Genomic DNA, 87,990 nt, shown 5'->3' with positions numbered 1-87,990 from the left:
AAGTTGTCTAAAGCTCTCTCCTTTCTTTCTTAATTCATATATTTGAACTTTATCTTCATAAGTTAATTTCATAATAAAAACACCCCAAAAGTTAGATTTTTATGTCTAACTTTTGGGGTGCAGTTCAAAATCCCGGCCTCTTTTTTATTTTTGTGAAAAGTAAGGTTGGCTACTAAGGCGTTGAAGGAGTGGGCGTCCGATAAAACTGATGGCAATAATTTTTGCAAGATCAGGAATGATAAAGGGAAGCACACCGACAGCGAGAGCCTTGTCAATAGGCATACCAGCAAGGAAGTGGAGGCTGAGGATACCACCGACAAAAACAAGTGAATCACCCAAGAGATTAGCTAGGAAAATACGTATAACACTACTATTTGTGTGAGTTAAGTAGGAAGCAATCCCTGCATAGACAAGGTCAAACCAAAGGTAACCCGCGCTTGGGCCAATCAGAACATGAAAACCAGCTCCACCACTAGCAAAAACGGGAAGTCCAATAGCACCAAGCAAAAGATAAAGTCCTACAGAGAGAACAGCTTCCCTAGATCTAAAAACAGTAGCAATGAGACCAATAGCAAAGTTTTGCAGAGTAAATGGAACAGGTCCAATTGGAATGCTAATTTGGGCTAATACTGCAATCAGAGCAGCGCCTATTGCTGGAATAGCATAAATGTGTGCTTTTTTCATAATAGTTAACCTCTTTTATAATTTATAGTAACTATTATACTGAAAGAGATATAAATGTCAACCTATTTTAAAAATAAAGGTTACAAACTTGTAACGGCCGATTTAAACCAAAAAGAGACCAAGGGGTCTCTTTGAGGGATTAACGCATAGTCACAAACTCTTCTGAACCAGTTGGATGGATAGCAACGGTAGCATCAAAGTCAGCTTTTGTAGCTCCCATTTTGATAGCAACTGCAAAACCTTGAATCATTTCGTCAACTCCGTAGCCGATACCATGAAGACCAACAACCTTTTCGTCTGCACCAGCTGTAACGAGCTTGAAGCGAGCTTCTTGACGGTGGCTGGTAACTGCTGAATACATAGAAGCAAATTTTGAAGTATAGACTTTGATGTTTTCTTGTCCATACTCTTTAATGGCTTCTTCTTCAGTTAGCCCAACAGTTCCAATAGCAGGGTGTGAAAAGACAACAGTTGGAATAGTAGTGTAGTCCATTTTGGCATTGGTTTTTCCATTGAAAAGTCTTTCAGAGAGTGTACGTCCAGCCTTGATAGCAACAGGAGTCAGTTCCTTTTCACCGGTGACATCACCAAGGGCGTAGATACCATCAACGACTGTGTTTTGGTATTCGTCAACTTGGATGAAACCACGTTCATTGAGAGTAACGCCTGCCTTTTCTAGCTGGAGTCCTTCAACGTTTGGATGGCGACCAGTTGCCCAGATAACTTGACTGGCAGTATGAGTACTACCATCTTCGAAATGAATGGTAATGCCTTGTTCAGTTTCTTCAAGTTTAGCAGGAACCTTATGGGTGTGGAGGTTTAATCCAGTATTTTCCATTTCTTGAACCAAGCTCTCAACAATATAGCTATCAAATCCACGAAGTGGACGTTCACGACGGACAAATAAATCAGTCTGTACACCAAGAGTATGGAGCACGCCAGCTAATTCGACAGCAATGTAACCTGCCCCAAGAATGGCTACAGATTCAGGCAACTCTTCCCAAGCAAAGACATCATCAGAACTACCACCTAGTTCTGCACCAGGAATGGCAGGGATTTGAGGATGTGCACCAGTCGCAATCACGATGTGCTTAGCTCGGATCAACTCTCCATTGACACTAACAGTATGAGCATCAACGAACTCGGCGCGTCCTTCAATCAAATCAACTCCGTTACGCTTAAAGCTTCCACCATAAGAAGAGCGAGCACGATCAATATAGGCTTCACGATTTTTACGAAGCGTTGCATAATCAAATTCATTGCCAGTACTTGTAAAACCATAGTCAGGTCCATATTTGTGGATGCTCTCTGCGATTTGAGCTCCGTACCACATAATTTTCTTAGGAACGCAGCCAATATTGACACAGGTTCCACCTAATTTCTTTTCCTCAATAACTGCCGCTTTAGCACCATGTTCACCAGCACGATTCATGGTAGCAATACCCCCGCTACCTCCTCCAATGGCGATAATATCGTATTCTCTCATAGAAAGCTCCTTTGTTGTTTTCTAGTCATATTCTATCTTTTTTTGGAGGTCAATGCAAAAATCTGCTACGTTTAAAATTTTTAAGAAAATGCTTGCAAAAATAAAAAAGAAAGTGTATTATATAACTAATACAACAATAAAAGATTTAGCAAATGTTTTTGGATAATGAGAAATAAATTGTCCATTTTTAGGATATGTGCTATAATCTTAACATATATATTTATAAAAGGGGTATTGCTATGAAAAGAAAGTCAAAAGCTAAGAAATGGCCTTTATTTACTGCTATTGGAGTGGCGTCAGTATTTGTAGTGGGAGCAGCAGCTGTTCTTCTGTTAAGACAACCAAATCAAGCTGCAGCAAAAGATGAAACTGCTAAGATAGTCCTTGCCAAAGAGGGGTCTGTGGCATCTTCAGTTCTTTTATCAGGTACAGTAACTGCTCAAAAAGAACAATATGTTTATTTTGATGGCAGCAAGGGAGACTTGGATGAGGTTCTAGTTTCAGTTGGTGATAAGGTAAGCGAGGGCCAGGCCTTAGTCAAGTATAGTAGCACAGAAGCCCAGGCTGCCTATGATGCTGCCAGTCGTGCAGTTGCTAAAGCTGACCGTCATATCAATGATCTGAATGAGTCTCGAAATACTGCTGCAGCAACACCTAACCTTCCGCAAGCAGGTCTAGAAGGAGCAACTGGACAAGCGCCAGCTCAGTCATCCGGTTCTGCCACAGCTGCTATTGATTCTCAAATCAGCGATGCTCGTGATGTGCGTGCAGATGCAGAAGCGCAACTCGAAAAAGCTCAAGCCCAGTTGAATGCTGCTACAGTATTGAGTACGGTGGAGGGAACAGTTGTTGAAGTGAATCGTAACGTTTCAAAATCTCCAACAGGAAATAGTCAAGTTTTGGTTCATATCGTAAGTAACGATAACTTGCAGATCAAGGGAGAGCTTTCTGAGTACAACCTTGCCAATCTATCTGTAGGCCAAGAAGTCACTTTTACTTCCAAGGTTTACCCAGATAAAACTTGGAATGGTAAGATTAGCTATATTTCAAATTATCCAAAAAATAACAGTGAAGCAAGTAGTAGCTTAGCTGCTTCAAACACAGGTTCTAAATATCCATATACAGTCGATGTAACTAGCGAAATCGGTGATTTGAAACAGGGCTTTACAGTCAGTGTTGAAGTGAAAAGCACTAGCAAAGCATTGATTGTTCCGATCACCAGCGTAGTCATGGAAGAAGATAAAAACTATGTTTGGATCCTTGATGAAAATCAAAAGGCCAAAAAAGTTGAAGTTGGATTGGGCAATGCAGATGCAGAAAATCAAGAAATCACATCTGGTCTGACAGATGGAGCAAAAGTCATCAGTAATCCGACAGCTTCCTTAGAAGAAGGGAAAGAGGTGAAGACTGATGAAGCAACTAATTAGCCTCAAAAATATCTGCCGTAGCTATCGAAATGGTGACCAAGAACTTCAAGTTCTTAAAAACATTAACCTAGAAGTTCAAGAGGGAGAATTTGTAGCTATCATGGGACCATCCGGTTCAGGTAAGTCAACCCTCATGAACACCATTGGGATGTTGGATACTCCTACAAGTGGTCAGTATTTTCTAGATGGAAAAGAAGTAGCTGGTTTGGGTGAAAAACAATTAGCCAAGGTGCGAAATCAAGAGATTGGCTTTGTCTTTCAACAATTCTTTCTCTTGTCCAAAATGAATGCTCTCCAGAATGTCGAACTTCCCTTGATTTATGCGGGAGTTTCAGCTTCAAAACGTCGCAAATTAGCAGAAGAGTATTTGGAAAAGGTTGAACTGACTGAGCGTAGCCATCATTTACCTTCGGAGTTGTCTGGGGGGCAGAAACAAAGGGTGGCCATAGCGCGTGCACTCGTTAACAATCCATCTATTATCTTGGCTGATGAGCCAACTGGAGCTCTGGATACCAAAACGGGTAATCAGATCATGCAACTCTTAGTTGAATTAAACAAAGAAGGAAAAACCATCATTATGGTAACGCATGAGCCTGAAATTGCTGCCTATGCTAAGCGACAGATTGTCATCCGCGATGGTGTCATTTCGTCTGACAGTGCTCAAGTAGAAAAGGGGGAAAACTAAGATGCAGAATCTGAAATTTGCCTTTTCATCCATCATGGCCCACAAGATGCGTTCTTTCTTAACCATGATTGGTATCATTATCGGCGTATCATCCGTTGTCGTCATCATGGCCTTGGGAGACTCCATGTCTCGTCAGGTCAATAAAAATATGACCAAGTCCCAGAAAGACATCCATGTCTTTTTCTCACCTACCAAGAGTAAGGACGGTTCCTTTACTCAGAAGCAGTCTGCTCTAACTCTGTCTGGTAAAGAGGAAGATGTTTTTGTTGAACCACCAAAACCTCAAGAATCCTGGGTTAAGGAAGCTGCTAAGCTCAAGGGAGTGGATAGTTACTATGTGACCAACTCAGCCAATGTAACCTTGACCTATAAGGATAAAAAGGTGGAACACGCTAACATGACGGGTGGGAATGTCACCTATATGGATGCGGTCGAAAATGAAATCATTGCAGGTCGAAGTCTTAGAGCACAAGATTATAAGGATTTTGCAAACGTGATCATTTTAGATGAAGAACTAGCTAATAGCCTTTTTGGTTCAGCGCAAGAAGCTCTCAATCAGCTTGTTGAAGTAAATGAAATCAGTTACCGTGTTATTGGTGTTTATGCAAGTAAAGAAGCTAAGGCTGCAAAAGCCTTTGGAGTCGGAGGACTACCAATCACGACCAATATTTCTCTTGCAGCCAATTTTAACACAGACGAGATTTCAAATATTGTCTTCCGTGTCAATGATACTAGCTTGACTCAGACTTTAGGACCAGAGCTGGCTAGGAGAATGACGGAGATTGCTGGTCTCCAACAAGGGGAGTATCAGATAGCAGATGCAACGGAAGCCTTCAACGAAGTGCAACAAATGTTCGGCTTCATAACAACGATTATTAGTGCCATTGCGGGGATTTCCCTCTTTGTCGGTGGTACTGGTGTTATGAACATTATGCTTGTTTCGGTGACAGAGCGTACCCGTGAGATTGGTCTACGTAAAGCACTAGGAGCAACACGAGCTAATATTCTGGTTCAGTTCTTGATTGAATCCATGATTTTAACCTTATTAGGTGGGGTCATCGGTCTTCTGCTTGCTGCAGGAGTGACCATGCTTGCAGGTGTTCTTCTTCAAAACTTGATTGCAGGAATCGAAGTTGGCGTATCCATCCCAATCGCTCTCTTTAGCTTAGCGGTCTCAGCTGGCATCGGTATGATATTTGGTGTTCTACCAGCCAATAAAGCTTCTAAACTCGATCCTATTGAAGCTCTTCGCTACGAATAAGATAATCAAGATGAAAAACAAGATGGACATCAGTCTGTCTTGTTTTTGTATGGATTTCCTTATCGAAAATCACTAAAAATGTGGTATAATGAAGTGTTAGAAAAACAGGTTTCATTAGCCTGGAAAGGAAATATTATGTCTGAAAAGAATTTTTATATCACAACACCGATTTACTATCCATCTGGTAAACTTCATATCGGTTCTGCCTACACAACCATTGCTTGTGATGTTCTAGCTCGCTACAAACGCCTTATGGGCTACGATGTCTTTTATTTGACAGGGCTTGATGAGCATGGCCAGAAGATTCAGCAAAAAGCTGAAGAAGCTGGCATCACACCTCAAGCTTATGTTGATGGGATGGTAGTTGGAGTCAAAGAACTCTGGCAATTACTAGATATATCATATGATAAATTTATCCGTACAACTGATGACTACCATGAAAAAGTAGTAGCACAAGTTTTTGAACGCTTGCTTGCTCAAGATGACATCTACTTAGGTGAATACTCAGGTTGGTATTCAGTTTCAGATGAGGAATTCTTTACAGAAAGTCAGCTTGCGGAAGTTTTCCGTGACGAAGCCGGAAATGTAACTGGCGGTATCGCTCCATCAGGTCATGAGGTTGAATGGGTTTCAGAAGAATCTTACTTCCTTCGCCTCAGCAAATACCAAGATCGTTTAGTTGAATTTTTCAAATCACATCCTGATTTCATCACTCCAGATGGTCGTCTCAATGAGATGTTGAAAAACTTTATCAAGCCAGGATTGGAAGACTTGGCAGTATCACGCACAACCTTTACATGGGGTGTGCCAGTTCCATCAAATCCTAAACACGTAGTCTACGTTTGGATTGATGCCCTTCTTAACTATGCGACAGCTCTTGGTTATGGTCAAGAGGATCATGCTAACTACGATAAATTCTGGAATGGAACTGTCTTCCATATGGTAGGAAAGGATATTCTTCGTTTCCACTCAATCTACTGGCCAATCCTTCTTATGATGTTGGATATCAAATTACCTGACCGTTTGATTGCCCACGGTTGGTTTGTCATGAAAGACGGCAAGATGTCTAAGTCTAAAGGGAATGTCGTTTATCCTGAAATGTTAGTAGAACGTTATGGACTTGATCCACTTCGTTACTACCTCATGCGTAGCCTTCCAGTGGGTTCAGACGGAACCTTCACTCCAGAAGATTATGTAGGCCGTATCAACTATGAATTGGCAAATGACCTTGGAAACCTCCTCAACCGTACGGTTTCAATGATTAACAAGTACTTTGATGGGCAAATCCCTACCTATGTAGAGGGTGTGACAGACTTTGACAATGCTCTTGCTCAAGTAGCAGAACAATCAATCGCTGACTACCATACCTACATGGAAGCAGTTGACTACCCACGTGCTTTAGAAGCAGTTTGGACTCTTATCTCACGTACCAACAAATACATCGATGAGACAGCTCCATGGGTACTGGCTAAGGATGAAGCTCTTCGTGATCAATTGGCAAGTGTTATGAGCCACTTGGCAGCCAGCCTTCGTATCGTCGCTCACTTGATTGAGCCATTTATGATGGAAACCAGTCGTGCAGTATTGAATCAACTTGGCTTGGAAGAAGTAGCGAGCCTTGAAAACTTGAGCTTGGCTGACTTCCCAGCAGATGTGACTGTAGTTGCCAAAGGAACACCAATCTTCCCACGTTTGGATATGGAAGAAGAAATCGTCTATATCAAGGAACAAATGGAAGGCAACAAACCAGCAGTCGAAAAAGAGTGGAACCCAGACGAAGTTGAACTCAAACTAAACAAGGAAGAAATCAAGTTTGAGGACTTTGACAAGGTTGAAATCCGTGTTGCCGAAGTCAAAGAAGTGTCTAAAGTGGAAGGTTCTGATAAGTTGCTTCAATTCCGCTTGGATGCAGGTGATGGTGAAGATCGTCAAATTCTTTCAGGAATTGCTAAATACTATCCAAACGAACAAGAATTGGTCGGCAAGAAAGTCCAAATCGTTGCCAACCTCAAACCGCGTAAGATGATGAAAAAATATGTCAGCCAAGGGATGATTCTCTCAGCTGAACATGATGGAAAATTAACCCTTCTCACAGTTGATCCAGCTGTACCAAACGGAAGTGTGATTGGGTAAGATTTAAAAGGACCAGTTTAAGCTGGTTCTTTTCTTTTGTGAGGTAGCAGTTGATAAAAGTGTCATTCTGCTTTATAATGAATAAAAACGGAGGAAGTTGCCATGAAATACATTCCATTTGGTCAAGAGAAAAGAGAACTATCAGAAATTGTCCTAGGCATGATGCGAATTAGTGATAAGTCTGTAAAAGAAGTTGAAGAGCTGGTAGAAACAGCCCTATCTGTGGGAATCAACGCCTTTGACTTGGCAGATATCTATGGTCGTGGTCGGTGCGAAGAATTACTGGGTCAAGTGTTAAACAATCGTCCTGACCTGCGAGAAAAGATGTGGATTCAGTCCAAGTGTGGCATTCGCATAGAAGAATTTACCTATTTTGATTTTTCAAAAGATTATATTTTAGAGTCAGTTGATGGGATTCTAAAACGATTGCAGGTTGATTATCTAGATAGCTTGCTTCTCCATCGCCCAGATGCCTTGATGGAAGCTGACCAAGTGGCAGAAGCTTTTGAAATCTTACACAAACAGGGCAAGGTTAGAGATTTTGGTGTATCCAACCAAAATCCAATGATGATGGAATTGCTGAAGAAAGAAGTCAAACAGCCTCTAACGATCAATCAGCTCCAGCTAAGTGCAGCTTTCACGCCAGGTTTTGAAGCAGGTTTCCATGTCAATATGGAAGGTAATAAGGCAGCTGTGCGTGATGGAAGCGTCTTTGAATACTGCAAACTAAACGATATAGTCATTCAGGCCTGGTCAGTCTTGCAGTTTGGCTATTTTAAGGGTAATTTTGTTGGAAAAGAGCAATTTCATGATCTAAATGAAGTTCTAAATCGACTAGCCTTAAAATACGGTGTAAGCCCATCAGCTATTGCTATCGCTTGGGTGTTACGTTACCCAGCTAAGATGCAAGCAGTAGTAGGAACAACTAACCCTAAACATTTGATAGAAGCTAGTCAATCAAGTAACTTGACTCTAACTCGAAAAGAATGGTATGAGATTTACCTAGCAGCAGGGAATGATTTGCCTTAGGAAAAAATGCATTTTAAGAAATCACAGTCAAAAAGCCGTTGGAAAACGGTTTTTTGTTATAATTAAATTAAGATTTATAGATAACAAAGGAGAAAAACATGACATTTGAAGAAATTTTACCAGGACTAAAGACAAAAAAGAAATACGTACGTACTGGCTGGGGTGGAGCTGAAAACTATGTCCAACTTTTTGACACTATCGAGCAAAACGGGGTCGCTCTTGAAGTGACACCCTATTTCCTCATCAACGTGTCTGGTGAAGGGGAAGGTTTTTCCATGTGGAGTCCGACACCATGTGATGTCCTAGCAACAGACTGGGTAGAAGTGCATGACTAGACGTGTATTGATTACGGGAGTAAGTTCAGGGATTGGTCTGGCTCAAGCTCGACTCTTTTTAGAAAAAGGTTATCAGGTTTTCGGAGTGGATCAGGGTGAAAAGCCTGCCTTACAAGGTGACTTTCACTTTCTACAACGTGATTTAACGCTTGACTTGGAACTAATTTTTGACTGGTGCCCTCAGGTGGATATTTTATGTAATACGGCAGGTGTATTGGATGACTACAAGCCCTTACTAGAACAATCCGCCCAAGAAATCCAAGAGATTTTTGAAATCAATTACGTAACTCCAGTAGAGTTGACCCGCTATTATTTAACAAAAATGCTGGAACATAAACATGGAATCATCATCAATATGTGCTCCATTGCTTCAAGTTTAGCTGGTGGAGGAGGCAACGCCTATACCTCATCCAAGCATGCATTGGCAGGATTTACCAAACAGTTGGCTTTGGACTATGCAGAAGCAGGTATCCAGGTCTTTGGAATCGCACCAGGTGCAGTCAAGACGGGCATGACGGCAGCTGACTTTGAACCAGGTGGATTGGCAGACTGGGTAGCAAGTGAAACACCCATCAAACGCTGGATTGAGCCAGAGGAAATAGCAGATGTTACACTTTTTCTAGCAAGTGGGAATGCATCTGCCATGCAGGGACAAATCCTGACGATTGATGGTGGTTGGTCTTTGAAGTAATATAGTTGATACTCAGTTGATATGTGGAGGTAAGCCATGAAAAGAGATGAGTTTGGATTTGTCTTGCCCAATCTTTACTATCGGTTTTTATCAGAGTGGGAAGAGATTGACCCCTATGAAATTGGAGATACAGGTATCTGTTTGTATGCCAAGGAGGATCTAGAGGAGCGTAATGAAACTTATCAGATTGGGTATCAGATTATCCAGATGTTATGGAAGACCGTGATGTCTACCCAGCTGATGCATCGGATCAACATCTCCAGCTAGTCTACTATGGAGAGCAGTTGATTGATGTCCTTGCAGTCGCACTTGAGGAAAAACCAAATGCAAGTCACCAAGACTTGGTCGAAGCTTTGAATTATTATAATCAGCATGATTGCTTTATGACCTTTGAAAGCTAGTAAGCATACTAGATTTATGCAGTTTCATTGATAATTAACAAATACAATAAGGAGTTAAGAAATGATAGATTACGAAAACATAAATGAAAAAATTGCCCCTTTTAGCCTGCTTGTATATGATGAGGATCCTAAAAATGTTCGAGGGTCGCTCATTTATTACCCTGATGGAGAATATAGACAGGAAGTGTTTGATACTCGAGAAGACGAAGGAGCCGAAGGAAATGGCTACGATTGGGAATCGCTAGCTTTGGTATTTTTGGAGGAAAAAATGCCTGAATTAAGCGATGATATCGACTTTGATCCTGAAGGAAGTATGTTTTGCGCCTATTCTTCCAAGGTGGACGCCTTGGCTAAATTCACTTTAGAATTTAAAGAATTTTGCGATGATATCGAAGCTATGAAAGACTTGTTCAGTCGAGCAGAGTTGGATTAGTTGACTAAAATCTATTTAAAATTTTAAAAAAGAATAGAAAGGATTTCAAATGAAGCTACCAGAAGTAGTTGAACAACTGGAAAATCATCCAGACTACATCTCTATTTAGATAAAATTTAAAAAAAGAATAAGAAAACCCAAGCTAGCTATCTCGAATCGCTGAATCATCTGGCCTATTTACTTTATCTAGGTGGTCAAGAGGAAATGACTAAGAAATTATTGGAGAGTGTCATACAAGTCCCATTTGAAGGAAATTATAACACTTGGACCTTTGTTGATAGCTCTCTGGTTTTATTGGCCTGGATGGAAAGAGAAACAGAAAATAAACTATCTGCCTATAAAAAACTGCTTTTATCTCCGTTGGAACAAGGGGAGGAATCCACTCGAAACATAAGAAGGAGAGTTCATCAGAGATTTTTGAATGGTGATAGCTTGGAGCACAAGCTTGCAAAAATCGAGCAAGCTTCAAGTCTTGAATCAGAAATGGAACGCCGTCTGCTATACTTGACAGATTTATTGAAGATTCACCTCTTTATTGCTGAGTCAACGTGCGAAGAGACAGATATTCAGGCAAAAATTGAAGAGAATATGGAGATACTGAAGAAGTATATCAAGGAACATGAAATCTATAGCCTCTTTCCTTTTAAGGGATAAGGTGAGCTAGAAATCTTTGACTTTTAGAAAGAGTGGAATATGGAAATCAAAAATCACTTTGGTGTCTATGGCGTTTGCTATGAGAATGGGAAATTGCTTTGCGTTGAGAAAACGAGAGGACCTTATCAGTATCGTTTTGATTTACCGGGTGGTAGTCAGGAACTCGGTGAGGGATTGACAGAAACTCTCAAGAGAGAAGTTCTGGAAGAGACGGGATATGCGATAAGCTCTTATTCAAAACCCAGGATTTATGATGTGATAGTTCAGGAAGAAGGGCAAGATTTCGCAGTACACCATATCATGGCCTTTTATGATATCGTACTCGATTTCAAACGCTCTCAACAATCCCTTCCTCAGAAGCTTCTTGATGGAAGCAATGATTCAGCAAATGCAATTTGGTTGAATTTAGAAGAGATTACTGCAGACAATGCCTCACCTTTAGTATTGAAGGTGAAGGCAGAGTTACGAGGATTTCCAGAATTGGACAAGACCTCTTACATGAATTGGAAGGTGAAAGATGAGAAACCAACTGGCTCTTAGTGGAGAACAAATTGTTGAAAAAGTTTATCCTCAACTATTTCACCATATCGGTATGATTCGTGGGGAATACTTGCTAAGAGAGCTCAACCAAAACATTCTGTTACCAAGTTGTCAGAAATTTGTAAAAGATTATCTAGACACTATTTGTCATTTGTACTCAGATGAAGAAGTCTGGTATCGCTTTTCAGAGTTAACAAATGCAGAAGCAAATAGTCTAGACGGGACTAAAGAGTATTTTGACGAACGCCACCCATTATTTGGATATAGAGGGACTAGGCGTTTATTGGCGTGTCCAGATGAATTTCAGGCTGAGGCACATGTCGTTATAGAAGTTTATCAAACCAATCCCAATCTGTCTGTTATTTTTCCTTTTGTTAATGATGCAGACCAATTAAAACGAGCTATTACAGTGTTACGTCAGCATGGTTTTACTGGTAAAATCGGCACGATGATTGAATTACCATCAGCTTATTTTGACTTAGACAGGATACTGGAAACGGGCATTTCAAAGATTGTAGTTGGAATGAATGATTTGACTTCTTTTGTTTTTGCGACTGTGAGGAACAGTCAATGGCATGATATGGAAAATCCAATTATGTTAGACTTACTCCGACAAATGAAGGAAAAAGCAAAGACTAAAAAGATTGACATTGCTGTAGCAGGTTATCTGAATGCTTCTTTCATACAAAAAATGAATCAGATGGGGATTGAGTGCATTATCCACTACAGTTCTATTCCGGAGATTTTTAATTTAGAGATTGACCATCCAGATCATCTCAAACGTATAAAAGAAGAAAGTAAAAAAATACAAAGGAGCAACCCATGACACCGCAAGAAATGTGGAATATCTACAAGAAAATCAATCCCTCTATCGGTGATGAGATAGATGCCTGGGCCTTTGGAGTGGAGGCCGATCTCTTGGCAGATTTGGTTTTAAAAGGCGAAAAAACAGCAACTGCCTCAGCTTACGATCTTTACGCAGTAGAGGACGAACCCCTTCCCCAAGAAGGGACCTTTGATGTTATTTTAGACAGTAAGGATCAAGCTATCTGCATTATTGAAATTACAAAGGTTTCCGTTCAGCCTTTCCATCAAGTGTCTGCTGATCATGCCTTCAAAGAAGGGGAAGGTGACAAATCCCTCGCCTATTGGCGTCAGGTTCATGAAGACTTTTTCAAAGACTGGTTAGGAGAAGCAGGTCTGGATTTTACACCTGACAGCAAGGTTGTTTTGGAAGAATTTCGCAAGGTATACCCTTTGTAGACTACTAGAAGGAAGAAAGTTTTGGAAATCGCCGTCCAAAGCTTTTTTCTGACTTAAAATATGATAAAATAGGTATGTTTGAACTAGAGCATTTGCTCAGAATTATAGAATAGGAGAATATGATGCAAGCAGTAGAACATTATATTGAAACATTTGTTCCTGAACATTATGATTTATTTTTAGACTTGAGTCGTGAGACTAAGACGTTTTCAGGAAAAGTAACCATTACTGGTCAAGCTAAGAGTGACCGTATTTCCCTTCACCAAAAGGACTTAGAAATCGCTTCTGTAGAAGTAGCAGCTCAAGCTCGTCCATTCACTCTTGATAACGAAAACGAAGCCCTTCATATCCAACTTGCAGAAGCAGGTTCAGTTGATTTGGTCATCGCTTTTTCAGGGAAAATCACAGACAACATGACAGGGATCTACCCATCTTACTACACAGTTGATGGTGTTAAGAAGGAAGTCTTGTCTACTCAGTTTGAGAGTCACTTTGCCCGCGAAGCCTTCCCATGTGTGGATGAGCCAGAAGCTAAAGCAACTTTTGACCTTGCTCTTCGATTTGACCAAGCAGAAGGCGAATTGGCCTTGTCAAACATGCCTGAGATTGATGTTGAAAACCGTAAGGAAACAGGTATCTGGAAATTTGAGACAACACCTCGCATGTCTTCTTATTTGCTGGCTTTCGTAGCTGGTGATTTGCAAGGAGTAACGGCTAAAACTAAAAATGGTACCTTGGTAGGTGTTTACTCAACCAAGGCACATCCACTTTCAAACCTTGAGTTCTCACTAGATATCGCCGTTCGTTCTATCGAGTTTTACGAAGACTACTACGGAGTCAAGTACCCAATTCCTCAATCTCTTCATATCGCCCTTCCTGACTTCTCAGCAGGTGCTATGGAAAACTGGGGTCTAGTTACCTACCGTGAAGTATACTTGGTTGTGGATGAGAATTCTACTTTTGCCAGCCGTCAACAAGTTGCTCTTGTCATTGCCCATGAGCTTGCTCACCAATGGTTCGGTAACCTTGTGACTATGAAGTGGTGGGATGACCTGTGGCTCAACGAAAGCTTCGCTAACATGATGGAATACGTCTGTGTGGATGCTATCGAGCCAAGTTGGAATATCTTTGAGGACTTCCAAACAGGTGGAGTATCTCTTGCTCTTGAACGCGATGCGACGGATGGTGTTCAATCTGTTCACGTCGAAGTCAAACACCCAGATGAAATCAATACGCTCTTTGACGGTGCTATCGTTTATGCCAAAGGAAGCCGTCTTATGCACATGCTTCGTCGTTGGCTAGGAGATGCTGATTTTGCTAAAGGTTTGCACGCTTATTTTGAAAAACATCAGTACGGAAACACCATTGGTCGTGACCTTTGGAATGCCCTTGGTCAAGCATCAGGTCGTGATGTTGCAGCATTTATGGATTCTTGGTTGGAACAACCTGGTTACCCAGTTCTCACTGCCACAGTTGAAAATGATGTTTTGAAGATTTCGCAAAAACAATTCTTCATCGGTGAGCATGAAGACAAGAACCGTCTTTGGGTAGTGCCGCTTAACAGCAACTGGAAAGGCCTACCAGATACTCTCGAAACTGAAAGCATCGAAATTCCAGGTTACGCTGCGCTTCTTGCTGAAAACAAATCAGCTCTTCGTCTCAACACTGAAAATACTGCCCACTACATTACTGACTATCAAGGTCAATTACTGGATGCTATCCTTTCAGAATTGGTTGAACTTGATAACACAAGCAAACTGCAAATCGTTCAAGAACGTCGTTTACTTGCTGAAGCAGGACACATTTCTTATGCTGACTTGCTCCCAGTTCTTGATAAACTTGCTAAAGAAGAATCTTACCTCGTCGTTTCAGCCGTTTCTCAAGTGATTTCTGCCCTTGAGCGCTTTATCGATGAAGGTACAGAAGCTGAAAGAGCCTTCAAAGCATTGGTTGCTAAATTGGCTCGTCATAACTATGACCGTCTTGGTTTTGAAGCTAAAGACGGAGAATCAGATGAGGATGAATTGGTTCGTCAGTTGGCTGTTTCGATGATGATTCGTTCAAATGATGCAGAAGCTAGTCAAGTCGCTAGCCAAATCTTCGCAGCCCACAAGGAAAATCTTGCAGGCCTTCCAGCAGCTATCCGTTCACAAGTTCTCATCAATGAAATGAAACATCATGAGACTAAAGATTTGTTAGCACTTTATCTTGATACTTATACTCACGCAACAGATGCAGTTTTCAAACGTCAATTAGCAGCTGCGCTTGCCTACAGTACAGATGCGGATAATATCCAAATCTTGATTGCTTCTTGGAAGGACAAATTTGTGGTCAAACCTCAAGATTTGTCTGCATGGTATTATCAGTTCTTAGGTCATAAGGAAACTCAGGAACCAGTTTGGGCTTGGGCGCGTGAAAATTGGGATTGGATTAAGGCTGCTCTTGGTGGAGATATGAGCTTTGATAGCTTTGTTATTCTGCCTGCCCATGTATTTAAGACAGAACAACGCTTGGCAGAATACAAGGCCTTCTTTGAGCCTCAACTTTCTGACCTAGCTCTTAGCCGTAACATCGGTATGGGAATCAAGGAAATCGCAGCACGCGTTGAATTGATTAAACGTGAAAAAGCAGCAGTTGAAGCAGCTGTTGTTCAATTTAGCAAAGCTTAAAAGATTCTAGTCTAACTAGATGACAAAAACTCAACTTTCTCTAGGAAAAACAAGGGAAGTTGAGTTTTTTTTAAGATATTTTTGCTATAATAGGTATAATAAGGAGGAATTTTTGATGATCAAGATTCTATTAGTGGAAGATGACCTAGGCCTTTCAAATTCAGTCTTTGACTTTCTGGATGATTTTGCGGATGTCATGCAAGTTTTTGATGGTGAAGAAGGTCTCTATGAGGCTGAAAGTGGCGTTTATGATTTGATTCTGCTTGATTTGATGTTGCCTGAAAAAAATGGTTTCCAAGTCTTGAAAGAATTACGTGAAAAAGGCGTTTCGACACCAGTTCTTATCATGACAGAAAAGGAAAGTCTCGATGACAAAGGTCATGGATTTGAGCTTGGGGCAGATGATTATCTAACAAAACCATTCTATCTAGAAGAACTCAAGATGCGTATCCAGGCGCTTCTCAAACGTTCTGGCAAATTCAATGAAAACACCCTCTCTTATGGTGATTTGACAGTTAATCTATCTACCAATGAGGTTAGAGTTAATGATACTGTTGTTGAACTATTAGGTAAAGAATTTGATCTTTTGGTTTATTTCCTCCAAAATCAAAATGTTATCTTACCAAAAACACAAATTTTTGACCGTTTGTGGGGATTTGACAGTGACACCACTATCTCTGTCGTAGAGGTTTACGTATCAAAAGTTCGTAAGAAATTAAAGGGATCAGTCTTTGCTGAAAACCTCCAAACCTTGCGTAGTGTTGGGTATATTTTAAAACATGTTTAATAAATTTAAAAAGAATTGGTATGCAGAAGATTTTAGCTACTTTATCCGTAACTTTGGAGTATTTACTCTGATTTTCTCTGCTATGACCTTGATTATCTTGCAGGTTATGCACTCTAGTCTCTACACCTCAGTGGATGAGAAGCTTCTGTCTCTCAGTGGCAATCCTCAAGATGTCATCCAGTTGGCTGTCAATCGAGCAACAGATGAAGTCAAAGATCTCAATAGTCAATCCGTGACTCCATCAACGGATAAAAAACCAACGGTCAGTTCCAATACAGAAGTGATTTTGTTGGATTCAAATTTGAATCAATTAGTGACTGGCAACCGCTTTTTAGGTCTTGATAAGATTACTTTTAATAAAAAGGATTTGAATCATATTCGACAACTTCATGTTCAGAATAGTTACGGTCAGGATGAGATTTACCGAGTGATTTTATCTGAAATAAATATCGATTCTGTCTCGACCAATATTAAGTATGCAGCGGTTTTGATGAATACCAGTCAGATAGAGCAAATCAGTCAAAATCATGAGCAATTAATCGTGGTAGTCATGGCTAGCTTCTGGATTTTATCCATCCTTGCCAGCCTTTATCTTGCGCGTGTCAGTGTTAAACCTTTACTTGAGAGCATGCAAAAGCAACAGAGCTTTGTGGAAAATGCCAGTCATGAGTTACGAACTCCATTGGCTGTTCTTCAAAATCGTCTAGAAACTCTTTTCAGAAAACCTGAGGCAACTATTATGGAGTCAAGTGAGAGTATTGCCTCCAGTCTAGAAGAAGTTCGGAACATGCGATTTTTAACGACTAATCTACTTAATTTAGCTCGTCGTGATGACGGTATTAAACCGGAGTTAGGAGAGGTAGAGCCGGATTTCTTTAACACAACTTTTACCAGCTATGAAATGATTGCGTCTGAAAATAACCGTGCTTTTCATTTTGAAAATCGTATTCATCGGACCATCATAACAGATAAGCTTCTTCTTAAGCAACTGATGACTATCTTGTTTGACAATGCTGTCAAGTACACAGAAGAAGAAGGAGATATTCATTTTGTCATTGCTACGACGGAGCGTAATCTCTATTTGTCAGTAGCTGATGATGGAATTGGTATTTCTGCAACAGATAAAAAGAAAATTTTTGATCGCTTTTATCGAGTTGACAAAGCTCGTACTCGCCAAAAAGGTGGCTTTGGGCTAGGTTTATCCTTGGCAAAGCAGATTGTCGATGCCTTAAAAGGAACCATCAGTGTTAAGGATAACAAACCACATGGTACGATTTTTGAAGTAAAAATCGCCATCCAAACACCATCCAAGCGTAAAAATAAATAAAAAAAGCTGTGACTTAGAAAGCGGTAGACCAAGTATCGCTTTTCTAGTTGCAGTCTTTTAGTTATCTTATAAAAAATAGGTCGGGACAAAAATCCCGACCTTTTGAATCTAATATAATTTCTTCTTAATCATTGAACGTTGAAAGTTTGATGCCGCTAAACTCAAGGCAATTGCTAGGCTAAAAGCCAGAACTGTATTGAACTTGAGGGCTAAAAAGATAAAGCTAAACAAGGCTAAAAAGACGCAAAAACAAGCAATGTTTACAAAGAAAAGAACTTCCTTCAAACTAGCAACGGAAGTTGTTTCTGGAACATAGTCTTGGTATAGCGTTGTTTGAGTTTCCTCTTCTTCAAACTCATACGATTGATATTTTCTTACGGGCATGATTCTCTCCTTAACAGTACTCTTTCATTTTACCATTTTTCAAGAAAAAAATTATTACAGTAAGGTTACAAAAAGAATAAAGTCTGTTTTCAAATGATGAAACAAATTTCTTGACACTCTTACCCAAAGATGATAGGATGGGTAAACACTCAAAACATCTTGGCTGTTCAAGTTTTTGTAATGAGGAAGCGAAATAAATATAAGTAGCAATTGCTGGTTGTTTCCGTAGATTTAGAACCACTTTGTAGGATGAATGAAAAGATTTGCATGAAAGACAGATTTTTCTGTCTTTTATTTTTGATGCTGAGTGAGCTTTTTCCACTCTTAGAAAAGTAAAAGGAGATTTGCGGTGTATCTTGCTATCAAAGAAATTTTACAGAATAAACTGCGATACAGTTTAATTCTAACAACCATTTTTCTCATTGCTTTTATGGTCTTTTTTATGACTAGTTTGGCTTTAGGACTCGTTCGAAATAATAGGGTTGCTATTGATAATTGGCAAGCAACAGGAGTTGTTCTATCCGATTATGCAAATGATAATCTGACTGCATCCTTTATACCTGAAAAAGACTACAAAGATAAAGTGTCTGGGGATGCTGTTCCCCTAAGCTACATGTTTGCGGTAACAAACCTTGTTAACAACGGTGACAAGATAAATGTCTCTATTTTTGGTCAAGAGTGGAACAGTTTTATCTCGCCAACCTTGATTGAAGGGCGTTACCCAGAAAATGACCAAGAAGTGGTAGTTGATCAGTCTTTTGAAAACTATGGAATTAAACTAGGCGATGTCATTCAACTGAATGGAAGTGAAAATTCTTATACAATCGTTGGACTTACGAAAGGGAATAAGTTTTTTACAGAACCTGTAGTATTTACAAATTTGACTAGCTATTGGACCTTGCAAGGTAGTCTGAATGCAGGTCGCTCGATTTCTGCTTTGGTCTTAAAAAATGATGTTCAGCTATCTGCTGATGGTTTAAGTCAATTAACCATTCAAAACATGATTGCCCATATTCCGGGCTACACACCTCAAGTAAACGTATTTTCAGGCATGATTTTAGCGATGATTATCATATCAGGTCTTATTATTGGTATTTTTATTTATATTATTACTATTCAAAAACTAGGCCTCTATGGGATTATGAGAGCTCAAGGAATTCAGGTTAAAACTATTGTTTGGTCGCTTTTTTGTCAAATTATATTGCTGGCAGGTTTTGGGATCGGTCTAGCCTTATTGGCAATTGTAGGTGTCATCCTTGTTTTACCTGCAACCTTCGTTTTCTATCCAAATTGGTTAGCATATTTAGGATTGAGTTTGGGAATTTGTTTGATGGCATTACTTGGAGGAGTGATTTCTCTCCCTCGTTTGCTCAAAGTTGATCCAATAACGGCTATTGCAGAATGATAAGGAGACTTATATGACACCATTGATAGAAATGAAGCAAGTGACGAAAAGTTACGGAGAAGGAAATATGAAAGTCGTTGCACTACACGAGACGAACTTTCAACTAAATGCAGGTGAATTTGTTGCCATAGTTGGTCCTTCTGGATCTGGTAAAACAACCTTTTTGACCACCTTAGGGCAGTTGCAGGAGCCTACAGGTGGGAAGATTTTAGTAAAGGGAACAGAAACGGGTAATTTGACTGAAAAAGAGAAAACAGATCTTCGGTTTAAGGAATTTGGTTTTATTTTACAGGCTTCAAATCTGATTCCTTTTTTAACCGTTAAGGAACAATTAGACCTAATTGATCGACTAGATAAAGACAAATCTTCGAAAAGTGACCGTCAAGAGTTATTTGATTTGTTGGACCTGAACAAAGTTCAAAATCATTATCCAAAGGCCTTATCTGGGGGAGAACGTCAACGAGCAGCAATTGCAAGAGCACTCTATAATAATCCCAGCATCGTACTTGCTGATGAACCAACAGCTAGTCTTGATACACAAAGAGCCTACCAAGTGACGGATATGCTTGCTTCAATTGCACATGAACAGGGAAGAGGAGTAGTGATGATTACGCATGACACCAGACTTCTCGATAAGGTGGACCGTGTCTTTATCATGAATGATGGTTACCTTGTTGAAGAAATACAAGCATAAAAGAATATAAAGTGAACTCTAGTAAAGGTGGTTCACTTTTCTTTTTCTAAAAGTGAAGAGTATAACTTTTCTTAAAAAATAGATTGCCCATAGCTGATTTTTCAGAAATGTGGTATAATTTTTCTTATGGAAAAGATTATTATTACAGTAACTGCTGAAAGCATTGAACAAGTAAAAGAATTACTAGAGGCGGGAGTTGACCGCATCTATGTTGGTGAGAAAGATTTTGGACTTCGCCTACCAAAGACTTTTTCTTATGATGAACTGAGAACCATAGCTGGTCTGGTTCATGATGCAGGTAAGGAATTGATCGTAGCGGTCAATGCCCTTATGCATCAGGATATGATGGATCGTATCAAGCCCTTCCTTGATTTCTTGGAAGAAATTAAAACAGACTACATTACTGTTGGGGATGCGGGTGTTTTTTATGTTGTAAATCGCGATGGTTATTCTTTTAAAACCATATATGATGCCTCAACCATGGTAACTAGCAGCCGTCAGATCAATTTCTGGGGACAAAAGGCTGGCGCTTCTGAGGCAGTATTGGCTCGTGAAATTCCATCAGCTGAACTCTTTAAAATGCCTGAGATTTTGGAAATTCCTGCTGAAATTTTGGTCTATGGAGCAAGCGTTATCCACCACTCTAAGCGTCCACTCTTGCAGAATTACTATAATTTTACTCAGATTGATGATGAAAAAACACGTCAACGCGACCTCTTCTTAGCAGAGCCTAGTGATCCAGATAGCCATTACTCTATTTTTGAAGACAATCATGGAACTCACATTTTTGCCAATAACGACCTCGATTTGATGACCAAATTGCCAGAGTTGGTAGAGCATGATTTCACTCATTGGAAACTAGAAGGTCTCTACACTCCAGGCCAAAATTTTGTAGAAATTGTAAAACTCTTTATCCAAGCGCGCAATTTGATTCAAGAAGGGAACTTTACACATGACCAAGCTTTCTTGCTTGATGAAGAAGTTCGCAAGCTCCATCCTAAAAATCGTTTCCTTGACACAGGATTTTATGACTACGATCCTGACATGGTTAAATAAGAATCAGAAACCCGAAATAAAATGTTCGGGTTTTTCTAGTGCAAGGATGAATTTAAAGCGTATTCATGTTATAATAGAAGTAGCTTTTTGTTTGGAGGTGTTTAAGTGGAAAATCTGAAAAAAATAGCAGGCATCAAGGCTGCTGAGTTCGTAACCGATGGAATGGTTGTAGGACTTGGAACAGGCTCGACTGCCTATTATTTCGTAGAGGAGATTGGTCGTAGAATCAAGGAGGAAGGACTTCAAATTACAGCCGTAACGACTTCGAGTGTAACGACGAATCAGGCACAAGGCTTGAATATACCGCTTAAGTCTATTGATGAGGTGGATGAGGTTGATGTGACTGTTGATGGAGCTGATGAGGTAGATCGCCAGTTTAATGGTATCAAAGGAGGCGGTGGTGCACTTCTAATGGAAAAAGTAGTTGCAACACCAACCAAACAGTATATCTGGGTGGTAGATGAGAGCAAAATGGTTGAGAAACTGGGCGCTTTCAAACTACCTGTCGAAGTTGTCCAATACGGAGCAGAACAGGTTTTCCGTCGTTTTGAAAAAGCTGGTTATAAGCCAAGTTTTCGTGAAAAAGATGGCCAACGTTTTGTGACGGATATGAAAAATTTCATCATTGATCTTGATTTAGGTGTTATTGAAGACCCGATTGCTTTTGGTCATCAACTGGATCTTCAGGTCGGTATTGTTGAGCACGGTTTATTTAATCAAATGGTTGATAAAGTGATTGTTGCAGGGCAAGCTGGCGTTCAGGTTTTAACTTCAACAAAAGGGAAATAATCAAAATAATCAAAAAAGGAGACACACTATGCCAAAATTTAATCGTATTCACTTGGTGGTACTAGATTCTGTAGGAATCGGTGCAGCACCAGATGCTAATAACTTTGTCAATGCAGGGGTTCCAGATGGAGCATCTGATACACTTGGCCATATTTCAAAATCAGTTGGTTTGAATGTTCCTAACATGGCTAAGATTGGTCTTGGGAACATCGAGCGTGAGACATCCCTTAAAACGGTTCCCACAGAGGCAAATCCTAGTGGTTACTACACTAAACTTGAGGAAGTATCATTAGGTAAAGACACCATGACAGGTCACTGGGAAATCATGGGCCTCAATATCACTGAACCTTTCGATACTTTCTGGAATGGATTCCCAGAAGAAATCCTTACAAAGATTGAAGAATTTTCAGGTCGTAAAGTAATCCGTGAAGCAAACAAACCTTACTCAGGAACTGCTGTTATCGATGATTTTGGACCACGTCAAATGGAAACAGGCGAGTTGATCATCTATACATCAGCTGACCCGGTTCTTCAAATCGCGGCCCACGAAGACATTATTCCTTTAGATGAACTCTATCGTATTTGTGAGTACGCTCGTTCGATTACATTAGAACGTCCAGCTCTTCTAGGTCGTATTATTGCACGTCCTTATGTTGGTGAGCCTGGGAACTTCACACGTACTGCAAATCGTCGTGACTTGGCTGTATCACCATTTGCTCCCACAGTTTTGGACAAACTCAACGAAGCAGGTATTGATACTTACTCAGTAGGTAAGATTAGCGATATCTTTAATGGTGCTGGGGTGAACCATGATATGGGCCACAATAAGTCAAATAGCCATGGAATTGATACGCTTTTGACAACAATGGGCCTTGCTGAGTTTGAAAAAGGATTCTCATTCACTAACTTGGTCGATTTTGATGCCCTTTACGGTCACCGCCGTGATCCACATGGTTACCGCGATTGCTTGCACGAGTTTGATGAACGTTTGCCAGAACTTATCGCTGCTATGAGAGAAGATGATCTACTTATGATTACTGCCGATCATGGTAATGACCCTACTTATGCTGGTACAGACCATACTCGTGAATACATTCCACTTTTGGCCTATAGCCCATCACTAAAAGGAAATGGACACTTACCAATCGGTCATTTTGCTGATATTTCGGCAACAATCGCTGATAACTTTGGCGTAGATAAGGCTATGATTGGTGAAAGCTTCTTAGATAAATTGGTTTAAGATGACTCGCTTGGCATTACTGGTTAGAGGGATCAATGTCGGTGGAAAACATAAGGTGGTCATGGCCCAGCTTCGTCAAGAATTGACAGAGTTGGAATTGGAAAATGTTGAAACCTACATCAATAGTGGCAATATTTTCTTTGATACTAGTATACCTAGAACTCAGTTGGTTGAGAGGCTACAGGATTTCTTTAAAGAACATTATCCATTTATCCAACGTTTTTCCTTGTTAAGTCAAGAAGACTACGAAGAGGAGCTTAGAACTCTTCCGGAATGGTGGTTCCAAGAAATGGCTCGAAAGGATGTTCTCTTTTATACTGAGGGACTGGATATCAAGCAAGTCATCGAGAAAGTCGAAAGTATGGAACTGGTAGATGAAGTGCTTCATTTCGGGAAACTGGGGATCTTCTGGGGCAAATTGTCAGAAGAAACCTATAGCAAAACAGCCTATCACAAGTACCTGCTTAAGATGCCTTTCTATCGTAATATTACTATTCGAAATGCAAAAACCTTTGACAAAATCGGTCAATTTTTAAAAGATTATGAAGGAGACAGACAATGACATTATTAGCAAAAATCAATGAAACAGCTGCTTTCTTAAAAGAAAAGGGAGTAGAAGCACCAGAGTTCGGCTTGATTCTTGGATCAGGACTTGGCGAACTTGCTGAAGAAATTGAAAATCCAGTTGTGGTAGACTATGCTGAGATTCCAAACTGGGGACGTTCTACTGTTGTTGGACACGCTGGAAAATTGGTGTACGGTGAGCTTGCAGGACGTAAAGTTTTAGCCCTTCAAGGACGTTTCCATTTCTATGAAGGAAATCCGCTGGAAGTTGTTACTTTCCCTGTTCGTGTTATGAAAGTTTTAGGCTGTGAAGGTGTGATTGTTACCAATGCTGCTGGTGGTATCGGCTTTGGTCCTGGTACTTTGATGGCTATCACTGACCACATCAATATGACAGGCCAAAACCCTCTAATCGGTGAAAACTTAGATGACTTCGGTCCACGTTTCCCAGACATGTCAAAAGCCTACACTCCAGAATACCGTGCTACAGCTCATGCAGTTGCTGAAAAGCTTGGTGTTAAACTTGATGACGGTGTTTATATCGGTGTAACTGGTCCAACTTATGAAACTCCAGCTGAAATCCGTGCTTATAAGACACTTGGTGCAGACGCTGTCGGAATGTCAACCGTTCCAGAAGTCATCGTTGCAGCTCACTCTGGCTTGAAAGTTCTTGGTATTTCATGTATTACCAACTTTGCTGCTGGTTTCCAAGAAGAACTCAACCACGAAGAAGTGGTAGAAGTGACCGAACGTGTCAAAGGCGACTTTAAAGGCTTGCTGAAAGCGATTCTTGCAGAATTGTAATGTTATGAGAGTACGACTCCAAAGTATTCCCTATGGACTGAGAGTGCTTCTAGCCACTTTATCATTAGGAATAGGGACGGGTCTGGTCGGAATTGCCTGTCATTATCTACTAGAAGGGGTGCAGGGGCTGGCCTTTGGCCAAGATAAGTCGGATTTACTCCAGCAATTTCAAGAAGCTGGAGGTCTCCGTAGATTTTTGGTCTTATGTGTGACTGGGTGTTTGGCAGCTGGTTTTTGGTATGTCTTGCAAAAGCGTTATAAGATTCTGTCTATTCGCCAGCAAATTGACTTAGCTGGAGACAGGGAACCAGCGCTCTTAGCCCACCTCCTTCATGCAGGGATGCAGGTTGCGATTGTCGGAGCAGGTGCATCGGTCGGAAAAGAAGGAGCACCACGTGAGGTTGGGGCTCTTCTAGCTGGTCGCTTGGCGAAAGGTTTTTCTCTAGCCCTCAAAGAGCGAAAAGTCTTGATTGTCTGTGGTGCTGGAGCTGGTTTAGCTGCGGTCTATCAAGTTCCCTTTGCCAGTAGCTTGTTCGTCTTTGAGACTTTAGGACTCGCCTACAGTTGGCAGAACCTTCTACTGGTTTTGACCAGCACTTATCTGGCCACCTGGGTCGCTCAGTCCATCATTGGTCAGGAGGCTATTTATCACCTGTCCGCAGTCTCATGGTCGGCTAGCAGTTTCTTTCAGGCTATTGTGATTGCTTTCTTGGTTACTCCCTTGGCTCTGGTCTTTGCTTTCCTAGCCAAGCGGGCTAGTCACAAACGGCGGAAGAATGGGTCGATTCTTTGGGCTCTTCCGCTAGCCTTTCTAGTGCTGGGGGGACTAGCAATCTTTTTCCCTATCTTTATGGGAAATGGCCAGATACTAGCGCAAGCCCTCTTGTCTAGCCAGTCGATTCCTTATCTTCCACTGGCTCTTGCAGTGAAGGGGATTCTGGTTTATTTCCTCTTGCGCAATGGTGCTTATGGGGGAACTTTAACACCATCATTTGCCTTAGGGATTGGATCTGGCTACCTAGTGACCTTGCTTTTGACAGCAGTTGGGATTCATCTAGATCCTGCTCTAGGGATGTTACTAGGAGCGACCGTCTTTTTAGGGACGACCTTAAAAGCTCCTCTGACAGCCATTGCCCTGAGCCTTGGATTTACAGGCCAAACTTGGAGTTTGACAATTCCGCTTGTACTTGCGGCTGGTCTGTCTTACGTGATTCGAAAGAGATGGGAGAAGAAACGATGAAGGTACATTTTGTACTGCATGAAACCTTTGAAGTGCCGGGCGCTTATCTAAAATGGGCGCAGGATCGTGGCCATCAAGTGACCACGACCAAAGTCTATGAGAATGAAGCCTTACCAGAGACAGTGGATGAAATCGACTTCTTAATTGTGATGGGGGGACCTCAATCGCCAGATGAAGATCGGGAAACTTTTCCATACTACGATCCTCAGGCAGAGATTGAGCTGATTCAAAAGGCTATGAAGGCAGATCGTTATATTGTTGGGGTCTGTCTTGGTGCTCAACTCTTGTCTGTTGCTTATGGCGCAGAGTATGAGCATAGTCCAGAGCGTGAGATTGGTGTTTTTCCAATAACGCTAACTGAAGCTGGATTAAAAGACAATCATGTCAAAGTTTTTGGACAAACTTTAAATACTGGTCACTGGCATGGAGATATGCCGGGATTAACAGAGGATGCTATCGTCCTTGCGACCAGTCAAGGCTGTCCACGTCAGATTATTCGCTTTAGTCCTAAACACTATGCCTTCCAAGCTCATTTGGAATTTGATCCAGAAGCAGTAGAGCTCTTAATTGCTGCGGATGGTGAAGAAGTTTTGGAAGAACAAAGCAAAAAATTGACTTATGTTCAAAAGTCTGAAGCTATTCGTAACTATGCTTATCGAGAAATGAATGCAAAACTCTATGCATTTTTGGATTCATTAACAAATTAAAAATAATAGAAAGGTAGAGCGTGTGTTCAAATTTGAACACGAGCAGAAAGCTTTTCTAATTACTCAATTAAAAAAGAAAGGATGGGTTAACTGTATTCGCTGAACTGAATACGGGCGGAGAACTGTGTAAAAAAGATAAACTGTCTAGCATTTACAATGCGTCGCCAGTTTCCTATTTTTACTTTGTTCTCTGTCGCCTGTCTTGTATATCAAAAAAGAAAGGTAGAGCGTGTGTTCAGATTTGAACACGAGCGGAAAGCTCGGAAAATAGATAATCTGACTGTGAAATCAGGATTTCTCGTCAGATTCCTAATTTTCAGTCGCTTTCTGGTCGCTCTTTGTATCATAAACTATGTCTATCCATATTGCTGCTAAGCAGGGTGAAATTGCTGATAAAATTCTTCTTCCTGGAGATCCTCTTCGTGCGAAATTTATCGCTGAGAACTTTTTAGAAGATGCTGTTTGCTTTAACGAAGTCCGTAACATGTTTGGTTACACTGGGACTTACAAGGGCCATCGTGTATCTGTTATGGGAACAGGGATGGGAATGCCATCAATCTCCATCTATGCGCGTGAATTGATTGTCGATTACGGTGTGAAGAAATTGATCCGTGTCGGAACTGCTGGTTCTTTGAATGAGGATGTTCACGTCCGTGAATTGGTCTTGGCGCAAGCAGCTGCTACCAACTCAAACATCATCCGTAACGACTGGCCACTATATGATTTTCCACAAATCGCTAGCTTTGATTTACTAGATAAAGCCTACCATATCGCCAAAGATCTTGATATGACCACTCACGTTGGTAATGTCTTGTCTTCAGATGTCTTTTACTCAAATTACTTTGAGAAGAATATCGAACTTGGTAAGTGGGGAGTGAAAGCAGTGGAGATGGAAGCAGCAGCCCTTTACTATCTTGCTGCCCAACACCATGTTGATGCTCTTGCCATTATGACGATTTCTGACAGCTTGGTTAACCCAGAAGAAGACACTACAGCTGAAGAACGCCAAAATACTTTCACAGATATGATGAAGGTTGGTCTAGAAACTTTGATTGCTGACTAAAGTTAGATTCCATTCATGTGATTACTCTTGTTCTCAAAATGATAAGCATGTTCATTGCTTCAATCCTATAATAGATGAGAATAAGGATTTTGAAGAAAGTCAAATTATGTCAAAGGACCAAAAGTAGTCAGTTTAACATTTAAATCATAATCAAATAAAGTTGAAAGCCTAGTTGACAGAAGCTAAAGGTTTTCAACTTTTTTAGAACAAAAGGCTTAAGGAGGGGTGAAATGGATAAAATTGAACAACTACAAGGTATCATTGACCAAAGTCAGAGAATTGTCTTTTTCGGTGGTGCAGGGGTTTCTACAGAGTCTAATATTCCAGATTTTCGAAGTTCTGATGGTGTTTATAGTCTTAAGTTGGGTCGCCATTTTACTGCCGAACAACTGGTTTCACGCACTATGTTTGAGCGCTATCCAGAGGATTTTTTTGATTTCTACAAAAAGTATCTGGTCTATCCAGATGCCAAGCCGAATTTAGCACATGATTATCTAGCATTGTTGGAAAAAACAGGCAAATTAAAGGCGATTGTGACGCAAAATATCGATAGCCTCCATGAAATGGCAGGATCTCAGAAAGTTTTGAAACTTCATGGTAGTGCAGATCGTAATTATTGTTTGGGCTGTCATCGCTTTTATGATTTGACTGCCTTTTTGGAACTTGAAGGTCCAGTTCCCTACTGCTTAGATTGTGGCAAGGTGGTCAAACCTGACGTGACCCTTTATGAGGAACCTCTGGATATGGATGTATTTAGTCGCGCAGCTCGAGCCATTCGGCAAGCAGATTTGTTGATCATTGGTGGAACTTCCTTAGTTGTTTACCCTGCAGCTAGCCTAATCAATTATTTTTCAGGGTCAAGTCTTGTCGTTATCAACAAGTCCAGCACTCCTCAAGACAGCCAAGCTGATTTAGTTATCGAAGGTAAGATTGGAGAAGTTTTTTCTAAATTGAGACAATAAAAAACTGAAAGAAGTAGGACTATACTTCCTTCAGTTTTTTTGTATCACGCCTCAGAAACTATGACCAAGATTCTCTTCATTTCTAGGAGAATTTTATTGTTGATTTATAAATTGCTCGAGTTATTTTTAATTGTTGAATAAAAGGAAAAAATGAAGACTTTCTGGATGAAAACCTTCATTTTTTAGTCAATCAGTACATGCTGATTTTAATGAAATGCTACTATATTGTTTACTTTTTTAAAGATCGCAAAAAACAATCGATCTCTGCTTGAGAATGGAGAATGCGCATCTTTTCTCCGTAAGTATTGTTTAAGTATTGGTATCTATCCTTAGCATTTTTTGTTCGACCATCCCAGAGAATCCAACGAATAAATTCCCAGTTGAATTGCTCGGGGCATCCCTTAGCCATACTTTCCCTGACCTTGCCTCGGTATGTAAGGTACCGTTTAAAGGCTCGAAAGAGACAGGTTAATGGCGAAAAATTGAGAAAGATGATTTGGTCAGCTTCCTGCATTCTTTCCTCGTAATAGCACCAAGAATAATTCCCATCAATGACCCAAGCTTCATGCTTGGTGAGAAAGCTTTTCATCTCGGTCAACATCCATTCGCGGTCACTGTCTTGCCAACCAGGTTGAAATTGGAGTGTATCCATGTGAAGTTTTGGGATGGAGTAGTAGAGAGATAACTTTTCAGCTAGCGTTGACTTACCAGCACCAGAATATCCGATAATTGCGATTTTCATAATAATCTCCAGAATAATGTGCACAAAAAAAGCTCCGAGGAGCTCATTTTGTATGCAGTTAATGATTAACCAAGTTTAGCAGCAAGACGTGCTTTATCACGGCTTGCTTTGTTTTTGTGGATCAAACCTTTAGTTTCTGCTTTATCGATAGCTGAGCTGGCAGCACGGTAAAGTTCTTCAGATGGGTTTGCTTCAAAAGCTTTGATAGCAGTACGCATAGCTGATTTTTGAGCTGAGTTTTTTTCGTTTTGTTTAACGTTCAATTCAGCGCGTTTGATAGCTGATTTAATGTTTGCCAATGTTCTTACCTCCATTTTTACTAACTATACCATTATATCTGAAAACTTACGTTTTGACAAGGGAAAATTATTTTTTTAAGTAAATTTCATCAATTTCGTGATTTTTAGATTTATGGAGAATGACCTCTGCACGATTTCGTGTTGGTTCAATGTAATTCTGGAGATTGGTTAGGTTGATACTGGTCCAAACCTGGTGGGCAAAATCCTTGACTTCACTAAGGGGAAGTTGAGTGAAACGGTAGTAATAGCTGCCTGGATCATCCTGAGCAAAGCTAAGAAGTTTTAAGAAACGATCCAAATACCAGCTTTCAATGTCCTCGACTGCGGCATCGACATAGATTGAAAAGTCAAAGAAATCAGTAATATAGAGACGGGCATTATGAGGATTTTGGAAAACGTTGATACCCTCAACAATGACAAAATCAGCGGCTTCTACTCGTTGTTTTTGACCAGGGACAATATCATAGATTTCATGGGAATAAACAGGTATATCAACATCCTGCCCATTTTTGAGTTGGTCTAGGAAATTGAGCAAAGCTTCCATGTCGTAGCTCTCTGGAAAACCCTTGCGGTTGAGAATGTCTTGCTCAATTAAGACACTATTTGGGTATAAAAAACCATCCGTAGTAACTAGCTCAACACTTGCTTCAGGAACGATACGAGAAAGCAAAATTTGCAAGAGACGACTAGTGGTTGATTTACCGACAGCGACACTTCCTGAAACTCCAATAATAAAGGGCTGTTTTTTACTCTCTCTTTGAAGGAAAATGCCTTTTGAGAAGGCAAGGTCTTCTTTGGAACGTTTGTAAATCTGAATCAGATGTGCCAGTGGCAGATAGATATCTGTAACGTCTTGAAGACTAATCTGGTCATTAAAACTTTTGATAGAATCCAGTTCTTCCTCAGTTAATGGCGGTGTGGATTTGCGATGCAGGGATTGCCAAGTTTCGCGGTTTATCTTTTCAAAATGTAAAAATTCGTTGGTCATTTGTTTTCCCCTAGATATTTTGTCTATCATACCATAAAAAGCTAAAAAAATAAAGCGGTTTCTTGAATGTGATAAGTCAGTAGTATATACTATAAGTAGATAGAGAATGAACAATTTATTGATGAAGTAGGAGCTGATTTCTCCTGATTTTATCAGCTAATAAAGGGGGCTTTTTAGTTCACAACTCATAGGAGGTGTACTATGAAAATCTTAAAAAATTACATATTGGAACTCTGTTTTATTTTAAGTTTTGCTTTACCTTTTATAAAAGGAGTCAATGTGGATAATGGTAGACGTTTTGTGGAAATTTATTACGGTTTTACATTTTTAATGGATTATGCCATTGTAACAACTATTTTCATTTGTTCACTCCTCATTGCATGGTTGTTAAGGAAAGGTTGGACAAAATTCCTTGCTGCTGGTAGTTATCTATTTTTGATTTTGTGGATTGCTACAGAGGGTTATTTATTCCGCATGTCAATAGAAGATTTGATACGCCTGTGGACAAGTTTGGAAATCCTGACACAAACTTATCAGTTGGGCTTTTATCTAAACATCTTCTTGGGAATCCTGTTGATAATTAAGTATTTGAAGGTGAAGCAATAGTAATCAAAATGCGTCTGATTATAGACAATAAATTTGTTGTTTTATCCTGACTGTGATACCTTATAGCTCCCAATGACTTGTCATTCGTTTCCAATAATTGATAGAGATTGAAGAAAAGCGCTTTCTTTGTTAAAATATAAGGGGGAAAACCTATAAAGGAGGTGTTAAGATGAAAGCTAGATTAAGAGAAAAGGCGCTGGTTTTTATCAGTCTATTTGTAGTTGTTTTATGGTTATCACCAAACTGGGTGAATTTCTCCTTTACGATAGGAACTCAGAGCCATAACTGGACCACTTTTGTTTTGTTTATCTTATTGCCCCTCATAGGTCTTGGCTACCTTGTGCTAGCTTTCTTTAAAAGAAAGTGCTGGCTCTTCTTTTTTGGTCTTGCTTGCATTTTTGCTTTTCCGATTACCATGGCAGTTGGGAGCTTTTTACTAGGTCCCTAATGTTAATCCGAATTTATATTATTTTTGAGAAAATACAATATGATTTAAGGGCTTGCTATCTTTGTAAACGATTTACAAATAACTTATTTTTATGGTAAAATAGTGTCATGAGTAAAATGTATTATGCAGAAAATCCAGATGCAGCCCATGATATTCATGAGCTTAGAGTTGAGCTACTTGGGCAAAAGATGACCTTTTTGACAGATGCGGGTGTCTTTAGTAAAAAAATGATTGACTTTGGAAGTCAGTTATTACTAAGATGTCTAGATGTCGAAAAAGATGAAAAAATTCTTGATGTTGGTTGTGGCTATGGTCCGATAGGCTTGTCTTTGGTTAAGGCTTATGGTGCCCAAGCAACGATGGTGGATATCAATAATCGTGCCCTGGATTTAGCCCAGCAAAATGCAGTAAAAAACAAGGTTCAAGCGACTATCTTCCAGTCTAATATTTATGAGCAGGTAGAAGGACAATTTAATCATGTCATTTCGAATCCGCCCATTCGTGCAGGCAAGCAGGTCGTTCATGAAATCATCGAAAAAAGTATAGACTTTCTAGTTGACGGTGGAGATTTGACTATCGTTATCCAGAAAAAACAAGGAGCTCCTAGTGCCAAAAGTAAGATGGAAGATGTATTTGGCAATTGCGAGATTGTAAAAAAAGATAAGGGATATTATATCCTTAGAAGTGTGAAAGAATGAGAGTAGTAGATCTAATCCAGAAAAAAAGAGACGGACAAGAACTCAGTTCCAGTGAAATCCAATGGTTGATTGAAGGCTATGTGGCAGGAACTGTTCCTGACTACCAGATGTCAGCATTTGCCATGGCAGTTTACTTCCAAGGAATGACCACGAGAGAAATTTCTGATTTAACCATGAATATGGTTAAGACAGGCCAGGAGTTTGATTTGTCAGCTATAGATGGTGTCAAGGTTGATAAACACTCTACGGGTGGTGTTGGTGACAAGGTAACTTTAATCCTAGCACCCTTGGTAGCCAGTTTTGATGTCCCAGTTGCTAAGATGAGTGGTCGAGGTTTGGGACACACAGGTGGAACAATTGATAAATTAGAATCCATCAAAGGTTTTCAGATTGAACGCAGTCAGGATGAATTTATCAAACAAGTTCAAGAAATTAGAGTTTCAGTTATTGGGCAATCCGATCAACTAGTTAAGGCGGATAAGCTTCTATATGCCCTTCGGGATGTGACAGCAACAGTTGATACCATTCCCTTGATTGCTAGTTCGGTCATGAGTAAAAAAATTGCTGCTGGAGCTGATGCTATCTTACTTGATGTAACAGTGGGTGAAGGTGCCTTTATGAAGACAGTTGATGAGGCACGCCAACTGGCTCAAACCATGGTAAACCTTGGTAAGGCTGTAGGTCGCAAGACAGTAGCAGTCATTACGGATATGAGTCAACCTTTAGGACGTGCCATTGGTAACCGTTTAGAAATCCTAGAAGCTCTGGAAATTCTTCAAGGTAAAGGCCGTCAAGATATTAGCCACTTTATCTGTGAGTTGGCCCAGATTATGCTATCATTAGCAAATGTTGAAAAAACTATTGAGGAAGTAAGGCAACATCTTGAAAATGGTAAAGCTCTCAAGAAATTCGAAGAGATGGTTCTAGCTCAGGGTGGAGACCTAGGAGACCTCTATCGTCCAGTAAAAGTTGACCATGTAGTTGATATTCTTGCTCAAGAGGATGGTGTTATCGTAGAACTTCCAGCCATGGAGTTTGGTCTTTTTGCCATGAGATTGGGTGCTGGTCGTGCCGTTAAAACAGATGCTCTTGACTATGAGACAGGGATTGTTTTTGAGAAGAAAGTTGGAGAATCAGTCAAAAAGGGTGAAATTGTTGCAAAAGTATATGCAAATGGCAAAATTTCTCCGGAACTAGTTACAGATTTCCAAAATTATGTTAAAATTAAGATAAGTGATGAAGCGATAAAAACGCGTGAAATCATTGAAATCATCTCCTAATTTAAGGAAAAAACGAAATGAAACTAAATAAATACATTGATCATACGCTTTTAAAGCAAGATGCTACCGAACAGCAAATCGATCGTTTGCTATCTGAAGCAAGAGAGTACGATTTTGCCAGTGTTTGTGTCAATCCTTGCTGGGTTTCGCATGCAAAAACTGCACTCGTAGATACTGATGTCAAGGTTTGTACAGTAGTGGGATTCCCTCTTGGAGCTACAACTTCAGCTGTCAAAGCTTATGAAACCAAAGAAGCAATCCAAAATGGTGCTGACGAAATTGATATGGTTATCAATGTTGGAGCACTCAAGTCTGGGAATGCTGATTTAGTTGAGTCAGATATTCGAGCAGTTGTTGAAGCAAGTGGAGACAAACTGGTTAAGGTTATTATTGAGGCTTGTTTGTTAACTGATGAAGAAAAAGTTCTAGCTTGTCAGCTAGCTCAGAAAGCAGGAGCAGACTTTGTCAAGACGTCAACAGGCTTCTCAACAGGTGGTGCAACCCTATCGGATGTTAAATTAATGCGCCAGACAGTTGGAGCTGATATGGGGGTTAAGGCTGCTGGTGGAGCTCGTTCTTATGCAGATGCTGTTGCCTTTGTTGAAGCTGGAGCTACTCGTATTGGAACATCTTCTGGTGTAGCAATCTTAAAAGGAGAGTTAGCAGATGGCGACTACTGAATTGATTGACTTAGCGATTGAGACTAGTAAAAAAGCTTATGTACCCTATTCACACTTTCCAATCGGTGCCGTTTTGGTTGCTAAGGATGGATGCGTATATACAGGATGCAATATTGAAAATGCTAGCTACCCCTTGACCAACTGTGGTGAGAGAACAGCTATTTTTAAAGCTGTTTCTGAAGGACAACGAGACTTTTCAGAATTGATTGTTTATGGTCAAACTGAGAAACCTATTTCTCCATGTGGAGCTTGTCGCCAAGTTATGGTCGAATTTTTTGAACAAGATCTAAAGGTGACCTTAGTTGCCAAAGATAAATCGACGGTCGAGATGACGGTCGGGGAATTACTTCCATACTCATTTACAGACTTACATTAGTCTGCGTCACTCCCTGAGTGACAAGGGTCCTTGTGACCAATCAATCCATACTTGCAACTTCGTTGCGCATCTTATTTAGGAGGTTCAGTAATGAACAAGAAACAATGGCTAGGCCTTGGTCTAGTTGCAGTAGCAGCATTTGGACTTGCTGCATGTGGTAATCGCTCTTCTCGTAACGCAGCTTCATCTTCTTCTGATGTGAAGACTAAAGCAGCTATCGTTACAGATACTGGTGGTGTTGATGATAAATCATTTAACCAATCAGCTTGGGAAGGGCTTCAAGCTTGGGGTAAAGAGCACAATCTTTCAAAAGATAATGGCTTTACTTACTTCCAATCAACAAGTGAAGCTGACTATGCTAACAACTTGAACCAAGCAGCAGGAAGCTACAACTTGATTTATGGTGTTGGTTTTGCCCTTCACAATGCAGTTGAAGAAGCAGCGAAAGAACATGCAGACTTGAACTATGTTTTGATTGATGATGTGATTAAAGATCAAAAGAACGTAGCAAGTGTAACATTTGCTGATAACGAAGCAGCTTACCTTGCAGGTGTAGCAGCAGCTAAAACTACTAAAACAAAACAAGTTGGTTTTGTAGGTGGTATGGAATCTGAAGTTATTTCTCGTTTCGCAGCTGGTTTCAAAGCTGGTGTTGAGTCAGTTGACCCATCTATCAAAGTACAAGTAGACTACGCTGGTTCATTTGGTGATGCCGCTAAAGGTAAAACAATCGCTGCAGCTCAATACGCTGCAGGTGCAGACGTAATCTACCAAGCAGCTGGTGGTACTGGTGCAGGTGTCTTCTCAGAAGCTAAATCTTTGAATGAAAGCAAAAACGAAGGCGAAAAAGTTTGGGTTATCGGTGTAGACCGTGACCAAGTTGAAGAAGGTAAATATACTTCTAAAGATGGTAAAGAATCAAACTTCGTACTTGCTTCTACTTTGAAACAAGTCGGAACAACAGTTCAAGATATCGCAAACAAAACTGAAAAAGGTGAATTCCCTGGCGGTCAAGTGATCGTTTACTCATTGAAGGATAAAGGGGTTGATCTAGTAACAACTAACCTTTCTGAAGAAGGTAAAAAAGCTGTTGAAGATGCAAAAGCTAAAATCCTTGATGGAAGTGTAAAAGTTCCTGAAAAATAATGGATGAAAGTCATTTCTTAGGGGAGCGGCCTGTGGCCGCTTCTTTAAGAATTGAGACAAAGTGTTTTGTCTCAATAGAGCTTGCTAAGTTTCTTTAGCAGGTTTTATTGAAACAAAATAAAACTCTGAAAGGAAGAGCACATGGCACACGAAAATGTCATTGAGATGCGTGAAATTACCAAAGTTTTTGGTGAATTTGTCGCTAACGACAAAATTAACCTAGAACTTCGTAAAGGTGAGATTCATGCACTTTTAGGAGAAAATGGAGCTGGTAAGTCCACTCTTATGAACATGCTAGCAGGGCTTCTAGAACCAACTAGTGGTGAAATTGTGGTTAACGGTCAAGTTGTAAAACTAGACTCGCCATCAAAAGCAGCTAGCCTAGGAATTGGGATGGTTCACCAGCACTTTATGTTGGTAGAGGCTTTCACTGTTGCTGAAAATATTATTTTGGGAAGCGAATTAACCAAAAATGGTGTTCTAGATATTGCTCGAGCAAGTCGAGAAATTCTTGAATTATCAGAGCGTTATGGACTAGCTGTAGACCCTTCTGCTAAAGTAGCAGATATCTCTGTTGGTGCTCAACAACGTGTTGAAATTTTGAAGACACTTTATCGTGGTGCCGATATTCTTATCTTTGACGAACCAACTGCTGTTTTAACGCCATCAGAAATCGATGAGTTGATGGCTATCATGAAAAACTTGGTCAAAGAAGGCAAATCAATTATCTTGATTACCCACAAGTTGGATGAAATTCGTGCGGTTTCTGACCGCGTTACAGTTATCCGTCGTGGGAAATCAATCGAAACAGTTGAGATTGCTGGTGCGACTAACGCTGACTTGGCTGAGATGATGGTGGGACGTTCTGTTTCCTTCAAAACTGAGAAGCAAGCACCACAACCTAAAGAAGTCGTTCTTTCCATCAAAGACTTGCTTGTTCATGAAAACCGTGGCGTTCCTGCTGTTAAAAATCTTTCACTCGATGTTCGAGCTGGTGAGATTGTCGGAATTGCCGGAATTGATGGAAATGGTCAGTCTGAATTGATCCAAGCTATCACAGGACTTCGTAAGATTGAGTCTGGTAGTGTGGAATTGAAAGGCCAGTCCATTGTAGGATTGCATCCACGTCAAATTACTGAACTGAGCGTTGGTCACGTTCCGGAAGACCGTCACCGTGATGGTTTGGTCTTGGAAATGATGATTTCTGAAAATATCGCTCTTCAAACCTATTATAAAGAACCTCTTAGCAAGAAGGGAATTTTAAATTATACGAATATCCTTGACTATGCAAAAAAATTGATGCAGGAGTTTGATGTTCGTGCTGCTAGTGAGATTGTTCCTGCTTCTGCCCTTTCTGGAGGAAATCAACAAAAAGCAATTATCGCTCGGGAGATTAATCGAAATCCGGATCTCCTCATCGTCAGCCAACCAACTCGTGGTTTGGACGTCGGTGCCATTGAGTACATTCACAAACGCTTGATTCAAGAACGTGATAATGGGAAAGCTGTCCTTGTAGTCAGCTTTGAACTAGATGAGATTCTAAACGTATCAGATAGAATCGCTGTTATCCATGATGGTAAGATTCAAGGGATTGTAACGCCAGAAACAACCAACAAGCAAGAACTTGGTGTCTTGATGGCTGGTGGTGAATTGGAAAAAGGAGTAGAGTGATGTCTAAAAAATTACAACAAATTTCGGTTCCCTTGATTTCTGTTATCCTTGGAATCTTGCTTGGAGCCATCGTCATGTGGATTTTTGGCTATGATGCTATTTGGGGTTATGAAGAGTTGTTCTACACAGCCTTTGGTAGTGTTCGTGGTATTGGTGAAATCTTCCGTGCAATGGGGCCATTAGTCTTGATTGCTCTTGGATTTGCAGTTGCGAGTCGTGCCGGTTTCTTTAATGTCGGGCTTCCAGGACAAGCACTCGCTGGTTGGGTTATGAGTGGCTGGTTCGCTCTTTCGAATCCAGATTTGCCACGTCCATTGTTGATTCTTGCGACAGTTGTCATTGCGTTGGTGGCTGGAGGAATCGTTGGTGCCATTCCTGGTATTTTAAGAGCTTATCTTGGAACATCTGAAGTCATCGTAACCATCATGATGAACTACATTGTTCTTTATGTGGGAAATGCCTTTATCCACCACTTCCCTAAAGAAATCATGCAAAGTACAGACTCATCTATCCGAGTAAGTGCAAATGCAACTTATCAAACACCTTGGCTTGCTGAGTTAACTGGAAACTCTCGTATGAATATTGGGATTTTCTTTGCTATCATTGCAGTTGCAGTAATCTGGTTCTTGCTTAAGAAGACAACTCTCGGTTTTGAAATCCGTGCAGTTGGTCTCAATCCAAATGCTTCTGAATACGCAGGTATTTCAGCTAAACGAACCATTATTCTATCAATGATTATCTCAGGTGCTCTTGCAGGTCTAGGTGGAGCTGTAGAAGGACTTGGTACCTTCCAAAACGTCTATGTTCAAGGTTCATCATTGGCAGTCGGATTTAATGGTATGGCGGTCAGCCTACTTGCTGCAAACTCACCAGTTGGAATTCTATTTGCAGCCTTCTTGTTCGGAGTACTTCAAGTTGGAGCCCCTGGTATGAATGCTGCTCAAGTACCATCTGAGCTTGTAAGTATTGTTACAGCCTCAATTATCTTCTTTGTCAGCGTTCACTACATCATCGAACGCTTTGTCAAACCAAGAAAACAACTTAAAGGAGGTAAATAAGGATGTCGATTACAACAATGTTAACCCTTATGGTTTCTTCAATGTTGATTTACTCAGCACCACTTATTTTCACAAGTATCGGAGGAGTTTTCTCTGAACGTAGCGGAGTTGTTAATGTTGGTCTTGAAGGAATCATGGTCATGGGTGCCTTTTCTGGAGTTGTTTTTAACCTTGAATTTGCTCAAGATTTAGGAGCAGCGACTCCTTGGTTGGCTCTTCTAGTTGGTGGATCAGTCGGAGCTATCTTCTCGCTCATTCACGCAGTGGCTACAGTTCATTTCCGTGCTGACCATGTTGTCAGTGGTACTGTGCTAAACTTGATGGCGCCTGCCTTGGCTGTTTTCTTGGTAAAAGTCCTCTATAACAAGGGGCAAACGGACAACTTGGTTCAAACCTTTGGACGTTTTGATTTCCCAGTCTTAGCCAATATTCCATTTCTAGGAGATATCTTCTTCAAGTCAACCAGTTTACTTGGTTACCTTGCAATTGCTTTCTCATTCTTAGCATGGTTTATCCTTTTCAAAACACGCTTTGGACTTCGCCTTCGTTCAGTTGGTGAACATCCACAAGCAGCTGATACATTGGGAATCAATGTCTACAAGATGAGATATTTGGGTGTTGTGATTTCAGGTTTCCTTGGAGGAATCGGTGGAGCTATCTACGCTCAGTCAATTTCCGTTAACTTCTCAGTTACAACCATCGTTGGACCTGGATTTATCGCACTTGCTGCTATGATTTTCGGTAAGTGGAATCCTGTTGGTGCTATGCTTTCAAGTCTCTTCTTCGGACTATCACAAAGTTTAGCAGTTATCGGTTCTCAACTTCCTTTCTTGCAAGGAGTTCCAGCCGTTTACTTGCAAATTGCACCATATCTTTTGACCATTGTCGTATTAGCAGCCTTCTTTGGTAAAGCTGTTGCACCGAAGGCAGATGGTATCAACTATATCAAATCTAAATAAACAAAAAAAGCGTCAGTTTGAAACTGATGCTTTATTTTTTAGGTTCTTGGTGTGTGAGGTTTAAGCCCCAGGGAACAAGATTTTCTGTTTTATTACGAATACGATTGATGTTATCCTTATGGCGAATGATAATTAAGCTTGCGAGAGCTAGGATAATCACTACAAATAGTAAATCGTATCTTGGCAGTAGGAAACCGATAAGTGGAAAGAGAATCACCCCAAGTACAGCAGCGAGAGCAGCAGTAACACTAGAGAGAGAAATCATACTTCCTAGATATAGAGTTCCAAAGAAGACAACCGCTAGATAGAGGCAAAATAGAGGAGCAAATCCGAAAATGACTCCAGCACTAGTTGCGACAGCCTTACCCCCCTTAAATCCTGCAAAAATTGGGAAAGTATGTCCGATTACGGCTAAGAGACCAAAAATGAGAGGAGAGATTCCTTGTACATGGAAGATAAGGGGAAGTAGGGTTGCGATGGTTCCTTTGAAAAAGTCAATCACGAAGGTTGCCATACCCGCTTTTTTACCTAAAATACGGAAGGTATTGGTTGTTCCAGTATTGCCAGAACCATGTTCACGTAAATTTATCTTAAAGAAGGATAGTCCAATCCAAAGTCCTGAAGGGATTGACCCCAGCAGATAAGCTAAAATTAATAATACTATTGTCATCATGTTTCTATTATACCATGAATTAGGAGAGAAACGAAACTGAATCTGTTTACTAGCTGTGACATCTGATACTTTATCAAAGTTGATAAGTTTATCATTAGTACCATTTTTATTCAAAAATAAAGGCTAAAGTTTTAAAAAATCATGAAAATTTCAGAAATATCTTGTGTTTATGTTTATTTATGCTATAATAGGAACAATTATTTTTAGGAGGTGGAATATGTCTTACTTATTTGAGATATTACCAAGTTTATTGAGCGGTGCGACAATGACTTTACAGGTCTTTGCACTGGTCTTGCTCTTTTCAATCCCTCTAGGTATCATCATTGCCTTTTGTTTACAGGTTCATTGGAAACCCCTCCATTATATAATTGACATTTACATCTGGATAATGCGTGGAACCCCCTTGCTCTTGCAGTTGATTTTTATTTATTATGTCCTCCCAAGTATCGGAATTCGACTTGATCGGGTACCAGCAGCGATTATTGCCTTCACGCTTAATTATGCAGCCTACTTTGCAGAAATATTCCGTGGAGGGATTGCAACGATTCCTCAAGGACAATATGAAGCAGCTAAGGTTTTGAAATTCAAACCTATCGATACCGTCCGTTATATTATCTTGCCACAAGTAACCAAGATTGTTTTACCAAGTGTATTTAACGAGGTTATGAGTTTGGTTAAAGATACTTCTTTGGTCTATGCACTCGGTATTTCAGATTTAATCCTAGCCAGTCGTACTGCAGCCAATCGTGATGCGAGCTTGATTCCAATGTTTCTAGCAGGAGCTATCTATCTTCTCATGATTGGTATCGTTACGATTATAGCTAAGAAACTTGAGAAAAAGTTTAGCTACTATAGATAGGAGGTTATCCATGCTAGAGTTAAAAAATATCAGCAAAAAATTTGGAAAAAAAGAAATTTTATCCAATTTCAGTTTAATAATTCCTGAAAAGCAAATTTTGGCCATCGTTGGACCTTCTGGTGGTGGGAAGACAACCTTGCTTAGAATGTTAGCTGGACTTGAAACCATTGATTCAGGTGAGATTTTTTATAATGGAGAATCCCTACCTTTGGATGAACTTGAAAAGCGTCACTTATTAGGTTTTGTTTTTCAAGATTTTCAGCTTTTTCCTCACTTATCCGTTATGGAGAACTTGATTTTATCACCTATCAAGACTATGGGGATGTCTGAAGCAGATGCCAGGAAGAAGGCGGTCGACTTATTAACTCGTCTAGGACTTGAAGCTCATGTGGATGCCTATCCTTATTCCTTGTCTGGTGGTCAAAAACAACGTGTAGCCTTAGCACGCGCTATGATGATAGATCCTGAAGTGATTGGGTATGACGAACCAACTTCAGCTCTTGACCCTGAGTTGCGTCTCGAGGTTGAAAAACTGATTCTACAAAATCGAGAATTAGGCATGACTCAGATTGTCGTGACTCACGATCTCCAGTTTGCAGAGAATATTGCTGATCAGATTCTCAAAGTAGAGCCTAAGTAGGAGGTGTCTATGAATCTAAAGAAAATCAGTCTTGTTTTGGTATTCTTTCTGGCTTTTTTCCTGGTAGGATGCACGCAAAAAGCTAGTGATCCCAAAGTCGATAATTGGGACAAATACCAACAACAAGGAAGCATTACTATTGGATTTGACAATACCTTTGTTCCTATGGGGTTTGAAGAAAAGAATGGACAATATGTCGGATTTGATATTGACTTAGCCCAGGCTGTTTCTGAGAAACTGGGTTTCAAGGTACAGTTTCAACCCATTGATTGGGACATGAAGGAAACCGAACTTCAAAACGGCACTATTGATGCTATCTGGAATGGATATTCAGCGACTGATGAACGCCGTGAAAAGGTTGCTTTTACCATTCCCTACATGGAAAATCAACAAGTTCTAGTCTCTAAAAAATCGCAAAATATCCAGTCGGTTTCGGATATGAAAGATAAGATTTTGGGAGCCCAAGCAGGTTCCTCTGGTTATATAGATTTTGAAGCTCAACCGGAACTCTTAAAAAATATTGTAAAAGATAAGAAGGCAAACCAATATCAAAGTTTTACAGAAGCCTTGATTGACCTGCAAAATGATCGGATTGATGCCCTCTTAATAGACCGTGTTTACGCCAATTATTATCTTGAAACTGAAGGAATTTTAGACCAGTATGAGATTTTTCCAGCTGGTTTTGAGAGCGAGTCTTTTGCAGTTGGTGTGAGACCAGCTGATAAGACCTTGTTAGCGAATTTGAATCAAGCTTTTGTGGAACTCTATCAAGAAGGTAAATTCCAAGAAATTAGCCAAAAATGGTTTGGTGAAAATATTGCAACAAGTCAAGTTAAAGGAAAAGAAAACTGAGACTCTCGTCTTGGTTTCTTTTTTTAGGGTGGAAATGAGTGATTTTTTACTAAATAGGACTTGTGAATAGGGTTTTAACTTGAAAATTTTGCAAAATCCTTAGAAAACCTGTAAAATAGAAAAGATGAACAAATAGGAGGTTCCTTGTGTCAAAAAAGGAAATCAATATTAACAATTATAATGATGACGCCATTCAGGTGCTAGAAGGGTTGGATGCGGTCCGTAAACGTCCAGGGATGTATATTGGATCGACTGACGGTGCTGGGCTACATCACCTTGTTTGGGAAATTGTCGATAATGCAGTCGATGAAGCTCTGTCTGGATTTGGTGATCGTATTGATGTAACGATTAATAAAGATGGAAGTTTAACGGTTCAAGACCACGGACGTGGGATGCCGACTGGGATGCACGCTATGGGGATTCCAACGGTTGAGGTCATCTTTACCATTCTTCATGCTGGGGGGAAATTCGGTCAGGGTGGCTACAAGACATCTGGTGGTCTCCACGGGGTGGGTTCTTCCGTTGTTAACGCCCTTTCTAGCTGGCTAGAAGTTGAAATCACCCGTGATGGTGCAATCTACAAGCAACGTTTTGAAAATGGTGGCAAACCTGTTACGACTTTGAAGAAAATCGGTACAGCGCCTAAGTCTAAGACAGGTACCAAGGTTACGTTTATGCCTGATGCGACGATCTTTTCTACGATAGACTTCAAGTACAATACCATCTCAGAGCGTCTTAATGAATCAGCCTTTCTCTTGAAAAATGTTACCTTGTCTTTAACGGACAAGCGAACAGATGAAGGGATTGAATTCCACTATGAAAATGGGGTGCAGGACTTTGTTTCTTACCTCAACGAAGACAAGGAAACCTTGACACCGGTTCTGTACTTTGAGGGGGAAGACAATGGTTTCCAAGTGGAAGTAGCTCTTCAGTACAATGATGGATTTTCAGATAATATTTTGTCCTTTGTCAATAACGTTCGTACCAAAGACGGTGGAACACATGAGACAGGACTTAAGTCTGCAATAACCAAGGTCATGAATGACTATGCGCGTAAGACGGGGCTTCTCAAGGAAAAAGATAAAAACCTTGAAGGTTCAGACTATCGTGAGGGACTAGCGGCCGTTCTTTCTATCTTGGTTCCTGAAGAACACCTCCAGTTTGAAGGACAGACCAAGGACAAACTAGGAAGTCCACTAGCTCGCCCAATTGTGGATGGCATTGTGGCGGATAAGTTGACCTTCTTCCTTATGGAAAATGGTGAATTGGCTTCTAACCTCATCCGCAAGGCTATCAAGGCCCGTGACGCTCGTGAAGCGGCACGTAAGGCGCGTGATGAGAGCCGAAATGGGAAGAAAAATAAAAAAGACAAGGGCTTGTTGTCTGGTAAATTAACCCCAGCCCAGTCTAAGAATCCAGCTAAGAATGAACTCTATCTAGTCGAGGGAGATTCTGCCGGAGGTTCTGCCAAACAAGGCCGTGACCGCAAGTTCCAGGCAATCTTGCCCCTTCGTGGTAAGGTTATCAATACAGCCAAGGCCAAGATGGCGGATATCCTCAAAAATGAGGAAATCAACACCATGATTTATACCATTGGTGCGGGTGTTGGAGCAGATTTTTCCATTGAAGATGCCAATTATGACAAGATCATTATCATGACCGATGCGGATACTGACGGTGCCCACATTCAAACACTTCTCTTAACCTTCTTTTACCGCTATATGCGTCCTCTTGTCGAGGCAGGACATGTCTATATCGCCCTTCCGCCTCTTTACAAGATGTCCAAAGGAAAAGGTAAGAAAGAAGAAGTGGCTTATGCTTGGACAGACGGAGAATTAGAAGAACTCCGCAAACAATTTGGTAAAGGCGCTACCCTCCAACGTTATAAAGGTCTCGGTGAGATGAATGCGGATCAACTCTGGGAAACAACTATGAACCCAGAAACGCGTACCCTTATCCGTGTCACCATTGAAGATCTGGCTCGCGCCGAACGTCGTGTCAATGTCCTTATGGGAGACAAGGTCGAACCACGACGTAAGTGGATTGAAGACAATGTCAAGTTTACGCTTGAGGAAAGTGGGGAAATGGTGTTTTGAGAAGTTTATAAATATTAAAGGAATTATTATGGAAAAATTATTTGTTATCGGAAATGGGTTTGATCTTGCTCATGATTTAAAGACTAGTTATTTGAACTTTAAAAGATTTGTATATCAGCAGTCTTATAATTCTCAGGTTGATGTAAAATTAGATAAAATGTCTGAAATAAGGAATAGTTTTTTTTATGAATTTGAGATACCTTCCTCTACTACAGGTAATCATGGTGAGGAATTGTATAATGATCAAGAGGTTGCAAAGAAATATTACGAGTTAATCTCATTGATAGTTAAAGATAAAAAAGACTGGAGTGATTTTGAGAACTCTTTGGCAAATATAGGTAATATAGAATTTGAACTGAATAGTTTCTATGATGCTGAAGGAGATTTGGATTATTCTCAAACAGCTACCTATATAGAAGATTTCTCAGAAACATTAAGAAATTTTTATCAATATGCGACGAATAGCTTGTTTAGTGGATGGATCAATACGATTTCAGAATCAGAAGAGTATGAACATCTTTTACCTGTTAAGGAAAGTGTATTAAATTCAAAGGATGTTGCACTATATCTAACTTTTAACTATACAATGGTATTGGAAGATAAATATGGAATTGGAGAAGAGGATATTTTTCATATACATGGAAGCATTAGGACAAGAGAATATTTGGTTGGTCATAATGTAGAAGAGGAAGTAGAGGAGGATTTTAATCCACTTTCTTTAAATTCGTACATAGATTCTAGCATTGAGGCTGTTAGAAAGCCTGTAAAGGCCAGATTAGAATCTAAAGTAATGAAAAGATTTTTGAAAAGACTCTCTGACGTAAGTGAAATTTATTTTATTGGTTTTAATCTAAAAGAGCAAGATTCTCCAGATAAACTGTACTTTCAAAGGATATTTGAAACATTGCCTAATGTAAAAGTTTTTATTGATGATTTTAGTAAAGATGATGAAAAGTCTATTAAGAATACTCTTAAAGAATGGGGATTAAAAAATTATGAAAGTATTGAATTTATAAAAACATAATCAAATTAGAAGCCCCATGTAGGTATTGACATGAGAACTGAATCCGAAATGCTTGATTTAATTTTACAAACCGCAAAAACTCTAAAAGTCGATGCTGTGGCTTTATCGGGTTCTAGAACAAATGACCAAGCTCCAAAAGATGAATTTCAAGACTATGATGTTGTTTATCTCGTTGAAAATTTTGAAGAACTAATTTCAGATTTATCTTGGCTAGACCAGTTTGGTAACCGTCTGATTGAGCAGCATAATATCCTAGGAAACCGTCGTCTATACCTCATGCTTTTTGAAGATGGTAATCGAATTGATCTAACCCTCTGCGCTAAAGAACACATGAAAGAATGGGTAGATAGCGAAGCTGCTTATACAGTTTTAGTAGACGAGAAGGGCTTGTTTGAGTCTTATTCTCCAAATCCTCAGCGCTACTGGGCAAGTTCAGCTACTGAGATAGATTTTAAAAAAGCCTGCAATGAATTTTGGTGGGTGTCCGCTTACGTGGTCAAAGGGATATGCCGTAAGCAAGTCATATATGCGACTGACCATCTCAACGCTATCCGTAGTCGCTATAAAAAACGCAAACCTGCTATGAAGGTAACGGAAGCAGTGGGGAGTATTAATTAAGTCTGACAGATTTGGAGGAATAGAAGATGATTATCAGACCTGCAAGCAGAAATGATTGTCAAGCTATTTATAGCCTTTATCAAAGTGAAAAATGGCTTTCTTTTACAGAGGAAAAAGTGAGATCTCTAGTTTCAACAAATCTGTCTCATTACTTGGTGCTTGAAGAGGACCAGAAAATCCTCGGTTTTGCCCGTTATCTGACGGATGAAGTGCTGACGACCTTTTTAGCTGAAATAATTATTGATAAATCCCACCGCAGAAAAGGACTGGGACAGCAGCTGATTGAGGAGATCCACAAAAAATATCCTTTGACACGGATTGAATTAATATCTGAAGCAGATGGATTTTATCGGGCAATAAGTTTTAAGCCTGTGGGCACAGGATTTAGAAAATCTGAATGAAAGGAGACAGCCAATGACTCTTGACAACAAACTGGGTCTGACAGATTCGATTGAATTAGCCAAGATGGTTATGCGACGGAGGCTGCCCAAGCCTGTCTAGACTTTGTTTTTCAGCAAGCTATCTTGTCATAAGTTTACTCTTTTACATCCTTACTCAATCAACTTTCGCAAAAAGTCATGCAAAAACTGAGCATGGAATTTGTCAAAGAATTTGATAATGAAAAAGTTCCAGCAGACAGTCTGCTTTATAGACATGTCCTCTACAGAATCAAGAGTTTCCACTAAAAAGGCAGGTATTCCCATGAGAATTGAAACTGAGATGTTTGATGTGATTTTGCAAACCTCAAAAGTACTACAGGTCGATGCAGTCGCCATGTCCGGCTCGCGGACAAACCCAAAGGCTCCCAAGGACGAGTTCCAAGATTATGATGTAGTCTATATCGTGGAGGATTTGGATGGTCTGATAGCCGACCTTTCTTGGTTGGATCAGTTTGGCGATCGTCTGATTGAGCAGCATAATATCCTAGGAAACCGTCGTCTCTACCTCATGCTTTTTGAAGATGGGAATCGCATTGATCTAACCCTCTGTCCTAAAGAACACATTAACGATTGGGTAGCTAGCGAAGCTGATTATACAGTTTTAGTAGACGAGAAGGGCTTGTTCGAGTCCTATTCTCCCAGTCCTCAGCGTTTCTGGACAAGCCCAGCTAGTGAGACGGATTTTGAAAAAACTTGTAATGAATTTTGGTGGGTGTCCGCTTACGTGGTCAAAGGGATATGCCGTAAGCAAGTCATATATGCGACTGACCATCTCTACGGTATTTGTCAGCAAGAACTCTTGAAGCTCTTGGCTTGGCAGGTTGCAAGTGATAGAGGAACAGTCGACATTGGTAAGAACTACAAGTATCTTTTCCAGTATTTACCTACAGAGAAAGAGAAGGAATTCTCTGCTCTCCTTGATTTTTCAAGTATAGACAAAATCCCTCAGACTTTATTTGCTACGATGCAACTTTTCCATCAAGAAAGTCAAAGTCTTGCTCAAAAGATGGGCTTTGATTATGATAAGGAAGTAGCTGAAAAGATGATTGAGTATGCTAAAGAAAGACTTCCAAAACACTTAGAAAATAAAGAACACAATTCAAAACTTTAAACTACTGAAAGGATAGTTTAGTTATATAAAGTAACTGAAATCCTTTTCTACAAAACCTACTCTACTTTTTTTGAAAGGAGTTGAACACGCCCTAAATGCTGTGTGAAAACTCCTGACGCATCTTTTAAAACGTATTTTAAACTACAGAAAGGATAGTTTGGTTACTAGAGGTAACTGAACACGGGACTAATTTCTTATGAAAAAAGATAAATCGTCTAGGGTTCATTGAACCCTGCATCGATTTCCTATTTTTCTTCAGAAATTTTCGGCAGGCCGAAACGTCCCTTTGTATCTTATATGAGTAATATCCAAAATATGTCCTTGGAGGACATCATGGGAGAGCGCTTTGGTCGCTACTCCAAGTACATCATTCAAGACCGGGCTTTGCCAGACATTCGGGATGGATTGAAGCCGGTTCAACGCCGTATTCTTTATTCGATGAATAAGGATGGCAATACTTTTGACAAGAGCTACCGTAAGTCGGCCAAGTCTGTCGGTAACATCATGGGTAATTTCCACCCACACGGAGATTCTTCTATCTATGATGCTATGGTCCGTATGTCTCAGGACTGGAAAAACCGTGAGATTCTGGTTGAAATGCACGGTAATAATGGTTCAATGGATGGAGATCCGCCTGCGGCTATGCGTTATACTGAGGCTCGTTTGTCTGAGATTGCAGGCTACCTCCTTCAGGATATCGATAAAAAGACAGTTCCTTTTGCTTGGAACTTTGACGATACGGAGAAAGAGCCAACTGTCTTACCAGCAGCCTTTCCAAATCTCTTAGTGAATGGTTCAACTGGGATTTCAGCTGGTTATGCCACAGATATTCCACCGCATAATTTGGCCGAAGTTATTGATGCTACGGTTTATATGATTGACCATCCGACTGCCAAGGTTGATAAGTTGATGGAATTCTTGCCTGGACCAGACTTCCCTACGGGAGCTATCATCCAAGGTCGTGATGAGATTAAAAAAGCCTATGAAACTGGGAAAGGACGCGTGGTTGTTCGTTCCAAGACTGAAATTGAGAAGCTAAAAGGTGGTAAGGAACAAATCGTTATCACTGAGATTCCCTATGAGATTAATAAGGCTAACTTAGTCAAGAAAATTGATGAAGTCCGTGTCAATAACAAGGTGGCAGGTATCGCTGAGGTTCGGGATGAGTCTGACCGTGATGGTCTTCGTATCGCAATTGAACTCAAGAAAGATGCGAACACGGAGCTCGTTCTCAACTACCTTTTCAAGTATACTGACTTGCAAATCAATTACAACTTCAACATGGTGGCGATTGACAATTTCACACCTCGTCAGGTTGGAATTGTGCCTATCTTATCTAGCTATATTGCCCACCGTCGTGAAGTTATCTTGGCACGTTCTCGCTTTGACAAGGAAAAGGCTGAAAAACGTCTCCATATTGTGGAAGGTTTGATTCGTGTTATTTCGATTTTGGACGAAGTCATTGCTCTTATCCGTGCTTCTGAAAATAAGGCTGATGCCAAGGAAAACCTCAAGGTCAGCTATGATTTTACAGAAGAACAGGCTGAGGCCATCGTTACCTTGCAATTGTATCGTTTGACCAATACAGACGTGGTTGTCTTGCAAGAAGAAGAAGCTGAACTACGTGAAAAAATTGCTATGCTTGCGGCTATCATTGGTGACGAACGAACCATGTACAATCTCATGAAGAAAGAACTCCGTGAAGTCAAGAAGAAATTTGCGACTCCACGTTTGAGTACTTTAGAAGATACAGCAAAAGTGATTGAGATTGATACAGCTAGTCTTATCGCTGAAGAAGATACTTACGTCAGCGTGACGAAGGCGGGCTATATCAAACGTACTAGCCCTCGTTCCTTTGCAGCTTCAACACTTGAAGAAATTGGTAAACGGGATGACGATCGATTACTCTTTGTTCAATCTGTCAAAACTACCCAGCATCTCTTAATCTTTACAACACTTGGAAATGTCATCTATCGACCAATTCATGAATTAGCAGATATTCGCTGGAAGGACATCGGAGAGCATCTGAGCCAGACCATTACAAACTTTGAAACCAACGAAGAAGTGATCTATGTAGAAGTTGTGGATCAATTTGATGATGCGACAACTTACTTTGCAGCGACTCGTCTAGGTCAAATCAAACGTGTCGAACGCAAAGAATTCTCTCCATGGAGAACCTATCGCTCTAAGTCTGTCAAATATGCTAAGTTGAAAGATGATACTGACCAGATTGTAGCAGTAGCTCCGATTAAATTGGATGATGTCCTGTTGATTAGTCGAAACGGTTATGCCCTCCGCTTTAACATCGAAGAAGTGCCAGTTATTGGTGCCAAAGCTGCAGGGGTGAAAGCCATGAATCTCAAAGCAGATGATGTGATACAAGCAGCCTTTATCTGCAACACTTCATCTTTCTATCTTTTGACGCATCGTGGAAGTCTTAAGCGCGTTTCGATTGAGGAAATTCCAGCAACCAGTCGTGCTAATCGTGGTCTTCAAGTCCTTAGAGAATTAAAGAGCAAACCACATCGTGTCTTCCTTGCTGGTGCAGTATCAGAGCAAGGATTTGTTGGAGATCTCTTTAGTACAGAAGTAGAAGATGGAGAGCAAACGCTTGTCATCCAATCAAATAATGGAACGACTTACGAAGCAATCCTACAATATTTGAATCTATCGGAACGCACAAGCAATGGAAGCTTCATTTCAGATAGCATTTCTGATGAAGAAGTTTTTGATGCTTATCTTCAGGAAGCTTATACAGGATTTGAATCTAAGAAATGATAAAAACAATGAAAAGGTTTTCGTTGAGAAATTTCTTAAGCTATAGATTTAAGAGTTGAATTTGATTATATATACAAAAATGAACAGTGCTGATTCCCAACTGATAGGGACTCAAGCCTGTTCGTTTTCTTGTTTTTATTGGTATAGACCGCCTGTTATTTAATTGTGAAATTATTAATATGTGGTCAATTATTCAAGCTAGATTAATAAAAAAATAATATTTTTTTAAGAAAACGATTGCGCATATATTATTTTTATGTTATACTTTTATTGTTTCAAGAAAGCGCGTTCAAGAAATAGTTGGTTTAAATATAAAAGGAGTTTTGTATGTCTCAAAATAAACAAGATAAAGGATTTCGTTTTTCTATTCGTAAACGTAGTGTTGGAGTATGTGGTGTTGCCATTGCAACATTTTTGCTAGGTTCTGGCCTTGTATTTCAAACAAATGTAGTAAAAGCAACAGAGCCAAGCGTTGCTGCAGTTGCTGGTGAAAATATTGCTGCTCATAAGTCTGCAAGTCAGAGTTCGACTGCTTATGGTGCAGATGCTTCTAGAGCGGTTGACGGCAATCGAGATAATGACTACGGCCATCGCTCAGTTACTCATACAGATTTTCAAGATCATTCTTGGTGGAAAGTTGATCTAGCAAAAGAAGAAGGTGTGGGAACTGTTCGTATTTACAATCGTGGAGACAGTAATGTAGGGGATCGTTTATCTAATTTTGATGTTATTTTGTTAGATAAAGATGGAAATGAAGTGGCTCGTCAACATGTAGATAGCTTAAACAATCAACCAACAGTTGATGTTCAATTCTCAGGAGTTGATGCACGATATGTAAAAATTGAATTAAATAAATCTAAAACTCCTCTTAGTTTGGCAGAAGTTGAAGTATATCGTTCTGTAAAAGAAGAAAAAGTAGTAGCAGATAAGAAAACAGAAAACAAAGTTAAAACAGAAAACGAAGCTAAAACAGATTATACTGCAGAGCTAAATAACTATTTATTTGGTTTAAATTATGATAAATTAAATATTTTGACTAGAAAAGGAGAAGCATTAGAAAATTACACTAATACAAGCACAAAACAACAAGGAAGTGAATTTGTGGTCGTAGAAAAAGTGAAGAAAAGCCTTTCTAATGGTTCGGCTGATGTTGCCATTAATGGTAACGGAGATATTTTCCTAGGTGCATTGTTTAAAGCAAATCAAGACCTTCTAGAAAATAAACCACAACAAATTAGTTTAGATCGTAGCAAAGGTAGAATTAGTGTTGATTTACCAGGAATGGTAGGTGGAGATAGCTATGTAGATGCTAATCCAACTGCAAGTGGTATGCAGGAAGGTGTAAATACCTTGTTAAATCGTTGGCATGAAAAATATGCTGGGAAGAACCCTGCTCCAGCACGTATGCAGTACGAATCAACTTCTGCTTACAGCATGAATCAATTAAAAGCAAAATTCGGAAGTGACTTTGAAAAAGTCGGTGTTAATTTGAAAATTGATTTTGATGCAGTTCACAAAGGTGAAAAACAAATTGAGGTAGTTGATTTTAAACAAGTTTACTATACTGCTAACTTTGATGCTCCAAAAAATCCATCAGATGTATTTGCTCCAGGAGTAACGGTTGATCAATTGAAAGCACGTGGAATTGATGAAAATACTCCTCCTGTATATGTATCAAGCGTATCATACGGACGTCAAATGTATGTTAAGTTTGAAACAACAAGCAAGAGTACCGAGTTGAAAGCAGCAATCAATGCTGTGATCAAAGGAGTGCCTATTAAACCAGAATCTGAATGGGCACGTGTCTTGAAGAATACAACTGTAACAGTTTCAATCGTAGGTGGAAATGCTGATGGCGCTGCACGTGTTGTGACAGGTACAGTAGAAGATTTGAAGAAATTGATTCAAGAAGGAGCTACTTTCAGTACACAAAACCCTGCTGTTCCAATTTCTTATAAGACTGCATTCTTGAAAGATAATCAAGTAGCCACAATTCAAAGTAATACAGACTACATTGAAACTAAAGTGACTTCATATAAAAATGGTTACCTCAATTTACAACATAAGGGAGCTTATATCGCTCGTTACTATGTTTACTGGGATGAAGTAACTTATGATAAGGATGGAGTTGAAAGCATTCGCTCACGTCAATGGGAAGATAATGGTAAAAACAGAACAGCAGGCTTCCAAACTGAACTTCAATTTAAAGGAAATGTACGTAATGTACGCGTGAAGATTCAAGAAAAAACAGGTCTTGCTTGGGAACCATGGCGTACAGTTTACAATCGTACAGACCTTCCTCTAGTCCAAAAACGTACAATTACTAACTCAGGTACAACAATCAGACCAAAATACGATGAAAAAGTTGAAAATAACTAATTCTCACTTGTGAAAGTAACGGCTCTTTGTCAACTGTAGTGGGTTGATGAAAAGTTATAACCTGGAGAGGACCAACTTGGTTCTCTCCTTTTTGATATTCAAAGCAATGAGGATTCTAGTTTTAAAGTTTTCAAAGTTCCGGAAGCCAAAAGCATTGCGCTTGATGACCTTAATGAGGTTATTAGTAGCCTCTAGTTTCGCGTTTGAGTAGGGCAGTTCCAGTGAGTTCATGATTTTGTCCTTGTCTTTCAAAAAGGTCTTGAAAACAGTTTGAAAAATAGGATTTACGCAATAAATCGTTTCTTCAATCAGTTCGAAGAAATGGTCTGTTTGTTTCTCTTGGAAATGAAATAGTAATAGTTGATAGAGTTCATAGTGCTCTCTAAGTTCTTGAGAGTATGCAAAGAGCTTTTCGAGAATCTCATTATTGGTCAAGTGTGAGCGAAAAGTAGGGCGATAAAAACGTTTATTACTAAATTTACGGCTATCCTGTTGAATGAGTTTCCAGTAACGTTTCAGTGCCTTATATCCGTGCGATTTGCGATCAAAACGATTCATGACTTGGATGCGAAGACGATTCATAGCTCGACTGAGATGTTGGACAATGTGAAAGCGGTCGAGAACGATTTTAGCGTTAGAAAAAAGTTTTCTGGCAATATCATAGTAGGGGCTAAACATATCCATGGTAATGACTTTCACGCGACTTCTCACCTTTCTAGAATAACGAAGAAAATGATTGCGAATGGTCACTTGAGTCCGCCCATCCAGGATAGCTACGATCTTTCTGGAATCAAAATCCTGTGCAATGAAACTCATCTTACCTTTCTTGAAGCTGTATTCATCCCAAGACATGTGAGTTGGAAGGAAAGATAAATCTGTCTTGAATTTGAATTCTTTCAATTTACGAATGACTGTCGAAGTAGAGACAGATAGACTTTCTGCGATAGCCGTCATAGGGACTTTCTCGATTAATTTTTGAGTGATTTTCTGGTTGACGATGGTCGCGATTTGGTGATTCTTTTTGACTAAAGAAGTCTCTGCAACAGCTATTTTCCCGCAGACTTTACAACGGAAACGGCGTTTTCTCAATCGAATGAGTGTCTTATAGCCTGCACACTCTAGATAAGGGATTTTAGATTCTTTCTGGAAGTCATATTTAGTCATTTGCCCTAGGCAGCGAGGGCACACAGGTGCAGTATAATCTAGCTTAGCGATGATTTCTTTATGCGTTCCAGCATCAAGATAATCCAAGATTATGATGTTCTTGTCTTTAATTCCGAGTAAGTTTGTGATAAAATTTAATTGTTCCATAAGATTCTTTCTAATGATGGTTTGGTCACTTTTCATTATAGGTCTTATGGGACTTTTTTTCTACAACAAAATAGGCTCCATAATTCCTATGGTGGTTCTACCCACTACAGAAATTATAGAGCCAAAGTAACCAGTTCTATGAGCTGGTTCTTTTTATAAGTAAAATTTTCAGAAAATTACAAATAATACTTGAATTTTTAGGAGAATAGTGTAGAATAGAACACAGAGCTTGATTAGAATAAAGGAGATTGTCATGACAGTTACGATTGATTGGGAAAATCTCGGTTTTTCCTATATGAAACTACCTTATCGTTATATCGCTAATTTTAAAAATGGACAATGGTCTCAAGGAGAATTAACAGAAGATGCAACCTTGCATATTTCAGAATCATCTCCAAGCCTTCACTATGGACAGCAAGCATTTGAAGGATTGAAAGCCTATCGTACAAAGGATGGCAGTATTCAACTCTTCCGTCCAGATGAAAATGCTAAACGACTCCAACGTACCTGTGATCGTCTTTTGATGCCACAAGTTCCAACAGAAATGTTTGTAGAGGCTTGTAAAGCCGTTGTTCGTGCAAATGAAGAATACGTACCCCCTTATGGAACTGGTGGAACTCTTTACCTTCGTCCACTCTTGATTGGTGTTGGAGATATCATTGGAGTAAAACCAGCTGAGGAGTATATTTTTACCATCTTTGCGATGCCAGTTGGAAATTACTTTAAGGGGGGATTGGTTCCAACAAACTTCTTGATTCAAGATGAGTATGACCGTGCTGCACCAAATGGAACAGGGGCTGCCAAGGTCGGTGGGAACTATGCAGCTAGTCTTTTGCCAGGAAAAATGGCTAAATCTCGTCATTTCTCAGATGTTATTTATCTTGACCCATCAACACACACTAAGATTGAAGAAGTTGGTTCAGCAAACTTCTTTGGGATTACAGCTGATAATGAGTTTGTAACGCCATTGAGTCCATCAATCTTGCCATCAATTACCAAGTACTCATTGCTTTACTTGGCAGAGCATCGTTTGGGCTTGAAACCTGTTGAGGGGGATGTGCCAATTGATAGTCTGGATCGATTTGTAGAAGCAGGTGCCTGTGGTACTGCGGCAGTTATCTCACCTATTGGGGGAATCCAACACGGTGATGACTTCCACGTTTTCTACAGTGAGACAGAGGTTGGTCCAGTGACTCGTAAACTATACGATGAATTGACAGGTATCCAATTTGGTGATATTGAAGCACCAGAAGGTTGGATTGTAAAAGTAGATTAAAAATTATTAAAGGAGATCTTTATGAAAACGAAAAAGTGGATGTTAACAGCAGGAGTGGTCCTGAGTACAGCAGTTCTTCTTGTAGCTTGTGGGAAAGCTGACAAGGAAGCAGATGCGCCTACAACTTTCTCTTATGTCTATGGAGTAGACCCATCATCTTTGGACTACAGTATCGCAACTCGTACTTCAACAACTGATATCATCGGTAACGTCGTTGATGGTTTGTTGGAAAACGATGAATATGGGAATTTGATTCCTTCCCTCGCTGAGGATTGGAGTGTCTCACAAGACGGTTTGACTTATACTTATAAACTTCGTAAAGGGGTTAAATGGTATACGTCAGAAGGTGAAGAATACGCTGAAGTAACTGCGCATGACTTTGTTACTGGATTGAAACACGTAGCAGATGGCAAATCAGACGGTGTCACTCTTATTCAAAACTCAATTAAGGGCTTGAATGAATATATGACTGGTGAGACTAACGACTTCTCAACAGTTGGAGTTAAGGCAGTGGATGATTATACTGTTGAGTACACTCTAAACGCACCTGAAACTTTCTGGAATTCCAAAGTAACTTCAGCAACTATGTTGCCAGTAAATGAAGAATTCCTCAAAGCTTCTGGTAAAAATTATGGAACGGTCAGTCCAGCTGGTATTCTTTATAACGGTCCATATATTTTGAAGACATTGACTTCAAAATCTTTAATCGAATATGAAAAGAACCCAAATTATTGGGATAAAGAGAAGGTTAAAATCGAGAAAGTTAAATTAACTTACTATGATGGATCAGACCAAGAATCCTTGATCCGTAGCTTCTCTTCGGGTGTTTACACAACAGCTCGCCTCTTCCCAAGTAGCTCAAACTTTGCTTCTACTTTGGAACAATACGGGGATAAAATTACATATAGTCCACAGGATTCAACTAGTTACTACTTTACCTTTAACGTAAACCGTCAATCTTTCAATAAGACAGCGAAAACAAGTGAAGAACAGAAAACTTCTACAAAAGAAGCAATGTTGAACAAGGACTTCCGTCAAGCCATCAACTTTGCCTTCAACCGTCATTCTTATGCTGCCCAGCTCAATGGTGAAGATGGTGCGGACAAGATTATTCGTAATAGCTTAGTGCCAGACAATTTCGTACAATCTGGTGGTAAAAACTTTGGTGATATCGCTCAAAAAGAATTGGTCAACTATGGAGACCAATGGAAAGGTGTTGAGCTCGTTGACGGAAAAGATACCATCTACAACCCTGACAAAGCCAAAGCTTCATTTGAAAAAGCTAAGAAAGAATTGGAAGCAAAAGGTGTAACCTTCCCAATTCACTTGGATGTTCCAGTTGAACAGACAGATACCATTGCCGTTCAACAAAGCAATTCCTTTAAACAATCAATCGAATCAACTCTTGGTTCAGAAAATGTCGTGATCGATGTCCTTCAGATGACTGATAACGAGAAAGAAAGCATTACATCTCAAGCGCGTGTTCCTGCTCAAAAAGACTATGACTTGAACAGTACTGGATGGGCTCCAAGCTATCAAGACCCAGCAAGTTATCTCAATATCATGGATCCTAAGACCGGTTCTGCTATGAAACACCTTGGTATTACTAAAGGAAAAGATAAGGAAGTAGTAGCTCAACTAGGTTTGGACGAATATAAGAAACTCTTGGATGATGCAGTTTCTGAGAAAAATGACTTAGATAAGAGATATGAAAAATATGCTAAAGCGCAAGCTTGGCTCACTGATAGTTCTCTCTTGATGCCAACAGCTTCATCAGGTGGTTCACCAGTTGTCAGCAACGTCGTTCCATTCTCTAAACCATACTCACAAGTAGGTATTAAGGGTGATCCATACATCTTCAAGGGAATGAAATTGCAAAAAGAGATTGTATCTGCTAAAGAATATCAAGCAGCTCTTGAAAAATGGCAAAAAGAAAAATTGGAATCAAACAATAAATACCAAAAAGAATTAGAAAGTCATGTCAAATAAAACAGACTAGTATTTTTGGAATAAAGGGGCCTATATGGAATGGATTAAACTAATAGGGATACTTATCATTGTGGTTGGTTTTATCTATAAGTTAGATACAATCGCAACGGTAGTCTTAGCTAGTTTAGTTACAGCTCTAGTTTCTGGAGTTTCTCTTGTTGAATTCTTGGAAATTTTGGGAAAAGAATTTAGTAATCAACGAGTTCTTACGATTTTTATGGTAACCTTGCCACTGGTAGGTTTATCTGAAACTTTTGGCCTCAAGCAACGTTCGATTGACTTGATTCAAAAGATTAAAGGTCTGACCGTAGGAAGTTTTTATACAGTGTATTTCTTTTTTCGGGAACTCGATAGCTTCTTTGCCATTCGTCTTGGAGGACATCCGCAGTTTGTAAGGCCTTTGGTTCAACCCATGGGACAAGCAGCAGCAGAGTTACAATTAGGTAGAAAATTAACGGAGCAGGAGAGCGAAGCGCTAAAAGCGCGTGCAGCAGCAAATGATAATTTTGCAAATTTCTTTGCTCAAAACACTTTCGTTGGTGCAGGCGGTGTCCTCTTGATAGGGGGCACACTGGACCAATTAGGTTACGAAAGTAATTATGCAGGAATTGCTTCAGCTTCGCTTATAGTTGCAGGAATTGCCCTATTTATAGTTGGGATTTACAATTACCTGTTTGATAGAAAACTGCTAGCAAATAAGGTTAGTAAAGGAAAAGATGAATGACCAATCTAGCAAGACAGTTATTAGAGTTGACCTATATTGTGATTGGTTGTCAATTCCTTCATACGGCTTATTGTAGCTATAAAGATAAAACAAACCCAGTTCGCTTTGGAACGGCTGGGTTTTGGGCTTTATTGGGCATCAGTTTTATTGGTGGTTCCTATCTACCTTCTGTCTGTATTGGAGTTATTGTAGTGCTATTGGCCCTGCTAACTCTCTTTAAACAGGTTCGTATCGGAACCTTACCGTCTCTGGATGAAGTCAAGGCAAACATTGAAGCTAAACGACTAAAGAATAAAATTTTTATTCCAGTCATGTTAATGGCTTTGATTGCTTTGGTATTAGCAAAAATGATTCCTGACTTTAGTAAGATTGCTATCAGCCTTGCAGCATTTTTTGCAACCATCTCTCTTTTATTGATTACTAAGAGTTCTCCTAAAAGCTTGTTAGCAGAAAATAATCGCATGGTTCAGCAAGTCTCAACTAGTGGGATTGTGCCTCAACTTTTAGGTGCTTTAGGGGCAATATTTACCGTAGCAGGAGTTGGAGACCTGATTTCTCACTGGATAAGCGGTCTAGTGCCTTCTGGCAGTCGTTTTATGGGTGTGGTAGCTTATGTCCTTGGGATGGTTCTATTTTCCATGATAATGGGAAATGCATTTGCTGCCTTTACTGTTATTACTGCTGGAATTGGTGTCCCCTTTGTATTTGCTTTGGGAGCTGATCCAATCATGGCTGCAGCTCTAGCAATGACGGCAGGTTGCTGTGGAACCTTATTAACTCCAATGGCGGCTAACTTTAATGCTTTACCGGCAGCTCTCCTGGATATGAAAGATCCAAATGGGGTTATCAAAGCGCAAGTAGGAGTAGCTGTTATCATGATTATCCTACATATATTTTTGATGTACTTTTTGGCATTTTAGCAAAGGAAATAAAATGAAAATATTAGTTACAGGTTTTGATCCTTTCGGTGGTGAAAAGGTCAATCCAGCTCTGGAAGCAGTTAAATCATTACCGTCTGTAATTCATGGAGCGGAGATACGCTGGGTAGAGATTCCAACAGTCTTTTATCAATCAGCAGAGGTTTTAGAAGCAGAAATTGTCCGTTATCAACCAGATGTGGTACTCTGCATCGGACAAGCAGGAGGTAGAGCGAGTTTAACTCCTGAACGAGTTGCCATCAATCAAGATGATGCAAGAATTCCAGATAACCAAGGGAATCAGCCGATTGACACTCCTATACGCCTGGACGGTCAAGCAGCCTATTTTAGCACACTACCTATTAAAGCAATGGTACAAGCCATAAAAGAGGAAGGGCTACCAGCTACAGTTTCCAATACAGCGGGAACCTTTGTTTGCAATCATCTGATGTATCAGGCTCTCTATTTAGCGGATAAAAAGTTTCCAAATATGAGAGCAGGCTTTATGCATATTCCCTATATGACAGAACAGGTGATCAATAAACCTAATACAGCATCTATGAATTTAACTGATATCGTCAGAGGTATCGAAGCTGCGATTGGTGCTATCGTAGAATATAAAGATAAGGACTTGAAAATAGTTGGTGGAGCGACCCATTAATTGACTAAAATTCAAGGAAAAAATTTCTCTAGACGATTCTAGGAACTCTTTACCAAGATTAGCTTGATAAAGAGTTTTTTCTTGCCAGTTTTTTAAATTTCTTGTACAATAGGAAGAGTGAAAAGAGGTATCGTATGAGTAAAAAAGATAAAAAAATTGAAATTCAATTAACAGACGCAACTGTTTTAGTTGGTAAGGAAAAGTATGAAGGGTATACTTTGACGATTGGTAAAAAGGTTATTGGTGAAATTGCTGAACTAGATAATCAATTTGCAATCATTAAGAATGGAAATGTCGATAGTTTTTATAAAAAACTTGAAAAAGCTGTGGAAATTTTGATTGAAAACTATAATTTAGCAAAATAAAGCTTGTTTTTTGTAAATTTTCATGATATAATAGTTTTTGTTGAACATTGGAGAGATAGCGAAGAGGCTAAACGCGGCGGACTGTAAATCCGCTCCTTCGGGTTCGGGGGTTCGAATCCCTCTCTCTCCATTTCACTTTTGGGGTATAGCCAAGCGGTAAGGCAAGGGACTTTGACTCCCTCATGCGTTGGTTCGAATCCAGCTACCCCAGTTCTTAGGTAATAAATTCAAGGATAAAAAGAAAAATATCTTAGGGTATTTTATTTTTATAATTGAAGGACGTGAACGATATAACATGTCTTTGCGGGTGCTTAGGAAAAAATTATAAGTATGTCAAGTTTAAGAAAAACTTGATTGTTGGAGGATTTTTTAGATGAACGAATTTGAAGATTTGCTAAATAGCGTTAGCCAAGTTGAGCCAGGTGATGTTGTTAGTGCTGAAGTATTGACAGTTGATGCTACTCAAGCTAACGTTGCAATCTCTGGAACTGGTGTTGAAGGTGTCTTGACTCTTCGCGAATTGACAAACGATCGCGATGCAGATATCAATGACTTTGTAAAAGTAGGTGAAGTATTGGATGTTCTTGTACTTCGTCAAGTAGTTGGTAAAGATACTGATACAGTAACATACCTTGTATCTAAAAAACGCCTTGAAGCTCGCAAAGCATGGGACAAACTTGTAGGACGTGAAGAAGAAGTTGTTACAGTTAAAGGAACTCGCGCTGTTAAGGGTGGACTTTCAGTAGAATTTGAAGGTGTACGTGGATTTATCCCAGCTTCAATGTTGGATACTCGTTTTGTACGTAACACTGAGCGTTTTGTAGGTCAAGAGTTTGATGCTAAAATCAAAGAAGTTGATCCTAAAGAAAACCGCTTCATCCTTTCACGTCGTGAAGTTGTAGAAGCAGCAACTGCAGCAGCTCGTGCTGAAGTATTTGGTAAATTGGCTGTTGGTGATGTTGTAACTGGTAAAGTTGCACGTATCACAAGCTTCGGTGCTTTCATCGACCTTGGTGGTGTTGACGGATTGGTTCACTTGACTGAATTGTCACACGAACGTAACGTTTCACCAAAATCAGTTGTAACTGTTGGTGAAGAAGTTGAAGTGAAAATCCTTGATCTTAACGAAGAAGAAGGACGTGTATCACTTTCACTTAAAGCTACAACACCTGGACCATGGGATGGCGTTGAGCAAAAATTGGCTAAAGGTGATGTTGTAGAAGGTACAGTTAAACGTTTGACTGACTTCGGTGCATTTGTTGAAGTATTGCCAGGTATCGATGGACTTGTTCACGTATCACAAATTTCACACAAACGTATTGAAAATCCAAAAGAAGCTCTTAAAGTTGGTCAAGAAGTTACTGTTAAAGTTCTTGAAGTTAACGCTGATGCAGAACGTGTATCTCTTTCTATCAAAGCTCTTGAAGAACGTCCAGCTCAAGAAGAAGGACAAAAAGAAGAAAAACGCGCTCCACGTCCACGTCGTCCAAAACGTCAAGAAAAACGTGATTTTGAACTTCCTGAAACTCAAACAGGATTCTCAATGGCTGACTTGTTCGGAGACATCGAACTTTAATCCATTAGAATTTGAATAAAATCCTTTGTTTTTAAAACAAGGGATTTTTCTTTTTTCTACTAGCATTTTTTGATATAATGGTTTTATGTTATATTCAGAAAAAGAATCACTTTATCAAATAATAAATGAACAGCTCTCTTATCTTTTAGATGGAGAGCCCAATGTGTTGGCTAATCTATCAAATGCCAGTGCTTTGTTAAAAACAAGCTTTCCCAATACTGTTTTTGCAGGTTTCTATCTATTTGATGGAAATGAACTAATCTTGGGACCCTTTCAAGGTGGAGTTTCATGTGTACGAATCGTTCTTGGAAAAGGTGTTTGTGGCGAATCGGCAGCTAGTCGTCAAACAGTGATTATTGGTGATGTAAAAACCTATCCAAACTATATTTCTTGCGATAGTAGTGCTCGTAGTGAGATTGTTGTGCCGATGGTTAAAGAGGGACATCTTCTGGGCGTTCTAGATTTAGATTCATCTCTGGTTGATGATTATGATGACTTGGATCAGAAATATCTAGAAGAGTTTGTTGCTATTTTGTTAGAGAAAACCGAATGGAATTTTTCAATGTTTGAGGAGAAAGCGTAATGTATCAGGCCCTTTATCGAAAATATAGAAGTCAAACATTTTCACAGTTAGTAGGCCAGGAAATTGTTGCAAAAACTCTGAAACAAGCTGTAGAGCAGGAAAAGATCAGTCATGCCTATCTATTTTCAGGACCTCGTGGAACTGGAAAAACCAGTGTAGCCAAAATTTTTGCCAAGGCTATGAACTGCCCTAATCAAGAGGGAGGAGAACCTTGCAATAACTGTTATATCTGTCAAGCTGTAACAGACGGTAGCTTGGAAGACGTTATCGAAATGGACGCGGCCTCGAACAATGGGGTGGATGAAATTCGTGATATCCGTGATAAATCAACCTATGCTCCAAGTATAGCTCAGTATAAGGTCTATATCATTGATGAGGTTCATATGCTTTCAACTGGAGCCTTCAATGCCCTTTTGAAAACTCTTGAAGAGCCAACTCCTAATGTTGTTTTTATCCTAGCAACGACAGAGCTTCATAAGATTCCTGCAACCATTTTGTCTCGTGTTCAACGCTTCGAGTTCAAATCTATTAGAACTCAGGATATTCGAGATCATATCTTCCATATTTTAGAGAAGGAAGGGATTGCTTATGAAACTGAAGCTGTTGAGATTATCGCTCGTAGAGCCGAAGGTGGGATGCGGGATGCTTTGTCCATTTTAGACCAAGCATTGAGCTTGACTCAAGATGCTAGATTAACAACAGCTGTTTCTGAGGAAATTACGGGGACTATTAGTCTAAGTGCTTTGGATAATTATGTGGCTGCCTTGGCACAAAAGGATGTGACTCGTGCTTTGGAAAATCTTAATTTGATTTTTGATAACGGAAAAAGCATGACACGATTTGTAACGGATTTGTTGCAGTATCTAAGAGATATTTTGATTGTCCAAACTGGTGGGGAGAATACTCACCATAGTGATCTCTTTAAGGATAACCTAGGTCTTTCACAGGCTGTTTTGTTCGAGATGATTGGAATTGCAACAAGTAGTTTATCTGATATCAAGGCTAGCTTACAGCCTAAGATTTATACTGAAATGATGACCATTCGTTTGGCAGAGATAGATTCAAAACCAACATTATCAGATGATACAAGTGGAGAATTAGCCTCGCTTAGAGAAGAAGTTGCGCGATTGAAACAGGCTCTGGCAAATGTTAACACGAGTCCTAAGCAGACCACACCGACGCCAAGTCGCCCAGTTAACAGCAAGTCAGTTTATTGCGTAGATCGCAATAAGGTTCAGTCTATTCTTCAAGAAGCTGTTGAAAATCCTGATTTAGCCCGTCAAAATCTAATCCGTCTTCAAAATGCTTGGGGAGAAGTTATTGAAAGTTTGTCAGGTCCTGATAAGGCACTTTTAGTCGGTTCTCAACCTGTTGCGGCTAATGAGCACCATGCGATTTTGGCTTTTGAATCTAACTTTAATGCTGGCCAGACCATGAAACGTGATAATCTCAACACCATGTTTGGTAGTATCCTCAGTCAAGCAGCGGGATTTTCACCAGAGATTCTTGCTATATCTATGGACGAGTGGAAAGAAGTCAGAGCTGATTTCTCAGCGAAGGCTAAATCGTCTCAAGGTCAACCCGTTAAGGAAGAAGTTGAGGAATCTGTCCTCCCTAAAGGATTTGAGTTTCTAGCGGATAAAGTAACCATTGCAGAAGATTAAAAGGATTTTGTGACTTAATACGATGAACAGACAACAATTTATAATTATGGCCTTATTTACTGCTGCCGAGACTTATTTTTTTAATGAATCCATCATGGAGCAACGGTATATCGTGGCCTTGCTTTGGGCTATTTTAATCCTAAGAAATTTTAGAGTCAGCTATATTATGGGTAAAATTGTCAACGCTATAGATGATCATTTTCGTGGAAAGAAGTAACCCTCAGCTTCTAGACAAAATTAAAGCCTTTTAGGCTTTTTTTTGTTATACTATTAAAGTATATTTATTGATATTTTATCGTTTTTTACTAGAAAACTAAGGACAATTTTCTAGCGAAAATGATAAAACGGATTGAAAAGAAAGGAATTATCATGTCAGTATTAGAGATCAAAGATCTTCACGTTGAAATCGAAGGAAAAGAAATTTTAAAAGGGGTTAACCTGACTCTTAAAACAGGAGAAATTGCCGCTATCATGGGACCAAATGGTACTGGTAAATCAACTCTTTCAGCCGCTATCATGGGAAATCCAAACTATGAAGTTACCAAAGGTGAAGTTTTGTTTGATGGTGTAAACATCCTTGAGTTGGAAGTGGACGAGCGTGCGCGTATGGGACTTTTCCTTGCAATGCAATATCCATCAGAAATTCCTGGAATTACTAACGCTGAGTTTCTTCGTGCAGCTATGAATGCTGGTAAAGAAGATGATGAGAAGATTTCAGTTCGTGAATTTATCACTAAGCTAGACGAAAAAATGGAATTGCTCAACATGAAAGAAGAAATGGCTGAGCGTTACCTTAATGAAGGATTCTCTGGTGGTGAGAAAAAACGTAATGAAATTCTACAACTCTTGATGTTGGAACCAACTTTTGCCCTTCTTGATGAGATTGACTCAGGTCTTGATATCGATGCTCTTAAAGTTGTATCTAAAGGTGTCAATGCTATGCGTGGCGAAGGCTTTGGTGCAATGATCATTACTCACTACCAACGTCTCTTGAACTATATCACTCCAGATGTAGTACACGTTATGATGGAAGGTCGTGTTGTTCTTTCTGGTGGTCCAGAATTGGCTGCACGTTTGGAACGTGAAGGATACGCAAAATTAGCTGAAGAACTTGGCTATGACTACAAGGAAGAATTGTAATTCGCTCGTATCTTTTAGGAGAAGTAAATGACTAAAGAAACTATTAAACTTTTTTCAGAAATGCATGCTGAACCAAGCTGGTTGGCTGACCTCCGTCAAAAAGCCTTTGATAAGATTGAGAGTTTAGAATTACCAGTTATTGAGCGTGTTAAATTTCACCGTTGGAATCTTGGTGATGGAACTATTACAGAAAGTGAACCGTCAGCAAATGTCCCTGATTTCACTGCTCTAGACAATCACTTGAAGTTGGTGCAGGTTGGAACTCAAACAGTTTTTGAACAAATTCCAGTTGAGTTGGCTGAACAAGGAGTGGTCTTCACAGACTTCCATTCAGCTTTAGAAGAAATTCCAGAACTCGTAGAAGAATTTTTCATGTCATCTGTTAAGTACGACGATGACAAGTTGGCAGCTTATCACACTGCTTACTTTAACAGTGGTACTGTTCTCTATATTCCTGATAATGTTGAGATTGCTGAACCAATCGAAGGGATTTTCTATCAAGATAGCGATAGCGATGTGCCGTTTAACAAGCATATCCTCATAATCGCTGGTAAGAATAGTAAGATTAGCTACCTTGAACGTCTTGAGTCACGTGGTGAAGGTAGTGCAAAGGCAACTGCCAATATCACAGTAGAAGTCATTGCACGTTCAGGCGCACAAGTGAAATTTGCAGCGATTGACCGTCTAGGTGAGAACGTCACAGCCTACATTAGCCGCCGTGGAAAATTAGGCAACGATGCAAGTATTGACTGGGCTATCGGTGTCATGAACCAAGGAAATGTTGTTGCTGACTTTGATAGTGACTTGATTGGAAATGGTAGCCATGCTGACCTGAAAGTGGTAGCTCTTTCAAGTGGCCGTCAGGTACAAGGGATTGATACCCGAGTAACTAACTATGGTTGCAACTCTATTGGTAATATCCTTCAACATGGGGTTATTCTTGAAAAAGCAACTTTGACCTTTAACGGTATCGGTCATATCATCAAGGGTGCTAAGGGAGCCGATGCGCAACAAGAAAGTCGTGTTCTCATGCTTTCAGACCAAGCACGTTCAGATGCCAACCCAATTCTCTTGATTGATGAAAATGACGTAACTGCTGGTCACGCGGCTTCTATCGGGCAAGTAGATCCAGAAGACATGTACTATCTCATGAGCCGTGGCTTGAACAAAGCAACTGCAGAACGTTTGGTTGTCCGCGGTTTCCTTGGATCCGTTATCGTTGAGATTCCAGTCAAGGAAGTTCGTGATGAAATGATTGCAACGATCGAAGAAAAATTGTCAAAACGCTAAGGGGAAGCCTATGTTAGATGTAGAAGCGATTCGCAAGGATTTTCCGATTTTAGACCAGATTGTTAATGATGAACCGTTGGTCTATTTGGACAATGCTGCGACGACACAAAAACCACTAGCAGTTCTGGAAACGATTAACCGCTATTATGAGCAGGACAATGCAAATGTTCATCGTGGGGTTCATACCTTGGCGGAGCGGGCGACAGCTTCCTATGAGGCGGCTCGTGAAACCATTCGTAAGTTTATCAATGCAGGTTCGACAAAGGAAGTTCTCTTTACCAGAGGTACCACAACTAGTCTCAACTGGGTAGCGCGCTTCGCTGAGGAAGTCTTGACTGAGGGCGACCAAGTCTTGATTTCTGTCATGGAGCACCACTCCAATATTATTCCATGGCAGGAAGCTTGTCGCAAGACCGGAGCTGAGCTTGTCTATGTCTATCTCAAGGACGGAGCTCTGGATATGGATGACCTTCGGGCTAAATTGACGGACAAGGTTAAGTTTGTCTCGTTAGCTCATGCTTCCAATGTTCTTGGAGTAGTAAACCCTATCAAAGAAATCACTCAAATGGCTCATGAAGTTGGAGCTATTATGGTGGTGGATGGTGCTCAGTCTACACCGCATATGAAGATTGATGTCCAGGACTTGGATGTGGACTTCTTTTCCTTCTCAGGTCACAAGATGGCTGGTCCGACAGGCATCGGTGTTCTTTATGGCAAAGAAAAGTATCTGGAACAAATGTCACCGGTGGAGTTTGGTGGCGAGATGATTGATTTCGTTTATGAACAATCTGCAAGCTGGAAGGAATTGCCTTGGAAATTCGAGGCTGGAACTCCTAACATGGCAGGTGCAATTGGACTTGCTGCTGCAGTAGATTATCTTGAAAATCTTGGTATGGCAGCCATTGAAGCTCATGAACAGGAATTGATTGCATATGTCTTTCCAAAATTGCAGGCAATTGAAGGACTGACTATCTATGGTTCACAAGATTTTGCTCAACGCTCAGGTGTCATTGCCTTTAATCTAGGTGATCTTCACCCTCACGACCTCGCGACTGCTCTGGATTACGAAGGAGTAGCAGTTCGGGCCGGACACCATTGCGCTCAACCTTTGCTCCAGTATTTAGAAGTTCCAGCAACAGCTCGTGCAAGTTTTTATATCTACAATACCAAGGCAGATTGTGACAAGTTAGTCGATGCATTACTAAAGACAAAGGAGTTTTTCAATGGCACTTTCTAAACTAGATAGTCTTTATATGGCAGTGGTAGCGGACCATTCGAAAAATCCCCATCATCAAGGGAAGTTGGATGATGCTGAGCAAATTAGCCTCAACAATCCGACTTGTGGGGATGTCATCAATCTCTCTGTTAAGTTTGATGCAGATGATCGTTTGGAAGATATCGCTTTTCTAAACTCTGGTTGTACGATTTCAACTGCCTCTGCTAGTATGATGACAGATGCAGTCTTAGGAAAGACCAAGCAAGAAATCCTAGAAATTGCAACCATCTTTTCTGAAATGGTGCAAGGTCAAAATGATGAGCGTCAAGATCAACTTGGAGATGCAGCTTTCTTGTCAGGAGTTGCCAAATTTCCGCAACGAATCAAATGCGCAACCCTAGCTTGGAACGCCCTTAAAAAAACAATTGAAGACCAAGAAAACTAATAAGATTTTTTAATCATAAGTAATGAAGAATGAAAGAAAGGATATTATGGCTGAAGAAAGAGTAGAACCAAAACCAATTGACCTTGGTGAATATAAATTTGGTTTCCATGATGATGTAGAGCCTGTCCTATCGACAGGAAAAGGACTCAACGAAGGTGTTATTCGTGAATTATCTGCTGCCAAGGGTGAGCCTGAGTGGATGTTAGAATTCCGTTTGAAATCTTATGAAACCTTCAAAAAAATGCCCATGCAAACCTGGGGAGCAGACTTGTCAGAGATTGATTTTGATGACTTGATCTACTACCAAAAACCTTCTGATAAACCAGCCCGTTCTTGGGATGATGTACCTGAAAAGATTAAAGAAACCTTTGAACGTATTGGGATTCCAGAAGCTGAGCGTGCCTATCTAGCTGGAGCTTCTGCCCAGTATGAGTCAGAAGTGGTTTACCACAACATGAAGGAAGAATTTGAGAAGTTAGGTATCATCTTTACAGATACGGATTCTGCCCTCAAGGAATACCCAGACTTATTTAAACAATACTTTGCGAAATTGGTACCACCGACAGATAACAAGTTAGCTGCCCTCAATTCAGCAGTGTGGTCAGGTGGAACCTTTATCTATGTACCAAAAGGTGTCAAGGTAGATATTCCACTTCAAACTTACTTCCGTATCAACAACGAAAATACTGGTCAGTTTGAACGTACCTTGATTATCGTTGATGAGGGAGCAAGTGTCCACTACGTAGAAGGATGTACAGCGCCAACTTATTCAAGCAACAGCTTGCACGCGGCCATTGTAGAAATCTTTGCTTTAGACGGAGCTTATATGCGCTATACGACCATCCAAAACTGGTCAGATAACGTTTATAACTTGGTTACAAAACGTGCTAAGGCTCAAAAAGATGCGACTGTTGAGTGGATTGATGGGAACTTGGGTGCCAAAACGACTATGAAATACCCATCAGTTTACCTAGATGGAGAAGGGGCGCGTGGTACCATGCTTTCCATTGCCTTTGCTAATGCTGGACAGCATCAGGACACTGGTGCCAAGATGATCCACAATGCACCACATACAAGCTCATCTATCGTGTCTAAGTCTATCGCTAAAGGCGGTGGTAAGGTAGACTACCGTGGACAAGTGACTTTTAATAAGAACTCTAAGAAATCTGTTTCTCACATCGAGTGTGATACTATTATCATGGATGATTTGTCAGCATCAGATACTATTCCATTTAATGAAATCCACAACTCGCAAGTTGCGCTTGAGCACGAAGCCAAGGTGTCTAAGATTTCAGAAGAACAACTCTATTATCTCATGAGTCGTGGTCTGTCAGAATCTGAAGCAACTGAAATGATTGTCATGGGATTTGTCGAGCCCTTCACCAAAGAACTTCCAATGGAATACGCAGTTGAGCTCAACCGCTTGATTAGCTACGAGATGGAAGGATCAGTCGGATAAACTTTATGAACAGAAACTGAGGCTGGGACAAAAGTCCTAGCCTCTCAATTGTCTTTGGATTGTCGAGCAAGACGCAGTGGTTGAGTGGGCTCTACTTCGCTGATTTCATCAGCTTTTACAGCCCTACTCAACTGTGCGGAGGTGGAACGACGAAATCGAATTCTAACGAATTACCGATTTCTGTCCCACTCTCAGTTTTTTTGACGAAAGATACTTATAAATATTCACAAAAAGTCTTTTGTATGGTAAAATAATACAATCACATAAAGTGGGGGATGAAATATGAATATTTTTAGAACCAAAGATGTTAGTCTAGGTAAAACGGAAATGCACCGCCATTTGAAGTTATGGGATTTAATTCTTTTGGGAATTGGTGCTATGGTGGGAACAGGTATCTTTACCATTACAGGGACTGCTGCAGCAACGCTTGCAGGTCCTGCACTTGTGGTATCTATCGTAATTTCTGCGATCTGCGTGTCCTTATCTGCTCTCTTCTTTGCAGAATTTGCTTCTCGTGTTCCTGCAACGGGTGGAGCATATAGTTATTTATATGCAATTTTGGGTGAATTCCCAGCCTGGATAGCTGGTTGGTTAACCATTATGGAATTTATGACAGCTGTTTCTGGTGTCGCTTCAGGTTGGGCGGCCTATTTTAAAGGTTTGCTTAGTAACTATGGAATCTCAATGCCGCAAGCATTAAATGGGACCTTTAATCCAGAGCAAGGGACCTATCTTGACCTCCTGCCAATTCTAGTTCTCGTCCTCGTTACGGGACTGGTCTTATTGAATTCGAAGGCTGCGCTTCGATTTAATTCCATTTTAGTAGTTTTAAAATTCTCTGCTCTTGCACTATTCATCTTAGTTGGAATCTGGTACATTAAACCTGAAAATTGGGCAGACTTTGCACCATTTGGCTTTGGTCAGATTTATGGTGGAAGCACTGGGATTATGGCAGGAGCTTCACTCATGTTCTTTGGGTTTTTAGGGTTTGAATCCATTTCAATGGCAGTTGATGAAATTCAAAGCCCCCAGAAGAATGTACCGCGTGGAATTGTTTTATCCTTAACTATTGTAACTATACTTTATGCACTAGTCACTCTAGTATTGACAGGGATTGTTCATTATAGCAACCTCAATGTAGATGATGCAGTAGCCTTCGCTTTGAGAAATATCGGTATTGGTTGGGCAGCTAACTATGTTTCACTTGTTGCGATTTTTACCTTGATTACGGTATGTATTTCAATGACCTACGCCTTGTCACGAATGATCTATAGTTTAGCCCGTGATGGACTCTTGCCTCAAAGTTTTAAAGAAGTGACCAAGACTAGTCGCGTTCCAAAGAATGCAACTATCTTAACTGGTGTTGTTTCAGCAATTGCAGCTGGGATCTTCCCACTTGCAAGTATTGCAGCCTTTCTCAATATCTGCACCTTAGCCTATCTTATTCTCCTAGCCTATGGGATCATCAAATTGAGAAAAGATAAGGGTATGCCAAAAGAGGGCGAGTTCAAAACTCCCCTGGTTCCTTTTTTACCAATCTTGTCTATTCTAATCTGCCTTTCATTTATGCTTCAGTATACCCTTGAAACATGGATGGCATTTGGAATTGCCTTGTTAATTGGAATTCTTATCTACTTTACTTATGGCTATAAACATTCAACTCTAGCTGAAAATGAATAAAGAAAAAATCGCGAAAATCGCGATTTTTTTATAACTTCTCGTTAATAAAGCGAACAAATCGATTCCACCAAACTTTTAAGAAGAAGGCTTTGTCAACATTTTTTTCTGCAACCATTTCAAAGTTAGGTTTATCAGTAGTGATGTAACCTTGCCCTACTAGATCTTTATCTTCATAAGTGAGATGGCCAACAACTGTTCCTGCTTCAAGTGGTGCAGTATGTTCGGTAGTATCAGCAGTATAGGTGATAGTTGACTGTGCACGACTGCCCAGACGTTGTACGATTTTTATATCTTCTTTGGCGACAGCTGTTACTGTATCTTCCTTTCCATCTAATACAGACGATTTACTACCTTCATAACTTTCTCCTTGTTTGACGATTGTCTGGAGAGCAAAGTTTGAGGAAATATAATCTAAAAGAGAAGAAGTAGCTGTAAAGCGTGCATAAGGATTGGTATCCTGGTTGTCAGCGTTTAAAACTACAGTGATGATACGCATTCCTTTTTCTACGGTCGTACCTACAAAGGATGCTCCAGCCTTATCAGTCGTACCAGTTTTAAGTCCATCAACACCACCACGATAGGCCGGCATTCCCTCCAACATATAGTTAGTAGAATTAATGGTCATACCAGCGAAAGTTGAAGAAGGTTTCTTAGTGATTTCTAAGACCTGAGGATACTTGAGGATAAGATTACGAGCAACAATAGCTACATCATAGGCACTTAATTTGTTTTCATCATCTTTCTTTGAACCAGGATAGATATTAGCGCCGAGAGTTTCATTGTTAAGACCAGTTGTATTAACGAGAGTAGCGTCTTGGATACCCCATTCTAGTAGTTTGGCCTTCATCATATCAACGAAGTCTTTTTCAGAGCCAGCAATTTTTTCAGCTAGGGCGATGGCCGCACTGTTAGCGCTGGATACCAGCGTAGCTTCTAGCAATTCCTCTACTGTGTAGTTACGAGCTTCCATAGGAACGTTACTTGCTTCAGAGTTGGTAGTGAGCTGGTAAGGATAATCTGAGATTTCAACAGAGGTAGAGAGTGAGATTTTTCCTTGTTCTAAAGCTTCATAAACTAGATAAACAGTGAGGATTTTACTGATAGAAGCAATTTCAACAGGTTGAGTCGCATCTTTTTCATATAAAATCTTTCCGCTGTTAACTTCTACGGCAATAGCATGTTTTGCAGCTACATCAAAATCCTGAGCAGAAACAGTGGTAGCAGAACCAAATAAAAATAATGTAATTAAGGTTAAAAATAATTTCTTCATAGTAACTTTATTCTATCACAAAGACAAAAAATATTCTTGATTTTTTGATGAAGGTTATCAATCTTTTTTGAAATGTGGTAAAATAGTGAAAAGAGGAGGTGACTTATGTTTCGAAGAAATAAATTGTTCTTCTGGACAACTGAAATTCTACTAATAACCTTAATTTTCTATCTATGGAAAGAAATGGGTGCTATTATTACACCCTTTGTCAGTGTTGCAAATATAATCATGATTCCTTTTTTACTGGGAGGATTTTTGTATTATCTAACCAACCCAATTGTTATCTTTTTAGAGAAGGAATGCAAAATCAATCGAATCATTGGGATTTTGTTAACCCTTTGTGCCTTAGTTTGTGCACTCGTACTTAGTTTTGTTTATCTGCTGCCGATTTTGATTAATCAGTTAAGTAGCTTAATTTACTCGAGTCAAAACATTTACGGTCGTCTTCAAGATTTAGTCATTGAGTTATCAAAACATCCAGCCCTGCAAAATCTAGATATCCAACAAACTATTCAGCAACTGAACCTCTCTTATGTTGATATTTTGCAAAATATTTTGAACAGTGTGACAAATAGTGTTGGAAGTGTTCTATCTGCACTCGTAAGCACTGTATTGATCATCATCATGACACCTGTTTTCTTGATTTACTTATTACTTGATGGGCATAAATTTTTACCCATGTTAGAAAGAACTGTATTAAAACGAGATAAATCGAACATATCTGGTTTATTGACAAACCTAAATACAACTATTTCTCGTTACATTAGTGGAGTGTCTATAGATGCAGTTATTATTGGATGTTTAGCTTTTATTGGTTATAGTGTGATTGGTCTAAGATACGCCTTGGTCTTCGCCATTTTTTCTGGATTGGCTAATTTGATTCCGTATGTAGGACCAAGTATTGGCTTAATTCCAATGATTATCTCTAACCTTTTTACAGATCCTCACAAAATGATTATCGCCGTCATTTATATGTTGATTATCCAGCAAGTTGATGGAAATATCTTGTATCCACGTATTGTGGGTGGGGTTATGAAGGTTCACCCGATTACTATTTTAGTCTTGCTTTTATTATCAAGTAATATTTACGGTGTGATTGGGATGATTGTTGCTGTTCCAACCTATTCCATTTTAAAAGAGATTGCTAAATTCTTAGCGCGACTGTATGAAAATCATAAGGAAGCACAAGAAGTTGAAAAGCATCTATCAGAATAAAGATGTCGGGATAAAAATCCCGACCTTTTTTTGATCAATGTATCTTGGGCGCTGTGGTTGATCAAACTTTTTATTGGTTTCTCTTATGATAAAACTTTAATTTTTTCAATACACAACTTTTTACAAACAACTGAATGATTGAAGTCTTTCGGGGCTGGAAATAGGAAATTCAGACTTGGATTATCGATTTATGGTCTATCGCCTTTTGCTAAAATAAGCCTATTTATAGATATTTTAAATAAATTGGTAGAGGAAGTAGAGTGAGAATAAGAATAATTCACAAAAACTTTGTAAAACACTTGCAATTTAGCTGAAATTTGATAAAATAGTAAGGAAAGTTAGACTGTATTGCCTACTGTCTATCTATAAAATATATTTTATTGGAGGCTTTTACTCAAATGGCAAAAGAAAAATACGATCGTAGTAAACCACACGTTAACATTGGTACTATCGGACACGTTGACCACGGTAAAACTACCCTAACTGCAGCTATCACAACTGTTTTGGCACGTCGCTTGCCTTCAGCAGTTAACCAACCTAAAGACTATGCGTCTATCGATGCTGCTCCAGAAGAACGCGAACGCGGTATCACAATCAACACTGCGCACGTTGAGTACGAAACTGAAAAACGTCACTACGCTCACATCGACGCTCCAGGACACGCGGACTACGTTAAAAACATGATCACTGGTGCCGCTCAAATGGACGGAGCTATCCTTGTAGTAGCTTCAACTGACGGACCAATGCCACAAACTCGTGAGCACATCCTTCTTTCACGTCAGGTTGGTGTTAAACACCTTATCGTCTTCATGAACAAGATCGACTTGGTTGACGACGAAGAATTGCTTGAATTGGTTGAAATGGAAATCCGTGACCTTCTTTCAGAATACGACTTCCCAGGTGACGATCTTCCAGTTATCCAAGGTTCAGCTCTTAAAGCTCTTGAAGGTGACTCTAAATACGAAGACATCATCATGGAATTGATGAACACTGTTGATGAGTACATTCCAGAACCAGAACGTGACACTGACAAACCATTGCTTCTTCCAGTCGAAGACGTATTCTCAATCACTGGACGTGGTACAGTTGCTTCAGGACGTATCGACCGTGGTACTGTTCGTGTCAACGACGAAATCGAAATCGTTGGTATCAAAGAAGAAACTAAAAAAGCAGTTGTTACTGGTGTTGAAATGTTCCGTAAACAACTTGACGAAGGTCTTGCAGGAGACAACGTAGGTGTCCTTCTTCGTGGTGTTCAACGTGACGAAATCGAACGTGGACAAGTTATCGCTAAACCAGGTTCAATCAACCCACACACTAAATTCAAAGGTGAAGTTTACATCCTTACTAAAGAAGAAGGTGGACGTCACACTCCATTCTTCAACAACTACCGTCCACAATTCTACTTCCGTACTACTGACGTTACAGGTTCAATCGAACTTCCAGCAGGTACTGAAATGGTAATGCCAGGTGATAACGTGACAATCGACGTTGAGTTGATCCACCCAATCGCCGTAGAACAAGGTACTACATTCTCTATCCGTGAGGGTGGACGTACTGTTGGTTCAGGTATGGTTACAGAAATCGAAGCTTAATTCGATTTAGTTCCCAGAAGAACAATTATTTAAGTCAGACACTAAAAGAATCTTGCTATGCAGGGTTCTTTTTTTCAAATAAAAAGATAGACCTGGTAAAGTCCAGATCTATCTAATGAGTCACTTGGCCCCCATTTGCATTAGAACGAGTTTGATATATAGATTTAGCATTCAAATGAGAGACATTAATTTTTATGATCAAAAGATTATTTTTTCAACCCTTTGAAAGTCATAATGCAACCAGAAAAGATACTGAGAGTTCCTATAGGTCTCCAATATAGTTGCCAAAAGAATAAATTTATCCTTTCTTTCAGTGTCGCATAGGGTTCGGCATAATAAGGGTTGATGTGAAATAATAAAAAACCAAAACATAAAACTATGATTCCAGTTAGGAATAAAATGTCCTTATTTACTTTCCTCATAAAACCTCCTTTTATTTAATTTAAATTGCTTTCTATTGTTAGTATACGTCAAAAAAAGAAAAAAACAAGTCTATTTATATATTTTTTTATATGGTATAATAGAATAGTTGGAGAGTTTTTCTATAGTTTTAAAATGCTGCTATAAAACACCTCATATTTTGCAAAATAAAAATCTGTCGTTCAAATAAGAGCAATGGAAAAGTGAACTGCATCCCAAAACTTAGATTTTTTCTGTCTGACTTTTGAGGTGCAGTTCATTTATCTACTACAAAATGTTATAAAACATTTATTTGAAGGAGCCCCTTTTTTACAATTTCATAAAATCATGGTAAAATGGTTAAATATTAAATTTGGAGAAAAATATGAAGTACAAGCGTATCGTATTTAAAGTGGGAACTTCATCCTTGACACATAAAGATGGAAGTTTATCTCGCAGCAAAGTAAAAGCTATCACACAGCAGCTTGCAATGCTGCATGAAGCAGGTCATGAGCTGATTTTGGTGTCTTCTGGGGCTGTTGCGGCAGGTTTTGGAGCCTTGGGATTTAAGAAACGACCCACAAAGATTGCGGATAAGCAGGCTTCAGCGGCGGTTGGTCAAGGATTGCTTCTGGAAGAATATACAACAAATTTGCTCTTAAGACAGATTGTTTCAGCGCAAATCTTGCTAACTCAGGCTGATTTTGTCGATAAACGACGTTATAAAAATGCCCATCAAGCTTTGTCAGTCCTGCTTAATCGTGGTGCGATTCCTATTATCAACGAAAATGACAGTGTCGTTATTGATGAGTTAAAGGTCGGGGATAATGATACACTCAGTGCCCAGGTTGCAGCAATGGTTCAGGCAGATCTTTTGGTCCTCTTAACGGATGTAGACGGTCTTTATACTGGGAATCCCAACTCAGATCCAAAGGCTAAACGTCTGGAGAGAATTGAGAACATCAATCGTGAAATTATCGATATGGCAGGTGGAGCAGGATCTTCAAATGGAACTGGTGGCATGCTAACTAAGATAAAGGCAGCGACCATTGCAACTGAGTCAGGAGTGCCAGTTTATATTTGTTCATCCTTGAAAGCTGATGCTATGATAGAGGCGGCAGAAAAGACCAAGGATGGTTCCTATTTTGTTGCACAGGAGAAGGTGCTTCGTACCCAGAAACAGTGGTTGGCATTTTATGCCAAAAGTCAGGGAGCTATTTGGGTTGATAAGGGGGCTGCAGAAGCCCTCTCTCAACATGGTAAAAGTCTACTTTTATCAGGTGTTGTAGATGTTGAGAGCAACTTTTCTTATGGCGATATTGTTACAGTTTTTGATAAGGAAACTGGAAAATCACTTGGAAAAGGTAGAGTACAGCTAGGAGCATCGGGGCTTAAAGATGTCCTTCGTTCTCAAAAGGCTAAGGGAGTTCTGATTCACCGTGACGACTGGATTTCCATTACTCCTGAAATCCAATTACTCTTTACAGAATTTTAGAGGTAAACTATGGTAAGTACACAAGAACAATTTGAACTGGTACAGGCAGTTAAAAAAACCATCAATACTGCTAGTGAAACAGTAAAAAACCAAGCCTTGCTAGCTATGGCCGATCACTTATTGGCAGCTACTGAAGAGATTTTATCAGCTAATGTTCGTGATATGGAAGCAGCAAAGGGTAAAATATCAGATGTTATGCTCGATCGTCTTTATTTGGATGCAAGTCGTATCCAAGCGATGGCAACAGGCATTCGTGATGTGGTTGCTTTACCAGATCCAATCGGTGAAGTCCTAGAAAGAAGTCAGCTTGAAAATGGCTTGGTTATTACCAAGAAACGGGTGGCTATGGGGGTTATTGGCATTATCTATGAAAGCCGTCCCAATGTGACATCTGATGCGGCTGCTTTGGCTCTCAAGAGTGGAAATGCGGTTGTTCTTCGTAGTGGGAAGGATGCCTATCAAACTGCCCATGCTATTGTTAAAGCCTTGAAGAAGGGCTTGGAGACAACGACCATTCATCCTGATGTGATCCAACTGGTGGAAGATACTAGCCGTGAAAGTAGCTATGCTATGATGAAGGCCAAGGGCTATCTAGACCTTCTCATTCCTCGTGGAGGGGCTGGCTTAATCAATGCAGTGGTTGAGAATGCTATTGTACCCGTTATCGAGACAGGGACAGGGATTGTTCATGTTTATGTCGATAAGGACGCAGACGACGATAAGGCTCTATCGATCATAAACAACGCTAAAACTAGTCGTCCTTCAGTCTGCAATGCCATGGAAGTGCTGCTTGTTCATCAAGACAAGGCGGCAAGCTTCCTTTCTCGCTTGGAGCAAGTTCTGGTTGCCGATCGAAAGGAAGCTGGTCTTGAACCGCTTCAATTCCGTTTAGATGAAAAAGCTAGTCAATTTATTTCAGGTATAGCAGCAGAGCCACAAGACTTTGACACCGAGTTTTTAGACTATGTCTTAGCTGTTAAAGTAGTTTCTAGTCTTGAGGAAGCTGTAGAGCATATCGAAGCCCACAGCACCCATCATTCGGATGCGATTGTGACTGAAAATGCTGATGCTATAGCTTACTTTACGGATCAAGTGGACTCGGCAGCGGTTTATGTCAATGCTTCGACTCGTTTCACAGATGGTGGACAATTTGGTCTTGGTTGTGAAATGGGGATTTCTACTCAGAAATTACATGCGCGTGGTCCAATGGGCTTGAAGGAATTGACTAGCTACAAATATGTGGTTACTGGTGATGGACAGATAAGGGAGTAAAGAGATGAAGATTGGATTTATCGGCTTGGGAAATATGGGAGCTAGTTTGGCTAAGGCTGTCTTGCAGGCAAAAATGAGTCATCAGATTCTCCTTGCTAATCGTAGTCAAGCTAAGGTGGATGCTTTTATTGCCAATTATGGTGGTCTGGCTTCTAGCAATGACGAAATCTTTGCAGAAGCAGATGTGATTTTTCTTGGAGTGAAGCCAGCTCAATTCTCTGAACTGCTTACTCAATATCAGACCATCCTTGAAAAACGTGAAAGTCTTCTTTTGATTTCTATGGCAGCTGGATTGACTTTAGAAAAACTAGCTAGTCTTCTTCCAAATCAACACAGAATTATTCGCATCATGCCTAATACACCTGTTGCTATTGGGCAAGGAGTGATTAGCTATGCTTTGTCTGCAAAATGTCATCCAGAAGACAGTGAACTTTTTTGTCAACTTTTAGCCAAGGCTGGCCAGTTAGTTGAATTAAGCGATGGTTTAATAGATGCGGCAACAGGGCTTGCAGGTTGTGGTCCTGCCTTTGTCTATCTTTTCATCGAAGCCTTGGCGGATGCAGGTGTTCAGACAGGATTGCCAAGAGAAATGGCTCTGAAAATGGCGGCTCAAACAGTAGTTGGTGCAGGTCAAATGGTCCTAGAAAGTCAGCAACATCCTGGAGTCTTGAAAGACCAAGTTTGCAGTCCAGGTGGTTCAACCATTGCTGGTGTAGCAAGTCTAGAAGAACATGCTTTTAGAGGAACCGTTATGGATGCTGTCAACCAAGCCTACAAAAAAACTCAAGAATTAGGCAAATAAGAGGTGAGCGTTAAAACTCACACTCTTTTTTTCTTACAAAGAAGGAAATGAAAAAAGCTTTTCACAAATCCCTATTTTTTTGATAGAATAGAAGAGAGAAAAATAGAAATGAGTCAGACATGTCAAAAGGATTTTTAGTCTCTCTTGAGGGACCAGAGGGAGCAGGAAAAACAAGCGTTCTTGAAGCCCTAATCCCTGTATTAGAGGATAGGGGAGTAGAAGTTTTAACAACGCGCGAACCAGGTGGGGTCTTAATTGGAGAAAAAATTCGCGAAGTTATCCTAGATCCTAGTCATACTGAAATGGATCCTAAGACTGAGCTTCTCCTCTATATTGCTAGTCGTCGACAACACTTGGTGGAAAAGGTCTTACCAGCACTTGCAGCTGGAAAACTGGTTATCCTGGATCGCTTTATCGATAGTTCTGTTGTTTATCAGGGCTTTGGGCGTGGTTTAGATATCGATGCCATTGATTGGCTGAATAAGTTTGCGACAGATGGACTAAAACCTGATTTGACTCTTTATTTTGACATTGAGGTCGAAGAGGGGTTGGCACGTATTGCTGCTAACAGTAATCGGGAGGTCAATCGTTTGGACATGGAAGGACTAGACCTACATCGAAAAGTTCGTCAGGGTTATCTATCTCTTTTGGAAAAGGAAGCAGACCGCATTGTAAAAATTGATGCTAGTCTACCACTTGATCAGGTGATTGCGAACACGCAACAGCTACTTTTTGACAGGATGGGATTAAGGAGATGAAACAAGAGCAATTAAGAGCTTGTCAACCTTTACAATTTGAACGTTTTGTTCATATTTTAGAGCAAGGGCAGCTCAATCACGCCTATCTCTTTTCAGGTAATTTTGGAAGTTTAGAGATGGCTCTTTTCTTGTCTAAAAGTCTCTTTTGTAGTGAGAAAAATGGTATTTTTCCTTGTGAAAAATGTCGGAATTGTAAATTGATTGAACAAGAAGAATTTCCTGATGTGACCATGATCAAACCTCAGAATCAAGTGATTAAGACGGAGCGTATTCGGGAATTAGTCAGTCAATTTTCCCAGTCTGGTATTGAAAATCAACGTCAGGTTTTTATTATCGAACAAGCGGAAAAAATGCATGTGAATGCTGCAAATTCACTCTTGAAGGTTATTGAAGAACCACAGAGCGAAATCTACATTTTCTTTTTGACCAATGATGAAGACCAAATGTTGCCAACGATTCGAAGTCGGACACAGATTTTCCAATTTAAGAAGCAAGTCTCAACTCTAATATCTCAGCTTGAAGAGGCTGGTTTAGTAAAAAATAAAGCTAAACTATTGGCCCAATTTAGTCAGTCTCAGACGGAGGCTGATAAACTTGTGCATCAAGCAGGATTTTGGGCACTGGTAGATGAAAGTGAACGCCTTTTTGCTTGGCTTTTAGCCCATAAAAAAGAATCCTATTTGCAGGTTGCAAAATTAACGAGTTTGGCTGATGATAAAGAAAAGCAAGATCAGGTGATCAGGGTTTTAGAAGTATTAGCTGGTCAGGAGATCTTCAACGTTTCAGCTCGGAACATTTTGCAACATCTTATCCAAGCTCGAAAAATGTGGCGTGCCAATGTCAGCTTTCAAAACGCTTTGGAATACCTGGTTTTACAAAAAAATTAAAGTAATGATAGATTAAAGAAAGGGCTGTAATGAATAAAAAAGAATTATTTGATGCTTTAGATGACTTTTCACAGCAATTGTTGGTAACCTTGGCAGACGTCGAAGCCATCAAAAAAAATCTCAAGAGTCTGGTAGAGGAAAATACAGCTCTTCGTTTAGAAAATGATAAACTGAGAGAACGATTGGGAGAAGTTGAGGAGACAACTCCATCCAAAACTAAACATGTGCGGGAAAATGTTCGTCGCATTTATGAGGACGGTTTTCATGTTTGCCGTGATTTTTATGGCCAACGTCGAGAGCAGGATGCAGAATGTATGTTCTGTGATGAACTGTTGTTTAGGGAGTAAGTATGCAGATTCAAAAGAGTTTTAAGGGACAATCTCCCTATGGCAAGCTTTATCTAGTCGCAACGCCGATTGGTAATCTAGAAGATATGACTTTCCGCGCCATTCAGACTTTAAAGGAGGTCGACTGGATCGCGGCTGAAGATACTCGTAATACTGGACTTTTGCTCAAGCATTTTGAAATCTCAACCAAGCAAATCAGTTTTCACGAGCATAATGCCAAGGAAAAAATTCCTGATTTGATTGAGTTGTTGAAGCAAGGTCAAAATCTTGCCCAAGTATCTGATGCAGGGATGCCTAGCATTTCCGACCCAGGTCATGATTTGGTCAAGGCTGCTATTGAAGAAGACATCGCGGTTGTCACAGTTCCAGGAGCTAGTGCTGGGATTTCTGCCTTGATTGCTAGTGGTTTAGCACCCCAACCTCACACTTTTTATGGTTTCTTACCACGAAAATCAGGGCAACAAAAGCAATTTTTCGAAGCGAAAAAAGCTTATCCAGAGACTCAGATTTTCTATGAATCACCCCACCGTGTGGCAGATACGCTGGAAAATATGCTAGAAGTTTACGGTGATCGCTCGGTTGTCTTGGTTCGAGAATTGACTAAGATTTATGAAGAATACCAACGTGGAAGTATTACTGAATTATTAGAAAGTATTTCTCAAACACCTCTTAAAGGCGAATGTCTTCTCATTGTAGAAGGTGCCAGTCAGGATGTAGAGGAAAAGGATGAGAATGACTTGTTCTTAGAAATTCAAGAGCGTATCCAGCAAGGTATTAAGAAAAATCAAGCCATTAAGGAAGTTGCGAAGATTTACCAATGGAACAAAAGCCAGCTTTACGCAGCCTACCACGAATGGGAAGATAATCAATCTAATGACTAAACAGGGAAGTTTGCCTTCTTCCCTTTTTTTGTTATACTAGAAGAAGAAAAAATAGAAAGATTTGTGGGAGTGAAAAAGTCCGGGGGACTTTTTCAGCCTGAGCCAAGAAATTCGAAAGCGAAGTAAGTCCGGGGACTTTTTCAATGTGAATCTTGTCTTCATACTCCCAAAGAGGTATTAGTGTCGTGTCTCAATCTTATATCAATGTTATCGGTGCCGGTTTGGCGGGTTCTGAAGCAGCCTACCAAATCGCAGAGCGTGGTATTCCAGTTAAACTTTATGAAATGCGTGGTGTCAAGTCAACACCACAACACAAAACTGACAATTTTGCAGAGTTGGTCTGCTCTAACTCTTTACGTGGAGATGCTCTTACAAATGCTGTCGGCCTCCTCAAAGAAGAAATGCGTCGCCTAGGTTCTCTTATCTTGGAATCGGCAGAAGCAACACGAGTTCCTGCTGGTGGTGCTCTCGCGGTTGACCGTGATGGTTTCTCTCAAATGGTTACTGAAAAGATTGCCAACCATCCCTTGATTGAAGTGGTACGTGACGAAATCACAGAATTGCCAACGGATGCTATTACAGTTGTAGCGACTGGACCTTTGACTAGTGATACCCTTGCTGAGAAAATTCATGCTCTTAATGGCGGTGACGGTTTTTATTTCTACGATGCTGCAGCGCCTATTGTGGATGTTAATACGATTGATATGAACAAGGTTTATCTCAAATCTCGTTATGATAAGGGAGAAGCAGCCTATCTCAATGCTCCTATGACCAAACAAGAATTTATGGATTTCCATGAAGCCTTGGTTAATGCAGAAGAAGCGCCTCTGAATTCGTTTGAAAAAGAAAAATACTTTGAAGGCTGTATGCCAATCGAGGTCATGGCCAAACGTGGTATTAAAACTATGCTCTATGGTCCTATGAAACCAGTTGGTCTAGAATATCCAGAAGATTACAAGGGACCTCGTGATGGAGACTTTAAAACCCCTTATGCAGTCGTTCAGCTTCGTCAGGATAATGCGGCTGGAAGTCTCTACAATATCGTGGGTTTCCAGACTCACCTCAAATGGGGAGAGCAGAAGCGTGTCTTCCAAATGATTCCAGGTCTTGAAAATGCTGAGTTTGTACGTTATGGTGTCATGCACCGCAATTCTTATATGGATTCACCGAATCTTCTTGAGCAGACTTATCGTTCTAAGAAACAACCAAACCTCTTCTTTGCTGGTCAGATGACGGGTGTGGAAGGCTATGTTGAGTCCGCAGCGTCAGGCTTAGTTGCGGGAATTAACGCGGCTCGTCTCTTCAAGGGAGAAAGCGAGGCTATTTTTCCAGAGACGACAGCGATTGGAAGCTTAGCTCATTACATCACCCATGCTGACAGCAAACACTTCCAGCCAATGAACGTCAATTTCGGCATTATCAAGGAGTTGGAAGGTGAACGCATTCGTGATAAGAAGGCTCGTTATGAAAAAATTGCAGAGCGTGCCTTGGCTGATTTAGAGGAATTTTTAACTATCTAATTTTTTTAAAAGAAATACTCATGATACTATAAAAATCTTAGAAATTGTGATAAAATAGTTTGAATAAAATAAAGGAGCGAAGTCAGGTGGAACCCAAATATAAACGTATTTTGATTAAGTTATCAGGTGAGGCCCTTGCTGGCGAACGTGGTGTCGGAATTGATATCAAAACTGTTCAAGCAATGGCTGAAGAAATTCAGGAAGTTCATAACTTAGGTATTGAGATTGCCCTCGTTATTGGTGGAGGAAATCTCTGGCGTGGAGAACCTGCTGCAGAAGCTGGAATGGATCGTGTACAAGCAGACTATACAGGAATGCTCGGAACCGTTATGAATGCTCTTGTAATGGCAGATTCATTGCAACAAGTTGGTGTGGATACACGTGTTCAAACAGCCATTGCTATGCAACAAGTAGCAGAACCTTACGTTCGTGGTCGTGCCCTTCGTCATCTTGAAAAAGGACGCATTGTTATCTTTGGTGCGGGAATTGGTTCACCATACTTCTCAACAGATACAACAGCGGCTCTTCGTGCAGCTGAGATTGAAGCGGACGCTATCTTGATGGCTAAGAATGGGGTTGATGGTGTCTACAATGCTGATCCTAAAAAAGATAAGACAGCTGTTAAATTTGAAGAATTGACTCACCGTGACGTGATCAATAAAGGTCTTCGTATCATGGACTCAACAGCTTCAACACTTTCAATGGACAATGATATTGACTTGGTAGTTTTCAACATGAACCAACCAGGAAATATTAAACGTGTTGTATTTGGTGAAAATATCGGAACTACAGTTTCAAATAATATCGAAGAAAAGGAATAAGAAATCATTATGGCAAACGCAATCGTAGAAAAAGCAAAAGAGAGAATGACCCAATCTCACCACTCACTTGCTCGTGAGTTTGGAAGTATTCGTGCTGGCCGTGCTAATGCTAGCTTGCTTGACCGCATCCACGTTGAGTACTATGGTGTTGAAACACCACTTAACCAAATTGCTTCTATCACAATCCCAGAAGCGCGTGTTTTGTTGGTAACACCATTTGACAAATCATCTTTGAAAGATATCGAACGTGCTTTGAATGCTTCAGACCTAGGTATCACACCAGCTAACGATGGTTCTGTTATTCGTTTGGTGATCCCAGCTCTAACAGAAGAAACTCGTCGCGACCTCGCTAAAGAAGTGAAAAAAGTCGGTGAGAATGCTAAAGTTGCTATCCGTAATATCCGTCGTGACGCTATGGATGAAGCTAAGAAACAAGAAAAAGCTAAAGAAATCACTGAAGACGAATTGAAGACTCTTGAAAAAGATATTCAAAAAGCAACAGACGATGCTGTAAAACACATCGACGAAATGACTGCCAATAAAGAAAAAGAAATCTTGGAAGTCTAAGAAATAAACAGAAAAACTCAGTTGGCATTGCTGGCTGAGTTTTATTCGAAAGAAGGAAACATGAATACAAATCTTGCAAGTTTTATCGTTGGACTCATCATCGATGAAAATGACCGTTTTTACTTTGTTCAAAAGGATGGTCAAACATATGCTCTAGCTAAAGAAGAAGGTCCCCATACAGTTGGTGATACGGTCAAAGGTTTTGCTTATACAGACATGAAGCAAAAGCTACGTTTGACAACTATAGAGGTCACTGCAACTCAGGACCAATTTGGTTGGGGAACCGTAACAGAGGTTCGTAAGGACCTTGGGGTTTTTGTTGATACAGGATTACCAGACAAGGAAATCGTTGTGTCACTAGATATTCTTCCTGAACTTAAAGAGCTCTGGCCTAAGAAGGGTGATCGACTTTATATTCGTCTAGAAGTGGATAAGAAGGACCGTATCTGGGGAATCTTAGCTTATCAGGAAGATTTCCAACGATTGGCACGTCCTGCCTACAATAACATGCAGAATCAAAATTGGCCTGCAATTGTATACCGTCTCAAATTATCAGGAACCTTTGTCTATTTACCTGAGAACAACATGCTTGGATTTATCCATCCTAGCGAGCGCTACGCAGAGCCACGTTTGGGACAAGTTCTAGATGCGCGTGTCATTGGATTCCGTGAGGTTGACCGAACTCTTAATCTCTCTTTAAAACCACGTTCTTTTGAGATGTTGGAAAACGATGCACAGATGATCTTGACTTACTTGGAAAACAATGGTGGCTTCATGACCCTGAATGACAAGTCAGCGCCAGATGATATCAAGGCTACCTTTGGTATTTCTAAAGGTCAATTTAAAAAAGCGCTCGGTGGTTTGATGAAAGCTGGTAAAATTAAACAAGACCAGTTTGGTACGGAACTAATCTAGGGAGGCTTATGAGAAAATCATTTTATACTTGGCTGATGACCGAACGCAATCCTAAAAGCAATAGTTCAAAAGCAATTTTAGCGGATTTGGCTTTTGAGGAGTCTGGCTTCCCAAAGCATACAGATGATTTCGATCAAGTCAGTCGTTTTTTAGAGGAACATGCTAGCTTTTCCTTTAATATGGGAGAGTTTGATCGAATTTGGCAAGAATATCTAGAACATTAAGGCTACTAGATGGGGTTGGGGATAGTAATTTCTCAGCCTATTTGCTATAATATAGTCATTCAGTTTAATTTTTACTAGCTTCTAATCGACTTTTTAACTACTAAAAGTAAACGAAACATTATATAAAATTAAAAGAGTTAGAGAGGTTCTTTATTTGAAGGAACATTCAATAGATATTCAACTGAGTCATCCAGATGATTTGTTTCATCTTTTTGGTTCTAATGAGCGCCATCTTCGTTTGATGGAGGATGAGTTAGATGTCATCATCCATGCTCGTACAGAGATTGTACAAGTCTTGGGGGAGGAGTCAGCTTGTGAGGAAGCCCGACAAGTTATTCAAGCCCTGATGGTTTTGGTCAATCGTGGAATGACCGTTGGAACTCCGGATGTAGTGACAGCTATTACCATGGTTAAGAATAATGAAATCGATAAGTTTGTCGCCCTCTATGAAGAAGAAATTATCAAGGATAATACAGGCAAGCCTATCCGTGTTAAAACCTTGGGTCAAAAGCTTTATGTGGATAGTGTCAAACAACACGATGTGACCTTTGGTATTGGGCCGGCAGGGACAGGTAAAACCTTCCTAGCAGTGACCTTAGCCGTAACAGCTCTCAAGCGTGGGCAAGTCAAGCGTATCATTTTGACACGTCCTGCGGTAGAAGCAGGGGAGAGCTTAGGATTTCTTCCAGGAGATCTTAAGGAAAAGGTAGATCCTTATTTACGACCAGTTTATGACGCCTTGTACCAGATTCTTGGGAAGGATCAAACAACCCGTCTCATGGAACGTGAAATTATTGAAATTGCTCCTCTAGCCTATATGCGTGGGCGTACCTTGGATGATGCCTTTGTCATTCTCGATGAGGCGCAAAATACGACCATCATGCAGATGAAGATGTTCTTGACACGTCTTGGATTTAATTCTAAGATGATTGTCAATGGGGATATTAGTCAGATTGACTTGCCGCGGAACGTTAAGTCAGGTTTGATTGATGCCCAGGAAAAACTCAAGAACATTCACCAGATCGACTTTGTACACTTCTCAGCCAAGGATGTGGTTCGCCATCCAGTCGTTGCTCAGATTATCAGAGCCTATGAACCTCGACCTGTCAAAGCTGAAGAAAGTGAAGAAGAAAGAGAATAAGGAAAAAGAACCTAGGCAAAAACTAGCTCTCCAATAAAACCACACAGTGATTCCAGTCTTGAATATAATCAAGCTGAAAGAAACACTGTGTGGTTTTTGAATAGTTGATGTTTTAGAGGCTAGATTCTTTGCCAATTTGGTGAGATTCATGCTCATGAAGATGAATGCTATCTCTGTTGCGACAGCTTGTTTACCTCTGACATGCACTCTGCGCACGCCGAAAACTACCAAAAACGGGTTCAACATCAATTTTCCGTTTGGCATAAATTTGAGAGCCTTCTTCACTATGTAATGTTTGCGTAAGGAGTTCCTTAAAGTAATTCCAAGTTGGATTATAATGGATTTGTTTCTGATTTCCACTATCTGTTTTAGCCAACTGTTCTAACTCTGGAGTATCTTGAACTTTATCCGCCTCATAAATCTTGAAATCACGTTGAAAGCCATACTTATC

The 87,990-nt window shown here is 40.0% G+C and carries 86 protein-coding genes, 2 tRNA genes and 4 pseudogenes (1 of these 92 cut by a window edge); 82 read left to right on the top strand and 10 right to left on the bottom strand.

The features are described 5' to 3' along the window. Positions 1-144: 144 nt before the first annotated feature. Together QM928_RS00960 and gor are read right to left on the bottom strand one after the other, a co-directional pair. Complete coding sequence (locus QM928_RS00960; RefSeq protein ID WP_371607973.1) at positions 145-684, bottom strand: biotin transporter BioY; 540 nt, start codon at positions 682-684, stop codon at positions 145-147. Positions 685-823: 139 nt separating this feature from the next. Beyond that, positions 824-2,170 carry a glutathione-disulfide reductase gene (gor, locus tag QM928_RS00955; protein WP_414294257.1) on the bottom strand — a complete coding sequence of 449 codons (1,347 nt, stop codon included), beginning with the start codon at positions 2,168-2,170 and terminating at the stop codon, positions 824-826. Positions 2,171-2,409: 239 nt separating this feature from the next. Here gor and QM928_RS00950 point away from each other — a divergent pair, with 239 nt between their 5' ends. The 17 genes and pseudogenes from QM928_RS00950 (at position 2,410) to QM928_RS00870 (ending at position 17,805) form a co-directional block, all read left to right on the top strand. Then, positions 2,410-3,597, top strand: coding sequence for an efflux RND transporter periplasmic adaptor subunit (locus QM928_RS00950; RefSeq protein ID WP_414294256.1), 1,188 nt, complete (start codon positions 2,410-2,412; stop codon positions 3,595-3,597). After that, positions 3,581-4,282: an ABC transporter ATP-binding protein gene (locus QM928_RS00945; protein WP_414294255.1), complete on the top strand. Its 702-nt coding sequence runs from the start codon at positions 3,581-3,583 to the stop codon at positions 4,280-4,282. The genes QM928_RS00950 and QM928_RS00945 overlap by 17 nt, the downstream gene beginning before the upstream one ends. 1 nt (position 4,283) lies before the next feature. Further along, positions 4,284-5,543, top strand: coding sequence for an ABC transporter permease (locus tag QM928_RS00940; RefSeq protein ID WP_414294254.1), 1,260 nt, complete (start codon positions 4,284-4,286; stop codon positions 5,541-5,543). Between the two features lie 135 nt (positions 5,544-5,678). Next, positions 5,679-7,676, top strand: a complete 1,998-nt coding sequence (metG, locus tag QM928_RS00935; RefSeq protein ID WP_414294253.1) for a methionine--tRNA ligase — start codon at positions 5,679-5,681, stop codon at positions 7,674-7,676. A 102-nt stretch (positions 7,677-7,778) separates the two neighbouring features. Further along, the gene (locus tag QM928_RS00930; protein ID WP_414294252.1) at positions 7,779-8,705 is read left to right on the top strand and encodes an aldo/keto reductase; all 927 of its coding nucleotides are present in this window, start codon (positions 7,779-7,781) and stop codon (positions 8,703-8,705) included. 98 nt (positions 8,706-8,803) lie between these two features. Then, complete coding sequence (locus QM928_RS00925; RefSeq protein ID WP_042768384.1) at positions 8,804-9,040, top strand: DUF2829 domain-containing protein; 237 nt, start codon at positions 8,804-8,806, stop codon at positions 9,038-9,040. After that, complete coding sequence (locus tag QM928_RS00920) at positions 9,033-9,731, top strand: 3-oxoacyl-ACP reductase (RefSeq protein WP_315638900.1); 699 nt, start codon at positions 9,033-9,035, stop codon at positions 9,729-9,731. Before QM928_RS00925 ends, QM928_RS00920 begins: the two co-directional genes overlap by 8 nt. A 36-nt stretch (positions 9,732-9,767) precedes the next feature. Beyond that, positions 9,768-9,998, top strand: a complete 231-nt coding sequence (locus QM928_RS00915; RefSeq protein WP_414294258.1) for a hypothetical protein — start codon at positions 9,768-9,770, stop codon at positions 9,996-9,998. Continuing rightward, the gene (locus tag QM928_RS00910) at positions 9,944-10,132 is read left to right on the top strand and encodes a hypothetical protein (RefSeq protein ID WP_414321983.1); all 189 of its coding nucleotides are present in this window, start codon (positions 9,944-9,946) and stop codon (positions 10,130-10,132) included. The genes QM928_RS00915 and QM928_RS00910 overlap by 55 nt, the downstream gene beginning before the upstream one ends. 61 nt (positions 10,133-10,193) lie before the next feature. After that, entirely contained in the window at positions 10,194-10,565 is a 372-nt protein-coding gene (locus QM928_RS00905; RefSeq protein ID WP_075231916.1) for an Imm51 family immunity protein, read from the top strand. Positions 10,566-10,614: 49 nt separating this feature from the next. Then, a pseudogene (locus tag QM928_RS00900) lies at positions 10,615-11,219 on the top strand (DUF6707 family protein). Between the two features lie 39 nt (positions 11,220-11,258). Continuing rightward, complete coding sequence (locus QM928_RS00895) at positions 11,259-11,759, top strand: NUDIX hydrolase (RefSeq protein WP_414294251.1); 501 nt, start codon at positions 11,259-11,261, stop codon at positions 11,757-11,759. Continuing rightward, positions 11,737-12,585 (top strand): putative PEP-binding protein, encoded by an 849-nt coding sequence (locus QM928_RS00890; protein WP_075231914.1) that lies wholly within the window; start codon positions 11,737-11,739, stop codon positions 12,583-12,585. The genes QM928_RS00895 and QM928_RS00890 overlap by 23 nt, the downstream gene beginning before the upstream one ends. Next, entirely contained in the window at positions 12,582-13,022 is a 441-nt protein-coding gene (locus QM928_RS00885; RefSeq protein WP_075231913.1) for an ASCH domain-containing protein, read from the top strand. Before QM928_RS00890 ends, QM928_RS00885 begins: the two co-directional genes overlap by 4 nt. A 122-nt stretch (positions 13,023-13,144) precedes the next feature. Then, complete coding sequence (locus tag QM928_RS00880; protein WP_075231912.1) at positions 13,145-15,691, top strand: M1 family metallopeptidase; 2,547 nt, start codon at positions 13,145-13,147, stop codon at positions 15,689-15,691. 115 nt (positions 15,692-15,806) lie between these two features. Continuing rightward, entirely contained in the window at positions 15,807-16,478 is a 672-nt protein-coding gene (locus tag QM928_RS00875) for a response regulator transcription factor (protein ID WP_414321982.1), read from the top strand. Next, the gene (locus QM928_RS00870; protein WP_414294249.1) at positions 16,471-17,805 is read left to right on the top strand and encodes a sensor histidine kinase; all 1,335 of its coding nucleotides are present in this window, start codon (positions 16,471-16,473) and stop codon (positions 17,803-17,805) included. Before QM928_RS00875 ends, QM928_RS00870 begins: the two co-directional genes overlap by 8 nt. Before the next feature lie 108 nt (positions 17,806-17,913). Here QM928_RS00870 and QM928_RS00865 read toward each other — a convergent pair whose 3' ends face one another. Then, complete coding sequence (locus QM928_RS00865) at positions 17,914-18,189, bottom strand: DUF3270 family protein (protein WP_001145235.1); 276 nt, start codon at positions 18,187-18,189, stop codon at positions 17,914-17,916. A 349-nt stretch (positions 18,190-18,538) separates the two neighbouring features. Between QM928_RS00865 and QM928_RS00860 the strand changes: the two genes are divergently transcribed. The 11 genes from QM928_RS00860 to QM928_RS00810 all read left to right on the top strand — a co-directional run bounded on the left by QM928_RS00860 (position 18,539) and on the right by QM928_RS00810 (position 28,713). Next, on the top strand, positions 18,539-19,594 hold the full coding sequence (locus QM928_RS00860) for an FtsX-like permease family protein (RefSeq protein WP_414294248.1): 1,056 nt from the start codon (positions 18,539-18,541) through the stop codon (positions 19,592-19,594). A 13-nt stretch (positions 19,595-19,607) separates the two neighbouring features. Then, on the top strand, positions 19,608-20,288 hold the full coding sequence (locus tag QM928_RS00855; protein ID WP_414294247.1) for an ABC transporter ATP-binding protein: 681 nt from the start codon (positions 19,608-19,610) through the stop codon (positions 20,286-20,288). 126 nt (positions 20,289-20,414) lie between these two features. Beyond that, the gene (locus QM928_RS00850; protein ID WP_414294246.1) at positions 20,415-21,344 is read left to right on the top strand and encodes a peptidase U32 family protein; all 930 of its coding nucleotides are present in this window, start codon (positions 20,415-20,417) and stop codon (positions 21,342-21,344) included. A gap of 105 nt (positions 21,345-21,449) precedes the next feature. Next, positions 21,450-22,133 carry a ribose-5-phosphate isomerase RpiA gene (gene rpiA / locus QM928_RS00845; protein WP_414294245.1) on the top strand — a complete coding sequence of 228 codons (684 nt, stop codon included), beginning with the start codon at positions 21,450-21,452 and terminating at the stop codon, positions 22,131-22,133. Between the two features lie 28 nt (positions 22,134-22,161). Next, on the top strand, positions 22,162-23,373 hold the full coding sequence (locus tag QM928_RS00840; RefSeq protein ID WP_414275957.1) for a phosphopentomutase: 1,212 nt from the start codon (positions 22,162-22,164) through the stop codon (positions 23,371-23,373). 1 nt (position 23,374) lies between these two features. Beyond that, entirely contained in the window at positions 23,375-23,935 is a 561-nt protein-coding gene (locus tag QM928_RS00835) for a DUF1697 domain-containing protein (protein WP_414273342.1), read from the top strand. Then, the gene (locus QM928_RS00830) at positions 23,932-24,741 is read left to right on the top strand and encodes a purine-nucleoside phosphorylase (RefSeq protein WP_000173180.1); all 810 of its coding nucleotides are present in this window, start codon (positions 23,932-23,934) and stop codon (positions 24,739-24,741) included. Before QM928_RS00835 ends, QM928_RS00830 begins: the two co-directional genes overlap by 4 nt. Positions 24,742-24,745: 4 nt before the next feature. After that, positions 24,746-25,981, top strand: a complete 1,236-nt coding sequence (locus tag QM928_RS00825; RefSeq protein ID WP_248035464.1) for a chloride channel protein — start codon at positions 24,746-24,748, stop codon at positions 25,979-25,981. After that, a complete protein-coding gene (locus QM928_RS00820) occupies positions 25,978-26,688 on the top strand; it encodes a type 1 glutamine amidotransferase (RefSeq protein ID WP_248035462.1) in 711 nt (236 codons plus the stop codon). The genes QM928_RS00825 and QM928_RS00820 overlap by 4 nt, the downstream gene beginning before the upstream one ends. A gap of 352 nt (positions 26,689-27,040) precedes the next feature. Then, the gene (deoD, locus tag QM928_RS00815; RefSeq protein WP_075231957.1) at positions 27,041-27,751 is read left to right on the top strand and encodes a purine-nucleoside phosphorylase; all 711 of its coding nucleotides are present in this window, start codon (positions 27,041-27,043) and stop codon (positions 27,749-27,751) included. Between the two features lie 230 nt (positions 27,752-27,981). Beyond that, positions 27,982-28,713 (top strand): NAD-dependent protein deacylase, encoded by a 732-nt coding sequence (locus QM928_RS00810; protein WP_075231956.1) that lies wholly within the window; start codon positions 27,982-27,984, stop codon positions 28,711-28,713. A gap of 229 nt (positions 28,714-28,942) precedes the next feature. On the opposite strand, the gene QM928_RS00805 is transcribed toward QM928_RS00810, so the two are convergent. The 3 genes from QM928_RS00805 to coaA all read right to left on the bottom strand — a co-directional run bounded on the left by QM928_RS00805 (position 28,943) and on the right by coaA (position 30,742). Further along, positions 28,943-29,455, bottom strand: coding sequence for a DNA topology modulation protein (locus tag QM928_RS00805; RefSeq protein WP_075231955.1), 513 nt, complete (start codon positions 29,453-29,455; stop codon positions 28,943-28,945). A gap of 65 nt (positions 29,456-29,520) precedes the next feature. Next, positions 29,521-29,769 (bottom strand): 30S ribosomal protein S20, encoded by a 249-nt coding sequence (gene rpsT / locus QM928_RS00800; RefSeq protein ID WP_029689628.1) that lies wholly within the window; start codon positions 29,767-29,769, stop codon positions 29,521-29,523. A 52-nt stretch (positions 29,770-29,821) separates the two neighbouring features. Continuing rightward, positions 29,822-30,742, bottom strand: coding sequence for a type I pantothenate kinase (coaA, locus tag QM928_RS00795; protein ID WP_414294244.1), 921 nt, complete (start codon positions 30,740-30,742; stop codon positions 29,822-29,824). A gap of 201 nt (positions 30,743-30,943) precedes the next feature. Here coaA and QM928_RS00790 point away from each other — a divergent pair, with 201 nt between their 5' ends. The 10 genes from QM928_RS00790 to QM928_RS00745 all read left to right on the top strand — a co-directional run bounded on the left by QM928_RS00790 (position 30,944) and on the right by QM928_RS00745 (position 39,664). Continuing rightward, positions 30,944-31,348, top strand: a complete 405-nt coding sequence (locus QM928_RS00790) for a hypothetical protein (protein ID WP_414294243.1) — start codon at positions 30,944-30,946, stop codon at positions 31,346-31,348. Positions 31,349-31,517: 169 nt separating this feature from the next. Beyond that, a complete protein-coding gene (locus tag QM928_RS00785) occupies positions 31,518-31,796 on the top strand; it encodes a 1,4-dihydroxy-2-naphthoate prenyltransferase (RefSeq protein ID WP_414294242.1) in 279 nt (92 codons plus the stop codon). A gap of 107 nt (positions 31,797-31,903) precedes the next feature. Next, a complete protein-coding gene (locus QM928_RS00780; RefSeq protein WP_414294241.1) occupies positions 31,904-32,494 on the top strand; it encodes a class I SAM-dependent methyltransferase in 591 nt (196 codons plus the stop codon). Further along, entirely contained in the window at positions 32,491-33,774 is a 1,284-nt protein-coding gene (locus QM928_RS00775; protein WP_075231951.1) for a pyrimidine-nucleoside phosphorylase, read from the top strand. Before QM928_RS00780 ends, QM928_RS00775 begins: the two co-directional genes overlap by 4 nt. A 17-nt stretch (positions 33,775-33,791) precedes the next feature. After that, the gene (deoC, locus tag QM928_RS00770; RefSeq protein ID WP_075231950.1) at positions 33,792-34,454 is read left to right on the top strand and encodes a deoxyribose-phosphate aldolase; all 663 of its coding nucleotides are present in this window, start codon (positions 33,792-33,794) and stop codon (positions 34,452-34,454) included. Continuing rightward, positions 34,441-34,830: a cytidine deaminase gene (locus tag QM928_RS00765; RefSeq protein ID WP_414294240.1), complete on the top strand. Its 390-nt coding sequence runs from the start codon at positions 34,441-34,443 to the stop codon at positions 34,828-34,830. Before deoC ends, QM928_RS00765 begins: the two co-directional genes overlap by 14 nt. A 90-nt stretch (positions 34,831-34,920) precedes the next feature. Further along, positions 34,921-35,976, top strand: coding sequence for a BMP family lipoprotein (locus tag QM928_RS00760; RefSeq protein ID WP_414294239.1), 1,056 nt, complete (start codon positions 34,921-34,923; stop codon positions 35,974-35,976). A 141-nt stretch (positions 35,977-36,117) separates the two neighbouring features. Further along, the gene (locus QM928_RS00755) at positions 36,118-37,647 is read left to right on the top strand and encodes an ABC transporter ATP-binding protein (protein WP_414294238.1); all 1,530 of its coding nucleotides are present in this window, start codon (positions 36,118-36,120) and stop codon (positions 37,645-37,647) included. Next, positions 37,647-38,705 carry an ABC transporter permease gene (locus QM928_RS00750; protein ID WP_414294237.1) on the top strand — a complete coding sequence of 353 codons (1,059 nt, stop codon included), beginning with the start codon at positions 37,647-37,649 and terminating at the stop codon, positions 38,703-38,705. Before QM928_RS00755 ends, QM928_RS00750 begins: the two co-directional genes overlap by 1 nt. 2 nt (positions 38,706-38,707) lie before the next feature. Continuing rightward, positions 38,708-39,664, top strand: coding sequence for an ABC transporter permease (locus QM928_RS00745; RefSeq protein ID WP_414294236.1), 957 nt, complete (start codon positions 38,708-38,710; stop codon positions 39,662-39,664). Between the two features lie 31 nt (positions 39,665-39,695). On the opposite strand, the gene plsY is transcribed toward QM928_RS00745, so the two are convergent. Next, complete coding sequence (gene plsY, locus QM928_RS00740; protein ID WP_414294235.1) at positions 39,696-40,337, bottom strand: glycerol-3-phosphate 1-O-acyltransferase PlsY; 642 nt, start codon at positions 40,335-40,337, stop codon at positions 39,696-39,698. 217 nt (positions 40,338-40,554) lie between these two features. On the opposite strand from plsY, the gene QM928_RS00735 reads away from it, so the two are divergent. The 11 genes and pseudogenes from QM928_RS00735 (at position 40,555) to QM928_RS00685 (ending at position 53,134) form a co-directional block, all read left to right on the top strand. Then, positions 40,555-41,196 carry an amino acid ABC transporter permease gene (locus QM928_RS00735; protein ID WP_414294234.1) on the top strand — a complete coding sequence of 214 codons (642 nt, stop codon included), beginning with the start codon at positions 40,555-40,557 and terminating at the stop codon, positions 41,194-41,196. 10 nt (positions 41,197-41,206) lie between these two features. After that, positions 41,207-41,836, top strand: a complete 630-nt coding sequence (locus tag QM928_RS00730; protein ID WP_414294233.1) for an amino acid ABC transporter ATP-binding protein — start codon at positions 41,207-41,209, stop codon at positions 41,834-41,836. Positions 41,837-41,845: 9 nt separating this feature from the next. Next, on the top strand, positions 41,846-42,688 hold the full coding sequence (locus QM928_RS00725; RefSeq protein WP_414294232.1) for an amino acid ABC transporter substrate-binding protein: 843 nt from the start codon (positions 41,846-41,848) through the stop codon (positions 42,686-42,688). A 146-nt stretch (positions 42,689-42,834) separates the two neighbouring features. After that, entirely contained in the window at positions 42,835-44,784 is a 1,950-nt protein-coding gene (gene parE / locus QM928_RS00720; RefSeq protein WP_414294231.1) for a DNA topoisomerase IV subunit B, read from the top strand. Positions 44,785-44,812: 28 nt separating this feature from the next. After that, positions 44,813-45,808, top strand: a complete 996-nt coding sequence (locus QM928_RS00715) for an AbiH family protein (RefSeq protein ID WP_414294230.1) — start codon at positions 44,813-44,815, stop codon at positions 45,806-45,808. 30 nt (positions 45,809-45,838) lie between these two features. Next, a pseudogene (locus QM928_RS00710) lies at positions 45,839-46,361 on the top strand (aminoglycoside 6-adenylyltransferase); the annotation flags it as partial. A gap of 91 nt (positions 46,362-46,452) precedes the next feature. Further along, entirely contained in the window at positions 46,453-46,827 is a 375-nt protein-coding gene (locus tag QM928_RS00705) for a GNAT family N-acetyltransferase (RefSeq protein WP_414294229.1), read from the top strand. 66 nt (positions 46,828-46,893) lie between these two features. Further along, positions 46,894-47,112 (top strand): annotated as a pseudogene (locus QM928_RS00700) (GNAT family N-acetyltransferase); the annotation flags it as partial. Between the two features lie 16 nt (positions 47,113-47,128). Next, positions 47,129-47,977, top strand: a complete 849-nt coding sequence (locus tag QM928_RS00695; protein WP_414294228.1) for an aminoglycoside 6-adenylyltransferase — start codon at positions 47,129-47,131, stop codon at positions 47,975-47,977. Positions 47,978-48,274: 297 nt separating this feature from the next. Continuing rightward, positions 48,275-50,755, top strand: a complete 2,481-nt coding sequence (gene parC, locus QM928_RS00690) for a DNA topoisomerase IV subunit A (protein WP_414294227.1) — start codon at positions 48,275-48,277, stop codon at positions 50,753-50,755. A 327-nt stretch (positions 50,756-51,082) separates the two neighbouring features. Continuing rightward, complete coding sequence (locus QM928_RS00685) at positions 51,083-53,134, top strand: thiol-activated cytolysin family protein (RefSeq protein ID WP_414294226.1); 2,052 nt, start codon at positions 51,083-51,085, stop codon at positions 53,132-53,134. A 54-nt stretch (positions 53,135-53,188) separates the two neighbouring features. Here the strand turns inward: QM928_RS00685 and QM928_RS00680 are convergent, their stop codons facing one another. Further along, positions 53,189-54,445 carry an ISL3 family transposase gene (locus tag QM928_RS00680; protein ID WP_414294225.1) on the bottom strand — a complete coding sequence of 419 codons (1,257 nt, stop codon included), beginning with the start codon at positions 54,443-54,445 and terminating at the stop codon, positions 53,189-53,191. 253 nt (positions 54,446-54,698) lie between these two features. On the opposite strand from QM928_RS00680, the gene QM928_RS00675 reads away from it, so the two are divergent. The 18 genes from QM928_RS00675 (at position 54,699) to QM928_RS00590 (ending at position 71,430) form a co-directional block, all read left to right on the top strand. Then, a complete protein-coding gene (locus tag QM928_RS00675; protein ID WP_000219010.1) occupies positions 54,699-55,721 on the top strand; it encodes a branched-chain amino acid aminotransferase in 1,023 nt (340 codons plus the stop codon). A gap of 21 nt (positions 55,722-55,742) precedes the next feature. Continuing rightward, the gene (locus QM928_RS00670; RefSeq protein WP_414273361.1) at positions 55,743-57,710 is read left to right on the top strand and encodes a peptide ABC transporter substrate-binding protein; all 1,968 of its coding nucleotides are present in this window, start codon (positions 55,743-55,745) and stop codon (positions 57,708-57,710) included. A gap of 34 nt (positions 57,711-57,744) precedes the next feature. Next, the gene (locus QM928_RS00665; protein WP_414273362.1) at positions 57,745-58,434 is read left to right on the top strand and encodes a DUF969 domain-containing protein; all 690 of its coding nucleotides are present in this window, start codon (positions 57,745-57,747) and stop codon (positions 58,432-58,434) included. Further along, complete coding sequence (locus QM928_RS00660; RefSeq protein ID WP_414294224.1) at positions 58,431-59,354, top strand: DUF979 domain-containing protein; 924 nt, start codon at positions 58,431-58,433, stop codon at positions 59,352-59,354. Before QM928_RS00665 ends, QM928_RS00660 begins: the two co-directional genes overlap by 4 nt. Positions 59,355-59,367: 13 nt before the next feature. Next, a complete protein-coding gene (gene pcp, locus QM928_RS00655; RefSeq protein WP_075231264.1) occupies positions 59,368-60,012 on the top strand; it encodes a pyroglutamyl-peptidase I in 645 nt (214 codons plus the stop codon). A gap of 134 nt (positions 60,013-60,146) precedes the next feature. Beyond that, positions 60,147-60,377 carry a DUF2969 domain-containing protein gene (locus QM928_RS00650; RefSeq protein ID WP_000037108.1) on the top strand — a complete coding sequence of 77 codons (231 nt, stop codon included), beginning with the start codon at positions 60,147-60,149 and terminating at the stop codon, positions 60,375-60,377. A gap of 49 nt (positions 60,378-60,426) precedes the next feature. Continuing rightward, positions 60,427-60,507: transfer RNA gene (locus QM928_RS00645), tRNA-Tyr, on the top strand. A 9-nt stretch (positions 60,508-60,516) separates the two neighbouring features. After that, a tRNA-Gln gene (locus QM928_RS00640) sits at positions 60,517-60,588 on the top strand. 162 nt (positions 60,589-60,750) lie between these two features. Further along, positions 60,751-61,953: a 30S ribosomal protein S1 gene (gene rpsA, locus QM928_RS00635; RefSeq protein ID WP_001001618.1), complete on the top strand. Its 1,203-nt coding sequence runs from the start codon at positions 60,751-60,753 to the stop codon at positions 61,951-61,953. Positions 61,954-62,038: 85 nt separating this feature from the next. Continuing rightward, positions 62,039-62,536: a GAF domain-containing protein gene (locus tag QM928_RS00630; RefSeq protein WP_414294223.1), complete on the top strand. Its 498-nt coding sequence runs from the start codon at positions 62,039-62,041 to the stop codon at positions 62,534-62,536. Then, positions 62,536-64,200: a DNA polymerase III subunit gamma/tau gene (gene dnaX, locus QM928_RS00625; protein ID WP_414294222.1), complete on the top strand. Its 1,665-nt coding sequence runs from the start codon at positions 62,536-62,538 to the stop codon at positions 64,198-64,200. Before QM928_RS00630 ends, dnaX begins: the two co-directional genes overlap by 1 nt. A gap of 22 nt (positions 64,201-64,222) precedes the next feature. Beyond that, positions 64,223-64,417: a DUF3272 family protein gene (locus tag QM928_RS00620; RefSeq protein ID WP_001081607.1), complete on the top strand. Its 195-nt coding sequence runs from the start codon at positions 64,223-64,225 to the stop codon at positions 64,415-64,417. A gap of 152 nt (positions 64,418-64,569) precedes the next feature. Further along, complete coding sequence (gene sufC / locus QM928_RS00615; protein WP_000114489.1) at positions 64,570-65,340, top strand: Fe-S cluster assembly ATPase SufC; 771 nt, start codon at positions 64,570-64,572, stop codon at positions 65,338-65,340. Between the two features lie 27 nt (positions 65,341-65,367). Further along, positions 65,368-66,630, top strand: coding sequence for a Fe-S cluster assembly protein SufD (gene sufD / locus QM928_RS00610; protein ID WP_414294221.1), 1,263 nt, complete (start codon positions 65,368-65,370; stop codon positions 66,628-66,630). 10 nt (positions 66,631-66,640) lie between these two features. Beyond that, positions 66,641-67,867, top strand: coding sequence for a cysteine desulfurase (locus QM928_RS00605; RefSeq protein WP_414294220.1), 1,227 nt, complete (start codon positions 66,641-66,643; stop codon positions 67,865-67,867). Next, positions 67,854-68,291 carry a Fe-S cluster assembly sulfur transfer protein SufU gene (gene sufU, locus QM928_RS00600; RefSeq protein WP_414294219.1) on the top strand — a complete coding sequence of 146 codons (438 nt, stop codon included), beginning with the start codon at positions 67,854-67,856 and terminating at the stop codon, positions 68,289-68,291. The genes QM928_RS00605 and sufU overlap by 14 nt, the downstream gene beginning before the upstream one ends. A gap of 46 nt (positions 68,292-68,337) precedes the next feature. Further along, complete coding sequence (gene sufB / locus QM928_RS00595; protein ID WP_049549257.1) at positions 68,338-69,750, top strand: Fe-S cluster assembly protein SufB; 1,413 nt, start codon at positions 68,338-68,340, stop codon at positions 69,748-69,750. 282 nt (positions 69,751-70,032) lie between these two features. Further along, positions 70,033-71,430, top strand: a complete 1,398-nt coding sequence (locus QM928_RS00590; RefSeq protein ID WP_075231257.1) for an APC family permease — start codon at positions 70,033-70,035, stop codon at positions 71,428-71,430. Positions 71,431-71,458: 28 nt separating this feature from the next. Here QM928_RS00590 and pbp3 read toward each other — a convergent pair whose 3' ends face one another. Then, positions 71,459-72,700: a D-alanyl-D-alanine carboxypeptidase PBP3 gene (gene pbp3, locus QM928_RS00585; RefSeq protein WP_414294218.1), complete on the bottom strand. Its 1,242-nt coding sequence runs from the start codon at positions 72,698-72,700 to the stop codon at positions 71,459-71,461. Between the two features lie 105 nt (positions 72,701-72,805). Here pbp3 and QM928_RS00580 point away from each other — a divergent pair, with 105 nt between their 5' ends. The 15 genes from QM928_RS00580 (at position 72,806) to QM928_RS00510 (ending at position 87,539) form a co-directional block, all read left to right on the top strand. Beyond that, positions 72,806-73,915, top strand: coding sequence for an AI-2E family transporter (locus tag QM928_RS00580; protein WP_414294217.1), 1,110 nt, complete (start codon positions 72,806-72,808; stop codon positions 73,913-73,915). Between the two features lie 398 nt (positions 73,916-74,313). After that, positions 74,314-75,510 carry an elongation factor Tu gene (gene tuf / locus QM928_RS00575; protein ID WP_001040718.1) on the top strand — a complete coding sequence of 399 codons (1,197 nt, stop codon included), beginning with the start codon at positions 74,314-74,316 and terminating at the stop codon, positions 75,508-75,510. Positions 75,511-76,294: 784 nt separating this feature from the next. Beyond that, entirely contained in the window at positions 76,295-77,404 is a 1,110-nt protein-coding gene (proB, locus tag QM928_RS00570) for a glutamate 5-kinase (protein WP_248034899.1), read from the top strand. Between the two features lie 9 nt (positions 77,405-77,413). Continuing rightward, the gene (locus tag QM928_RS00565; protein WP_414294216.1) at positions 77,414-78,676 is read left to right on the top strand and encodes a glutamate-5-semialdehyde dehydrogenase; all 1,263 of its coding nucleotides are present in this window, start codon (positions 77,414-77,416) and stop codon (positions 78,674-78,676) included. A 4-nt stretch (positions 78,677-78,680) separates the two neighbouring features. Further along, on the top strand, positions 78,681-79,478 hold the full coding sequence (gene proC / locus QM928_RS00560; protein WP_414294215.1) for a pyrroline-5-carboxylate reductase: 798 nt from the start codon (positions 78,681-78,683) through the stop codon (positions 79,476-79,478). 119 nt (positions 79,479-79,597) lie between these two features. Beyond that, a complete protein-coding gene (gene tmk / locus QM928_RS00555) occupies positions 79,598-80,236 on the top strand; it encodes a dTMP kinase (protein ID WP_414294214.1) in 639 nt (212 codons plus the stop codon). Continuing rightward, positions 80,233-81,123, top strand: a complete 891-nt coding sequence (locus QM928_RS00550) for a DNA polymerase III subunit delta' (RefSeq protein ID WP_414294213.1) — start codon at positions 80,233-80,235, stop codon at positions 81,121-81,123. Before tmk ends, QM928_RS00550 begins: the two co-directional genes overlap by 4 nt. 29 nt (positions 81,124-81,152) lie before the next feature. Next, the gene (gene yabA, locus QM928_RS00545; protein ID WP_070461008.1) at positions 81,153-81,470 is read left to right on the top strand and encodes a DNA replication initiation control protein YabA; all 318 of its coding nucleotides are present in this window, start codon (positions 81,153-81,155) and stop codon (positions 81,468-81,470) included. Between the two features lie 2 nt (positions 81,471-81,472). Then, positions 81,473-82,351 carry a 16S rRNA (cytidine(1402)-2'-O)-methyltransferase gene (gene rsmI, locus QM928_RS00540; RefSeq protein WP_414294212.1) on the top strand — a complete coding sequence of 293 codons (879 nt, stop codon included), beginning with the start codon at positions 81,473-81,475 and terminating at the stop codon, positions 82,349-82,351. A gap of 185 nt (positions 82,352-82,536) precedes the next feature. Further along, entirely contained in the window at positions 82,537-83,871 is a 1,335-nt protein-coding gene (gene trmFO / locus QM928_RS00535; RefSeq protein ID WP_075230502.1) for a methylenetetrahydrofolate--tRNA-(uracil(54)-C(5))-methyltransferase (FADH(2)-oxidizing) TrmFO, read from the top strand. 86 nt (positions 83,872-83,957) lie between these two features. Further along, the gene (gene pyrH, locus QM928_RS00530) at positions 83,958-84,692 is read left to right on the top strand and encodes a UMP kinase (protein WP_075229078.1); all 735 of its coding nucleotides are present in this window, start codon (positions 83,958-83,960) and stop codon (positions 84,690-84,692) included. A 9-nt stretch (positions 84,693-84,701) separates the two neighbouring features. Further along, complete coding sequence (gene frr, locus QM928_RS00525; protein ID WP_001262232.1) at positions 84,702-85,259, top strand: ribosome recycling factor; 558 nt, start codon at positions 84,702-84,704, stop codon at positions 85,257-85,259. 60 nt (positions 85,260-85,319) lie between these two features. After that, complete coding sequence (cvfB, locus tag QM928_RS00520) at positions 85,320-86,174, top strand: RNA-binding virulence regulatory protein CvfB (RefSeq protein ID WP_414294211.1); 855 nt, start codon at positions 85,320-85,322, stop codon at positions 86,172-86,174. An 8-nt stretch (positions 86,175-86,182) separates the two neighbouring features. Continuing rightward, a complete protein-coding gene (locus tag QM928_RS00515) occupies positions 86,183-86,398 on the top strand; it encodes a YozE family protein (protein ID WP_414294210.1) in 216 nt (71 codons plus the stop codon). Positions 86,399-86,552: 154 nt separating this feature from the next. Next, positions 86,553-87,539, top strand: a complete 987-nt coding sequence (locus tag QM928_RS00510; protein WP_075228694.1) for a PhoH family protein — start codon at positions 86,553-86,555, stop codon at positions 87,537-87,539. On the opposite strand, the pseudogene QM928_RS00505 reads toward QM928_RS00510, so the two are convergent. Beyond that, positions 87,438-87,990: pseudogene (locus QM928_RS00505) on the bottom strand (transposase) (it continues 433 nt past the right edge of the window). The gene QM928_RS00510 and the pseudogene QM928_RS00505 sit on opposite strands and share 102 nt — an antisense overlap.

It is taken from the genome of Streptococcus infantis (genome assembly GCF_047460405.1).
Lineage (GTDB): Bacteria > Bacillota > Bacilli > Lactobacillales > Streptococcaceae > Streptococcus > Streptococcus infantis_Q.
The sequence above is the reverse complement of the archived record's forward strand: the minus strand, read 5'-3'. Positions and strand labels throughout refer to the sequence as shown.

Bases quoted from the DNA above. Each gene is read 5' to 3' on its own strand.
- tuf (WP_001040718.1), top strand. From the start codon at position 74,314: ATGGCAAAAGAAAAATACGATCGTAGTAAACCACACGTTAACATTGGT.
- QM928_RS00870 (WP_414294249.1), top strand. From the start codon at position 16,471: ATGTTTAATAAATTTAAAAAGAATTGGTATGCAGAAGATTTTAGCTAC.
- QM928_RS00810 (WP_075231956.1), top strand. From the start codon at position 27,982: ATGGATAAAATTGAACAACTACAAGGTATCATTGACCAAAGTCAGAGA.
- frr (WP_001262232.1), top strand. From the start codon at position 84,702: ATGGCAAACGCAATCGTAGAAAAAGCAAAAGAGAGAATGACCCAATCT.
- QM928_RS00855 (WP_414294247.1), top strand. From the start codon at position 19,608: ATGACACCATTGATAGAAATGAAGCAAGTGACGAAAAGTTACGGAGAA.
- sufD (WP_414294221.1), top strand. From the start codon at position 65,368: ATGACTAAAGAAACTATTAAACTTTTTTCAGAAATGCATGCTGAACCA.
- QM928_RS00820 (WP_248035462.1), top strand. From the start codon at position 25,978: ATGAAGGTACATTTTGTACTGCATGAAACCTTTGAAGTGCCGGGCGCT.
- QM928_RS00515 (WP_414294210.1), top strand. From the start codon at position 86,183: ATGAGAAAATCATTTTATACTTGGCTGATGACCGAACGCAATCCTAAA.
- QM928_RS00895 (WP_414294251.1), top strand. From the start codon at position 11,259: ATGGAAATCAAAAATCACTTTGGTGTCTATGGCGTTTGCTATGAGAAT.
- sufB (WP_049549257.1), top strand. From the start codon at position 68,338: ATGGCTGAAGAAAGAGTAGAACCAAAACCAATTGACCTTGGTGAATAT.
- cvfB (WP_414294211.1), top strand. From the start codon at position 85,320: ATGAATACAAATCTTGCAAGTTTTATCGTTGGACTCATCATCGATGAA.
- gor (WP_414294257.1), bottom strand. From the start codon at position 2,170: ATGAGAGAATACGATATTATCGCCATTGGAGGAGGTAGCGGGGGTATT.
- QM928_RS00840 (WP_414275957.1), top strand. From the start codon at position 22,162: ATGCCAAAATTTAATCGTATTCACTTGGTGGTACTAGATTCTGTAGGA.
- QM928_RS00830 (WP_000173180.1), top strand. From the start codon at position 23,932: ATGACATTATTAGCAAAAATCAATGAAACAGCTGCTTTCTTAAAAGAA.
- QM928_RS00890 (WP_075231914.1), top strand. From the start codon at position 11,737: ATGAGAAACCAACTGGCTCTTAGTGGAGAACAAATTGTTGAAAAAGTT.
- QM928_RS00755 (WP_414294238.1), top strand. From the start codon at position 36,118: ATGGCACACGAAAATGTCATTGAGATGCGTGAAATTACCAAAGTTTTT.
- QM928_RS00665 (WP_414273362.1), top strand. From the start codon at position 57,745: ATGGAATGGATTAAACTAATAGGGATACTTATCATTGTGGTTGGTTTT.
- coaA (WP_414294244.1), bottom strand. From the start codon at position 30,742: ATGACCAACGAATTTTTACATTTTGAAAAGATAAACCGCGAAACTTGG.
- QM928_RS00745 (WP_414294236.1), top strand. From the start codon at position 38,708: ATGTCGATTACAACAATGTTAACCCTTATGGTTTCTTCAATGTTGATT.
- QM928_RS00590 (WP_075231257.1), top strand. From the start codon at position 70,033: ATGAATATTTTTAGAACCAAAGATGTTAGTCTAGGTAAAACGGAAATG.
- QM928_RS00775 (WP_075231951.1), top strand. From the start codon at position 32,491: ATGAGAGTAGTAGATCTAATCCAGAAAAAAAGAGACGGACAAGAACTC.
- QM928_RS00825 (WP_248035464.1), top strand. From the start codon at position 24,746: ATGAGAGTACGACTCCAAAGTATTCCCTATGGACTGAGAGTGCTTCTA.
- yabA (WP_070461008.1), top strand. From the start codon at position 81,153: ATGAATAAAAAAGAATTATTTGATGCTTTAGATGACTTTTCACAGCAA.
- QM928_RS00865 (WP_001145235.1), bottom strand. From the start codon at position 18,189: ATGCCCGTAAGAAAATATCAATCGTATGAGTTTGAAGAAGAGGAAACT.
- QM928_RS00650 (WP_000037108.1), top strand. From the start codon at position 60,147: ATGAGTAAAAAAGATAAAAAAATTGAAATTCAATTAACAGACGCAACT.
- QM928_RS00735 (WP_414294234.1), top strand. From the start codon at position 40,555: ATGTCTTACTTATTTGAGATATTACCAAGTTTATTGAGCGGTGCGACA.
- metG (WP_414294253.1), top strand. From the start codon at position 5,679: ATGTCTGAAAAGAATTTTTATATCACAACACCGATTTACTATCCATCT.
- QM928_RS00705 (WP_414294229.1), top strand. From the start codon at position 46,453: ATGATTATCAGACCTGCAAGCAGAAATGATTGTCAAGCTATTTATAGC.
- QM928_RS00835 (WP_414273342.1), top strand. From the start codon at position 23,375: ATGACTCGCTTGGCATTACTGGTTAGAGGGATCAATGTCGGTGGAAAA.
- QM928_RS00885 (WP_075231913.1), top strand. From the start codon at position 12,582: ATGACACCGCAAGAAATGTGGAATATCTACAAGAAAATCAATCCCTCT.
- tmk (WP_414294214.1), top strand. From the start codon at position 79,598: ATGTCAAAAGGATTTTTAGTCTCTCTTGAGGGACCAGAGGGAGCAGGA.
- QM928_RS00750 (WP_414294237.1), top strand. From the start codon at position 37,647: ATGTCTAAAAAATTACAACAAATTTCGGTTCCCTTGATTTCTGTTATC.
- QM928_RS00725 (WP_414294232.1), top strand. From the start codon at position 41,846: ATGAATCTAAAGAAAATCAGTCTTGTTTTGGTATTCTTTCTGGCTTTT.
- QM928_RS00960 (WP_371607973.1), bottom strand. From the start codon at position 684: ATGAAAAAAGCACACATTTATGCTATTCCAGCAATAGGCGCTGCTCTG.
- QM928_RS00760 (WP_414294239.1), top strand. From the start codon at position 34,921: ATGAACAAGAAACAATGGCTAGGCCTTGGTCTAGTTGCAGTAGCAGCA.
- proC (WP_414294215.1), top strand. From the start codon at position 78,681: ATGAAGATTGGATTTATCGGCTTGGGAAATATGGGAGCTAGTTTGGCT.
- QM928_RS00675 (WP_000219010.1), top strand. From the start codon at position 54,699: ATGACAGTTACGATTGATTGGGAAAATCTCGGTTTTTCCTATATGAAA.
- QM928_RS00550 (WP_414294213.1), top strand. From the start codon at position 80,233: ATGAAACAAGAGCAATTAAGAGCTTGTCAACCTTTACAATTTGAACGT.
- QM928_RS00945 (WP_414294255.1), top strand. From the start codon at position 3,581: ATGAAGCAACTAATTAGCCTCAAAAATATCTGCCGTAGCTATCGAAAT.
- QM928_RS00930 (WP_414294252.1), top strand. From the start codon at position 7,779: ATGAAATACATTCCATTTGGTCAAGAGAAAAGAGAACTATCAGAAATT.
- parC (WP_414294227.1), top strand. From the start codon at position 48,275: ATGAGTAATATCCAAAATATGTCCTTGGAGGACATCATGGGAGAGCGC.
- rpsA (WP_001001618.1), top strand. From the start codon at position 60,751: ATGAACGAATTTGAAGATTTGCTAAATAGCGTTAGCCAAGTTGAGCCA.
- QM928_RS00790 (WP_414294243.1), top strand. From the start codon at position 30,944: ATGAAAATCTTAAAAAATTACATATTGGAACTCTGTTTTATTTTAAGT.
- rsmI (WP_414294212.1), top strand. From the start codon at position 81,473: ATGCAGATTCAAAAGAGTTTTAAGGGACAATCTCCCTATGGCAAGCTT.
- QM928_RS00910 (WP_414321983.1), top strand. From the start codon at position 9,944: ATGGAAGACCGTGATGTCTACCCAGCTGATGCATCGGATCAACATCTC.
- QM928_RS00605 (WP_414294220.1), top strand. From the start codon at position 66,641: ATGTTAGATGTAGAAGCGATTCGCAAGGATTTTCCGATTTTAGACCAG.
- QM928_RS00680 (WP_414294225.1), bottom strand. From the start codon at position 54,445: ATGGAACAATTAAATTTTATCACAAACTTACTCGGAATTAAAGACAAG.
- QM928_RS00715 (WP_414294230.1), top strand. From the start codon at position 44,813: ATGGAAAAATTATTTGTTATCGGAAATGGGTTTGATCTTGCTCATGAT.
- sufU (WP_414294219.1), top strand. From the start codon at position 67,854: ATGGCACTTTCTAAACTAGATAGTCTTTATATGGCAGTGGTAGCGGAC.
- QM928_RS00695 (WP_414294228.1), top strand. From the start codon at position 47,129: ATGAGAATTGAAACTGAGATGTTTGATGTGATTTTGCAAACCTCAAAA.
- QM928_RS00875 (WP_414321982.1), top strand. From the start codon at position 15,807: ATGATCAAGATTCTATTAGTGGAAGATGACCTAGGCCTTTCAAATTCA.
- QM928_RS00920 (WP_315638900.1), top strand. From the start codon at position 9,033: ATGACTAGACGTGTATTGATTACGGGAGTAAGTTCAGGGATTGGTCTG.
- QM928_RS00660 (WP_414294224.1), top strand. From the start codon at position 58,431: ATGACCAATCTAGCAAGACAGTTATTAGAGTTGACCTATATTGTGATT.
- pbp3 (WP_414294218.1), bottom strand. From the start codon at position 72,700: ATGAAGAAATTATTTTTAACCTTAATTACATTATTTTTATTTGGTTCT.
- QM928_RS00565 (WP_414294216.1), top strand. From the start codon at position 77,414: ATGGTAAGTACACAAGAACAATTTGAACTGGTACAGGCAGTTAAAAAA.
- QM928_RS00670 (WP_414273361.1), top strand. From the start codon at position 55,743: ATGAAAACGAAAAAGTGGATGTTAACAGCAGGAGTGGTCCTGAGTACA.
- QM928_RS00620 (WP_001081607.1), top strand. From the start codon at position 64,223: ATGAACAGACAACAATTTATAATTATGGCCTTATTTACTGCTGCCGAG.
- QM928_RS00905 (WP_075231916.1), top strand. From the start codon at position 10,194: ATGATAGATTACGAAAACATAAATGAAAAAATTGCCCCTTTTAGCCTG.
- proB (WP_248034899.1), top strand. From the start codon at position 76,295: ATGAAGTACAAGCGTATCGTATTTAAAGTGGGAACTTCATCCTTGACA.
- rpsT (WP_029689628.1), bottom strand. From the start codon at position 29,769: ATGGAGGTAAGAACATTGGCAAACATTAAATCAGCTATCAAACGCGCT.
- QM928_RS00925 (WP_042768384.1), top strand. From the start codon at position 8,804: ATGACATTTGAAGAAATTTTACCAGGACTAAAGACAAAAAAGAAATAC.
- QM928_RS00880 (WP_075231912.1), top strand. From the start codon at position 13,145: ATGCAAGCAGTAGAACATTATATTGAAACATTTGTTCCTGAACATTAT.
- QM928_RS00580 (WP_414294217.1), top strand. From the start codon at position 72,806: ATGTTTCGAAGAAATAAATTGTTCTTCTGGACAACTGAAATTCTACTA.
- sufC (WP_000114489.1), top strand. From the start codon at position 64,570: ATGTCAGTATTAGAGATCAAAGATCTTCACGTTGAAATCGAAGGAAAA.
- deoD (WP_075231957.1), top strand. From the start codon at position 27,041: ATGTCTATCCATATTGCTGCTAAGCAGGGTGAAATTGCTGATAAAATT.
- deoC (WP_075231950.1), top strand. From the start codon at position 33,792: ATGAAACTAAATAAATACATTGATCATACGCTTTTAAAGCAAGATGCT.
- QM928_RS00685 (WP_414294226.1), top strand. From the start codon at position 51,083: ATGTCTCAAAATAAACAAGATAAAGGATTTCGTTTTTCTATTCGTAAA.
- QM928_RS00805 (WP_075231955.1), bottom strand. From the start codon at position 29,455: ATGAAAATCGCAATTATCGGATATTCTGGTGCTGGTAAGTCAACGCTA.
- QM928_RS00780 (WP_414294241.1), top strand. From the start codon at position 31,904: ATGAGTAAAATGTATTATGCAGAAAATCCAGATGCAGCCCATGATATT.
- QM928_RS00765 (WP_414294240.1), top strand. From the start codon at position 34,441: ATGGCGACTACTGAATTGATTGACTTAGCGATTGAGACTAGTAAAAAA.
- QM928_RS00630 (WP_414294223.1), top strand. From the start codon at position 62,039: ATGTTATATTCAGAAAAAGAATCACTTTATCAAATAATAAATGAACAG.
- QM928_RS00850 (WP_414294246.1), top strand. From the start codon at position 20,415: ATGGAAAAGATTATTATTACAGTAACTGCTGAAAGCATTGAACAAGTA.
- QM928_RS00940 (WP_414294254.1), top strand. From the start codon at position 4,284: ATGCAGAATCTGAAATTTGCCTTTTCATCCATCATGGCCCACAAGATG.
- QM928_RS00915 (WP_414294258.1), top strand. From the start codon at position 9,768: ATGAAAAGAGATGAGTTTGGATTTGTCTTGCCCAATCTTTACTATCGG.
- pcp (WP_075231264.1), top strand. From the start codon at position 59,368: ATGAAAATATTAGTTACAGGTTTTGATCCTTTCGGTGGTGAAAAGGTC.
- QM928_RS00785 (WP_414294242.1), top strand. From the start codon at position 31,518: ATGAAAGCTAGATTAAGAGAAAAGGCGCTGGTTTTTATCAGTCTATTT.
- plsY (WP_414294235.1), bottom strand. From the start codon at position 40,337: ATGATGACAATAGTATTATTAATTTTAGCTTATCTGCTGGGGTCAATC.
- QM928_RS00730 (WP_414294233.1), top strand. From the start codon at position 41,207: ATGCTAGAGTTAAAAAATATCAGCAAAAAATTTGGAAAAAAAGAAATT.
- dnaX (WP_414294222.1), top strand. From the start codon at position 62,536: ATGTATCAGGCCCTTTATCGAAAATATAGAAGTCAAACATTTTCACAG.
- QM928_RS00950 (WP_414294256.1), top strand. From the start codon at position 2,410: ATGAAAAGAAAGTCAAAAGCTAAGAAATGGCCTTTATTTACTGCTATT.